The sequence below is a fragment of the Dehalobacter sp. TeCB1 genome (genome assembly GCF_001707455.1).
In the GTDB taxonomy this organism is placed as follows: domain Bacteria; phylum Bacillota; class Desulfitobacteriia; order Desulfitobacteriales; family Syntrophobotulaceae; genus Dehalobacter; species Dehalobacter restrictus.
Map to the genome: position 1 here is coordinate 1 of NZ_MCHF01000016.1, position 95612 is coordinate 95612.

Sequence of the window (95612 nt, forward strand, 5' to 3'; positions counted from 1 at the left end):
CTCATTCCTCCCTCGGAATGAGGAGTCCTAGAGAATTTGCTCAAGCAACTGAAAACCAACGAGATTCCGTCGCATAAAGTGGATTAACCTCTAAATAGAATTTGCACTGAGTTTGGGGTAAGGTCACCTTCTTCAAATTGACGACAGTGCTCACCAATCTGGCACATATCCATCCGAAGCTGAAAGAAGAAAAAAACTAATCAGCTAAAAGCCTAAGACTAATTTGTTTTTATCTGGTTATTGATCATCGCTTAATCGACCTTTTCATCTACTCGCTACAAGTTTCCAGTTCACCAGTGCTTTAGGTTTACTTAGGTTTTCTGCGATTTGCCGGATATTTATATGCCATAGACATTGACAAGTATCAATGTCTTGACTAATATATAAACATATTGATGTTTATCAATATATAAACCTACAACAGGGGCGGTTGAATTGAATTGGAACAAGATTATCAAGCTTATGCCTTAGCGATGAGAGCATTATCTGATGAAACAAGATTGAAAATATTTGACATGTTGGGCAATGGGGAACTATGTGCTTGTAAGATACTCGAAGCGTTCAACATAACCCAATCCACGCTTTCTTATCACATGAAGATCTTATGTGAAAGCGGTCTGGTGAATGGCAGGCGGGATGGCATCTGGATGCGGTATTCTATCAATGAAAGTAAACTTGAAGTCATTGCCGGCTTTTTAATAAGGTTACAAAAATCATATGTAACAAAAAGTAAAAAAAATAACTATTGAATTAAACAAATAAACAGCAAGAAGGTGACTTAGATGGTATTTGAATGGCTAAACAACCAATTGCTCAGGATGGAATGGCTTTCAAATTTGGTAAAGCGCTTGGTTGAGAATGTATTAGGGCTTAGTATCCAGGATCGCTGGGGAGGCGGTCTCCATTTTTTTATCTATGACGTTCTTAAAATATTTATTTTGCTAGCCGCCCTGATTTTTGTCATTTCTTATGTCCAAAGCTTTTTCCCGCCGGAAAGAACCAAAAAAATACTCGGCAAGTTTAACGGTATTTCAGGAAATATTTTAGGCGCTTTACTCGGTACGGTGACGCCTTTTTGCTCCTGTTCTTCCATTCCGCTTTTTATTGGCTTTACCAGCGCAGGGCTTCCCATTGGTGTTACTTTCTCCTTCTTAATATCATCCCCCCTTGTGGATTTGGCTTCGGTGCTTTTGCTGGCAAGTATCTTTAATTGGACCATTGCCATTGCCTACGTTGTCGTTGGTTTGATTCTGGCAGTGATCGGCGGAACCGTGATTAGCAAAGCAAAGCTGGAAAAGTATGTAGAACCGTTTGTATTCAGCAATAAAATGCCGAAAATAGAACCGGAGCGGTTAACAACTCGGGAAAGACTGGATTTGGCTAAAGATCAGGTTCGTGATATTGTGAGAAGAGTGTGGGTCTATATTCTAATAGGTGTCGGTATAGGCGCTGCGATTCACAACTTCATTCCTGAAAATATCATTGCCTTACTTCTGGGTCAGGACAAATGGTATTCGGTATTGCTGGCTACTTTGGTAGGGGTCCCGATGTATGCAGATATTTTTGGGACACTGCCGATTGCGGAAGCGTTGGTGGCCAAGGGCGTTGGTCTGGGAACTGCTTTATCCTTCATGATGGCTGTAACTGCACTTTCTCTGCCGTCTTTGATCATGCTCAAGAAAGTCGTAAAAATGAAACTACTCGTCATATTTGCAGGGATTGTAACCATTGGTATTCTTATCATCGGCTATACATTTAATGCCTTGGGATATTTGCTCATGTAAGGGGTTATAATATTTGAATTTTCAAGTAAAAGGAGCGTATTAAATATGATGATTAAAATTTTAGGATCTGGCTGCAAAAATTGCGTTACCCTTGCTGAAAATACCAGAATTGCTTTGGAAGAAGTGGGCCTTGCTGCCGAAGTAATCAAAGTTACCGATATTCAAGACATCATAGCCTATGGTGTGATGTCCACACCAGCCCTGGTTATTGACGAAAAGGTGGTATCTTTTGGGAAAGTTCTAAAACCCAAGGAGATCGTAAAGATTTTAGAAACTGCTCGGTAGAAAAAAGATGCTATCAATCTCATAAAATAGTTTTGTGTGATTAAAAGCGAGTACAATTCAAAAAGTACTCGCTTGTTTTTAGCGGAATAGCGTGGATAGTTTTATTTTTGTCCGCCTTAAGTAGGAAATATCAAGAAAATGTCGAATGAGATATTAATTGACTCATAAATGATTATTGAGGAGTCACGCTATGGATAAATTAACTGTTGTCTTTGAATCAACGCTCAACGCAATCGAGAACGGTAAAGAAGAAATATTTGACATCTATGAGATGACCCGCAACGAAATACAGCGGTTAAAAAAAGAACTGGAATTTATGCGCAGGGAAATTGAAGACACCATCAAAATGGTGGATACCCAGTTTATGAAAGAAAAACGCTTCCGTCGGAAGCTGATGGAAGTCAACAAGAACTTCGATAAGTTCAATGAGAAGCAGATGCTCGAAGCGTATTCGGAAACGAAGGATGCACAGGTAGAGCTGCAACTACTCCAGGCGAAAGAGCTTCAGCTGCGTTCCCGCAGGGATGACATCGAAAGAACGTTAAAAAATTTGGATATCACAGTGATTAAGGCTGAGGATCTGATGAGCCAGGTCAGTCTTGCCCTGCGGCTTTTAAAAGAAGGAATCAGTGAGATCAGTCAGTTCTATAGCAGTGACCAGAGAAAAGAAACAGCTTTTCAGATCATCAAGGCTCAGGAAGAAGAACGCCTGAGGGTCGCCCGTGAAGTCCACGACGGTCCCGCCCAGAGTCTGGCCAACATTGTTCTGCGTCTGGAAATAGCCGAGAAGCTTCTGGAACTTGATCACCGCCAAGTAAAAAAAGAATTGAAAGAACTGAATATGCTGGTCAGGGATAATCTGAAGGATATCCGCAGAATCATTTTCGGACTCAGGCCAATTCCTTTAAATGGGGCGGGAATTGTTGATACCATCAATCATTATATGAAAAACTTTGAAAAAACGTATGGGCTGACCTGTGAACTTATCGTGGAAGGACAAGAAAGGGAGCTTGATTCCTCCGTAGAAGTAGCCCTTTTCCGATTGGTTCAGGAAGGGATGACCAATGTGGCTAAACATGCGGAATCCCCGAAGTGCAGGGTTCATTTGAATTTTCAGGATGACAGGATTGTCGGTCAGATTATCGATGATGGTAAAGGATTTGATATCAGCAATGGCTTGGATAATTCCGGTGCCCATTTCGGCTTGATTGGAATTAATGAGCGAATTCAGGCTTACTCCGGACAATTATCGATTCAATCAGAACTGGGCAAGGGCACTGTTGTTACGTTTAACATTCCATATTCTGAATAAAGGAGGAAAGGATCAAGATGATAAGGGTTGTAATTGCCGATGATCACCCGCTTCTCAGGGAAGGATTACGAAGAATTCTGGAATTTGAAGAAGGCATTCAGGTTGTATCCGAAGTTGGAGATGGTCAAGGGGCAATTAATATGGCGAGGAAGACGCCGTTTGATGTTCTGCTGATGGATTTGAATATGCCTGGGGTAAATGGTCTTGAAGCCTGTAAAGTCATCAGAAGGGAATTCCCGAACATTGGGATTTTAATTCTCACTGTTGATGACTCGGATGAAAAGGTGTTCCAGGTATTACAGCTTGGGGTGGCTGGATACCTGCTGAAAGACGTTATACCGAAAGCCCTGGTTGATTCCATCCGCAAAGTATATGCTGGAGAACCCATTCTGTCCCCGTCGGTAACAGGCAAACTGCTTGGCCAGCTTTCCAATCCGAACAGTCCAAAAGATCATTTCGGATTAAGCAACAGGGAAATGGAGATACTTACCTATGTGGTCAAAGGCTCGTCAAACAAAGATATTGGCTTAACTCTGTTTATAAGTGAAAAAACAGTAAAAAATCATCTTTCCAGTATTTTTAGAAAACTAGAGGTTGAAGACCGCACCCAGGCTGCTTTGAAAGCAGTGAAGACGAAACTTATTACTCTGGAATAAATTTTTTTGTGGCTTCAGAAGGCTGCAGAAGGGAATACGAATGAAGCTTTGTTTTTATGGTGCCAGTCAGACTGTGACGGGGTCCTGTTATTTGCTGGAAACAACAGATACCAGAATCCTGATTGACTGTGGAATGTTTCAGGGTTCCAAGATCATGAAAGAACTGAATTACGGCGCGTTTCCTTTTGATCCCAACCTTCTTGACGCTGTGATTTTAACGCACGCCCATATTGACCATTCCGGGCTTATTCCGAAGCTCATCAAAAAAGGTTTCAGCGGGCCGATCTATGCGACGACGGAAACCATAGAACTATGTTCTGTGATGCTGCCGGACAGCGGGCACATCCAGGAAATGGAGGTCACCAGAAAAAACCGCAAGCACAGCAGGACGGATGCTCCATTAATCGAACCGATTTACACGGTTGAAGATGCGGTGAATGCTCAAAAGCACTTTGTCGGGGCGGCCTATAATCAAAAGACCGCGATCTCGCAATCGCTGTCCTTTCAGTTTGCCGATGCCGGGCATATCTTGGGCTCGGCCCATGTCATTGTCAGCGTCAAAGAAAACAACACGACGAAAACCATTGCATTTTCCGGGGATATCGGGACTTCCGGTCAGCCTTATGTCGAAGATCCTGAAGGGATTAAAGAAGCGTGTATGCTTAAGGATCCTGATGGTATACGAGATGCCTGTATGATTGTGATGGAAACAACCTACGGCAACCGGATTCATCCGGATAAAACCAATCGAATGGAAAACCTGGCCAGGGTCATTAATAATGCCCACCAAAAAGGCGGCAATATTATCATTCCGGCTTTTGCCATAAATCGGACACAGGATCTTTTGTACTACCTGCGCAAACTTCAAGATGACAAAAAAATTCCGGTAATGCCGATTTACATCGATAGTCCGCTGGCTGTTGCAGCGACGAGAATATTTGGGCGGAATACCCGGAATTTTGATCAGGAAACCAAGCAGCTGCTGGAGGCGGGACAAAGCCCGTTTGCCATGCCGAATCTTCATTTGAGTGAAACCGCGGAGGATTCGATCCGGCTGAATGCGATACAGGGCGGCGCGATTATTATTTCGGCTAGCGGGATGGCTGATGCCGGAAGAATCAAGCATCATTTAAAACATAATCTGTGGCGGTACGATGCCACGGTCATCTTTGTCGGTTATCAGGCCCAAGGGACACTTGGCCGGTTTTTAACTGACGGTGCCAAAGAAGTGACTATCCATGGAGAGAAAGTCGCGGTCAACGCCGAAATCGTTGCGTTCCAAGGTTTTTCAGCGCATGCGGACCAGAATGAATTGCTGGCCTGGCTTAAAGCCGCCGGCGGCAACGCAGAGCATCTCATCCTGGTCCATGGCGAAGATGATGCGATTCAGGCGTTTTCATCTCTGGTCCAGCAAAAATTCGGGATTGCATCAATCATTCCGGAACTGGGTGAATGCCTGGAGATAGCGGACGGTGAAATCAAGCGTCTGAAGCCTTCCAAGCCCTGGCTAAAGGAAATTGAAGATAGGATGGGTTATCCTGCGCCTCAGGAATGGCAGTCACATCTGTCCAAATCTGTTAAGCAAAGATCTTCAGAAGAAGGATCAGGGGGAAGAGCCTTCAAACGCCGGAGAAAAGTTCTGCTTTCCGAAGCAAACAGAGCCTATACAAAACTACGCAAAGACCTGAAACTATTCATTGATAGGAGCAATGAGCGCAAAGACTATGAAAACCTGATTGATACCTTTGAGAGCATTTCTGATCTTTTAAAAACAAGAATGAAACGGTAAAACGAATCAGATCCAGGCATACTCCGAGGTCTGACGCTTAATCCCTGACAGAAAACGCATGATCTCTTCGCGCCGTTTGACAGCAATTCTCCTGCCGGTCTTGGAGTACACTTTTTTGGGCAGTGCTTCAGCAAAGGTCTGCGCCCGCATTAAAGCCTCATCGGGACTCGGGATCAGCTCGTCCTGTCCGACAAGGCTCAGTAGTTTCATTAATCCGATGTTTCCGAGATTATCGAGGATATTGGCGTCCCTTAAATAAATAGCCTCGTCACTGTTCCCCGGCTCGGAATAATACATGTGGCATTCAATGGCGTCCAGAATTTTTGCCAGTTTTTCCTGCTCAAAGTGATAGCTCTTCAACAGGTTCATCGCGACGCCTTTTGATCTGAGGGTATGATCGACGTTGGGAAGCGCGTACATCGGGTACTTTCCCGTATCGTGAAGCATTGCAGAAATATAAAGTACTTCATCATTCAGGTTGAGATGCTGAGATAATTCTTTGGATAAATGATAGACCCGCTGACAGTGTTTCCAGCCAAGAGCCGGATGGGCACCGGATTGGTTGATAATTTGAAATAGTTCTTTGGAGATATCCATATCTTGCACCACCTTTCTGTTAAGTATTACGGCAAAAAAACGCAAAAGTCCTTCCAATACATGGAAAAAATGTCGTCAAAAAAATTGTTTTTCTTCCTAAAATCTTTAGGATTTCAGGACAGTAATAGTGTAATATATAGAATAGTAGCAATAATGCCAATAATTTTTTTCTAACATCAATGAATGGTATGAGGTGGTAGCATTGTCAAAAAACAAGGTATACGGGGGCTTTTGTCAAGCTCTTTTATTTTCCGGTTCTGTTTCAATTCCTGATTTTATTCTTAATCATTATACGGAACTTGGAATCGGTCACAAGGAAATGATGCTGATAATTCATATGATGACTGAGTCAAGTACGAACAGTGATCGTATTGAGGAACAGATCACCAAGAAAATGGGACTCTCGCTTGAAGAATACAATATCATGATCCAGAATCTTCAGACCAGGGGACTGCTTTCTGTCAATAGCCGCAAAGCGAAAAAAGGCACGAACCGTGAATATGATTTCAGCGGGCTGATCGATCAGTTATTGGAATTATGGGGAATCAATGAGTTTAAGCAGATGTCCTCAGGCAGTGAACGTAATGGCAAAACGAACACAGAGAATATGCCGGACCTTTCTCAGGCTAAGCTGACTTCGCTGTTTGAACAGGAATTAGGGAGGCCGTTAACCGGTCTGGAGTGTGAACATATTGAAAAATGGCTGATGGCCTCGTATTCCGAAGAACTGATAATTGAGGCTTTACGAAGAGGCGTTGGCGCCGGGATCCGGAGTTTCCGCTATCTCGATTCTATTTTAAGAGAGTGGGAGAAGAAGGGGATCAAAACGCGTCTGGAAGTCGAGGCTGAGGATCAGAATTTCCAGTCCAGACAAAACAGGAAAAATGTCAAGCCGTTGAAAGGCTTACCAAAAACGAAAAGCAAATATGATAATATTTATCTTTAGTACTGTGTTCTTAAATTACATGCACAAATTATTGAATTAACCTTTTGTATATTGTCCATTATGTTAGGGTTAGTCTGTAGGCCACAGACTAACATAATTTCTTAAGGCTTGTCTGCGCGCCACAATTCCGCTTTCGGCCGTTGCGTCCTCCGTGACGCGTCGCTCCTTGCCATCCATGGCATTGCGACATTAGGCCATCCGTGGCCGTCAAAAGGCCGCGCTACGCACTCCATGCTCCGCTTGACGCTGGAACTGTGGCACGCAGACTAATAACAAGCATGTTAGGGCTTGGCTGTGATCCCCAGACTGATTATTGGCTTAGACAAGCAGGTCTGATCGTCGGAATGTATCTCATTATTTGTGGGGTTATTTTAAGAACATTTTCTCGCATGTTAAAATGGTATTTGAAACATAAGTAGATAGAGATCATTGAAAGGTAACGAGATTGTTGTCAGAGGAGGGATTTGATCTGGAAAGAACGGATCGTATCATGGAGAGAGTGCTGCCGAATCAGGGAAACGCGAACATTGAAGATCGGACTGGAATCCAGACTACAACGGATCTAAATCCAGTCAATCAGCAGAAAACGGAGTCAAAGGTTCAGTTAAATATTCAGCCTGAAATGAATACCGAGTCTGGTGCCGTATGCCCGCTCTGCGGAGACAGGGGGATCATCCTGAACGGGGATACTGCGGTACCCTGTTCGTGTATGGAGAAAAAGAGGATTGTAAACAGCTTTAAATATGCACGTCTGTCCAGGGAGCTGATGAACTGCCGTTTTGAAAAATTCAGCCTAGAATACTATCGGAACACCCAGCAGGATCAGGAAGATTACCTGAATGCCCAAAAAGCACTGAGGGCCGCCAGGGAGTTTGTAAAAAATGTCCGGACAAATCCCCATGAAGTCGGGCTGCTCTTCACGGGTTCCGTCGGAAGTGGCAAAACGTTTTTGGCAGCTTCCATCGCGAATGAGATTCTGGAAAATAATCACAAGCTGCTCTTTTTGATTGTCCCGGACCTTTTGGATGAACTGCGCGCTACATTCAGCAATAAAAGTGAAAATACGGAATACGACTTGCTGGATATTGCCAGAACCGTACCAATTTTGATTCTCGATGACCTGGGTGCGCATAATTATACCGAATGGTCCCGCAACCGGATCTACTCTATCTTGAATTACCGTATGAACGAGCAGCTGCCGACTGTCATTACGACCAATCTTGATTTTGATGAGATCGATCATTATTTGGGAGAACGGACCTGCTCCCGGCTTCTTCAGATGTGCAGGATTTTCCGCTTGTCTGCACCGCAGGACATCCGGATGCAGAATTATTTAAAACGGGAAGGATTAAAAAAGGATAAAAAATAAGAGTACAATCAGAAAAACGCTAAGATATTTTCCTAAGCTGTCTGCTTAAGGCGAATTTCCTCAAACCATAAGGATTTTTCGGGTATAAACCTATGCATGTCCATGAAAAGCATGCATAGGTTTTCTATTAGAAATGGTTTTATGGAGGTGCAGACACTTGGCTAAATTCTTCATTATTAAAAGAAGGTATTTGTTTGTCGGAGGACTGGTCATATTGGTTGCTCTTATTGGCCTTATGGGCAGCTTGATCGGAAATACGGAGATCGTTTCCACTCCGGAACAAACAGAACCTGAGATTAAAATTGTAAGTATTGATTTTGATCCTCAAATTGTCATCCGGGACATCACTTATGGGGAGGAAATGTTTAAGGGAGTTCAGATCCTACCGGCAAGTCATTTTAAAGTCTCTGCGATCATTCAAAACATGACCGAGAACACGATGACCAATGTGCCGGTTGTCCTGACCATTCAGTCCCTGGAAGATAAAAACAAACAGATCAGCAAGGAAGGGATTATACCGACACTGGAACCCGGAGCAACAGCTAAAATTGCCTTTGAAAATATTGAAGCATTAGGTGATGCAACCGGTAAGAGTGCGACGGCAGGCCAGCATGAGATGGTACTGGCGATCAAAGCCAATCTTGAAGGCGGTGCGTCTCAAAATACGGAAGCCAGGGTGGTTTTCAATGTCGATTCGTCAATAAAGTCCTGACTTTATCGAACCATGTAACCGTAGTAAAACAAAGTGTAAGGAAAAATCATTGCTTAGAAGCTTATAAATATAGTATCATTAAGTGCCTGGTACCTTGTTATCCAAAAAATTCTTGGTACAAAGCACTTATTTTTTTTTGCCTTGCCAAATAGTATAATAGAACTGTTGACCGATTTCTTGATGGAGTAAAGAGACTAAATGAAAAGAGCCATACTGATTAGCCAGGAAAAACAAATTAATGAATTGAATGCCATCCTGCCTTTAGCCAATTATCAGGCGATTGCAAGGACCGACAGCGGTATAGAGGCTCTGCGCATAGCGCAGCGGGTTGAGCCTGACCTGATCATTTGCGGAGGGGATATCCATGGGATTTCGCCGCTTGATCTTGTTCAGAATCTCGTACACGCCAATATTTGTCCGGTTATTTTCGTGCTTGATCAAAAGGATTATGTGAACCTGGATTTTGCGCTGAAAACCAATGTCCACCATATCATGACGGCTCCGCTCAGAGCGATAGATGTCGTCTCCGGGATTGCCCAGGCTGAACACCGGTTTAACAGAGAAATAGAACTGCGCAAAGAAATGAATAAATTAAATGATGAACTTAAAACAAGAAAACTGGTGTATCAGGCAATTTTAATCCTGATTGCAGCCGGGACGGATGAAGAAACAGCCTATGCCTCGATTCGAACAGAAGCGATGACCTCAAGAAAAACAATTCGGGCAATCGCTGCCGAAGTCGTAAAAGGAACGTGGAGACCTTGATAACAAAAAAACAATTTCTGATCCGGTTCATCGTTGGGAATATGTTGTTGTTCATCCTCTTAGGACCTTTCATTGTTTTTTACGGTCCTTTTCATTCGTTGACTTATGTTACAGTCAGTACGATTCTGTCGTCCCGCCATCCTCAAGTCGCGGATTTTTTTTTAGCGGATCAAAAAATTGCTGAGATCACTCAGAAATATGGAAATACATCAGTTACCGTGGAACCTGTCATCCAGCATATTGACCATCAAATTGTGGATGAAGAAAACGGGATCAGGCTAGAGAATATTCAAGGTAAATATTTTAAAGGCATTGTCATGCTCGTACGTAATCCTCTTCAGATTGAAGTAGCGGCTACCAAAGAGATTGGCGTAGCCGGACAACGCTTATCAGAACTGGTCACTGCGGAGGGTGCGGTAGCCGGTATAAATGGCGGAGGCTTTTATGATCCGAATTCTCAGGGGAACGGCGCTTATCCGGATGGGATCACCGTCAGGGATGGGCAGCTCATTCATGAAAACCTGAACGCAGAAAGTAGTGCGAATCTGATCGGTTTTAATAAGGAAGGCAAGCTGATCCTCCGGACAGTATCTGCCCAGGAACTCTCGTCCGGACTGATCGGGAACTTAGGGATTCAGCAGGCTGTCAGCTTCGAGCCAAACCTTATCCTGAACGGAGAGCCTCAGATCAAAGGTGACGGAGGTCAGGGCCTTGCTCCCAGAACAGGAATCGGGCAAAAAGCCGATGGTACGGTTGTTTTTGTTGTGATCGACGGCAGACAGCCTGAATGGAGTATGGGAGCCACACTACGGGATCTGATGAATGTATTTATAGAATACGGGGCTGAAAATGCAGTGAATCTTGACGGCGGTTCTTCAACGGAATTGTTCTATCAAGGTCGGATTATCAATCAACTGTGGAACATCTACGGTGAACGTTATATGCCTACAGCTTTTGTGGTCATGCCAGGAAAGAATCAGAGTGGGGTGGGGCAGAATTGAAAAGACGATGGATGATCTGGCTGATAATGCTTTCCCTGGTCTTACAGCTTGCTGTTTATGCGCTGCTGAACTGGAAAGCAGATCAGCTGTTAAACCCTTCTTTGCACATTAATCAGGTTTATGTTTTGAAGACGGATCTCAGTCAGGCTGATAGTTTCATGCTGTCATACAATAAAAAGTTTTTGGCTTATCAAACTGGACGTTATCTTGAAGTCATTGACTTGACGACCAACACGAAAATTTTTGCGGAGAGTCCGGAAAAGGACACGGCAAAGATTGTTGGCTTCGCTTGGCTTCCGGACCGGAACGGTATGGTCTATCTGATCAGGGAGCAGAACAAGAACGCCGTAACAAGCTTATATTCAGTGGATTTCAGCACCGGCTCTTCTGAATTGAACAGCTTTAAACCGATGCTGGACAGGGAATTAAGTCTTGCGGTCGATCAGGTGCTGCAAATTGAAATGTCGACGTATACGAACAAGCTATTTATCTTGTTTAAGGATGACAATCAGACTCACCAGTTGATTACAATGGATATTATGAAGACCCTGAACAGGGTGAATCAGCAGGGAGAAGAAATTCTAAACATTGCGGTTTCCAATAAATTCGGCAGCATCTATGCAGAGAGCAGAATGGGGATGAACAAGACGATTGATGTTTATCAGGCCGGCAGTAAGAATCATATTTCTGTTGATCCTGAAGATACGCTGCTTGGCTGTCGTGACGACAAAATCTATGTTGGCAAAATCAGCGGGAACATTCTTCAGGAGGTGACCGTTTATCAAGTACAGCCATCCGGCCCGGCGATGACGGAAACCGTGGTCTGGCAAGGGGAGATTCCGTATGCGGAGACAGAAACAAAAATCAGCAATACGAATCAGGTCATGATCAAAAGCAAGGGACGCCTGGACGTCATTTCCGCTAACGGTAAACATCAATGGCTGAGATTACCGGATGTGTCCGCCACAAAATCCAATACGGTCATCATCTTAGCTCCAACGGGTGATTTGTACCTGGAGCTTTTGCCGGGAAACGAGAAGTCTGTTTATTACTGGAGGGAAGTATAGTTCATGTCAATTTTAAAGTTAACGAGGTACCATGATGGAGAATATGCCTGAAAAGGTTTTAAATGAATATAACCGGGCCCGCTTAAATGAAGAAGCAGTCAATATAGAAAAAGTATATTTCTATAAAACAGACAAACGCGTCAATCCACGGCAGGAAGAGCCGTTCCTGTTAACGCGCGGGGAACTTCCGGTGCTGGTGTCCGCCCCGCATGCGGTCAGGCATTACAGGCAGAAAAAGATCCTGATGTCGGATCAGTTCACAGGCTCCGTTGTCTTCCTGTTAAACAAATTGACGGGATGCCATGCCATAGCAGCAACAAAGCTCTACGGTGGAGACCCAAATGCCGACAATCCCTGCATGTATAAAGACCGGATCGCCAGCTTCTGCTGTGAAAAGAAAGTAAAGGTCGTTCTGGACATTCACGGGGCTGCCCGGGAGAGAGATTTCGATGTGGACCTGGGCACGAATCAAAAGAAGAACCTGCTTGGCAAGGTGAATATTTTGGAAATCCTGGAACAAAACTTCCGGGATTTCGGCTTAGCCAGAGTTTCGACGGACTTTTTTGCCGCTTCCGGCGCGAATACCGTCTCCCATTTTGTCTCACACGAACTGGGAATTCCGGCAGTACAGATAGAGATCAACAAACATTACCGGGTTCCAGCTCAAAATGGCCCTGGATTTCACCGTCTAATGGGTGCCCTGGCGGAAAGTGTAAAAGAATTAGCCCGAATACTGTAAACAGCCTTCCCGGACGCTTAATCCTGGACGCTTAAAAATTTTCCGATCAGGAAAATAATAGCCAGGCACTTCCCCTGAATTAATCAGATAAAATAAACCAACAATGATTAAGTTGGGGGAGGTATTCAATATGGTTCCGGGTATGAACTCATTAGCTCAGGATTTAGCCAAGGCGATCAACGGAGAGTATAGTGCGATTGCCTGTTATGCGAAGCTGGCAGAAAAAGCGCCGAATCACGAAGAAAAAAAGCGGATCATGGAGATCCGCCAGGATGAAGTGCGCCATTATCAAATATTCTCGCAGATATTTACTGAAATCACAGGGGTAAACCCAAACCCTCAGATTACGGAGAAATGTCCTGCTGCTTACAGGGAAGGTTTGAAGTCCTCTTTTAAGGATGAGCAGGAGACGGTTGATTTCTATTTGGATGTGGCTGAAAAAACCCAGGATCCTTTTATTAAGGAACAATTCAAAAGAGCCGCCGCTGATGAGCAGAACCATGCCGTGTGGTTCATATCGTTTTTAAAAAGATAAGAAAAAGCAGTTACAGCCCCATATGCCGCAGATCGTAGCCGGTGGGGCTCTGATAAATCCGCAGTTCAAACTCCGGGACAATGGCCAGGATATGGTCAAAAATATCGGCCTGGACGGTTTCATAGCTTTCCCAGGATGTATCCTTGGTAAACGCATAGATTTCGATCGGAATCCCGTACTCGGTCACCGGAAGCTGACGTGCCATCCGGGTCATTTCCGGGTGGATTTCCGGGTGGTTTTCAAGATAGGTCTGAAGGTAGGCCCGAAATGTACCAATGTTGGTAAGTCTTCTGCCGTTTACGAGTTGAGCAGGATCAATGTTATGTTCCAGGTTGTATTTCTCGAGTTCCAGTTTTTTATTCTTGATATACTCAGAAAGATATCGGAATTCCTTGAACTTCTCCAGCATATCATCGGTGCAGAAACGGATGCTGGAACTGTCAATAAAAATGGACCTCTTAATTCTTCTGCCGCCGGATTCCTGCATACCACGCCAGTTTTTAAAGGAATCGGAGATCAGGGTATACGATGGAATCGTTGTAATCGTATTATCAAAGTTTCTGACTTTGACGGTGTTCAGGGAAATGTCCGTAACGTCACCGTCAGCACCGTACTTGGGCATCTCTATCCAGTCACCGATCCTGAGCATATCATTGGAAGACAGTTGAATCCCCGCTACCAGACCCAGAAGAGAATCCTTGAAGATCAAGAGAATGATTGCCGTTACTGCTCCAATTCCGCTTAGCAGAAGGAGAGGGGAACGGTCAATAATCGTAGAAATGATCCAGATGCCACCGATGATCCAGACGACTATTTTCAGGGCCTGGACGATGCTGCGGATCGGTTTGAAACGGGAAGCTTCAAAAGTCTGATAAATATCGTCAATCGCGTCAAGCAAAGCAAGCATGGCCAATGTGCCGGCCACGATGATGTAAATAATCGCTATTTTTTGAATGGAAACGGAATATTCCGGGAACAGTCCGGCTACGGCGTAGATTACAATTGCCGGGATCATATGCGCCAGGCGTCTGAAGACTTTCCTGCCAAGAAGCTTATCATCCCAGAGGATTTTGTTTCGATGGATGTAGAAAGCAAGGATTCGCAGGAAAACTTGCTTTGTAACGATGAAGGCCAAAATACTGATCAACAGAATCATAACCACCGCTGCAGCATTCGCGATCAGGACTGCAGCCGTTTCTTCAATTCCTTTGTAAATCAGCCATTGATCCAGATTGAATATCATACGCACTACCTTTCAAATGTGGATGTGCCTATCGGCCCGCGTTCACGGTAGCTTTAGCTGTATCTTTAGCAGAGCCGGCGGAGGCATTACCAGCATTATCATCCGTTGGAAGCGCCTGGCTGGTATCCAATCCGCTGTCCACAGTAAGGCCTTTGTTATTGATGGTTGTGAGCTGATTTTCCAAGGCGTCAAGCATTTCCCTAATCTGCTTAATCTGGTCCAGTACACTTTGCAGCTCTGTTTTCGTGGTATCTGTTGCATTTGTCTGATCAGGATTTCCTGCATTATCAACAGGCGTTTCCTGCAGCGTATCCAAAGATGGGATATAACGGCCAAAGATTTCCTTCAGTCCTTCTTCAAGCGTTTCGGTCATCGTAATCTTATCTTCATAGACGATAACCACGCGTTTCAACTCAGGAATACTGCTGTTGGTCGTGGACTGCAGATAAATGGGCTCCACAAACAGGAAATTCCCGCCAATCGGCAATACCAGGAGATTTCCCCTGAGAACGCTCGATCCTTTTTGGTTCCATAATGCAAACTGTTGGGAAATTACGGGATCCTGATCGATTCTGGACTCAACCTGGAATGGACCGTCAATCTCCATATTTTTAGGCATTTTATATAAGACGAGTTTGCCGTAATTCTCGCCGTCCATCCTGGCGGCGAGCCAAGCGACAAGATTATTCCGACTGTTCGTAGTACTTGAGGCCGGGGTAAAAGGCTGCATCAGTACAAATTCTTCGTTCGTTTCCCCGGGCAGTTTCATGATCACGTAATAGGGTTCCACATTTTGTTCCGATGAACCGTAAATTTCCTTTGCAACGTTCCAGGCATCTTCTTTATTATAGAATACTTTGGTGTTGGTCATATGAAACGTGTTCAGCATGTCACACTGGATTTTGAACATTGTTTCCGGATAGCGCAGGTGCGATTTTATAGAATAGGGCATTTCCGAAATACTTTTAAATACACCCGGGAAAATCCTTTGATAGGTCTGAAGAATAGGATCTTCTTTGTCGACCGCGTAGAAATCAACAGTCCCGTCATAAGCATCGACAACGACTTTAACGGAATTGCGGATATAATTAAAATCCTGGGTGGAGTATTTGCTGGAGTAAGGAATGCTGTTCGTTGTCGTATAGGCATCAATGATCCATTTAATCTTGCCGTTGTCAATGATTGTATAAGGATCGTTATCATAGGTCAGAAACGGCGCCAATTTCTTGGCCCGCTCCAGAACATTCCGGTACAGAAGAAGCTTGCTTTCCGAAGTTACTTCTCCGGCTAGATAAAAACGCGGGGTCATCTGATGAAGAGACAGCATCAGTTTGTTAAAGGCAGTAAATGGGATACCTGTCTTGCCGGTATAGCTGCTTTCCGCATTTTCATTGCCTAGGGGATAATCAAATTCTTTGGATTTGGTGTTGGCGACGACCCAGTCATTCGTCAGTTCGCCAAAGTAGATTCGCGGTTCGGTAATCTTCAGTTCCGTATAGTCTGTTTGCGGCGGCACATTGCTTACTGCAAAAGCAGGAAGCCCTTTGGTGGTGACAGCATTGGCGAACGAAGCGGTTAAGCCGAAACCATGCGTGTATTTAAACCGGGTGTTAACAAAGGTCAAGGCTTTCGGATCGAGGTCCTGAAGCGAAATTTCCCTCGCCGAGAGCATTACCTGGCGATATGTATCACCAATCTTGTAGCGGTCCACATCAATATCATTAAATTTATAGTACTGGCGTATCCCTTGTTTTTGCGCGTAGATCTGCTGCATGGGGCGGGGATCATTCAGGCGGATATTATTCAGCGTTCCGAGTTCGTTTTTTAAGTCTTGTGCAGTAACCGTCTCAACCCCGGTGTAATCCTGCTCCTTAATTTTATCCAAACCGTAGGCGTAGCGGGTCATTTGGATTTCACTGGCAATATACGGCGCTTCTTTTTGCAACTCGTTTGGAACGACAACCAGGGACTGGAGCATGCTAGGAAAGATACCGGAAGTGAAAAACGAAAAGACAATCAAAAACGAGACCGGCAGGGTCAACAAACGGGAATCTTTTCGGAAAAAAGCGATAAGGGAAAACAGGAAACAGACCAGGCTCACAACGACGAGGATTTTAAAGACTGGAAGCGAAGCGTAAATGTCGCTGTATCCGGCACCGACGACGTGACCTCGATGCGAGTAAACGATTTCATAGGCGCTGATATAGTAGCCAAAGCCTTTCAGCGCAAAAAGAAGGGTTAAAAGGATTCCAAGATGCCTTCTGGCTGTGGGACTGATTACAACAGCATCTTTCTTCCAAAACCGGATGGAATGGAAGCGGACGACCCCGGTCATAATATAAAAAAGCGCGGTAAACAGGGTTAAAATAAGGATTGGGGAGAAAAACGCGTTATAAATGGTCTCAAAGAAAGGAAGTTTAAACACAAAGAAACCAAGATCCTGATTAAACAGCGGGTCGGAATAATGAAAGGAAGAGGCATTCACAAAGGACAGAAAATCAAGCCAGCCGGTAAAACCGACGATGAAACTCACAATAATACTGACCACGGCAGATAAGACAAGCAGGGAAACGGTAACCCTGCGCGGACTGACAGCAGGCGGAAGATTGACCTCTTCGACCAGTCTGATCCTTTTGCGGAATCTTTCATTGTAAAACGTAGTAAACGCATGTCTTCCCGACATCAGTGTCACGAAAATCACTAAAAACAACATCGTTCCGTTAATGGCCTGAATGAGTACTTTGCTGAAGAACGGTGTCCAGAAAAGAGTTGCGTACCCTAAGTCGGTAAACCACAGCCAGTCTTCGTAGAATCCGCTCAAGGCCGAAAGCACAGCAATAATAATGATGAGTAAAACGAGTACCTTGAGAACAGGTTTAAAAATAGATTTTCCGCGCATATTTCCCTCCTGAGTTAAATTGTTCAAATCACAAAAAATATATGTAAACTTCTGCTTCATTTATTTTTTGTTGTTGGCAATATATTCATAGTTTATCATAAAATTCATCTTATTGGCTTCCTGAAAATAAATTTCTGAGCTATACTTTTAATAAACAAGAAATTAACCTGAGAATAAAACAAAAGGTTGGTGCAGCAATGTATGATCTGATTATTATCGGAGGCGGCCCCGCAGGGCTTACGGCGGCCATTTATGCGGCAAGGGGCGGATTAAAAACAGCAGTTGTCGAATCCATGATGCCGGGCGGGCAGGCAGCGGCAACAGAAAAAATTGAAAATTATCCGGGATTTCCGGAAGGGATTACCGGCTTCGATTTGATGAATGCTTTTTATAAACAAGCCATGAATCAGGGCGCCGAATTCATTTTCGAACCGGTCCTGCAACTGGATCTTCAGAAAGAAATGAAGACGGTTGTGACCGGACAGCAAACCCTCGAAGCGAAAGCGATGATCATTGCTGCCGGATCCAAGCCGCGTTTTTTGGGCGTAGCGGGAGAAGATACCTTTCACGGACGCGGCGTATCGTATTGTGCCACTTGTGATGGGGCGTTTTATAAAGGAAAGAAAGTCGCTGTCATCGGCGGCGGAAACGCCGCGCTTGAGGAAGGTGTCTACCTGACAAAGTTTGCATCTGAAGTCTATATTGTTCATCGCCGAAAAGAATTCAGAGCTTCGCAGATCGCAGCCCAGAGGGCGAAAGAAAACCCGAAGGTTAAGTTTGTCCTGGATAGTGTTGTCCAGGAGATCGCCGGTAAGGATAAAGTACAAAAAATAATTCTTAAGAATGCCGGTTCCGGGGCTGTGGAAGAAATCGAGGTTGACGGTGTCTTTATTTATATCGGCACCGAACCAAATACCAAGTTTACGTCAGAATACTTTGAAGTCGATCAATATGGGTATATTATCACAGATGCTTTGCTGAAAACAAATATTACTGGGGTCTATGCGGCCGGAGATATCCGTAATACCCCTTTGAGGCAGGTTGCAACCGCAGTCGGGGATGGAGCGCTTGCGGCAGTTCAGGTTGAAAAGTTTCTGGCGAAAATGGAATAGAAACACGTAAAAATAATCAGACAATTATTACCATGTACAGACACTTTAGCAGTGTTTCTCCATATCCTATAACAAAAAGGAGGTATGGAGATGTACTTCGGAAGAAAATCCGGCTATATGAATCAGCCGCCGGCTGTAAATATGATGAATCAGCCTGATATGACCGGTATGATGAATCAGCCTGAGATGACTGGTATGATGAACCAGCAGGATATGATGGGCATGATGAACCCGGAAATGATGTCTCAGTATGAACAGATGGGTCCTGAAGGCATGTATGCGGAGCAGACGCAGTCAGGGTATACCTGCGATCCATGCGGCTGTACACCTTATTATGAACACATGGAGGTTCATAAGCCGCTGCCGGAAGTTTATGTCGTTCAAAAAGGGGATACCGTTTACAAAATTGCGCAGAGATATGGACTGGATTGGCGTGAACTTGCTGGGTATAACCATCTAGGCAATCCCGATCTTATCTATCCCGGTGAAAGACTTTTTATTCCTCCCAGATATTAAGTGAATCATGTTCCCGCGTCAGGTGCGGAGGACAAAACCGGCAGCCGGATACACATTCAGGGCTCTTAAGGTGCACACATTCCGGCTGCCGTCTTTCTCATGAATTTTCTAGTGAATGCCGATAAACATGGGCATTTTTAATCATTATGATGATTGGTGGATGGAATGAATACGACATATAAGGAAGAATGCGCTTCTCCTCTTCTTGCAGCGCCAAAGACAAAATTTACATTGAATGCTTTCGTTTAATTGGGGGAGAATAGATTCAAGCTCACAGATCTTAGCAAGGTGGTTTTTATTTAATTGCCATCGATAGTTAAGATTATGTGAGCTTTTGATGTTTTGGATCTTATCAACTTGAAAACATATGGTAAAATAGAAGCAGAGCATCATGACAGGAAAGGAACAACACCGTGAAAAAAACGAAGCAGTATTTTTACCGGGAGTGGGTTATCTATGGCCTGCTCATCGGTTTGAGCGTTTTAATATTAGGAAGACTGTTTTACCTCCAGGTTATCAATTCCGCAGAGTTAAAGGCCAGAGGTGCGGATTTCCAGGCGATAAGACAGACCATGCTTTATGAGCGGGGAACCATTATGGATGCACAGGGCAATGTGCTGGCGAAAAGTGTGCCGGTGAAGGATGTCTATGCCGATCCGAGAATGCTGGATAAATCCATTGCCAAGGATAAAACGCTGACAAGCGAACAAATATTACAAAAAAAAGAAAAAATCGCTGAAAATATTGCGGCCATTTTGGGGGAAGATAAAAATGATATTCTTACCCTACTGCGAAAAGACTTGGCATGGGTCAGCCTGAAACGGCAGGTAGATATCAGTACGGCGGAAAAAATTAAAGAACTTGATATTCAAGGGATCGGCTTCAGTGATAATTATAAAAGAAGCTATCCGGCAGGGGAGATGGGAGCGGCGATCCTTGGTATTGTCAATATGGCTGGAGACGGGGTTGAAGGTCTGGAGTATTCCTACAACGCCGAGCTTAAAGGGGAAGCAAATCTAGAGAATCCGGTAGAAACGGATCAAAACAATGAGATTCAGGATAATGTACAGTCAGGGGACAATTTAACCCTGACCCTCGATTCCACCATTCAGCATCTCATTGAACACGAACTGGATGATATTGTCGCAGAAACCAAGCCACAGAGAGCGGTTATCCTGGCCATGGATCCCAAGACCGGCAAAATACTCGGTATGGGCTCCAGACCGTCCTATGATCCGAGCAACTATGCCTCCACCAAACCGGATCAAAGGAAAAACCTGGCCATCAGCATGATTTATGAACCCGGGTCCACGTTTAAAATCATCACCGGATCGGCAGCACTCGAAGAAAATGCCATTAATACGACCCAACTCTTCAAAGATCCGGGCTATTGGGTTGTCGGGGGCCGCAGGATCACAAACTGGGATTCCGACAAAAAGGCGCATGGCAACATTACTTTCGTCGATGGCATGAAGCTGTCTTCCAACGTTGTACTTGCCCAGGTCGGACAAAAACTAGGCAGAGACCTATTCTATACATACTTAAAGTCTTTTGGCTTCGGAAGTCTGACAGATATTGATATTTCCGGTGAAGAAAGGGGCCTTTTGATTGACAAGAGCAGGGTCAAAAGCCTTGAACTGGCGACCATGTCGTTCGGTCAGGCCAACCTTGTCACCCCGATCCAGCTCTTAACGGCGATCTGTGCGGTGGCCAACGGAGGCCAGCTCATGCAGCCGTATATTGTAGAAAACATTAAGAATAAGGACGGGGAGATCGTCAGTAAAACCCAGCCGAAGATTGTCCGTCAGGTTATTTCCAAGACAACCAGCAAGACCATGAGCGATATCCTCGTGAGTGTCGTAGACAGCGGTACCGGAAGCCGGGCTAAAATTCCCGGTATCAAAGTTGCCGGCAAAACGGGAACAGCCCAGAAAATTGATCCTGAAACCGGGAAGTACTCGGATACCGATTATATCGTCTCTTTTGTCGGCTATGCTCCGGCCAACGATCCAAAGATCGCCGTACTGGTCGTTATTGATACACCGCATGCACCGGTCATCCAGGGGGGAACACTCGGTGGACCACGCGTTAAAAATATTATCGAGGGCACTTTACAATATTATGGCGTGCCGGTTTCCGCTGAGACCCCGAGTGATCTTACCAAGGTTGACCCTGACGTTCTGGCGGAGCAAGCGGCCGCGAAAAATGGTAATACGGAAGCAGACAAGAACAGTCCCCCTGCCAGACAGGCTGGAGAAGGCGAAGTGCTTGTACCAGATCTGAAAGGACTGACCATCAGACAAGCCGGCGAATTACTAGGAAAACTGGATTTGCGCTATGAATTTGGCGGCAGCGGCCTCGCCTATAAGCAGTCACCGGAGGCCGGCAAAGTTGTCAATCGGGGAGATACGATCGAAGTTCTGTTTGGGACAGGTGAGTAGCTTCGATTGAGGGCTAACAGGGTACTAAGGAAAGGAAGATGCACGTGTTAAAAAATTCCTTCGAGCTTGCGCGGGAACTTACCTGTTCGTTGACGGAAATGACAGGTGTTTCCGGATATGAACAGGGTTTAAAAACAACACTTCAGGATATTTTTGCGCCACTATCGACAGAGACTTTCTCTGATTTTATCGGCAATTTCTATGCGGTTAAGAAAGGAGAGCACAGCGGGAAACATTCCGTAATGCTCGCTGCCCATATCGATGAGATCGGGTTGATGATCACCCATATTGATGAAAGAGGATTTTTACACTTTGCCACGCTCGGCGGAATTGACCAGAGAACCTTGCTTTATCAGGAAATCCTGGTACACGGAAAGGAAGATCTGCGTGGCGTAGTTTGCCTGGGATCTTCCCACAAGGACAGCAAGAAGCGGCAGACCCTCGATATAGAGGACCTGGTGATCGATATCGGTTTTAATGATGCAGCGGCAGCTCAAATGGTTAAACCGGGAGATATCGCCAGCATCAAAAGGGGCCCGCTGCAGCTGCTTAACGACAGAATATCCGGCAAAGCGCTTGACGACAGAGCTGGAGTCGCAGTACTGGCGGTATGCCTGAACGAACTGATGGGTATGAAACATCAGCATGATGTGGTAGCGGTCGCTACGGTTCAGGAGGAAGTGGGTTTAAGAGGAGGGCTTACCAGCTCGGAGCGGCTTTTGCCGTCGCTGGCAGTTGCCGTTGATGTGACGCATGCCCAAACGCTGGATACCAAAAGTCAGGTTTCCGCTGAACTGGCGAAAGGACCGGTGATCAGTCTAGGCCCGAATATCCATCCCTGGGTCTACGCCAGGCTCTCCGACAGTGCGCAGCAGAACAGGATTGTCTGTCAGCGGCAGGCAGTTCCAGGAGCGACAGGCACCGATGCCAGAGTGATTCAGCTGACCGGTTACGGCATACCGACCGGGTTGGTGTCCATACCTCTCCGGTATATGCATACATCCGTCGAGACGGCCTCGCTGCAGGATATTGTTGAATGCGGCAAGCTGCTGGCGTATTTCATTACATCGTTGCCGGAAGAATTGGAGGAAATCTAACATGCTGTTAAAAGAATTATCTGAGCTTAACGGCGTATCCGGTAATGAAAAGACTGTCAGGGATTTTATCCTGGAACATCTTAAAGACCGACTCCAAGAAAATTTGAATTCGTGCAGGACGGATCATATAGGAAACCTGCTGGTAGAGAAGAAAGGGGCCGGCAAAGAATTCGGTGAAAATTTGCCAAAAGTCCTGGTCTGCGCCCATATGGATGAAATCGGCCTGATGGTTACGGAAATTACTACGGATGGCTATCTGAAGTTTCAGACCGTCGGCGGTGTTGAACCGGGAATTTTGATTGCCAAGACCGTCGTATTCGACAGCGGTCTGCAAGGCGTCATCGGTTTGAAAGCCGTTCATTTGCAGAAAACGGAGGAAAGAAAAAAAATCCCGGATATCGAGGATCTCTACATCGATATCGGGGCATCTTCCAAGGCAGAAGTAGAAAATGTTGTGAAACTGGGCGATTACGTCACGTTCCCAACAGTATTTGAAGAGATTGGTTCAGGACTGTACAAAGGCAAGGCCCTTGATGACAGGGTAGGCTGCGCGGCGGTCATAGAGCTCTTAGAACAGGATTATCCCTGTGATCTGACAGCTGTATTCACAGTACAGGAGGAGGTTGGCCTGCGCGGATCGAAAGTGGTAAGCAATTATCTTCAGGCAGATCTGGCCCTGGTTGTTGAGGCGACAGGCGCTGCAGATTTTACTGAATCCGAACGGGAAAACTGGATTGTCACACTAGGAAACGGTCCAGCCTGTTCGCTGATGGATTCCGCAACCGTCTATAGACCTGGACTCGTCCAAAAAGTGATGGCTGCAGCTGCAAAAAATAATATTCCGCTCCAATTCAGACAAGGGGCTGCCGCGGCCAATGATGCAGGAAATATCCATCAGGCCGGTATCGGCATACCTACGATTACACTCAGTGTACCGTGCCGGAATATCCATACGATGAGCTCCATTATTTGCCTAAAAGACTATCAGCACTGTATACAGCTTCTTCAATGCATTTTAAACGACATTCACGATTTCTTAAATTTTAATATTTCTTAATATAGTCTGAGGACCACAGTTCGGTGAAAAGCGAAGCTGGATGCGGAGCGCGGCTCTTTGCGCCAAGGATGGCATAAGAGCCGAAAAGCGGTATTGTGGGCCTCGAACTTACCCGAGAAAATACATCTAATGGAATCCCTGATAAGAAGTAGGAGGCTCTTTATGACAGATACAAAACCTTTAGACTCTTTAGATTTCACCTTACTTCAGCAGCTCACCCAGACTTTTGGTCCTTCAGGCCAAGAACATAACGTTGCGGCGCTGATTTTAGACCAGACAAAAAATGATGCTGATACCGCTTATACGGATACGTTGGGTAATCTGATTGTCAGAAAAAAAGGCCAGGGAAAGAAAATGATGATTGCCTGCCATATGGATGAAGTCGGCATCATGGTTACCCATATCAATAAGCAGGGCTATCTGTATTTTGCACCGGTTGGCGGTTTACGAGATCATGTTCTGCTCGCGCAGCGCTTTGTTTTTGCCAACGGAACAGTAGGTGTCGTCAGCCGTGAAGAGAAAAAGAAGCCGGATGAAAATTCACCGGAACGGCTGTTCCTCGATCTTGGAGCAACCAGTGAACAAGAGGCCAGAACGATGGTTCGGGAAGGCGATATGGCCGTATTCTCCGGAGCTTATCATGAGACCAAAGACTGTATGATCTCCAAAGCGCTGGATAACCGGGCAGGCTGTTTTATCGCCTTGGAAGTATTGAAAAGAGTCAGCAGCCAGAATGATTTGTACTTTGTGTTTACTGCCCAGGAAGAAGTAGGCGCGCGCGGAGCAAAAACAGCCGCCTACGCGCTGGAACCGGATCTCGCTTTGAATATCGATACGACGTTCAGTTTTGATATGCCCAGGGAATACGAGGTGCCGCGGACTTCTCTGAATAAAGGTATTGCGATTAAAGTGATGGACAGATCGATCGTCGTATCTCCCCAAATTAAAAACTGGATGGCCGAAATCGCCAAACAGCACGAGATACCCTATCAATGGGAAATCATTACAAAAGGAGGTACCGATTCCGGACCAGTTCACCTGACCAAAGGCGGGATCCCTACCGGGGGCTTGGCTGTTCCAGTCCGGCATCTGCATACGCCAGGGGAAATTGCGTCTAAAAACGATATTAGATCCGGTATATCGCTGTTGCTTGCCTTACTTGAATAAGAGAGAGTAGGAATAACATGAAAGATAAAATCAAACAAATCCTGAATCAGATTCAGGACAGTCAGATTTCAATCGATGAAGGCTTGCAGCAGCTTGAGCAGATGTACAGCTGTGACATGGGCTATGCGCGTTTGGATACTCACCGTCAGTATCGTAAGGGGTTTCCGGAAGCAATCTTTTGTCCGGGCAAAACGACAGACCAAATTGTTCAGATTGCCAAAAAACTGCATGAGGTTTCCGATCAGAACGTACTCGCAACAAGGGCCGGCAGGGAAGTCTATGAGGCCGTCTGCCGGGAGATCCCGTCGACTGAGTTCAATGAAACCTCCCGCACGATTGTGATCAGAAAAGGGGTTCAAAGGTCTGTTGGCAATATCCTCGTTGTGAGTGCAGGTACTTCAGATCTGCCAGTTGCCGAAGAGGCAGCTGTAACCGCGGAAGCTATGGGCAATAAGGTCGAACGCATGTATGATACAGGCGTAGCAGGTCTTCACCGACTATTGTCCCAATCGGAGCGGCTGCAGCAGGCCAAGGTGCTGATTGTTGTCGCCGGGATGGACGGCGTGCTGCCAAGTGTTGTCGGTGGACTGGCCGCCAGTCCGGTCATCGCGGTCCCAACAAGTGTCGGTTATGGCGCGAATTTTGGCGGACTCGCCCCTTTGCTTACCATGCTGAACAGCTGCTCGGAAGGAATCGGCGTTGTTAATATTGACAACGGGTTTGGAGCCGGGTATCTGGCTTCGCTGATTAATCAGGCGGGAATATAACCAGACCTAAAAAATAAAAGAATTTGTAAAATTATTGCGATAATTATCTTAGTCTTAAATGGAGGAAGGAGGGGGAATCATGGGAAGCAGCGGAATGGATATTCTGTTATTCTTTACAATCTATTCTTTTTTAGGCTGGATGCTGGAATCGGGGTTTGCCTGCATCGTCCATGGAAAATTTATCAACAGGGGCTTTTTAGCCGGATTCTTTTGTCCGCTTTATGGTTTCAGCGCTGTTTTAGTGCTTCTTTCTTCCGAATGGGCGAGTTCCGTCTTTGGAAGCTCACCGGCCGCAGTACTGATCAGTATTTTGATGGCTGTCCTGGTTGTTACCGGATTGGAATATCTGACGGGGTTTCTTCTGGAAAAAATATTTCACTACAAATGGTGGGACTACAGCAATAAAACCGCCAATCTAAAGGGGTATATCTGTCTGGAATATTCTGTACTCTGGGGTTTGCTGGCCTTTGTGCTGCTCCAGTATGTTCATCCGGTCATTTCTGCAAGGGTATTCTTGATACCGGTGGAAGTCAAGGCGTATCTGGTCATTGCGTTTGTTGTCTACTTTTTCGCAGATACAGTGAAATCTGTCGGCGATGCGCTGAATCTCAGGGAAGTCATTCTGAATTATGCCAACGTCCCCGTAATCAAATATCGAGAAAAGGTATTGAAATACAAACGGTTTTTTCTGGCTTTTCCACTCCTGATGGTTTTGAATGCGGGTATCATTAACCGTGATGTAAGGAGCATCCTGAATGAAAGGCTTAACAAAATTAAGATCGAACTTAAAGACAGGTTTCAGTGATTTCGATGAATACCGGGACTGTATTCAGGAATTGATCATTAACGAAAAACTGTATGTCATGGAGAAGTATATTCATCATAAGCATATTACCTGTCTGGAACACAGCTTTTCCGTGTCCTACACCAGTTTTATTCTTTGCCGTAGACTGGGGCTCGACTTCCGGTCTGCGGCGCGGGGCGGACTCCTGCACGACTTTTTTCTGTATGACTGGCATACGACGAAACCGGAAAAGGGGTTGCACGGATTTACCCATCCGTCAGCTGCCCTGGAAAATGCCGGAAAGTATTTTATTTTGAATGATGTGGAAAAGGACATTATTGTCAAGCATATGTGGCCCTTAACTGTGAAACTGCCGCGCTATACGGAATCGTTTGTTGTCGCCTTCGCAGATAAATACTGCGCACTGTTTGAAATCATTATTCCAAGATCGGCGATAGCAAGGAAGGATTGTTTAAAAACGTTGATGATCACTAACCACAATTAGAGAGAAAATAATAAACCAGGATAGTATCTCATTAGGTTATCCTGGTTTTTTCATGCAGTAATCCTTGAAATTTCCTGAAAGATTTGTTCTTTTCTGGGGACGCTATGTTCATATGCAATTTCAAAACAAAAATGTGCGAATTAACATTTTAAAGCAGGAATATGTTCATTTACACGGAATATATATGTTTAAATAAACATTTGGAGGATGATATTTATGTCCGTTAAAGTAGCAATCAATGGTTTTGGCAGAATTGGAAGGCTTTGTATGAGAGCTTTCCTTGAATCTTCAGGGGATTTGGAAGTCGTTGCAGTCAATGATCTTGGCAAAGCAGATATGCTGGCGCATTTGCTGAAATACGATTCTACCCACGGTACACTGCCTTACGATGTTATCGTCGAAGATGGTGTGATGAAGGTCAAAGGAAGCACCATCAAACTTTTGGCCGAAAAAAACCCGGAAGAGCTGCCCTGGAAAGAACTGGGCGTCGATGTCGTGATTGAATCGACCGGAAGATTTGTGGACAGGGAAGGCGCAGGTAAACACCTGAAAGCAGGGGCTAAAAAGGTTGTTATTTCGGCACCCGGGAAAGATGAAGATCTCACGATTGTGATGGGTGTCAATGACGACAAATATGATCCGGCCAAACATCATATCATTTCCAACGCTTCTTGTACCACCAACTGCCTGGCTCCTGTTGCGAAAGTGATTATGAAAGAATTTGGCATCGAGCACGGAATGATGACGACAACGCACTCCGTAACCAATGACCAGAGAATTCTAGACTTTGAGCATTCTGACTGGCGCAGAGCCAGAGCTGCATTCCAATCAATGATCCCGACAACCACAGGAGCGGCAAAAGCTGTGGCCCTTGTTTTGCCGGAACTCAAAGGAAAGCTGAATGGTCTGGCAGTAAGAGTCCCGACACCGAATGTGTCTTTGGTCGATTTTGTTGTGAATGTCAGCAAAGCGACGACGAAGGAAGAAGTCAATGCCAAGCTTAAACAGGCTGCAGAAGGTGAGCTTAAAGGAATCCTTTCCTATAACGAACTCCCCCTTGTTTCGAGCGATTATAACGGCAATAATGCCAGTTCGATTGTTGACGGACTGTCCACAATGGTTATCGGGGATAAGATGGTCAAAGTCCTGGCCTGGTATGACAATGAATCCGGCTATTCGAACAGGGTGATCGATGTGATCAAGATGATGGCTGCCCGCGGGTTTTAATTAATATCTTGGGTAAATAACATTTTTAGTATCTCGGGCCTGTCTGCATGCCACAATTCCGCTTCCAGCCGTTGTGTCCTCCTTGACACAAACGGCTGCGCTACGCGTCCTGCTTCGCTTGACGCTGGAATTGTGGCACGCAGACAAAATCTGGAGTAATGTAGATGAATCTTTGCATGACAGTTTATTTTTCGTAGGCAAATTAAGTATGTCGTGTTAGCCAAATTCAGTAAGAGAGGGCGATATGATGCGAAGAACCAAGATCATTTGTACGATCGGTCCCGCCAGTGAGCATCCGGATAAGATCAGACAGCTGATTCAGTCCGGCATGAATGTGGCCAGACTTAACTTTTCTCACGGCAGTCATGAGGCGCATGGAAAAACAATTGTGAACCTCAGAGCTGCTGCAGAACAAACCGGTGTTAATCTGGGGATCCTGCTGGATACCAAAGGTCCGGAGATTCGTACAGGCTTGGTTCCTGAGCAAGGGGTCCATCTGGAAAACGGAAGCAGCTTTATGCTTGATCAGGATGAAAGCCTCGGTTCAGCTGAGCGGGTCTTTGTGACCTATCCGGATCTCTGGAGCGAGGTTGTGCCCGGAAATCATATTCTGCTGAGTGACGGGCTGCTTGACCTGGAAGTCACCTCAGCTGAGAATGGACAAATCACGACGATCGTCAGGAACGGGGGCCTGCTAAAATCCCAAAAAGGGGTCAATGTTCCCGGCGCCAGCATTCAGCTGCCGGCTCTCACGCTGAAAGATATCGAAGATATTCAGTTTGGGCTGCGAAACGGGATTGATTTTATCGCGGCTTCCTTTACCCGCAAGGCTTCGGATATTCTGGAAGTGCGGAAGGTTGTCGAGGAAGCGAACGCTGCGGTAAAGATTATCGCCAAGATTGAAAGTCATGAAGGCATACGTAATATCGACAGTATTTTGGAAGTTGCCGACGGTATTATGGTAGCCCGGGGAGACCTCGGCGTGGAGATCCCGGTGGAAGAAGTCCCAATTTTTCAAAAAGAGATTATTTGCAAATGCAATGCGTTGGGCAAAACAGTCATTGTAGCGACGCAGATGCTGGAATCGATGACGCACCAGCCGCGTCCGACCAGAGCAGAAGCAAGTGATGTTGCCAATGCAATTTTAGACGGCACGGACGCGATCATGCTCTCCGGTGAGACTGCAGCCGGTGAATTTCCGGTCGAAGCGGTACAGACAATGGATAAAATAGCGCACAAGGCTGAAGGGATATTTTTTAAGACCAGTGCCCCGTTGGAAAAAGGACGCAATATTGCCGACGCGATCGGTCATGCCAGTTATACCATAGCAGCGGATCTGAACGCGGCCGCAATCATTACGCCGACCCAGTCCGGCAAAACAGCCAGAATGATTTCCCGTTACCGGCCGAAGTCGTTGATCATCGCAACAACGCCTTATCCCGAAGTAGCGAGAAGCCTGACCCTCAGCTGGGGTGTTCATACCATCATTGTCCCGGAAAGTACAGGAACGGACCAACTGCTTTCCGTTGCCGTGACAAGATCTTTGGATCAGAAATTGATTCAAACCGGCGATGTTGTTGTGCTGACTGCGGGTGTCCCGGTCGGTAAAGTTGGCACGACCAATCTGATCAAAGTCCAGGTGGTCGGGAATGTGCTGGCAAGAGGTACAGGGATCGGACGAAGAGCTTATTCGGGGAAAGCAAGCAAAGCTAGCGATCCGGAGAAATTCAGCCAAGGGGATATTTTTATAGCACCTTTTACCGATGCCGAGCAGCTGCCGGTTATGGCGAAAGCCGGTGCAGTTGTGGTTGAACGCGGAGGACTGACCTCGCATGCAGCCATCGTTGCTTTGGAATATGGGATTCCGGCAATCGTCGGAGCGGATGATGCTGTACAGAAGATTCAGGAAGGTGTTTTAATTACTGTAGACGCCTTGTCCGGCGTTGTCTATGAGGGTTCCGTTGCAATACTATAAACAAAGAACTGGCAGATCTAATACCTTGTCATACTTAAATAAACTTTAATATGGCAATAGCATGAAATGCATATATAAAGCTGGAGGTGGGCAGTTGACAGCGGGCAGACAGGAAAAAATCAGATATTTGCTCCAAAAACACGGGCATTTGACGGTAGCGGAACTGGCTGCTGAGTTTAATGTTTCCGAAATGACCATACGCCGTGATCTTAAACAGCTTGCTTTGATGGGCTTGATTCAGCGGGAACACGGCAAAGCCGTTTATCCTCAAAACCCTCAAATTAAGAATACCGTCTTTACTACGCGGATCGGCGAAGCCCAAAGTGAAAAGCTTAGCATTGGCCGAGCAGCTGCTGGTCTGATTAATGAAGGAGAATCCGTAATTCTAGATTCCGGAACGACGACACTGGCGATTGCGCTCGCCCTTGACATAAAATGCACGGTTGTAACGAATTCCCTTGCCGTTGCCGAAATACTCAGTATGCGTGAAGATATCACGACCGTCTTAACAGGCGGGGAAGTGCAAAGCACGACCTATTCGCTGCTGGGGCCGATGACCAGGGAAAATCTAGATGGTTTCTATGCGGATAAACTGTTTCTGTCGGCGACAGGCATCAGCACGGAAAAAGGTCTTTCGACATCGAGCATGATTGAATCCGAAGTCAAACAGGCCATGATTACTTCGGCCAGGGAAGTTATTCTTGTCGCTCACAGTGCGAAACTTGGTCATATTCTCTACCATACATTTGCTAAATGGGAAAAAGTGAATCAATTTATCACAGATGCTGGAGCTTCTCCGGAACAAATAAAAAGAATTGAACAATATGGTGTAAAAGTCACGCTTACTTCTCCCTGAGCATTACTTTTCTTATACGCTAGCACCGAATATTGCACCGGTAATCATCGGGATCAACCAGATAACCCACACAAGAATACTGAATTTATGAAATTTACCAATCATTTGCTCATTGTTTTTCATCAAGACGACTGTTGCCCAAATGGCATGAAAAAACATAATGATAATCGCCGCGAGACCGGTGAGACCATGAAAAGTGAATTGAAGCAGGCCTCCTACCATAAGTCCCATTGCCCCAGTTCCAATGGTATCGCAGATCAGGCCGCAATAAAAGGTTATGACATGCCACCATTTCAGTCTGCGTTGAAAATGCTCGCTCCAGACGCCGATGCTGTAAATCAGTAAAGCTAAAGAAATGAAAACCATTCCGATTAAACCATACGTACTCATTAATAATCCTCCTGTATGATCCAGTTAATGCTACTTTGTAACTATCATATCAGAAAGAGGTAAAAATGGTAATATGTAATGATTGCCCATCTCTCGCAATCATTTTTTTTATCTGCGCAGAAGGGAACTTGTCCTTCGTTGTAGAAAATTATATAGCAGTTCAGAATTCAGGAGGAAATTAATGAATCAGCCACAATTCTTTGCAGGACAAAAACTTAATTTTACGACTAACTCCGAATTGTTTCACGACATCTATACTGCAGAAATAAAGAATGTATTCCCTGACCGCTTGGAATTGGCAATCACTTTACATAAAGGTTATCTGCTGCTGATCCCGATTGGTACCGTGATACGCTGGCTGGTTTCCGATTCGAAAATCGTCCTTACATCCGAAGTGATTTCCCGGCAGCCGGCTCAGCAGAGCTGGTGCGTTACGATTCCAACTGTCCAGAGACAGCAAAAAAAATCCAGAGTCATTGCGATCGGCAGCGGTAAGGGAGGAGTTGGTAAAACTTCACTCGCTATCAATTTGAGTATGGCTTTAAGCCAGCTTGGTAAAAGAGTCATTATCCTTGATGCCGATATTGGGATGGCCAATGTCGAATTATTGTTGAAATTGAATAATCCGCTGAACCTTACCCATGTCCTGAAAGGCGAGTGCACCTTAAAGGACATTCTGACTCCCGGTCCGGGAGGAATTAAGCTTCTGCCGGGTTCAAGTGGCATTTCATCATTAACAAATCTCAGTCCTCTTCAGTTTAACCGTATCATATCCGGATTTGCGGATCTGGAAGGTGAATGCGATATCTTTCTGATCGATACCGGAGCAGGTATTTCGGAAGTCGTACTTAAATTTTTGGAGGCTGCGGATGACCTGCTGCTGGTTACCACCACAGAACCGCACGCGATGATGGATACATACGGACTGACCAAAGCGCTGGCGTACCGCAATTCGAATATCCGTCCTTACCTGGTGATCAATCGCTGTGAAGATGAAGCCGAAGCGATAAAGTGCTGTGAAACATTTAAGAAAGCTTCGTCCAAATATCTCAAGCTGCAGCCGGAACTGCTTGGCTGGATTTACGATGACAAAAAAGTCACAAAATCCTTAAAGAGTCAAAACCCCTTATTTTTATCCCAGCCTAATTCTGAATATGCAGTTCAGGTCCTCAGCATCGCCAAAACGCTTCTTGGGAAAAGAGTCACCCATGAAAGGTCCACGGGAATTTTGTCCTTTATCAATAAAATTAAAAGAAATTTTGCCTAGAATATAAGGAATTTCTCAAGGAATAAACGTGTGAGCCAATGAATTGGAAAATTCCTGTATTTTCTTAAGGCTTAATTAATGGTATGATATAGCAGTGTACGAATGACAAGCTAAGGGAGGCGAGAATGATTAGTAGAAAGATAAACAAAAATTATCTGGACAAAATCATACAAAAATTTAAAAAAGTGAATACTGCAGAGGCTTTGGCTAAGCAAGCAAAAAAAATAAAATTTGGCATCGTGAACTTAGCAAATAAAATCGAATATAAAGAAATTTTTTCGAAGACGGCAGCAAAGATTAAAAATATTTCCTGGAAATCTCCAAAGACGATCGGGATCACCGTGCTGGCTTTGGCAGTGATTTTCAGTGGTTGTTTTTATTTTAGCTCGACAACTCCGGCAGTAGGTATTGTTGTAAACGGTAAAAACATTGGTTATGCAGCAAGTAAGTCTGAGGCTAAACGACTGGTTCAAGAGATTCTTACCCAGCAGGGGAACGCAGCCGGAACCGTTGCTCAGACCAGCGATACCATAGAATATAAAAGTCTAAGATTAAAGAATGAAGATTATACCGGGCCGGTGTCTAAAGATGTTTTGGCAAATGCCATTAAGCCGTACGTCAATGGCTATGGGCTACAGGTGAATGGCAAAGTCGTGGTTGTTTTAGCCAACGAACAAGACATCAATACTTTGTTGAAAAAGTATGAGGATTATCAGACGAAGCCTTCGAAAAATAATACTGTTTCTTCAGTTAAAATTGTCGAACCGGTCTCCAAAATTGCATCAAAGGTTCACCCGAGTGAAGTCAAGACAGTTGATGCCGCTTTGGAAATCTTGGTTAAAGGCGATGTGGCAGAAACCACGTATACCATTCAAGAAGATGATTCTTTATGGCTGATTGCCCGTAAGAACAATATGCTGACAGACGAAGTGATTGCTGCTAACCCGGGATTTACTGAAGACTCAGTAATTCAGCCAGGACAGAAAATCAAGCTTGTTCAAACAAAGCCTTACCTTACAGTACGAAGTGAAGGTACGAAAGTAGTCAGTGAGGTTGTTCCGTTTGATGTGCTTTCCAAGACGGACAGCAGTCTCGGCTACGGCAAGAGTATCATCAAGCAGGCGGGTAAAGATGGTGAAAAGGCCGTTACATATTCGTATGTTGAGGAAAATGGTAAAATGATCGAAAAGCAGGTTGTCAAGGAAGAAGTCGTCAATAAACCTGTAAATCAGATTGTTGCTAAAGGACCTGGCCGCTCAATTGTCTATGTTGGGACATCCCGCGGATCCGGCAGTATCTCCGGTTTAAGCTGGCCCATCAGCGGAGGTATTACCTCCTATTATGGTTCTCGTCATGGCAGCTTCCATACTGGAATCGACATTGATGGAGTTACCGGCCAGCCCTATTATGCGGCTGCTTCCGGCACCGTTGTAGAAGCAGGATGGGATGGCGGATATGGATACTGCATCATGATCGATCATGGTAATGGCGTATCTACCCGGTATGGTCACTCATCCAAACTATTTGTCAGTGTCGGACAAACTGTATCGAAAGGCCAAAACATCGGCAATGTAGGCTCAACCGGCAATTCAACAGGATCACATTTGCATTTTGAAGTAATCATTAACGGCAGTACTGTAAATCCTTTGAACTATCTCTAAAACAGGAATAAAATAGCGCTTGGACAAGCGCTATTTTTTTTAACTGTCTAGGTTATCGAAAAGCTGTACATTTTCCGATAGATCGAAGTGCAACCTAAGTTTTCTAAAAAACTTGACAAATAGGATGTAATTGGTAGGATTATTTATAATATCTTTTTTTGGATGGAGTGATAGCATGCCATTTCAGATCGTAGTAGACAGCGCTTCAGATATGCCAAGAGATCTAGCTGAAAAACTTGGGATTGTTGTTGTCCCGATGCCGGTAAATATTGATGGGGTTACCTATGCTGAAGGGATCGATATTTTTCCGGACAAGTTTTACGCTAACTTCAAAGACTATAAAGAACTCCCGAAGACTTCGCAGCCTAATTTGAATCTCTTAAAGGACGCCTACGAAAAAGTATTGGCTGAAGGTAAAGAGGTCATTGCCATACACCTGTCTTCCGGCTTAAGCTCAACTTGTCAAACGGCAGTGATGGTGCGGGAAATGTGCAGCGCTTCGGAGAAAATACATATCATCGACAGCCTTGGTGCATCTTTGGGATTTGGACTGCAGGCCATACTTGCGTCAGAAATACTGAAGCATACCGATACCTGGCAGGAGATTGAACCGCAAATCATGGAGATTAAAAATAAAATGCGGTACATTTTTACCATTGATACGCTGGAGTACCTTGTGAAGGGCGGAAGATTAAGCAAAACAGCCGGATTCGTCGCCGGACTTTTGGATGTCAAACCGATCCTGCACATGAATACGGAAGGAAAAATTGACGTATTTAACAAAGTCAGATCCAGAAAAGCTGCGATCCGCAAGCTTATTGAAATCATGAAAAATGAGATCGTTGAAGCAGAAAAGCAAGTGATCGGAATTTCTCATTCGGCATGTTTGGAAGAAGCCAAAGCCCTGGCTGAAGAAATCAAAAATACACTGCCGGTCAAAGACGTAATTATTAGTGATATTGGCTGTGTTGTAGGCAGTCATGTCGGACCGGGAACGCTGGCACTTTACTACCAGTCCGTTCCGAAGATGTAATAGAGGATTGATTGAATACATGTCGAACAAAATCAATAAGAAAGTGTGTACGATTTCGTATGGCTGTCAAATGTCCGAGCGGGATGCCGAGACCTTGACGGCCATTTCGGAAAAAAACGGGTACGCGCGCACCGAGAACCCTGAACAAGCCGATTTGATTATCATTAATACCTGCTGCGTCAGAGAAAGCGCCGAAAATAAAATTATTGGCAAAATCGGTCAATTGAAAAAACTGAAAGAAAAAAAACCGCAGCTCAAGATTGCGGTTGCCGGATGCATGATTCAACAGCCCGGCCTTCTGGAAAAACTCCAAAAAAGAGCCCCTCATGTCGATATCTGGACAGGGACCTTTGATCATCATCAATTTGAAGGTTTGCTGAGAACAGCGGATCAGGGCGGAAAAGCCTCGCTTGTTTCCGAGGCGGCCTGTGAAACCACTGAGGTTGTTCCTTTGGCTGAAAAAGGAAAGCTTCGCACCAATGTCAACATCATGTATGGCTGTGACAATTATTGTGCCTATTGCATTGTTCCTTATGTCAGGGGAAGGGAACGCAGCCGGCCGATGGACGTCATTCTGGACGAAATCAGGACACTTGTTGAAAATGGCTGCAGTGATGTGACCTTGCTTGGCCAGAATGTCAATTCCTACGGGAAAAAAGACGGTTTTGCCTATGATTTTTCCGATTTGCTGACTGAAATCGATCAAATCGAAGGGCTTTACCGAATCCGGTTTATGACCTCTCATCCGAAAGATTTCAGTGATAAGCTGATCGAGACGGTAGCCCGCGGTGAGCATATCTGTGAACACTTCCATCTGCCATTCCAGGCCGGAAGCAATCAAGTGCTGGCGGCAATGAACAGAGGGTACACCAGGGGATATTATCTGGAAAGAATTGCGCGTATTCTGGAAATTGTGCCCGAGGCCCGATTGACAACCGATATTATTGTTGGGTTTCCCGGAGAAACGGAAAAAGATTTTGAACTGACGCTTGATCTTGTCAATACAGTGCCTTTCAACCAGGCTTTTACCTTCATGTTTTCCAAACGGTCCGGGACAGCGGGGGCGTTGCTTCAGGATCAGGTTCCGCTCGATATCAAGAAAAACCGTCTGCAGAGACTGATGGCGCTTCAAAATTCTCAGAGTCTGAGCTGGCGCCAGAAAATGATTGGCAACCGCTATGAAATTCTGGTGGAAGGACCCAGTAAGTCGGATCCTAAATATTTAACAGGCCGTACCAGAGGAAATGAGATTGTTGTATTCGAAAGCAGGGAGGACTTGGTTGGTTCACTTGTTTCGGTTACAATCAGATCTGCAAATTCCTGGACGCTTTTTGGGGAGCTAAGTGAACCATGAATACACCCATGCTGCAGCAATATCAAGAGATAAAGAACAGGGTACCGGATACGATCCTGTTTTTCAGGCTTGGCGATTTTTATGAAATGTTTGGCCAGGATGCCGAGACCGCTGCTCCGGTTCTGGAAATTGTGCTAACGGCGCGGGACGCAGGCAAGGGCCAGAAAATACCCATGTGCGGAGTTCCGCATCATGCCGTGGACGGTTATCTTCTGAAATTGGTCGCTGCCGGATTTAAAGTTGCCATTTGTGAACAAATGGAAGATCCTCAAGCCAGTAAAGGAATTGTCAAAAGAGACATTGTCCGGATTGTGACGCCGGGTACGCTGGACAGTATCAGCTCGGAAACAAAGAACAACTTTCTGGCGTGTGTCTATAAGGAGAAAACGTGGGCGCTCGCTTATCTCGACATCACAACGGGTGATTTCCGGATCATGGAGACGCCTTCCATTCAGATCCTGCAGGCAGAATTAAACCGTATTGCACCTTCCGAACTTATCCTGTCCAAGGACGTTGCGATGCTGTCCAAACTATTTACGGATTATTATTTGACAGCGATCGAAAAAAATTTGTTCCTGAGGACGGCTGAACTTAGTGAAAGATTTAAGAAGCAGGCAGAGCTTTTGCAGCAAATGCCGGTTGCCTGCAAAGCTGCCGCCGGACTTTGGCAGTATATCAGTCAGAATATCCCCAACTCGGGACAGGAACATATCCTGCGCATTTCGGTGAGCCAAAGCAGTACGGCAATGGTTCTCGACAAATGGACTAGAAGGAATCTTGAACTTGTCGAATCACTGCGAACCAGCGATGAGAAAGGGACCTTATTTTCCACCCTGAATTTAACCAAAACAGCCTTTGGAGCCAGACTGCTCAGAAACTGGGTGCAGCAACCCTTACGCGATCCTGAAAGCATTAATGAACGACTGGCTTCTGTCGAAGAGTTAACACGGAATACTTTTTTACGCCAAGATATACAAAAAGCTTTGACAACAGTGTATGACCTGGAAAGGCTGCTTGGCAAACTGTCCCTCGGCAAAGCAAGTCCCCGGGATCTGCTGGCGTTGGGCAGCACGTTATCCTGCCTGCCTACGGTCAGGGATTGCATCACTGACAACGGTTCTCAGAAGTTAGCTAAATATCTGCCATCCCTGGCAGGACTTGATGACCTTGCGCAGGAACTGCTTGCGGCCATAAACCCTGAAGCACCATACTCTCCGAAGGACGGAAATATTATTCAGAACGGCTATTCAGCAGAAATTGACAGTTTGCGGGCGATATCGTCCGGCGGCAAAGAATGGATTGCCCGCCTGGAAAATCAGGAAAGAGAACGCACCAGAATCCGTTCGTTGAAGATCGGCTTTAATAAGAACTTTGGGTACTTTATTGAAATCACCAATGCGAATGCTCATTTGATTCCGGATGATTATCAGCGAAAACAGACGCTGGTCAATGCCGAGCGATTCATCACCCCGGAATTAAAAGAATACGAGCAGCGCGTCCTGACTGCGCAGGACAGGCTCAGTGATCTCGAATATCAGCTGTTTTCTGTGCTTCGGGACAAGGTTCTGGCTTGTTCGCTGCTGATCATTAACGCTGCCCAGTCGTTGGCTGAAATCGATGTTTTTGTCTCCTTGGCCGGAGCCGCCATTCAAAACAATTATGTCAAACCGGAAATACGCTCCGATGGGATCATTCATATTGTTGAGGGACGGCATCCGGTTGTGGAAAGAATCTGTGATACGTTTGTTCCGAATGATACGCATCTTACCCGTAATAAACACCTTGCACTGATTACCGGCCCCAATATGGCCGGGAAATCGACCTATATGCGCCAGGTAGCCCTGATCGTTTTAATGGCCCAGATCGGCAGCTTCGTGCCGGCTCAGAAGGCCGCCATTTCGATCGCCGACTGTATTTTTACCCGGGTAGGAGCTGCCGATAACCTGGCAGCAGGGCAAAGTACATTTATGGTCGAAATGAACGAAGTCGCCCATATTCTTAAAAATGCCACGGCGGACAGTTTAATTATTTTGGACGAAGTCGGCAGAGGAACAGCAACGTTTGACGGTCTCAGTCTGGCCTGGGCGATTGCCGAGCACCTGGTCGAAACCCCCGACATTAAAGCCAAAACATTATTTGCGACACATTACCACGAGCTAACCGAATTGGAAGAACGTTATCCTGAAGTTTTTAATCTGCATGTGGCTGTTAGGGAACAGGGGGACGACGTTGTTTTCCTGCATAAAATACTTCCCGGCAAAGCTGACCGGAGCTATGGCCTTCATGTGGCGAAGATTGCTGGCCTTCCGCCCCATCTCTTAAAAAGAGCGGCCATCATTCTCGGTGAACTCGAAAATTCCCCGACCCAGCGCAAGATAGTGAAAGCTGTTGATGCCAATATGCTGCAGCCGTCGCTGTTTGATACCCAGAGCACGCATCCGATATTCAAGGAGCTTGAAGAGCTGGATCTGGATAATCTTGCACCGCGTCAGGCGATGGATTACTTGTATGATCTTATTAGCCGAGTTAAGGCTACGAAGATTATTTAACGGCATTTCTGTGTGTTATTGTGTAATATCGTAATGAGGTCTTTGTGCATTCTATAAATCAGTTATTATGTTGTGGCCTTTTTTGAAAGAACTAATCACATTTGGGGCCTGTCTGTGTGCCACAATACCGCTTTCGGCTATTGCGCCCTCCGTGGCGCAAAAAGCCGCGCTGCGCACTCCATGCTCCGCTTGTCGCGGAACTGTGGCACCCAGACTGATAATAAGCATGTTAGGGTAGTTTTCTTGCCAGAATGTGTCTTAATGTAGATTCCATTTAATGAATGATTTCTGATATCTTTGAGAAAGCATAACAGTCTAGAAGTAATCTGTCTAGAGTGGGATATAGACGTTAGACGCCATAACTATTTAAAGAAGAGGATAATAAAGTTGTTAAAGTTAGCTGAAAAAAGTTTAGATTGGGCAATGTTACACATTGAGAATTATGGGGATACTGATATTTTCCCAATTCCATTCGAATTTGAGGCTATTCGGAATCGATGGAACCAGGACATTCGGCCATGGTTAAGAGGCCAAGATATCTTACAATGGATTCCCAGACCGTATAGGAGATGTCTTACTCCTAAACATAGATATGGCTTTCGCATAGCAACTCAATTAGATCCTTTAGAATCAATTGTTTTTACCGCGCTAGTTTTGGAAATTGGGAAAGATATTGAAGCGGCACGAATTCCAAAGGAAGAAAATATTGCTTTTTCACATAGATTTGCCCCAAAAGTAAGTGGAAAAATGTATGATGTTAAGTATACGTGGGATTCATTTCAAGATTACTCTAGGGAACTTGTAGAGAGCAATGAATATAGCTATGTTGTTTTAGCAGATATTGCAGATTTTTATCCGCGAATCTACTTTCATCCTTTAGAAAATGCATTAAGTGAATGTACTAAAAAAAATAATCATGTTTTAGCTATAACTTCGATGATAAAAAACTGGAATTTTAGCGTATCCTACGGAATACCAGTTGGAGCGGCTGCTTCTAGAATATTAGCTGAACTAGTTATAGATGATGTAGATAGGGGGCTACTTAGCGAAGGTGTTAAACATTGCCGTTATGTTGATGATTATCGTATCTTCTGTAAAAATGAAAGAGAGGCACATGAAAAATTAGCTCTATTAGCTAATATATTATTTGAAAATCATGGACTAACTTTGCAACAACACAAAACAAGAATCCTTGATATAAGAGAATTTAACGATCGTTATCTCCAAAGAGAGAACAATCAAGAGTTAAATAGTTTAAGTGATAAATTCTATGAGATATTGGATGATTTAGGAATAGAAAATATATATGAAGAAATAGATTATAATGATTTGAAGCCAGAGGTACAAGCTCAGATAGATAGCTTAAATTTAATGGGTATTCTTGAAGAACAGGTAAATTCAAAGGAAACAATTGATACTCCTTTAGTTGGTTTTATTCTAAAAAGATTAAAGCAGATAGACAGTGAGGACTCGGTTGACTTAGTACTAAATAATATCAACCAGCTTTACACAGTTTTTAAAGATGTAATGACATATATTACTAGTCTTCGAGCATTGGACAATACTAAAAAGCATGAAATCGGAAGTAAGCTTATTCAGTTGCTTGATGATTCAATTGTTTCTCATCTTGAGTACCATCGTCTTTGGATTTTTGACACATTTACTAAAGACCGTGAATGGGACAATGAGGGTAAATTTGTAAGCCTGTATAATAGCTACCATGATGAATTTTCACAGAGGAAGTTAATACTAGCCTTGGGACGTGCTCAACAACATTCTTGGTTTAAGAGTCGAAAACGAACTGTTAATCAAATGTCACCGTGGTTAAAAAGAGCATTTCTAGCGGCTGCCAGTTGTTTACCTGGCGATGAGGCAGAACATTGGTATAGATCTCTACAAACAAGTCTTGATCCACTTGAGTTAGCTATTACGAAATGGGTAAAAGAAAATCCATTTTAGCAGTTACGGCGTCTAACACGGTGTTTACGCAACTTTTTGGCTTTTTTTCTAGTTGGCTTAATAGGTGCAGCAGTTTCAGTTTATTGTCAGGTACAATATGCTAATTCCAAAATTACAATGGAAGAAAAGGTTGACAATATCTCGAAACATGAATGCGCTTAACGTATAGCATACAAAAAGCTTAAAATAATACGTAACTTGATAATAATACTGTCTGCGTAATCAGTAACAGTGTCAGCGGAGCACGATGCGGAGCGCGGCTTTTTGCGCCAAGGAGGGCGCAACTGCCGAAAACGTTACTGATTGCGCAGACCAACCCCATACAAAAATGATTTGAGCAATAACAAAACTGCTTACAACAGACACAACACAACCCAAATAATGACTTAATTTGACACAAACTAACGTTTTTAGAAGGAGGGAGATAACATGGCCAGCCTTATTGGCATCGATGTGGGTGGAACGTTTACCGATGCTGTCATGATCACGAATGGCGTGATCGAGCGTAAGGGTAAAATTCCGACCAATCAGGATGACATTCTGAATACACTTATCAGCGCCCTGGATTATCTCCAAATTTCCGAGGCTAAAAACATCGAAATGATTACCGTCAGTACGACGCTTGTAACGAACGCGATTTTACAAAAACGATTGCCCGAGGTCAAATTGATCCTTTTTCCGGGGACCGGCATGAAGCTTTCCTCATTGCCTTGGCCGGTGGATTACAGTGTTTTAACCGGTGTTTTGGATTATCGCGGAAGGGTCGTTGTGCCAGCGGATCAATCAGAGTGGCAGACGCTTGCTGAAAAATTGAACAAACAATCCATTAAGCCGCTTACGGCCATTGTCAGCAAATTCTCCCATCGCAACAATGTCTTTGAGGAACAGCTGGCAGCATATTTGCATAGAGAGGCACCTGGAATTATAACAGCTCTGGGAAGCCAGTCCGGGAAGGCCAATTTCTACCGCAGAAGTCTGACGACTTATCTGAACCTGGCCGCAACAGAATTGTTTCAGAACTTTGCTTATCAGTTGAAAATGGCGGTTGAGGCAAGGGGATGTCGGGCGCCGATCCGGGTGCTAAAGGCGGATGGCGGGGTCTTGCCGCTGGCAAAGATCAGACCGGTTGAGTCGATTTACTCCGGACCGGCGGCAAGTGTACTTGGAACGCTCGCCCAGAGCAATCCGGAGGAATCCTATGTCGTTGTCGATATCGGCGGAACCACGACCGATATAGGACTGGTATTATCCGGATCTCCGTTAATCAGCACCCACGGCGCGCAGATCGGACCCTTCTTGACGAATGTCCGCTCGCTGGCTGTACGTTCAGTCTCTATTGGAGGGGATTCAGCTGTCTGTCTGGAGCAGGGAGAGGTTATGCTGGCGGACTACCGCTTAGGTCCTGCCTACTGCATAGGAGGAATCAGCCCGACACCTACGGATGCGCTGCGCTACCTGAATCTGACGGATTACGGTGATCTGCAGAGGGCTGAAGAAGCGCTTGGCATGCTCCTGCCCGAGAACCAAAGAACAGCATCTGCTCTGCGCCGGACAGCACAAATCATCGTTGAGAAAATGGTTGAAAAAATTGCCCGGGCCATTGAGCAGCTGCTAGAGGAATGGAAAACCGAGCCGGCCTATAAGGTCTGGGAAGTCATCCATCATCATGATGACTTTAAATTCTATATCCAGCTCAGCGGAGGAGGAGCACCGGGGCTTGAAGCAGTGCTGGAGAACCGGATGAAGCTGCGGACGGTTCTGACTGAATTCTCGGAAGTCTCGAATGCCATCGGAGCCGCGATGGCTAAACCAACCTTTTCCTGGACACTCCACCTGGATACGAAGTTCTCTATTTACAGGATAGAGGAAACCGGGGAGCAGGGCATTTGGACCGGACCTAAAAAACCCCATCGAGAAGTAGAAGATTTCTTGAAAAAATTAGCGCAAAAACAGGCAGTCGGTCTTGGAATAGAAACAGACGACCTGGAGAAAGAGATCTTTGATTATTTCCCGCTGGTTGAGAATTATCATACGGTCGGCCAGATTGTCAAAGGTGCGATGCATGTTTCGCCGGGAGTCATTGGGGGGATACGGTCATGAACAAGACAGGAATTATCTTCTTTCCGGCTTTTGACTGGTCTCTTGGGGAATTTCATCCGGAGCGGGAAGAACGCTTGCTTTACACCCAGGAACAGATCTTTGAAGAAGGGATCATGGACCTTCCCCAGGTCAGGCAATACTCTCCCGGGGTGGCGGATCTTTTTGATGTCTTACGAACCCAGGCGATTTTTCCGGATCTCCAACAGCATAATCTCGATGCCCATCTGATCGCTGTTGGAAGTTCGCTGGTTTTGGGCAACGCGCTGATGAAAAAGGAAATTACGAACGGCTTTGCGCTGGTGCGCCCGCCTGGCCATCATTCCGGAGCGACAGTCTGGGGAAATAGAGGATTCTGCACCCTGAATAATGAAGCTATTTTAATTAATGTCCTTCGGGCCAAATACGGCATCAAAAAAATTGCCGTCATTGATACGGATGTTCATCACGGCGACGGGACGCAGGATATTTTTTATCATGATCCGAATGTTTTATATATATCAATCCATCAGGACGGCAGAACCATATTTCCCGGAACCGGATTTACGGAAGAAAAAGGCGGACCGAATGCCTGGGGATCGGTGCTGAATATCCCGCTTCTGCCGGGAGTCGGTGATGAAGGTTTTCTCTATGCGCTGGAAAACTGGATTATGCCTGCAGTGGAAGTCTTTAAACCGGATCTGATCATCAATTCCGCCGGACAGGACAACCATTTCACGGATCCGTTGGCTTCGATGAATGTGACGGCCAGAGGTTATGGCAAAATCACTGAAATGATCAAGCCCGATCTTGCAGTACTGGAAGGCGGATACGCGATTGAAGGCGCACTGCCCTATATTAATATGGCTATTTTCTTGGCGCTGGCCGGAGAAGATTATTCCGGGGTGGTGGAGTCGCAGAAACCTCAGAATACTGAAATTGGCGGTGATACGATCCGCTCTTTTCTGACCGATCTGAAAAGAACGAATGAGGCTGTCCGGCCTTCCTGGGCTTTCCGTAAAGAACCGTTTTTGCCGACAGGTGACTGGGTATATTCCGAGAAAAGTATTTATTATGATACGGACGGATTTAAAGAGAACCGCAGGGAATACATCCGCAAATGCAGTCATTGCGGGGGGACGGTGCTGATGATATCCCAAAAACCGTCGGTTTTTCAGAAAGCGGTGCTTGTCAGAATTCCGTTTGAAGCATGTCCCGATTGCGAACAGGCCGGATACGATCTGGCAGAGACTTTTCAGAAATCAGAAAAAACCATTCTACTGCAAAATCAACTAAGAAATCAAGTCCATTTATGGACGGACGGCAGGGAAGTGAATCCATTTGGCGGCTAGAATTAAGCTCCTTGATGAGCATTGCATCAACCAGATTGCAGCCGGCGAGGTTGTGGAAAGGCCTCTTTCCGTAGTCAAAGAACTGGTCGAAAATGCCCTGGATGCCGGTGCCCGAAAAATAGATATCAGTGTAGAGGGCGGAGGTACGGCGCTAATCAGAGTGAAAGACGACGGCGCTGGAATTCTGGCTGAAGATTTGCGTCTAGCAGTTCTTCCGCATGCTACCAGTAAAATATCGGCAATTACAGACCTCGATGACCTCAGAACATTAGGATTTCGCGGAGAAGCACTGCCGAGCATCGCTTCGGTATCCAAATTGAGTATTATGACGCGGACACCGGATGATGTTGCAGGACAGGAATTAAAAGTTGAGGGCGGCACGTTTCTTTCCATGACGGAAATCGGATGCCCGCCGGGTACAGTCGTAACTGTCAAAGACTTGTTTTATAATACACCGGCCAGACACAAATTCCTGCGTTCAGCCGTTACGGAGTTTGGCTGGATTTCCGACATGGTTGGCAGACTTTCCCTGGCTAGACCTGATGTTGCTTTTTCCCTGCGTCACCCGAATACTATCTTACTGCATACACCCGGAAACGGCAGTCTTCTCGAGGCCATAGCAGCCGTCAGTGGCAATGATGCTGCCCGTAAGATGCTGCCGATATCCTACCGAGATGAAAGCCTTGAGATTTCCGGTTATGTCAGTATGCCGGAGCATGTCAGGTCGTCACGCAGCGGTCTTACCTTTTTTGTTAACGGTAGGGTGATCCGTTCCCAGTTAATGAATCAGGCCATCAAAGACGGTTATCATACGCTGATTCCCGCCAATACCTATCCGGTATGCGTTATTTCGCTGAATCTGCCTCCTTCGGATTATGACGTGAATGTCCATCCCTCCAAACTGGAAATTAAATTTAAAGAAGAAAAAAACTTAAGCAGAAAGATTGCGGAGGTTATCCGAAAAAGCCTTCTGGACAGTTTTCCAATGCGAAAGTATTCCTTTACGGGAAAAACAAGGACATCGGAATCCGCTCCGTCTGAATCCAGTCCGTCTCACTGGGAACAACTTAAGATATTATACCGGCCGCTGGAACCGAATAGGTCAGATCAAATCTCTCCGACGTACGATCCTGATAAACCAATCATCCCAAAAGCTCAGTCTTTCAGAGATGTAGAGAAGATAAACGAACATCATTACCCATACATTAACGGACAGCTGTCTGAACAGCAGCCAGACCAGACGGAATACATTTCTGGCAGATTATCCGGGGGTATACGAGAAAGTATAACGGATCGGGTTCCTGAGCGTATTTCTGATATGATTTCTGATCGTAATTCAGAGATTGCTCCGAACCGTAATCTTGAGCGCATCATGGACAATATTACGGATAGCCTCCCTGACAAAATTGCTGAAGTATCTCAAACTTTGCAGCAGGATAAGGAAACCGTATCGGAATTCCTGGAATTGAAAGCTGTCGGCCAAGTTTTTCATATGTATATTCTTGCTGCAGACGATAAGAATCTGTATATTATAGATCAGCATGCAGCCCATGAGCGCATCAGATACGAAAGCCTGCTTCAGCTTGCCAGACAACGCGAGACAGCAAGCCAGCTCCTTTTGATTCCGGAGACGGTAGAACTTACAGTTCAGGAGGAGCAGATCCTGCTTGCGCATTTTGACGAGCTGCATGGAATGGGCTTCATTTTTGAACACTTCGGAGACAGGACGTACTTTCTGCGGGGGATTCCGCTGCTAGATAGCCTGGAATCACCGGGGAAGATGTTCAAGGTCTTTATCGATGAAATTCTGAACACATCTTTTTCTCCATCCTTGGAGAAACTTCTGGAAGAGTGGATCATGATGCTGGCCTGCAGGTCGGCTGTCAAAGGCAAAGAGCGCTTAATGGTTCAGGAAATGGATGAAATCATACAGAAATTGGGCAGAGCAGATAATCCTTACTCCTGTCCCCATGGCCGGCCTACGATCATTCAGATATCCGAGAAAGAACTCAATCATAAGTTTGAGAGGGAATAAGTCAAATAAATAACATAATGGCAGAACGGATAAGATCATGGATCAAATGGATAATGTGATTGCCTATAAACGGTCAGATGAAAAACTTAAACTGCAGCTTGAAAAGCTCAGTATGCAATCCGGGATAAAAATTGTTCCGATGGATGCCTTATCAGAAGCTGATGGTCTTCCGATACTTCGTTACGTTAAACAGAAGCTCTGTCTTGAAGATGATGGAGAAAGACTCTTTTTCCATCCAAGTATGGCGTTATTAAGGATGATCAATATCCTGCGCGGCGTACCGGATCGTTTTCTTCAGGCAGTGAATCTTGAGGCCGGGGACATTTTTCTTGATGCGACCATGGGCCTTGCATCGGATACGCTGATTGCTGCGTATGCGGCAGGTGGCAAAGGCAGCGTGATTGCTGTGGAAAGCTCACCGCTGATCCATTTTTTGGTTCAGGATGGTCTGGATCAGGTTAAGCAGTTTAAACCTGCCAAGAAACTGTCTCAGGTAAAGGCCCAGGCCTGGGCGGAATTGAGCCAGGCCACTTCCTGCATTAAAACGGTCTTGGCAGATCATACCAGGATATTGGAAGGGCTGCCGGATGCATCTGTAGATGTCGTCTATTTTGACCCAATGTTCCGTGTTACGGTTAAAGAATCTTCCTCGATCCGGCCGCTGAAGAAATGGTCCGATCCGAATCCTTTGGATAAAGATACGATCCGGGAGGCATGCCGCGTGTCCAGGAAAAGAGTTGTGTTGAAAGAACGAAAAGGCAGCAGTGAATTTACCCGGCTTGGTTTTTATGTTAAAGAGAAGAATAAATACAGCCCTGTGGATTTTGGTATCATCGATTTAACTAGGGTGGGGGAGGGTTTCCAATGAATCCCCTGATCGTTATTATCGGACCGACAGCAGTCGGCAAGAGTGCTCTTGGCATCGAACTGGCACTCAGGCTGCACGGAGAAATTATTTCCGGAGATTCCGTTCAAGTTTACCGGAAGCTTGATATCGGATCAGCAAAACCATCTAAGGCTGAACAGAAGGGTGTACCGCATCATCTGATCGATCTGCTTGATCCGGCTGAACCGTTTACAGTGGCAGGATTTCAGTCTCAGGCCAGAGAATGGATTGAGAATATTCAAGCCAAAGGGAAAATCCCGATTATCGTTGGCGGAACTGGACTTTACATTCGTTCAATTTTGGATGAATTTGAATTTCCGGAAGAAGGATCGGACCCAATCAAGCAAAAGTGGCTGGCTTATGCCAATCAGCATGGCAATAAGGAGCTGCATCTAAGACTCGCGGAATGTGATCGGGCTTCTGCCGAAAAACTTCATGTGAACGATACGGCAAGAATCGTCAGAGCCCTGGAAATCTTTGAATTAACCGGTAAACCATTATCTGAACAAAGGTCATACATGGAAAAAATGTATGCTGAATTGGATGAATCGGTCATTTATTTAGGGCTGACGGCTCCAAGAGACGTGATTTATGAACGAATCAATGATCGTTGCCGGAAAATGGTAGATTGTGGTATAATCGAAGAGACTCTACGTTTACTTCAGGAGGGTTATTCACCAAGGCTAAAATCTCTTCAAACCATCGGCTATCGTCATGTCGTTTATTTTTTAAGAGGTTTGGTCACTCAAAAAGAAATGCTGCGTCTGCTTCAGAGAGATACCAGGCACTTTGCCAAAAGACAATTAACCTGGTTTAGGAGGGATCCCAGAATCAAATGGTATGACTTGACAGAATGTTCGTCTCAACAAATTCTTGACGAAATTTGCGATTCTCTTGACTTGCGCAGTGATGGAAACTAAGGTAAAATTAGACAATAAGAAAAATGGTGATGGAGGTAAAAAATAAAATGAATAAATCACCGATTAACTTGCAGGATGTTTTCTTGAACCAAATCCGTAAGGATAACATACCTGTTACGATCTATTTGGTCAATGGATTCCAGCTTAAAGGATTAGTCAAAGGCTTTGATAATTTCACGGTTGTTCTGGACTACGAAGGCAAACAACAAATGGTATATAAACATGCCATTTCTACCATAATGCCAATGAGACAAGTCAATTTAAATGCCTTAGTCGGGGAAATGACTGAATAATTTCCTGCTGGGGCCATAATTGGACTGGGACCATATAGCTGATAGATATCACTGAGACATAGAAAAGAAAAGAAATGAATAGAACATCGTGTTGTGTACCCTACATAGCACGATGTTTATTTTTCTTATTATTTATATTTTTCCCAAATTAATGATTCACCTTTTTCACGCTTCGCTATATATATATAATGACGTTCTTATGGGGGGTGCTTCTTTTATGTCCATTAAGATAACCTTCAGATCAAATCTTCCGCCGGTACTCCAAACCCAGCCAATGACATCAGAACCTGAGTTGCCGGACTATGCCGGCAGCAGTAACAAAAAGACTGAAGAAATCATTACGGAACTCGATAGTTTAATTGGCTTAGAGTCAGTAAAAAAACTGATTCATGAGTTGTATGCTTTTGTAGAAATCTGCAAACGACGGGAAAAAGAGAAGCTGAATACGGAGCCTTTAGTCTTACATACCGTTTTTAGCGGCAATCCGGGTACAGGAAAAACCACAGTCGCAAGGCTGATCGGAAGATTGTTCAAGGAAATGGGCGTCTTGCCGAAAGGACATATTATTGAATGTGAAAGAGCAGATCTTGTTGGGGAGTATGTCGGACATACAGCCAACAAGACCAGAGAATTGGTTAAAAAGGCGCTCGGCGGGATCCTGTTTATTGATGAAGCCTATTCTCTGGCAAGGGGTGGGGAAAAGGATTTCGGCAAGGAAGCAATTGATGCCTTAGTCAAAGCGATGGAAGACCATAAGGATAACCTCATCCTTATCCTTGCCGGATATAAAGTTGAAATGGATGCATTCATAAAGACAAACCCCGGTTTGCGGTCGCGCTTTCCGCTCCATATCGATTTCCCGGACTACTCTCTAGATGAACTGATGTCTATAGGTGAACAGATGCTGACAGGTAGGCAATATACATTTTCTCCGCAGGCAAAAATTGTGTTCCGAAGAAACCTGCAGAATATGAATGCCATACAGCCTTATTCCGGTAATGCCCGGATGGTGCGCAATTTTGTGGAAAAAGCGATTCGCAGACAGGCCGTCAGACTCTACAGGCAGCCGAATCTGTCCAGGGAAGATTTAATGTGTATCAAAGAAGTGGATATTTCTTGATCGGGGGCATTTACCCTTTTACATATCAACGAGAAGAAGATACAATATGCCTATAACCGCATAAATCCGGAGGAATAAAATGGGAAAGACAAATCAATTAGGATTATCATTTTTAGACCGGTTTTTGACGTTTTGGATCTTTATTGCGATGGCTATTGGCGTTTTTGGAGGTTATCTGTTCCCAAACCTTGCTGTATCGTTGGGTGAGTTCAGCACGGGTACGATTTCCTGGCCGATTGCCATCGGACTCATTGTAATGATGTATCCTCCGCTGGCCAAGGTAAAATATGAAGAGATCGGCAAAGTCGTACAAAATAAAAAAGTCTTCAGCTTTTCGCTGCTTCAGAACTGGATTATCGGACCGGTTTTAATGTTCATACTGGCTATCGTGTTTTTGAGAGATATGCCAGGTTATGCTATTGGTTTGATCATGATCGGTTTAGCCCGCTGTATTGCCATGGTCATTGTCTGGAATACGCTCGCGAAGGGTGATAATGAGTATTGTGCCGCTCTCGTGGCCCTGAACTCCATATTCCAAATACTCTTGTATTCAGTTTATATCTATCTTTTTGTTACTTTAATTCCGAAATGGCTTGGCCTTTCCTGGGGTGGGCAAATCGTGGATGTTTCGATATGGGATGTTGCTAAAAGTGTTCTGATTTACTTGGGGATTCCTTTTGCAGCGGGTTTTATTACTCGTTTTAGATTGATCCGAGTTAAGACAAGAGAATGGTACGAGAATGTATTTATCCCTAAAATTTCACCGTTAGCTTTGATCGCCCTGCTCTATACAATCGTTATTATGTTTATGACCAAAGGGCAGGAGATTGTCACCAATCCAATGGGAGTCGCAAGAATAGCCATTCCCTTATTGATCTATTTTGCAGTCATGTTTTTTGTCAGCTTCTTTATGTCTTACAAAGGCGGCTTTCAATATGACCAGACGGTAACACTGGCTTTTACAGCAGCAAGCAATAACTTTGAACTGGCGATTGCGGTAGCTGTAGCAGTATTTGGCATCGCCTCCGACGTAGCTTTTACAGCCGTTATTGGGCCGTTGGTGGAGGTGCCAGTCATGATTGGCCTAGTGAATTCAGCGCTTGCCTTAAAAAACAAATTTTATGACCAGCAGGGTTGGCCACGTAGGCATAAAGGAGAGCTTTAACCAATGCCGGAAAAGATAAAAGTAGCCTTTAATACATTTGATTTTTCTAAATAAAGTCTTATGTGTCTCTGCCTTGATCGTTAAGTTATATTTTTTCGTATATTGAAAAGTAAGCCAATTCGATGTAGTATTTTAGAAGAACTTTACTTAATGGAGGATAGTTTTTTGTCCGATTTGAATTTATCCGCGAAAATTACAGACGCGCTGTGCTATGCTGAACAGGTTTTGGCAAAACAAACCTGTATCATAAATCCAATCATTGAGAAGAACCATCAACGTGTCCTCAAAGCTTTCCAGGAGGCCAGAGTCTCAGCCTATAATCTGAATGGAACAACCGGCTACGGACTTGGCGATTCCGGGAGAGAAAAACTTGATACGGTGACCGCATCCATCATGGGTACTGAAAAAGCCATCATCAGGCACCAGTTTGTATCGGGTACCCATGCGATTGCATCCGCGCTCTTTGGTGTTCTCCGGCCTGGAGATCATTTTATTTCTGTTACCGGGATGCCGTATGATACGCTTCAGCAGGTGATCGGAATCAAAAACAACATTTCCGGCAGCCTGGCTGACTGGGGAGTGTCCTTTGATATCCTGCCTTTGGATGCTGATAGTCAGATTCAAATGGAAAAACTGGCTGCGATGGTGACTCCGCAAACGAAGCTGTTTATCATCCAGCGTTCCAAGGGTTATGAATGGAGAAATTCTGTTTCAATTGCCCAGATCAGTGAATTTGTTGGCTATGCCAAAACGCGTTTTCCAGAGATCGATATCTTCGTCGATAATTGCTACGGCGAGCTTGTTGAGGATCAGGAACCCGGACATGTGGGGGTAGACCTGCTGGCAGGATCACTAATCAAGAATCTCGGAGGCACGCTGGCCCCGACAGGCGGCTACATCGCCGGCAGAGAAGATTTGGTCACGAAAGCCGCTGCCAGGTTTACCGCACCCGGCATCAATGCCGATGTCGGAGCAACCCTCGATAATCTTCGGCTCATGTACCAGGGATTGTATTTCAGCCCGCTGACGGTCAGTGAAGCGATCAAAGCTGCAGTTTTTTCCTCGGCCTTCTGGTCAAGACTGGGTTTTGAAGTCCATCCAGGTCCGAAGGATCTGCGGACGGATATCATTCAGGCGGTAAAATTGAATTCCAAAGAAAAGATGCTGGCCTTTTGCCAGGGTCTCCAGAAAGGTTCGCCGATCGATTCACATGTTCTGCCGCTGCCTTCGGAGATGCCAGGCTATACGGACGAAGTGATCATGGCTGGAGGAACTTTCATTCAGGGGGCCACGAGCGAATTTTCTGCCGATGGTCCGATCAGAGCCCCTTATGCCATATATATGCAGGGCGCGATTTCTCATATCTATGTGAAAAACGCTAATCTTTCAGCTGCGCAAATGCTTGAACAAAATCATCTGTTATAACGGTCTAAGCTAATAACGCGCCGGAAGCAGGGATAGTCAATATGGTAAGAATAAGACGCGATATGATGAACAATCCGTATAGCCAATTTCTTCAGGAAATCATTGAGATTATCCTGATCGTTTTTGCCTTGTCCTGGCTGCTAAAAACTTATCTGATCGGATTTGCCCATCTTGAAGGAGCGGAAATGATGCCGTCACTTTCGCTGGACAGCCAGGTGCTGGTTGAAAAATATTTTTACCGCAGCATTGACGCTTTGGACAGAGGAGATGTCATTCTCTATTCAGATAACGGTGTAGAAAGCATCAAACGAGTAATCGGCTTACCAGGTGAGAAAGTAGAAATTAAAAACGGTTATACGTATATTAATAGCAAACCAATTTACGAACCTTATGCCAATACACCAAAGACATATACATTTTCAACGGTTGTTGTGCCGGAAGACCATGTTTTTACGTTGAATGACAATCGGGCGAGTAAGAATGATTCCCGTTCATTCGGCAGTGTTCCGGTTCAGAGCATTGAAGGCAAAGCCCTATTCTGCTACTGGCCGCTGAGCAGTGTTCAGATCCTGTTGTAGGGCCATGTCGATCCATCATTTTAGATTGACAAGGTACTATTTTTACTTAACAAGATGTAAGGAACGGAGCATATGAATAAGAATGATTAAGGGTAATTTTACCTGGAATCTTAATTTTACCTGTAATCTATCGTAAAAAAATAACCGGGAATTTAGACACGGTATGAGTTGAAGGGAGTACAATCAAAATGAACAACAAAACGAAAGTGCTTGTTATCTTTGGCGGTCAATCGGGGGAGCATGAAGTTTCGGTCATTTCTGCAGCGTCAGTCATCAAAGCGCTACATGCTGACCGGTATGAGATTCAGACCATCGGGATCACCAAGGAAGGAAGCTGGTATTGGGGGGCAAGACCGGAAGCGTGGAAGGAAGCTAAAGCCGATATCACGAACGGCGCCAAGCAGGTCGCAGTCGTTTTGAGCCCGCAAAAACCTTACTTTCAGGCTATAGACGGAAGCGAACTACCGCATCAGGGCAGATGTGATATTATTTTCCCGGTCATGCATGGCCCTAAAGGGGAAGATGGTACGATTCAGGGGCTTTTCGAAATGGCGGGGTTCCCATATGTTGGTTCAGGTGTGCTGGGTTCTTCTCTCGGAATGGACAAAGACCGGATGAAGGCCGTTTTCAAAGAAGCCGGGCTGCCGATAGTGCCGCACCTTACCTTGCTTCGAAGTGAAATCAATGCTGCTCCCAAAGCAGCGGTGAAACGCATCTCAGACAGCATTGGTTTTCCATGTTTTATCAAACCAGCCAATCTTGGTTCCAGTGTCGGTATTTCCAAAGCTGAAGACGATAAGCAACTGCTGGAAGCTTTGATCTACGCAGCAAAATTTGACCGGAAAATTGTGATCGAAAAAGGTGTGAAGGCAAGGGAAGTTGAATTGAGCGTCCTTGGCAATGAAAGTGCCAAAGCCTCCATCCCCGGTGAAATTAAACCGGCCAAAGATTTTTATGATTATGAAGCTAAATACCTGGATAATAGCTCAGAATTGATTATTCCAGCCATATTGAGCCAGAAATTGATTGAACAGCTTCAGTCCTATGCAGTGACTGCTTTTGAGGCCGTCGGCGCTTCGGGGCTAAGCAGAGTTGATTTCTTCGTTACTGAAGACAAGCAAATCTTTATTAATGAAATCAATACGATGCCTGGCTTTACGCAAATTTCGATGTACCCGAAACTGTGGGAAGCCAGCGGCTTAAGTTACAGCCTGCTTCTTGATGAACTGATCAGACTTGGATTCGAAAAATTCAAGGATGATGCCGATAGAAGACTTTCCTGAACACATCTCCAAAAGTGAGTCTATCCTTAATCAGGTGACCGCAAACAAGAATTTCTTCTTATAATACTTCAAGTCTTACCCGCCAAAAAAGGGCGCAGCAGATAAATATTTCTGCTGCGCCCTCGCTTTCTCCCCCGTATTATGTATCAGTGGATATCTCGGAACAGTCCGATCACTTTGCCGAGAATGGTTACGTGATCGGAATAAATCGGCGCCATATACTGATTCTCCGGCTGGAGCCGGATCTGGTTCTTTTCTTTGTAGAAACGCTTGACTGTGGCTCCGTCTTCCGGGCCGTCTGAGACTAAAGCAACAACAATATCACCGTTACTGGCATTCTGCTGTTGTCTGACCAGAATTAAATCATCGTCAAAAATACCGGCATCGATCATGCTTTCGCCCTGAACCTTGAGCATAAAGACCGTGTCTGATTTTACCATATCATACGGAACAGGGAAGGAATCCTCAATGTTTTCTATGGCTAGGATCGGTTCACCAGCGGCAACATGTCCAACTACTGGAACGTGAACGATTTTTCTGGAATTATATTCGCCGAAGGAATCGAGGACTTCTATGGCCCTTGGCTTCGTAGGGTCTCGTCTGATATATCCTTTTTCTTCGAGAATGTTCAGATGATTATGCACAGTCGAACTTGATGAGAGCCCAACAGCTTCGCCTATTTCACGGACCGAAGGGGGATAACCTTTTAAGGCAATCTCCTTCTTGATAATATCCAAAATCTGCATCTGACGTGAGGACAGATTCGAAGTCATGACATCCCTCCTGATTATTTATTTTGAATCAATATTTGGTCTAGCTAAATCGTAACATAAAAATTGGAAAAAGGCAAACAAATGTTCGTGATTTTTCTTGACACGAACGTTTGTTCGTACTATAATCAAAACATAAATATATGTTTGATCTAATGGAGGTTGATGATCATGATTGCAGTATCCAGATCCTATATGCGTTATAGAAGAAATTCAACTAAAATTGTATTTGTATTGGGACTGTGCCTAACAATTATTGCTGCACTTTTAATATCTCTGGTGATAAATTATCTAACTGCTGAAAATTCCAACCCTACATCATATAAGGCGATCACAATACAACAGGGAGATACGTTGTGGGAACTTGCTGCAGAATCCAACTACAGCAGTGATATCAGTGCACTGGTGGACAAAACCATGCGCTATAATAACCTACGCAGCACGTATATTGAACCAGGACAGGTGATCTATATTCCGGTTCGGTCATAATTTAGAATTTAGTTTATCATTAACGATAACGATCTTTCAATTCTTACGAACTTTAATTATGTCTCTATATTGTCTATATTTTAGTCTATATTTTAATATAACCTCCATATATACAACTATGGAGGTTATTGTTATATGAAACTCATTAAACAATTAAAAAAGACAATATGGCCTGATTCTATCGTATTGATCATTTTTGTGATGATTGCTATCACCGCCATTATTGTCAAGCAAATAGTCATCCATGATGAATCAAAATCAGATGCCTATAACGATCTTTCACATATATCCTCGGAAGTTGTTATTCATTTTCAGAAAGTAAAACTGGATTCATGGAAGGACTATGTAGCTATTATTCATGTTTGCGATCCAACAGCAAATCGCCTCGTTCAGCAGCTGGATAATGGAATTAACTTCAATAATCTTGACTGGTCCGGACTAAATAGCGAAGAATTTAAACAAGTAAAATATTACCATCATTTACTTGATCAGTATCTGTTCTTTACGCCGGGAGAATATCAGTTCCCACTTCAGGAACCTTCGCATTATACAGATACCTATGGTGCCGATAGGGAGGGGGGACAGCGAAAGCATGAAGGTACAGATATTTTTAATCAAAAGGGTACGCTAATATTCAGTGTATGCAATGGTACACTGGAAAGGATTGGATGGAATAGGCTTGGCGGAGAGAGGGTGGGCGTAAGAGGCCAGGACGGAAACTATTATTACTATGCCCATCTGGACACGGTCAATGAAGCATTGGTTGTCGGGAACAGCATTTCCAAAGGAGAACTGATCGGAACAATGGGGAACACAGGTGACGCAATTACAACTCCTGATCATTTGCATTTCGGAATCGAACTGCCGAATGGCAAATGGATCAATCCATATTCCTGGTTAAAAGTTTGGGAATATAACAGTCGCTAAACAGCTAGTCGATCAGCACGCAGCCAACATCGGCAATCGTATTTTGTCCTAATAATAAGGAATACCGTTCGCCACAAACATTGCTGACGACGATGTATATGTAAAGCTACACCATGTGTCTTATAAAATCCATATTAGTCCGATAATAAATATTATGTAAAGTAAAGTGTAATGCAAAGATGGGATAATGCGTTGAGGATTGTAATCAGCAATAAATCTGTTATGTCGCACTGCTCCGGTGTTTTTGATTTATTGTTTGTCATACATTTTATTCTTTGCTCTTGCTTGGACTTTTGTTTTACTAAGCTTTTGTTAATTATATAACTTCTATTCTTGTCACGCGTATATCTTTTTCATAGCCCTTGTATTTTTCATATTTATTTCTGCTATGTCTGCCTGGCCTGTTTTACTTTATCAGTCTTTTTTCTATATTTTATCTGAATAATTGCTTTTCTTTTTTTTGCCAAAAAATGCTTCTGAATAGCAGCCCCAGATTTGCCCTGTAAGGCGTTAAAATGTATTGGGTAAGGTATTTGTACCTTGGAATATTTGTACGCTTAATTGAGTTAATCAATATCGAGGCAATTTTAGTTCTTTTGTGATTTGTAACCAGATTCTGGTCTAATTGCAAAGCTTAAACTTTATCCTAAAGTTTAATAATTTTCGTTAGATTAAATATAAAGTAATTTTAATCCTCATATTTAGAATTATTCAATTATATAAATATAAATGGAAAATGAGTTCTGGGATTTTCGATTAAACACGCCAGTCGATAGGATTAATTATTTCATCGTTATAGGTCAATTAGATAAAATATCTACTAATTAAAAAAGGATATTACATTTTGATTAAGAAATCTCATTGATTTAAGTTTCCCCTCTTTTAATAAGTGATATATTTCACATGTTATATTAATATTACTTCTAAATTTCGATATGTCTTTTTACTTTCAAATCTGTATAAAAATGAAATTATTAATATTTCCCTGGCTTATCAAAACAAAATAATATAAGGCCCCTGCCCTATCAAGACTCTTTGATCGATCCTTACAAATTGTTTGAGCTTTTAATAAGAATTAGCGGTATTCTTATTTTAGACCCGACCGGTCGTCAGTATTTAAAGCTCACATTTGTATAATTTACATTCAATATAAACATATTCCATCCCATCAGGCCGTTTTATCGTTGCTATAATATCTTTTCCACCGTCGCAAGTTGGTGGAGTCCATTTTGTGTCAATTCGTCAATATGTCACTCATTCGACCGGCCTCAAGTCAAATAAACTTTTATTACTTTTTCCCAAATATGGTTCGGGAATACTTCCTTTAGGTGTAATTAATTATCTAACATAATAGACAGCAGGTCTATATCTAATCTCTAACTATCAACAGCATAATAACATATTATCCATTTTCATTCTTGAGCATTTGTATTTTTACTACGTCCCCTTCCTGAATCACCTGTAAGGGGATATAAGACTTTCGATTTTTTTCATCAAATTCCTTGTTATTTTTCTTTGAATAATTCACTTCTTTTATACAAATATTAAATTGACTTAGTTTCATTCAGTAGAAGGAAGGGATTATTATGGATAATAATAAAAATAGAATCAAAGACAGAGAAAAAAGCAATGCTGAATTAAGAAAAATGAAACCAAAAGATAACGCAGATGTAGGAATTATTAACGGCAATAAAATTGGTGTACATGATGGCAAACATGAAAAGAGTAAATAATGCTCTTTCAAGAATCTTTTGGCTTTAGTTAGCTATTTTTATTACCTTAATGCTTTTTGCGTGTAATAAACAATGCCAATGGTACCTGGACCAACATGCAGGCCAATGACCGGTCCGATAGCTATGATATCTATGTTAACTTTCAACTTTTCTTTAATCAGTTGTGCAAGTTCCTTTGCTTCGTCCAGACAATTGATATGATGAATAATGACCTCTCCTAAACCATATTTGCTTATGTTATCCAGCATGATATCAATCATCGATAATACTGCCTTTTTCTTCGTTCTTACTTTTGTTACAACGGTCGTTATGCCGTTTTCCACAGTCAGAATCGGAATAATCCCAAATAAGTCACCAATTAAAGCACTGGCCCCGCCAATTCTGCCGCCTTTTTTTAGGTATTTGAGGTTTTCAGGAATAAATAAGAACCTACTTCTTTGAATATTTTCTAACGCTGCTTCTTTAACTTCCTCTAATGTCTTATTTGCTTTTGCTTCTCTTGCAGCCATAATGACCGCTAACCCTAGCTGCATGGAATTTGACCTAGAATCAATGATCTCTATCCTGGCATTTTTATGCTTCTCTAATACCATCTCTTTCACTAATTGCCCTGTTGAAAAGGTCCCGCTCATTTCTGAAGATAAGAAAATACAGCAGAGGCTATCTCCCTTCTCGATTACCGCAAGCATTTCATTATATAACTCGCCAATAGAAGGCTGCGAAGATGTCGGAATTCCATAAGAATCCATTTTTTTATAAAACAGATCGTTATCGATATCTACTTCTCGTATACTGTCACTCCCAAATGAAAGGCTCAAAGATACCATTCTAATATTTAGTTCTTCTTTGATTTCCTTACTTATATAGCTTGTACTGTCAGTTAGAACCTGTACTGCCATCTGTTTATCTCACTTTCTTTATTGGCCTATTTTCTATTTCGACAATTATTTTTCTTTTTTATCATATAATGTAAAACACTGCTTGTCTATTATTGTTCAAAATATACTTCTAAAATGCCTATTATTGTGAATACTACATCCAGATAATTTTGCTTTTTTAGGGGGAATTCCGTTTGAAACATATTGAAGTATTTGGTACGGAAAAATTAGCTCGTTTACGTAAAGTCATTCTTCATAAGCCCCAACAGTCTTTGAATTTAGTCAATCCGGCAAATTATCAGGAATGCTTATTTAATTTTGTCCCTGATATTTTTCAATATCAGTTGGAACATGACCGGTATGCTGACCTTCTGCGCTCTCAAGGAATTGAGGTACTCAACCTTCAGGATTATGTACAGAAGAATAGAACGCTCATGGATTCTCTACCGAATTTACCCTATCTTAACGATACTTGCCTGATTACAAGTCAAGGAGCTATCCTCTCCAAGATGTGCCCCGGCAGCCGCGCAGGAGAAGAAAAGGTTGTCGGAGAAGCTCTGGAGAATCTCGGCATTCCCATCTTTCATGCCTTTGAGGGTGAGGATCAATTTGAAGGGTGTCTGGCAATTTCGCCTGAAATTCTTTTTTTAGCGGATACCGAGCGGCATGCTCAAAAAACACTCGAAGAATTTTTCAATAAAGCACTCCATCTTTTTTCGCAGATCATCTATGCGGAGATTCCCCAGGAAAGACGGTATATGCACCCTGATATGATTTTTGGCAGAATCAGTGAAAGTCTGGCCTTAGCTTATTTGCCGGCTTTTTTGAAAACATATCTGATTACCGAAAAGCAGCGCACGGAAATTAATATACGGGATTATCTTGCTCACCGGGAAATGGAACTTATTGATATCTCCGACCAGGAACAGCAGTTATGGGGCTGCAGTTTTGTTTCTGTGGATGCTAATATTCTCATCCATTATGATATTGCCTTAAATCTTAGGACCCAAAATGAGCTGAGCCGCAGAGGGGTGGAAATGATTCCCTTCCATCCTGAGGCCTTATTAGCTGGGGGCGGAAGTCTCCGCTGCCTGACTTTGCGCGTTTGGCGAGACTCTAATCTTTAACTAAAGACTTCTCAGAGCGTCAATCGGATTTAATTTACTGGCTCTTCTCGCAGGCATATAGCCAAAGATAATTCCGACGACAGCTGAAAACCCTACCGCTAAGATAACGGTGGATAATTGCATGGTGTAACCGACACCAATCAGGGTGGAAGCAATATAGGCGATGACACTTCCCAAAATCAAGCCGATGAGCCCGCCAAAAATGGAGAGAAAGATCGATTCGATTAAAAATTGCACCTGGATTCTATTGGGGGTGGCTCCCAGGGCTTTGCGCAAACCGATTTCCGTCGTGCGCTCGGTAATCGATACCAGCATCATATTCATGATCCCAATCCCGCCTACAACCAGAGAAATAGCGGCAATTCCTCCTAAGAGCAGTGACATCATCCCCATCATAGACTGAAAAAAAGCAATAATATCTCCCATGTTGAACACAGAGTAAGCCTGATCGTTATAGTTAAAAGCAGTGTTTAAAACCCCTTTAATGTCCAATACCGTATCATCGGCTAAGCTTGTATCCACTAAAAAGACATCAAGAGCAGTGATATTTTTTACACCCAGACTGCGAAGTGCAGTCGTATACGGGATTACGATCGTGTCATTTGTGGAGGTGATGCTAAAACCGCTTGATGGAGCCATTGTACCAATGATCTGATAAGTTGTTCCGTTGATGATCAGGTTTTTTTCAAGGGGGTCGACTCCATAAAAGAGTGCGGTTACAAGTTCCTGCCCGATAACGGCAACCTGGTTTTTACTCCGAATATCCAGGATATTGATGGCTCTGCCTGATTGGAGCAGGCTTTTATTCGATTGAAAGTACACCTCATTTTTTCCCTGAACATTGATATCTTCTTTGACTTGGTCCTGGTAAACAATATTGGTTTTGGTTAACACAGTCGGTGATACGCCTTTGATATTTTTAAGATGAGCAATGTTTTTCATATCTTCCTCGTTTAGTCCTTGTTTCAGCGGAGTACCCATTGCATTGACCGTAATTTTATTAGCGCCGAGGGAGGTCACTTGTTGACTGATGCTGTTGGTCGCACCCTGAACAATGGTTATAAGCGCAATGATTGAGGCCACACCAATGATAATACCCAGCATGGTTAAGAACGAGCGAAGTTTATTGGTGACGATGTTTTTCCAGGACATCATGATACTTTCCCACAGCATATCAAGCTCCCTCCCCCTCTGTTAAGTTTCCATCCAAAATATGAACAAGGCGTTTGGCGTGACGCGCAATATTTTGATCATGGGTTATCATAATGATGGTTCTGCCTTCATGATTTAATTTTTCGAAAAGATCCATGACCTGATTGCCGGTTTTTTGGTCCAAGGCTCCGGTTGGTTCATCCGCAAGCAGAATAGTCGGGTCGGTAACGATTGCCCGGGCGATGGCCACCCGTTGTTGTTGTCCGCCTGAAAGTTGATTGGGGAGGCTTTCTAGCTTGTCTTGAAGTCCAACACGCGTGAGAATGGCCTTGGAGCGTTTTAGGCGTTCCACGGGAGACAGACCGCTATAAATGAGTGGAAGCTCGACATTTTGCTGGGCAGTCATGCGCGGCAAAAGTTGAAAGTTTTGAAAAACGAAGCCAATCTCTTTGTTCCGTACTCTGGCCAATTCAACCTCATTCAAATCGTCGATATCGTTGCCGGATAGAAAATATTTGCCGGTTGACGGGACATCCAAACAGCCGATGATATTCATCAGCGTAGTTTTTCCTGAACCGGAGGGACCAAGAATGGATAAGGATTCGCCTGAACGGATAGTAAGATTGACATGATGCAAAACTTGAAGTTCCTCTTCTCCCATGAAGTAGCTTTTACAAACATCTTGCATCTTAAGGATTTCCGTCATTGATCTGGCCTCCTTGCATTCTGCCGCCAAAGGTCAAATTATTTGCTGTCGTTGTTTTGGGATAATAGATGGTTTCTCCTACGGCTACCCCTTTTTTGATTTCTACGGTTTGGCCGTCATTAACACCGGTAGTAATCTCCGTATGCACGACGGCATTGCGTTCCCCTTCTTTGAAGACGAAGGGCGTGTTGTTAGCGTCAAACTGGATCACTGACATGGGCAGGGTAACCACTCCGACGGCTTTTTGATTTTGGATGGTTACTTCTGCCGTCATGCCGATGCGTAGACTTGGATCTTTATTAATGTCAACAGCCGCCGTAAAGTAGGTCACACCACCTGCAACCGTACCTTCTCTGGAAATACTGCAGATTGTACCCTTCAGTTTTTTTTGAATAGCGGCAATTTCAATATTTGCTTCGTTGCCTGTCTTTATGGCAGGGAGATCATATTCATCGACTTTGATACTAATCTGAAGGTTGTCATAATCAACGATGTCCATGAGCATTGTACCGGCCATGACCTGGGACCCCTCTTCCGCGGTCAGGTTTGTTATTTCACCATTAATTTTGGCTTTTATCGCCTCACCGGTTGTTGTTTTAAGTAAGATATCTCCTTTTTTAACCGTATCCCCTTCTTGAAAATTAAGCTTTGAAACCTGCATGATTTTTTCTGACATGACGGTTTGACGGTTTTGGGTTTCAATATTTCCGGAAAATGTATAATTGGTCGTGATATCCCCCTTTTGGGCAGTTACACTATCATAGGAAAAAGGTTTTGGTCGTAAGAGGTAAGCCGACGCAACACTAATAACGACAAGGGTGATCAAGCTATAAATCATCCATTTGCGGATTTTTGATTTTCTTTTTGTTTTCATTTTAGGTGCCTCCCGTTTAGCAAGTGCCTCCATTTATTTAGAAGCATTCAAATATTTAAATATTTTTTGTTTCGCTTAGTATGAACGAAAAAGTTCAATTCAATTAATTCATTATGATTACATAATCGCCGCTCCTTACCATCTATGGCAGTGAGGTATAAGGCCATCTGTAGGCAAATAAAAAAAGCAAGAACCATACAGTTGATTCTTGCCTTTTGCTTACTCGGTTTATATTTGTTTCCTCAGTTATATTTGTAAATCTTGAATTTTATTCTCTTTGCTATAATAATGGTTAGTACTGTACATCGACTAAGCATAAACCTTTGGCTTGTGCCAAGGGCCCTGCTTCCCAACGTTTCTTTTCCTGTAAGATTTTTTTGACATCGTTCGGCTGCAACGTGCCTTTTCCTACTTCGAGCAGCGTTCCAACGATAATTCTTAGCATATTCCATAGAAAGCTATTGCCGTTAAATTCAATTTTAATAAGGCCTTTATTTTCGTTAATCAAAATAGAATTGATTGTTTTAACAGTGGATTTAGCACTGCGCTCATTTGTAAAGCTCTGAAAATCATGCGTTCCAATGAGCAGTTCTGCAGCAGTCCTCATTTGTTCCAGATCCAGCTTATCCGCTAAGTGATAGGTATATTTTCTGTTAAATACATCCCTGAATTTATTATTATTGATGGTATAAACATACGTTTTTGCTTTGACGTTATATCTGGCATGAAATCTTTCAGATACTTCTTCCATTGATTTTACAACAATATCTTCCGGTAAAAATTCATACAAATAGGCTAAGATCTTCTTGGTCTTGAAGGTAGATGTTGTATGGAAATTAGCAATGTAATTTTCGGCGTGTACCCCGGCATCTGTCCTTCCACAACCGATAACCTGAATCTTCTCCTCTGCCATTTTTGCTAAGACAGTTTCAATTTTACCTTGAATGGTCAGATCGGTATCTTTTTGTTTTTGCCAACCTTTATATTTGGTCCCATCATAGGCGATTGTCATTCTTAAATTTCTCATTTAGAGTCTGCCTTTCTATATTTTTTTAAATGTCTTAATTATCCCTAGAATAACTTACTACAATGATCAACATAATAATAATGAAACAAAAACAATTTGGAGGTGTGTTCCATGTTTGGGACTGTTAAGTGGTTCAACTCTGAAAAGGGATTTGGATTTATCGAAGGAGATGGCGGACAGGATGTGTTTGTTCATTTTTCATCTATTAAATCCCAAGGATATAAATCGCTCAATGAAGGTCAAAAAGTACAATTTGATGTAGAAAAAGGACAACGCGGGCTCCAGGCAACAAATGTAACTCTTTCTTAAAAATATATCTTTATAATAGCACTGTTTGTTTTTATACGGTGCTATTTTTCGGTTATGGTACTTTGGGGTAGGTCTCAGATGCGTTATTCAAAGCCTGAAGTGCTTGTTCTTCAGGCATATTTCCAATTATGGCAGCACATTTGTTACACAGTATTTTTCCTTTACCTTGAAAAGCACTAATACTTCTTTCATCACTGCAAGCGTTACGGAATATCGGCACATTACAGAATTCACATCGTTGAAATTCAGCATCCTGATGACCTTTAAGATAACCTTGAGCATTACTGCGTCTTAATTTTTGATGTCTCATTTTTTTCACTTCCACAAAAAAGTTAATGTTATTTTGTCCAAAATCCAAGTTCTTGAATAAGGGAAAAGAAAAAGGGTTCGGAATCGAACCTCTTAGTTTTACTTTATTAATCTAAACTCATTATAACATAAAAATGTTTTCTTTACTATAACAGCCGAGCTTGCATCAATCAACCATTCTAGCATGGACACGGGTATTATTAGGTATTTATCTATTTCTTACCGAAACCAAAAGAGAAATAAAAGGCAGCCTTTGGTTATGGTATGTTATGGATATCTAGAGGTGGCAAATAATAAAAGGTATCTTTTTAAAATTTAGGATAAGAATAATACTGTTCATTAAAAATAATAAAAAGGTATTCGAACTCTTCGAATTAAGCATTACACGTGAGGTGATATTACATGAATAAAGATTCGGGAGATTTCAGTTTTTCTTTTAAGGCTCTCGGCTCCATTGCAGCCATTTTAACAGCTGGTTACGCCATAGGACATCACAAAGAACAAAAGTCCCTAAAAATCCGCCGCTCAAGAAATCGAAAAATAATGCTGGCATCTTTACCGCTAGCTTTATTAACTACCGGACCACTAACGCGTAAGTTAATTCAAAAAAATGTAGCAAAAGCAATTACTATTTTAACAACAGATGAATACGGTAAAAACGTCATGGAGCTATGGACTGCCATTCATCGGGCCGGTGTTCAAAACATTGTTGAAAACAACTTAAGGGCAACACAAGGGACAACGATTAACAGGCCAATTGGCAGTTCAAAAAGGTTTGACGGGTTCGATAACCTTATGTTTGTTCCACCTCAAATGACGATGCTCTCTAAATCAGGCGATACCGCAGTTGACATGAAAGTGACACTGGGCCCTAAGGCAACCAAGCCTCTTACGGTCAATATACCTCTTCTTATTTCTGGAATGGCTTATGGAATCGCTCTAAGCGAGCCAGCAAAAATAGCTTTAGCCAGAGGAGCAAAACTAGCAGGGACAGCTACAAACTCCGGTGAAGGCCCCTATCTGAAAGAAGAACGCGATGAAGCGGATAAATATATTCTGCAAATTGCCAATTGGCCATGGGGATTACGCACGGATCAAGAGATTGCCTCTGCGGACATGCTGGAAGTACATATTTCGCAAGGAGGGCAGAAAGGCGTCTTCTATGTAGCTCCGGATGAAATTAAAGGCAAAGCACGTAAACTTATGGGCTTATCCCCCAATCAAGGGATATCGGGTCTACCTGCTCCTCCCGGTGTACAAAGTGCCGCAGATTGGCCCATACTGGTCAATAACCTGCGTAATAAAGCGAATGGAATACCTATTGCTCTGAAATTGATGTCCACAGACAAAATTGAAGAAGATTTAGGTTTAGCTGTAGATGCAGGGTTTGATGTCATTGCCGTCGACGGAACGCAAGGCGGATCGCTTGTTTCCAACCCCACGATGCAGGATGACTTTGGAATTCCCAGTCTCCATGCGTTAGTTCGCGCGGTCCGTTACTTACAAAACCGCGGAGTTCGAGAGCAGATAAGTCTGATTGTCTCTGGCGGCTACTTTAATCCCGGAAGCTGTTTAAAAGCACTTGCGCTTGGTGCCGATGCTATTTATCTGGGTACCGTCCCCTTATATGCCTTAGCCAACAAGCAGCATCAAAAAGTAATCCCCTGGGAACCTCCTACAGTCCTTGTTAGCTATGCATCGAAATATAACAAAAAGCTAAACATAAACTTAAGCGCTGAAAGAGTATCCAATGTCTTACGTTCTATGGCTGTTGAAATGGAACAAGCCATTCGTGGCTTGGGGAAAGCTTCTGTTAAAGAGCTAAGCCCTAGCGACTTAGTGGCGCTTGATACGTTCTCTGCTGAATTAGCAGGGGTAAAAAGAGCATATTAGTTTAATTATAAACCTAGAATTTGCTTGAATTCTTCTTTTAACTGTTTCTTAAACTGTAGATTCGGCTTCACGGTTACCTTATTTTCGCGCAATTGAGGCAGAATCTTGAGGAACCCGTAGTATTCTTTTTCAGCTGTTTCAATAATTTCCTTTACCTTATAAGATTTTCGCATATTCATCAATCCCCTCCCCCTCTTAAATATCTCGTTCACGATTAATTACCAATTCCTCATAGGCTTCGTTGTTATGACAGATGTTGTTCCAGATACTATCGATGATCATAGCATCGACCTGCTGAAACAGATACTTTTCGCTTTGAACGTAGATGATGGCGCATATCTCACTTCTAAAGAATAAGGGAACAGCCATAATTGATGCGTCGTCGCTGATCCTAAAGTCCTTATTAATAATCGATTCCTGAGCCAGCTCCTTTAATGTGGCTCTATTCACAATCGGTACATTATTATATGAGGCAATCTCTTCAGATACAATCAGATAATTGCAGTGTGTCTTTCTAATAGTATATAGTTTAAATTGGATATTGATTACCTTTGTTATACTTTTAATAAAATATGGATCCGTAATTTCTTTTCCAATGTTTTTAATATCTTCAATCATTTCCATTATCGATGCGTTATTTAAGATTCTTAATATCCCCATCAAGGCAACACTGATTTCATTCAGCATGGCATTTTTAATAACAGCAGACTCAGACAATATAGCCTCCATGCTAAGCTCTCCATAAGGTGTTTTAATGCCAATTGTTTTAAAACTTATAAACGGCAGCTTAATCATTAATAACCATAATAAAATATATAAGACGATTCTTATCGCTTGAAATACGGGTGCTTGAAGAATTTGGGCAAAAACACCTAAATGATCTATATTTATCCCTACAGGATTACTTAGAAATAACTCCTCACAGAAATAAAGGCCAATGAATATTGCGATCAGTGCGATGAATATCCCCCATATTTGTCTGGCATTTAGCCGTTTTAGCTGATAAAGTGTTTTAGACAAAAACATTTCAAATATGTCTTTTATAATCAAATTATTGCCCTCACTTTTATCCGATTACAACATCGGTACCAATATATGGTAAAGTATAGTCAAAAATAACTCCTTGTGAAAAAGTAGAAATAATTTCTAATATATAAATATATAAACAGCTCCTTCCAGGCAGTATCCTCAACAGGATCCACTTCAGAAAGGAGCTGTTTGTCCCATACATTCATTTACAAAATTACGACAATTGTTTTTTATTTCGTTTTATCGAATTCTACCAGTTTCTGTGCGAAATCATAAAAATATTTATTCAACGGATGAGTAGGATTAGCCGGCAGCTCCTGGCTTTCGTCATAAGCCAAAGTTGAAACTATCATCGAAGCTGCCGCTACAGCAGGCAGTACGCTTGGAGCCGCTTTGATCGGACCATAAAATAAGAAATCGCTCCACAGGACGGCCGATACTGCATGCACTGCAGCATTCATGGCGGAAAAGCCTTCCCCACCCCACATCTCCCGACTTTCTTTCCACATATACGTCCCATTAGCAGGAGCTGATCCAACCGGCCAACCGGTTTCCGCTTTGATTTGTTTGCCTGCCAGGGATGAAAAAGAAATGGACGGAAGATTCATTACTGTCGTATCGATTAAGACCGAGGCAAAATCTTTCGCTCCAATGGCTTTCAGCATTTCACGGCATGCCTGTACCCTGCCGGAAGGAGTCTGGTTCGTTTCATCGAATACTTGCAGGACCACGTGTTTGATTTTCAATTCTTTTAATGCCGCTGCCTGGCCGATGCTGTCTTTATCCCAGGGTGTAATGCTGTTATATAGAATTTTGTCCTGAATACCAAGACTGGCAGCATATTCTGCCGCGTCAAGACGCGCTTTTTCGCCCCAAATGTCTATAGCAAAAGGGCGGTTGCTGATTGTAAGATAAAAATCAATATATTCCTTCATTTCATCTGCGGAAACCGCTGTCAAAGCTACTATGGCAGGTATCCCTGTCTGATCGGACAGCTCTTCCTGCCTGAGAATGTATGAACGGGCTTTTTCACGGTCAAATTTCCTGTCACGGCGGCTTTCCAGAATACGGTCTCCGTTATGAAACATTGAAGATATAAGCAGAGGCGGATTATCTCCAGCTTGGCCACCGACAATCATGTCACAGATGCGGCAAACTTTTGGTGTTAAGTCATATTTAAACATTTCTTCTCCCATATCTGTTTGGATGATTTAGCAAATCGTATTATACCATATATCATTAAAAATAACCATTAATTAACAGTAATTGCCAAATTGAGTGAGTATTTTGAATTAATTAGACTTGACTTTATTGATGATTTTCGTTATCTTAATAGAAGTTAAATATATTTATATAATCTTAGGTGCCCCACTAAGGGAGAATAGGAAAATCGGTAATAATCCGATACGGACCCACCACTGTATAGACGAGTCCCCGCTGATCCACTGGCGTATGCTGGGAAGGTGCGTTCAGGACGTTTGAGTCTGAGTCAGGAGGCCTGCCTAAGAGGTAAAAGTCTTTCCTGGGTAATGGAAAGCGGCGGTGATGACGGCAAAATCCCGACCACAAGAAAATTTGTGGCGGGGTTTTATTTATTTTTAAATATTTTATTGGAGGTTTTTAAATGAGCAGTCTTACAAAATTTCATGGTTTGGAAAATTTAAAAAATGCGACTGGGCAGGAACTTGAAATTGCCTTGCAAGAACTGATGGGCGGAATCAAAGCGCTCGATCAGGAAGCCTTGGCAGGCATGCAAAGCCGTGTAGATGCGAAAATTAAGCCCCTCGGAAGCTTAGGTGTCTTAGAGGATATTGCACAACAGCTCGCAGGCATATTTGGCACCACGCATCCAAAAATCAATAAAAAAGCAGTCCTTCTTATGGCCGGAGATCATGGTGTTGTCGTCGAAGGCGTCAGTGCTGCACCTCAGGAAATCACGAAACAAATGTTCTATAGTTACCTGAATGGCGGTGCCGGCATTAATGTCCTCGCCCGGAATGCCGGAGCAGATGTTATCAGTACGGACATCGGCATTGCCACCCCATTGGACGCTCCTGAGCTTATGGCCTACCGGGTTAAAAACGGAACAGACAATATGGCGAAAGGACCGGCAATGACCCGTCAAGAGGCCATGCTTGCAATACTGACAGGTGCAAGAATTGCGGCCAATGCGATTGACTCTGGTGTTAATCTGTTAGCAACAGGTGAAGTCGGTATTGGCAATACAACGCCGAGCGCTGCCTTGATCTCTGTGTTTACCGGTCACTCTGTTGAGGATGTTACCGGCCGCGGAACTGGCTTAAAAGATGATGCCCTGATTAATAAGCAAACCGTGATTAAATGCGCAATCGAAATTAATCAGTGTAATCCTGACGCTCCAATCGATACCCTGGCCAAAATTGGCGGACTCGAAATTGCTGCGCTCGTTGGAGCAATCCTCGAAGCTTCCTATCAGCATGTACCAATTATTCTCGACGGCATCATTTCATCTGCTGCAGCAATCACTGCAGCAAAACTGGCACCCCTGTCCACTTCCTATATGATTGCTTCTCATAGTTCAGAAGAGCTTGGACAGCATCTAGCTCTTCATCAGCTTGGGCTCAAACCCAGACTTGACTTCCATATGAGACTTGGAGAAGGCACAGGTGCCGCTCTGATGTTCCCGATGGTCGAGGCAGCCCTTAAAATCGCTGATGAAATGGCCACATTTGAACAAGCTGCAGTTACCACTGGAGACTTCTAAAATCTGCAAAGAAAGATGAAAAAGACATGTGCGAAATAATCCGTGCATGTCTTTTTTGCATAATCATCGATAACGGAAACTCTTGATAGTTTAATTAGATCCCAATCTTTTGCATCAGCTTGTCACTTGCTAATACAAAATTCTTGCCGATAGCTGTCTGCATAAACGCCTGAAAAAAAATTCCGATGTTTGCAGGGATAAGGATCACTTCGATCAATGGATATACGTTAATTTGAGATGCGATCCATCTGGCAGCCAATGACAACCCGGTAAAGAAAGCCATGGAAAAAACCAGACAGCGCCGGTAGCTGGAACAATGAGAACCGCCGGTAAATACCCGTAAAGCCAAAGCGGAAAATATTATCACGAGCGTATACACAATGGTACCGAATATTGCAGATACCCCTACGGTTAGAATTAATTCGATTATTACTCCAAGAAGCAAGGCTAAACCATATTCTATTTTCGCTTTATGGACAGCGTCCATTTCTTCACCTTTTACCATACGATTTGTCAAATGATGTGCAACACCCTCGAAATCAAACAATTGTTCACCCATCCTCCAGTCCGTGTTTAGGAAAATCGTTTAGGAAAATGATCCAAGATCAATTACCTTTCTGTGGATAATGTAGAAAATATAACCATACAAGATATATAATTCTATATATCTTTGGTATTTCCTGCTAAATTGTTTGTTGGAATTACATAATAGTCCTATATGAAATGCGCATATAAAAAACGCCTCGTATTTTTTACGTGGCGTTAATCTTCGATATTATGCTATTTATTATTACACACCTTGGTTTTGCTCAAGATTATATTTGAAATCTGCGACACGTTGGACATAACTATCTGGATCAGCTGAGCCGCCGTCTTCCATCTGCTTTTGACAGCCTTCAAGGCCGTAGTGATTAGACAACAGCATCAGATCAAAGACGAACTCATCGGCATAGCCCCGAGCCGCCCAGTAATTCCTGTAGTATGCCAACTTTTCAATCTCTGATTTTGCGGTGTCAATGGTGATATTATCAATTCCTTCTGCCTGATAAACTGCTAAAACCAACGCATACGATAAATTGTTTTGCTCACAAAGACTCCGGATCGCGCCCTGCGGGTCTTCCGGCAGGATGCCCTGACCTGCTGGGATCTCCTGAACGGTAGCAGACTTACCTTCTGCTTGTTGAATGGAATGAGCACAAACGGATATAAGGATAACGAGAGGGATGATAACGGATAAACTACGAATAAAACCTCTTCTCATAAACATGATGCCCACACCTTCCCATATATTTATTTCCTGGATACCTCAATCCCCTTTCGCGAAATACAATAAAGTTCTTCATTCACCGTTCATATATTCTTATATATATTCTCTCCATAATATATTGTTTTTAATAGAAAAATAGTTTTGCTATCATATTTTTAAGGATATTTTTTAATTAGACGCATTTTGTCGTGGTGATCTGATAACTGGTTTATTAAAAATTTTAATTAATTATCTGGTTAAAGAATCCGCATAATGTTACAATATTTTTATCCTTCGCAGATTATTTGTAGATAAAAATTTGATAAAGGGTGTAAGAATGGACATTTTTTTAATTATTGGAATCGTTGTAGGTGCTCTTGCCGTAGTCGTAGGCATGATTGTCAAAGGAGCCAATGTAGCTGTGCTATTGAATCCAGCTGCGGCCATTATTATTCTGATCGGGACAACTGCAGCCGTGATGAACTCATTTCCAAAAAAAGAATTCTTGAACATTCCAAAAGTATTAGGTGCCCTTTTTCGAGAAAAACAACCGTATGATGCGGTGTCGTTGATTGAACTTATCACCGATATGGCGATGACAGCCCGTAAAGACGGTTTATTGTCCCTCGAACAGACGATTATGGAAATTGAAGACCGTTATTTGCAAAAAGGGCTAAGCCTGGTAGTTGACGGATTGGAGCATGACTATATTCAAGAGATCATGGAAATGGAAATTGATAATATGGAGGATCGTCACCGTGCCAATGCCTCGATATTTTCTGCGGCAGGCAGCTATGCTCCGACGTTGGGAGTATTAGGCGCAGTCGTAGGACTAATCGGAGCGCTCGGCAATTTAAATGATACGGAAAAACTTGGTCATATGATCGCCGCCGCATTCGTTGCGACATTGTTTGGTATTTTTCTCGGCTATGTTGTCTGTCACCCGATCGCTTCCCGCTTAAAAAGAAAATCAGCTGCCGAAACTAAGAATATGCGCATTATCGTTGAAGGGGTTCTGGCCCTTCAGGCCGGAGAGAACCCCAGCAGTATTAAAGTAAGATTGACTGGCATGCTCGATCCGAAAGAAAGAAAAATCCTAGAGGAAAAAGAAAAAAATAAACAAGGCAGCGGTGAATAAGGATGTCCAAGAAAAAGCAACACCATGAAGAACATGTTGATGAATCCTGGCTGCTGCCTTATTCCGACCTGCTGACGCTTCTGCTTGCGCTTTTTATCGTTATGTTTGCCATTAGTCAAGTTGATAAAGTAAAACTGCAGCAGTTGAGCGAGTCTTTCAAAGAAATCTTCGCAGGCGGGGCCAGCTTTTTAGAAAAGGAAAGCGACCAAGTGGTAGAACTTGAACCATCCAGTTCTGAGAATGATTCTGCTTCTGCTCTTGAACAGGATAAGATGGCGGATATAAAGAAACAGCTCGAAAAGGAAATCTATGAAAGCGGTTATTATAATAACGTCAAAGTAAATCTGGATAAGGAAGGTTTGCAGATCGTTATTCAAGATGTGATGCTGTTTGCGTCGGGTGACGCGGAAATCCTTGATGCGTTCTCCCCTCTCCTTCTGCAGATCGGGAAAATGTTAAATGATATGGACAATGATATAAAAGTCGTAGGCCACACGGACGACCGGCCCATCCATACTGAGAAGTTTCGTTCCAACTGGGAATTAAGCGCGATTCGCGCGATCAACGTCATGAATTTCCTGGTTGATCAGGGTGGAATGAATCCTGAAAGATTTTCAGTCCAGGGTTACGGGCAGTACTCCCCTATTTCCGATAATACGATTGAGGAAGGCCGGGCAGAAAACAGGCGCGTCGAGATCTTCCTTCTTCGTAAGTACCCTGTTGCAGAATAAGAAACTTGGTCTAAGAAAACATGATTATTGAAAAAACACGATTGCATTCAGACAATCGTGTTTTTTAATATATTCAGGAAAATTAAAATCTACTTGACAGTAGTATAATGTTGAAATATCCTGAAAATAGTCGAATCGTTACATCCAGGTGAGAGCGCAGGTGAGATTTATGATGGCCATGTCTTATATATCAATGATTGTCGCGTATACTTTTGTCTTATTTGGTCTCTACATTTTAAAATTGAATCATAAGGAAACCTTAAACAGATTGTCAGCCTCTCTGAATTTCTGTTTTGCATACTGGTCGTTCATTTATTCATTCCTTTATCTAGCCCCAAGTCCCGAGAGTGCTTTATTCTGGCATCGGATCGCGGCTATTGGTTGGGTGATGTTCTGTCCGCTGGCTACTCACTTTTTCCTGGTTCTATCGGAAAAAACAAAAAATATTCATGGTATCCACTGGTATATCCCCTTGTATGGCCTGCCGACAATTTTACTGTTAAAAACACTGTTGACAAATGAATCGCTGGTGGCGAAAGTCTTTGTTCAGAGTACAAGTGGCCTGGGCTGGACGTATGAACTCAATACGGGCTCAGTCTGGTTCTGGCTGTATTGGCTTATGCTTGTCGTTTACATCGGAGTTTCACTTTTTTTCACCTTAAGATGGGGCAAAAACAGTCAAAGACCGAGGTTCATTAAACAAGCCAAAAGTATTTCGATTCTGGCGGGCGTCATGATGCTGATCGGGATCGGCACTGATTTTATCCTCCCTTTGATCACTCCGTTTATTCCGCCTTTATTTCATTTTTTCTCGATCTTCTGGGGATTTGGCGGCATCTTTATGATCAGAAGGTATAAACTGATGGATGTGAATATAGCGGTGACTCCAGACATTATTTTGGAAACAGTGATGGATCCGATCGTTCTGCTTGATAATAAAGGAATTATCCGTAAATGCAACCAGGCCACATTTGACCTGCTGAAATATGATGCCAGTGAAATGCTCGGCCGGAGATTCTCAGATTTTTTTAAAGCCCAAAAGTATAACCTGCAAAGAACAGATTTTTTGTTCAAAAACAAGTTTTTGCGCAATATTGAGTTTGATATGGTTGATTCGACGGGTAAAGTTATCAGCATTATAGCATCATTCTCTGTGGCCGAAACCGAGCTTGACGGAATTGTCGGCGTTGTTGGCAATCTTCATGATATTACAGGATACAAAGCTATGTCCAAAGAACTGGAAAAGATGGCCAATTACGATAAACTGACCAATCTTCCGAACCGCAGGATGTTCTACAATAAATTGGAGAAGGCCATTGAGAAATACCATAAGCATGATCAGCAATTTGCGTTGGTATTTATTGATTTAGATGGGTTTAAGGTCATTAATGATACCTTTGGCCACGACATCGGTGACCAAATGCTGATGAAGGTTTCGTCGCTCCTGGCCGGGGTGGTCAGACGGCAGGATGTGATAGCGCGTCTGGGCGGCGATGAATTTGTTCTATTGTTTTCCAGATTGCAGGATATGACAGAGCTTGACGGAATTATGCAGAGAATGCAGGAAAAACTTGTCAAACCCATCATGATAAACAATAAGATTTGCAGGGTTGGAATGTCGTTTGGGATTAGTATATGTCCGGAGGATGGAATGACCCCTGACGAACTTTTGAAAACAGCTGATCTACGCATGTATCGGGAGAAAAAATATTCAAGTTAACGTTTGATGGACTTCATGCGGGAGCGGACATTCGGTTTAACGCGATAGTCTTCAGGAGACACGATTGCTTCGGGCGTTCGTGTTTTTTTATTGCCTGTTTCAGCCTCAGCTTTGTTACGGATATATTTATGGCTGATGTTGGGATTGCTGGTTCTGCGGGATTGAATCTCAAATTGTTTTAAGGAAGCAATCAGCGGTGTCAGCTTAACGTGGCCGTAGTTTCTGGTATCAAAATCAGGATAGCGCTTATTCAGCTTGATGCCGACTTCACCTAAAAATGCCCAGCCATCTTCATCGGAACTTTCAGTGACGATAATTTTGATTGCTTCAATAAGTTCATCAATGCTGGCCATTCCTTCCTGAGGTGTCCCCTGCACCCGCGTTTTAACCTGTTCGTTTGTCTCATAGGGACTTGCCGGAATGACACCTAGAACCTCAAGGTATTTGAACTTTTCACAGGCAGCGATAAACGGCTGCGGCGTTTTCTTCTCGCCCATACCCATTACATACATGCCGGCTTCCCTGAGTCTGGAGGCTAGTTTGGTAAAATCACTGTCGCTGGAGACGATGCAAAAGCCATCAACGCTTTTGGAATATAAAATGTCCATCGCATCAATGATCAAGGCAGCGTCGGTAGCATTCTTTCCTGTTGTGTAGCTGTATTGCTGTATCGGTGTGATCGAATAGTTTAGAAGCACTGTTTTCCAGGATGCGAGGTTCGGCTTTGTCCAGTCTCCGTAGATCCGTTTATAGGTTGGGGTGCCATGATTCGCAATTTCATCGAAGATGTATTTGATATATTTTTCTGAGACATTGTCTGCGTCAATTAGCACGGCAATCTTTTTATCATTTTCCATATGCATTCTCCTATTCTTTCCTTTTTATTTATTAATCTTTGTTCTGTTTATTCAGAGCCTCTTTAAGCAAATCACCAAGATTACTGCCAATATTTTGCTGGTCACTGTATTGGGCAATCAGTTTTTGGTTAACCTGGCTTGCTCTCTTGGAACTGGTAAAGCCGGTGTCCCGTTCTTTTTCCGGCTGACGGTGGCCGCAGGCCCGGTCCTGACAAACCAGCATTTTGCCGCGTTTACCGTTGACCAGCAGCATGTATTTTTTGCAGACCGGACACCTGGTTTTCGTCATATTGTCAGCATGGTATGTGGCGCTGTCCGAGGCGACACTGTGAACCAGTTCACTGGCTTTAGTCCTGATCCCTTTAATGAATTCAGTCTTGCTTCCGTTCCCTTTAGCAATGTCTGTTAAAGCTTGTTCCCACTGGGCAGTCAGCTCAGGACTCCGAAGCTCAGGAGCCACAAGGCTGATCAGCTGACGGCCTTTGGATGTAGGCACCAATTCTTTCCCGCTGCGTTCAATATAACTGGTATGCAGCAGTTTTTCAATAATTTCCGCTCTTGTAGCCGGAGTACCGAGACCGCTCCCCTTCATCGTTTCCCGGAGCTCCTCATCTTCAATGAATTTCCCCGGATTTTCCATTGCAGTGAGTAGGGTGGCTTCTGTATAGCGTGCCGGTGGTTTCGTCTTCCCTTTTTGGGGCTTCAGGTTTTTTAGCATCCGTTCCTCGCTCTGCTCCAGTTTCCCGAGCGTTTGTTCAGGCAAAGCATCCTCCCTGCTTTCTTCTGATTCCGTCTGATGGGAAGTGATAGAGCGCCAGCCCTGGTCTTTCATCACTTTTCCCGTTGCATAAAACATTTCGCCATTAATACCGGCAATAACCGTCAGTTGGTCATAGCGGTACGGCGGAGAGAGGACGGCCAGAAAACGTCGTACGATCAGGTCATACAAAGATTTTTCATCATGGGTCAGATCCCCGAGCTTCAAAGGCTGCTCAGTCGGAATAATCGCATGATGATCCGTTACTTTACTGTCGTCCACCAGTCGTTTCGTCGGCTTGTAAGGCTGTGCCAACAGCTTTTTGGCCGTTTCGGCATAAGGCCCTGCAGCCAGACCTTTGAGCCTGGACGGCAGAGTCGGTACAATATCGGCGGAGAGATAGCGCGAATCTGTACGCGGGTAGGTAACCAGTTTATGCCGTTCGTATAAATTCTGCAGCGTACTGGAAGTTTTCTGGGCGGAAAAGCTTAGTTTGCGATTCGCATCACGCTGCAGTTCAGTAAGGTCATAAGCCAGTGGGGCTGGTTCGCTTTTACTCTCGCGCTTGACCTGCATAATTCTTGCAGATTGCTTCTCCAGCTTGCCCAGCAGGGCTTCAACCTGCTGGTAATCATAAATCCGGCTGCCGTCTTTGCCACGCCAGTCAGCAAAAAAGTCGCCGAAGTCCGCTCGGATTGTCCAGTAATCAACGGGAACAAACTTTCTGATCTCATCCTCCCGCTGAACGATCATGGCAAGTGTTGGGGTCTGTACTCTTCCTGAATTCAGCTGGGCATTATACTTACAGGTTAAAGCCCTGGTCACATTCAGGCCGATCAGCCAATCCGCTTCGGCTCTGCAAACAGCGGCATCGTAAAGATCATTATATTCGGGTCCGGGCTTTAATCTCGCGAAGCCTTCCAGGATGGCGGCATCGGTCTGGGAAGAAATCCAGAGACGTTTGAAAGGTTTCTTCCAGTTGCTCAGTCTCATGATCCAGCGCGCGACCAGTTCGCCCTCTCGTCCGGCATCGGTGGCTATAATTAGTTCGTTGATATCGTTTCGTTTCATCAGTTTGCTTACCGTCTGATATTGCTGGGAAGTCTGACGGATCACCTTGAGCTTTAACTGTTCCGGAAGCATTGGCAGATCTTCCATTCGCCATTCTTTATATTTCTGGTCATAATCCTCCGGTTCTGCTAACGTGACCAGGTGTCCCAAAGCCCAAGTAACGACGTATTGTGGCCCTTCGATAAAACCCTTGTTTTTGATATTGCATTTAAGAACCCGGGCAATTTCCCGGGCCACACTCGGCTTTTCAGCCAGAACCAACGATTTCATGCATATTCCTCCGGTTTAAGATCCTATGTATCATTATAGCATAATTGTATAAGGATTTTTTTATAAAGAAACGGCCTGTCAATCATGATTAAACGCGAATTTAAGTTTTCCATTAGCGGCATCCTCCCAGACCAGACAGGCGTTGAAAGATTTCCCGCTTTTGGATTTGAATCCTTTGATCAAGGGTGTTTTACCTTTCTTCAGCAGGCTTTTCATCTGGGCCTGGCTAAGTGTCTTACCGCAAATCGGTGTTTTCCAGACCACAAATCCACAGCCGCTTTTCCAGTTGGAGCAGCCGTAACCTTTATTGCCTTCAATGACACCTTCCCCGCACCGCGGACAGGGCCCCAGTTTTTCAGGTCCGCTTTCCCGGGCTGCCGAAGAACCATTTTCTTCTTTGGCGCCCTTTGTTTTTTTAGCCGACTTGTCTGTTTGATCTGATTGATCTTCCGAAGATGTGTGAACTTTCTTGGAAGATTTCGCAGATTCGGCAGATCTGGCTGACCTGGCCGGAGCCTGGGCCAACGGCGTTTTGCCATATTTTTGTTCATAGGCCCGAAGTTCATTAATGATTCGTATCACCGCTTCTTCGACCTCAGACATGTATTTTTCCAGCGCCAGTTCGCCTTTTTCAACCTGCGCCAGGTCATATTCCAGCTGACCGGTCATTTCAGCGCTGATCAGCAGGGCGGCATGCGGAAGCCTGTTTTGAATTAATGAAATCAGCTGGGTTCCCTTTTCTGTCGGCCGCAGCGTTTTTTGCTCCTGTCTGATATAGCCACGCTGAAGCAGATTTTCAATGATCGCAGGCCGGGTAGCCACTGTCCCGAGGCCCTTCCCTTTCAGCTGCTGGCGCAGAACATCGTCTTCAATTTGTTTGCCCGCACTCTCCATCGCTTTAAGCAGGTCTCCCTGGGTAAAACGTTTCGGGGGTTTGGTACTCTTTTCGTCGATCCGGACTTCGGTCGTCTGAACAGAGTCACCCTGACTGACCGCCGGAAGTTCTGTGTTCTCTTCTTGCTGGTTCTCGCGATTCTTATTTTTTCTCCTGGTCTTTCCTGTTGTTCCGCTGCTTTCAGCCTGAGGATCCTGAGCGTCTTCGAAATCATAGACCATTTTCCAGCCTGAGCTGAGCAGAATCCTGCCTTTGGAGCGAAAATGTTCCTGGGCCGCTTCCGTAACGATTTCCGTCTGCTGATACCAGGCAGGAGGAAACCAGACAGCCAGAAAACGCCGTGCGATCAGGTCAAAAAGTTGACGTTCGGCTTCCGGCAGCTTATTCAAATGAACAGTTTCTGTCGTTGGAATGATCGCATGGTGAGCCGTAATTGTGTTGATGACCCGTTTGTTTTGAGGCACACTATAGGTCATTGCTTCATCTACATTTTCCTGATAAGGCTCCTGACGCAGGGCTTTCAAATGGGCTGGCAGCTTTGGAATCATATCCGCGGGTAAATAAGCACAATCCGTACGTGGGTAGGTAATGGCCTTTTTATCATAAAGAGACTGGGCTAGTTCCAGGACCTTTTCGGCACTAAATCCGAATCGTCTGGAAGCTGTGACAGTCAGGCTTGTCAAATCGAAAAGCAAGGGCGGAGCTTCGGAAACCTTTTTTTGTTCAGCCCGGATGATTTTCCCTGGCTGCCCCTGTGTTCTCGCAGCAATGTGTTCGGCAGTTTCCCTGTCGGTCAGGCGTCTGTTTTCCTGAGCCGGATCAAACCAGCGTCCGGTGTATTGTCCCTGCTCCGCAGAGAAGGCTGCACTGATTTCAAAATAGGTTTCAGCAACAAATTGCTCAATTTCCCACTCTCTGCGGACAATCAGCGCCAATGTCGGGGTTTGTACTCTGCCGATGGAAACCACATTCGGCTTTTTGCGGACTGTATCGAAGCTGCCAAATAAAGAGGTGAAGCCTTCGGTCAGATTCATCCCAAAGTCCCAGTCCGCAAAGGCTCTGCCGTTGCCTGCGGCTGACAGACCTTCCACGGCCTGACCCGGTCTTAACTGATTCATGCCTTCCAAGATAGCCTCTCGCGTCAGCGAAGAAATCCAGAGCCGGGAGAGCGGTTTTGTACATCCCACCAAATCCCAGACTTCCTGAAAGAGAAGCTGCCCTTCCCTGTCGGCGTCCGTTCCGCAAATAACCTGTGTGATTTCAGAAGATTTCAGCCATTTTTGTAAAACTTGAAATTGTTGGCGCGTTTGGGATTTGATTGTACGCCGAAACGAATCGACAGCTGGCAGAACGGGCAGACGTTTCAGACTCCAGCGTTTCCCGACGTGTTCCAGATCCATATAGCCTTCCGGCCTTTCCAGCTCCAGAAGATGACCGATACACCAGGTTATCACATACTGGTCATTTTCGAGCCAGCCTTGTCCTTTACCTTTTACCCCCAGGGCTGCAGCATATTCCCGGGCCTGAGCCGGTTTTTCAGCAATAATCAGTATTCTTTCCATAGGATCTTCTTTCCATATAATTTTTTTTGCATGTGAATCTTACAGACATCAAGTACCATGTTAGCTCTAAAATGCATGTAACATTGAAAAAAAGTTTAGCTTAATTTTCCATAATACTCAGTATAGCATAAAATTAACCGGTACTTTGAGATAAAGAATGTCAACTTTTCTGTTGAAAGCTGAAACTTTTTATTATTTCATGTGTATTAATAAGTGTGAATATGAAAAGGGATGGTCAGGTGCTATGTTCTTGTTAACAATCCTTGGCTATATGTTGCTGGGTCTCGTGATGATTCTGGCAGCTATGATCTTTATACCTTACCATTATCAGGCTGCTGCAGAGAATCTTGGCCATTCTCAAATGAAGGGGTCCGTTTCCTGGCTCTTTGGCGGAATCAGGATGGAGTTTGTCAAATATCCTAAACGTAAGGCTGAAACGACGTTGATGATTCTGGGTCTGACTAAAAAATTCCAGGAACGGCCAGACTCTAAGAAAGAAGATCAACAGAAGTCCGGAACAGCGTCCAAGAACAATGCCAAAAAAGATCTGCACGCTGATTCTGTGAAAGACTTAATATCTTCCAAAAAAAAACATCAAAATGAATTTGGTATTCGTCAATTCCTGCGGACCGATGTTTTGAAAAAAATCCTGGCATCCCTGAGGAAAATCGCCAGGCATATCCTGCCGGATCAGCTGATCGTAAACGTCAAAATAGGCTTTTCTGATCCAATGTATACCGGTTTCCTGTTGGTACTGCTGACTCAGGGATACCTTTGGTATGACAGATTTGATATTGCTGTCGAACTTGTATTTGGTCAGGAAATGCTGGAAGGAAGGTTTTTCATTGGCGGAAGGATCTGGCTGCCCTATCTGCTCTCTGTAATCATCGGGCTTCTGGTCACGAAACCAATTCGCAATATCATGTTAACGAACTTAAAAATCAAATTTAAAGGAGGATCCCCCTATGTCGGATAGTTTTAACATTGGCGAAAATATCACCAACATCTTTGAAAAACTGGAAAGCTTTCTGAAGACCAAGACCGTCGTCGGCGAACCTATGCAGGTCGGAGAAATCATTCTTGTTCCATTCATCGATTTTACATTTGGTCTGGGTACGAGCGGCGGAAGCGGCATTGAACAGAAAAACAACCAAGGCTTGGGTGGCGGTGCCTGTAGTGGCGGCCGTATTTCGCCAACAGCAGTTCTGGTTATCAGAGGCGATCAGGTCGAACTGCTGCCAATTGAAAAATCAGGAGGGCTCGAAAAACTAATCGATATGGTTCCCGAGATCGTGAATAAAGTCAAAGATCAAAAATGCAGTGAAGAATAAATCATATGTCTAATATTTAGTGGTGCTTCCCGGCGGACGAAAAGTTCACCAGGAAGCACCACTTCTAATTTAAATCATGCGTGTTCATTCTATTAATGGAATGTAATCATTCCGTAGACATGCATCTTTTGTTGTTAAGAAAGCAGTATTTTATCAACTAACACGATCAATTGTTCGATTTCTGGCTTCGTGATTTGGGCATAGGCGCCGAGCGACTGCCCTTTCCTTTTTAGCTCTTCACTGATCATCGAGGAGAAGATAATGACGGGCAGCTCTTTAAGTTTGTCATCCTCTTTTATTTTTTTGATCAGATGATGACCATCCATTTGGGGCATTTCAATGTCTGTAATGACCAGCTGCACTTTATCCTCGATCGAACTGCCGTCAGCAATCATTTTGTTCAGACTATCCCATGCTTCCAGACCATTATCGTTGGGAATCACATGATAACCTGCAGCGCTAAGTGTTCTGATTAGTAGTTCCCGAAGAACGCGGGAATCCTCTGCGATTAATATTGTTTTTGTCTTTCTGAGGCCGTCCATTTCTTCAGCTACCGCGGGTATCGTTGATAATCTTTTGTTCATGGTCGGATCAATCTCAGAAATAATCTTTTCGAAATCGATCAGAACGATGATTTTTTCTTCCAGCTTAACGACACCGACTGCAAAGTCCGAACCGGCAATATCCGACAAAGGTTCCATCTGGGTCCAGGATACGCGGTAGATCCTCGTGACTTCATCAACTCTGAAGCTGATCATTTCACCATTGATTTCACAAACAATGATCTGCTGGTTATCTGTGACCTGCTTAACGCCGGTTAGGCATCGCGTCAGATCAACAAGCGGAATGATCTTATTCCGTAAAGTAAATAGTCCCTCTATATATGGATGTGAACCTACCAGGTGTGTCACCTTGACATTGTTGATAATTTCCCTTACTTTGGCGACGTTAATCCCATAGAATTTCCCGTCTACGGTAAACTCGATAATTTCAAACTCATTGGTTCCGGATTCCAGCAAAATTCCTTTATCATCCTGCATCGTCTGTCTCCTCTTCCCTGGAGTATTTATATCTTGTATTTTCGCTAAAGAAGCTCCAAAATCCTTCAGAATTCGTCTTTTCTACAATTAATTATTTCGGTTTATTTCAATAAATACAGTTTTATTATGACATTTGAGCATTCAGCGATTCACTTTTCTTACTTTCCGCAGTTTACCTTTGAGCGGCGTTGTTTGCAAGGCTTCAAGGACAAGTGACCCTTTAAAGTTCAGGATTTCCACATAACTCAATTCATCCAAAATATTGATAATCCCGATGTCAGCCGCAGTCATACCCGCAATATTCGTCAGTGCGCCCACAATATCCGCCGGCCGGATCTTGGATTTCTTTCCGGCATTGATCTGGAGCTTCATGATTTCCAAATTGATCCGGGTGCCTTTCATGGCTTTATTATCCGGCAAAACGGTTATTTTCTCCTGAAAGACGGCTTCGGCATTGCGGACAGTATCCTGAGAAGGTCTTTGTTTCAGTGGGATCTCCTGTCCAACATATTTCTGTATATCCTGCAGGTAAATGTCATCTTCTTTGGTAACAAAAGAGATTGCTTTGCCGTTTTTATTCAAACGCCCTGTTCTGCCAATCCGGTGTACATAGCTTTCCTTTTCCTGCGGCAGATCAAAGTTAATGACGAGTGAAATATCTTCGATATCAATCCCCCGGGCTGCCACATCTGTTGCAATCAGGTACCGAAAATAACCCCGTTTAAAATCATCCATGACACTCAGGCGGTGCCCTTGTTCCATACCGCCATGAATTTTGGCGCAGGGATAATCGAGCAATTTCAATTCCGCATAGACCTCATCCACCTGATGTTTGGTATTGCAGAAAATCAGACAGCTATCGGGATTCTCAGTGACTGAAAGATCTTTAAGAAGCTTTATTTTATCCTGTCTGGCAATGAGGTATCTTTCCTGGGAGATTCTTTCCGCAGCGGATGTTTCTTCTTGCGTTTCTACATAGACTGGCTCGCGCAAATAATGATCACACAGTGTTCTGACATCAGAAGGCATCGTGGCCGACAGCAGGGCTGTTACGCGGTCGGCAGACAAGCTGCCAAGGATGGTTTCCGTCTGTTCCAGAAAGCCCATATTCATCAGTTCATCCGCTTCGTCAATAACCAGGTATTTGATACAAGAAGTATCCAGCGTCCCTTTCTGAAAATGATCGATCAGCCGGCCAGGCGTTCCCACCACAATATGCGTTTTTTGCTTCAGCTCTTTCTCCTGATAATAGAAAGGAGATTTGCCGTATACCGCAGCAATTTTTAGTCTTTTAAAACGGCCGATATGAAACAGATCCTCTTTGACCTGGATGGCCAGTTCTCTCGTTGGCGTGATGATCAGGGCCTGGGGTTTATTTTCTTCCCAATCCACCATCTGGCAAAGCGGAATAGCAAAAGCGGCCGTCTTGCCGCTGCCGGTCTGAGATTTAACAATCACATCTTTTTGCGCCAGAAACAATGGGATGACCTGTTTCTGGACGTTCGTAGGCTTGTCATAGTTCAGCAGCTGAAGGGCTTTTAATATTTCCGGACTTAACGGATATTGGTCAAAAGAAACCTGGTGCATGCGGTCATCTCTTTCTTTATCAGGAGTATGTATAAAAGGAATATTATAAATTTTTTAGATTTACTCGGGCTCGTCAACGTAATGGATGGCCGCTTTCGGTCGTTGTGTCATCCTGACACAAAATCCCGCGCTTCGCAATCCATGCTCCGCTTGACGCTGTCCATCCATTACGTTGACTTAGTCTGGAGTTAGTAAGTTGTTTTTTATTCTATTTAGTATTATTTCTGCAGATCAGGAATCAATTCCTTTATTCTTTCAAGTACCTTATTAACGTTAAATGCACAGCAGCAAGCTAAACAAATACGACCCCCTTGCAGAAAGGAGGCCGTAGTCCGCGCCATGGATTTAAATTACATATTTGCAGCAAGCGCATGAAAGGACAGATCATCTGATCTTTCAGCGATATGGTTCAAAACCTTGATAATGGTTGCAGGGGAAGATGTCTGTTTGACAACTTTATACTCTCTGGAGGTTTCACCATATATATTTTCAAGGACGACGAGTACATCTTTTTTGACGGCCGCAAATTGATCCGCTTCAAAAGCCTTCGCCAGCTTTTTAAGTTCATGACAAAAACGCATAAAAAAAACACCTCCTTCTCACATGCTCCAATACTTCAGGGAGTGTTACTTCAATATTTCAGAATTCAGTAAAACAATGATGTAAATGAAATCTTGATGTCCGTAAAAATACTCCGAAATGTATTATATAGAAGGAATAACGATGTGTCAACCATCTTTTACGGCAGCATACACTTGATCTTCAGCGCAAGCTGATAAAGCAATATCACATGAAAGTGAGGTTTGTCGCTGAGAAAATTGAAACGCGGGAAGAATTTCAGCGCGCTTATGAAATGGGATATGATTATTTTCAAGGTTATTTTTTCAGCAAACCTTCGATCATTAATTCTAAAGAGATTGTATCACTGAACAGCAATATATTGAAAATCATTCAGGAACTCAAAATGCCTGAACCGAACTATACGGTGATTGGCAATATTGTTCAAAGTGATCTCGGCCTGACCTATAAAATTTTTAAACTTGCCAACTCCACATATCTTGGGACAAAAAATAAAATCAATTCTATCCCACAGGCGCTCGCCCACCTTGGCTTAAAAGAACTGTACCGCTGGAGCTCAATCATCATGCTGAAAGATCTGCAAAATATCGAAAACGCGGAACTGATCAAATTGTCACTTATCCGAGGAAAACTAATGGAACTTTTAGCTTCAGAACTGGGAGATAAAACGAGCAGTTCTGAATTCTTTTTTACTGGGATGTTTTCTTCCATTGACATTCTGCTGAACAAAAGCATGGAGCAGGTGCTCCATGGCCTTTCCCTACCGGATCATGTAAAACTGGCCTTGCTCGGCCAGGATAATAAACAACGGCGCTTATTGGATTTCATCATTGACTTTGAAAAGTGAAGTCGTATCATTGGAGCGTATCATTCGAGCAAAGACAGGAATGAAAAGTTCAGACAATCAATCAGTCCACGGTTCGTCAGGCGCAGTTCCGGGATAACAGGCAGACTTAAGAGCGCCATGGTCATAAATGGCGAGGCCAAACTGCATCCAAGCTCTTTCCAGGCTTTATCAAGCTGAGTCACCATTCCGGCCACTTCCTCGACCGGTCTGTCCGACATTAAGCCGGCGATCGGCAGTGGCAGTATGGCCAGCACTTTCCCATCCCTCACAGTGGCCATACCGCCGCCAAGGTCTGCCAGTGTATTGCCGGCAAGCGCCATATCCGCGTCATTTACACCGATGATGATCAGATTATGACCGTCATGAGCCACTGTTGATGCGACTGCCCCGCTCTTCATCTGGAAACCCTTGACATACCCGAGGCCGTAATTTCCCGGGCCGCCGTGCCTTTCCAGGACCATAACCTTGGCAATATCGGCTGTAATGTCAGGACATACCTGCCCTTGCGCTGTTCCCATCTCGATCACGCGATGAAGGGTTCCGGCCTGGGCTTCTTTGATCTCGATGACGTGCGCCCTGACCGTCGTTCTTCCTTCCGGAGCTTTGATGATGAAGTCTCCGGATTTCAGTTTATGGGACAGATGAACGGAACTGCGGAACTTCTCCGGATAGCTGACGGACGAAATTTCAGCCAGCATCCGTCCTTGTTCTGCTATGATTTCCCCGTCTATCATTACTTTTTCTACGGTGACTTCCGCGAGGTCACGCAGAAAAACAATATCTGCACATCTGCCAGGTGAGATACTCCCGAGATGCCGGTCAAGCCCGAAACACTGAGCAGGATTAATGGTTGCCATTTGAATCGCCGTAACCGGATTGACACCCTGGCGAATCGCCTGGCGGATCACATGGTTGAGGTGTCCTTTGGCCAAAAGGGTATGCGGATGCACATCGTCCGTCACCAGCACGGCATACCGGGAATCTACTTTGTTTTCAGTAATGGCCCGGACGGTTTCCTTAACGTCCTGCCAGGCTGAGCCTTCCCGCAGTTTGGCATACATACCGAGACGCATCCGGGCCAGGGCATCCTCCCTGGTCGTACTTTCATGGCAGGACAGGATCCCGGCTGCTGCATAAGCCTGCAATCCTTTTTCGAGATCAGCAGAAGCGTAATGCCCGGTAACCGGCTTGCCGGCGTTCAGCGTTACCTTTAATTCGGCATGAACCTGCGCATCACCAGAGATGACTGCCGGATAATTCATCATTTCCCCGAGCCCGATGATCCTGCTGTCCTGCAAGGCTTCTTCGATTTCAGCCGGGCCGATGATCGCTCCGGCATCTTCAAAACCCGGAGCAGCAGGTACACAGGACGGCATTGTTGCAAATACTTTAAGTGGCATGGCCTGTCCTTCTTCGACCATCATCTTAACGCCTTCCAGACCGAAGACATTGGCAATCTCATGCGGGTCCATCACAATGCACGTCGTTCCCTGCGGCAGGACAGCTCTGGTGAATTCCCTCAGCGTGACCATGCTGCTCTCGACATGCAGATGTCCGTCCAGAAAACCCGGTGCCAGCGTATAGCCCGAGGCATCGATGATCTTCGTCTGTTCCCCGATAGCAGGCGCGGCATTACCGACTAGGACAATCCGGCCGTGTTTGATCGCGACGTCCTTGTTTTCTTCGATTTCACAAGTATTTACATTGATGATGCGGCCGCCCCGGATCACCGTGTCCGCTTTCAGGATACCCATGGCGGTTTGAGCCAGTTCGGCTGTTTTCTCCTGAAAATCTTTCACGAGAAAATTGAGTACACAATCATTCAACACTTTAATCCCCTCGTTTTATTTCATGGATGATTCCTTTTGCTATGATTACTTTTATCAATGGATTTTTTCATCTCATTGACTATAGACTGTTTTCTGTCTGGGCGGCAATCAGGGTGGCTGCCCCGTATTTTTCCCTTAAACGCGGTTTCTCAATCTTACCGGTTGGATTGCGCGGGACCTTGTCGAAGATAATCCGGCGCGGACGTTTATAGCGGGGCATTGGTGCACAGAAAACGCTGATATCTTCTTCTGTGCAGATACTTCCCGGTTTGAGTTCGATGATTGCTGCGGTAATCTCACCCAGGCGCGGATCAGGCAGACCAATCACTGCGACATCCTTAATCGACGTATGTGCACGCAGGAAGTCTTCGATCTGAACCGGATAAATATTTTCGCCGCCGCTGATGATCACATCTTTTTTCCTATCGACCAAATATATAAAGCCGGCCTCATCCATCCTGGCCACATCACCGGTCAGCAACCAGCCGTCTTTCAGGGCTACAGCCGTGGCTTCAGGGTCGTTGTAGTAGCATTTCATGACACCCGGACCTTTGACCCTCAGTTCCCCTACCTGACCCTGTTGGACCGGACAGCCGTTTTCGTCAGTAATTTGAACTTCCCACTGATAACCGGGTACCCCAATCGCGCCCACTTTATGGATGTTCTCTAGGCCAAGATGCACACAGCCCGGTCCGATGGACTCACTCAGGCCGTAATTCGTATCGTACAGATGATTTGGAAAATAGTTTTTCCAGCGGCGGATCAGGCTGGGAGGTACCGGCTGGGCCCCTATATGCATCAGGCGCCATTGAGAGAGCTCATAATCCTCCAGCTTAACTTTGCCGCTCTCAATCGCATCCAGGATATCCTGGGCCCATGGAACGAGAAGCCAGGCGATGGTGATTTTTTCCTCGCTGATCGTCTTCAGAATCCACTCCGGTTTGACGCCGCGCAGCAGGACAGCTTTGCTGCCTGAGAGCAGGCTGCCGAACCAGTGCATTTTGGCACCGGTGTGATAAAGCGGCGGTATGCACAGGAAATTGTCGTCACGGGTCTGTCCATGATGGTTTTGTTCCGTATAACAGGCCGACATTAAGCTCCGGTGTGTATGGAGGATGGCTTTCGGGAAGCCGGTCGTCCCGGAAGAAAAGTAGACGGCCGCATCATCATCGTCAGACAGTACAACTTGCGGCACCTCCGAGGAACTGTTCGCTGCCAGCCGGTCGTAATTCTCTGCGAAGGACGGACGGTTTTCACCCGCAAATAAAAGCGTTTTGACTTTAGGGATCTGATCGTAAATCGTTTCCACACGGCCAATAAATTCCGGTCCAAAGATCAACGCAATTGTATCGGACAATTCCAGGCAGTATTTGATTTCTTCAGCTGTGTAGCGAAAATTTAAAGGGACTGCAACGGCGCCGGATTTTAAGATACCGAAGTAAATCGGCAGCCATTCCAGGCAATTCATTAATAAAATGGCGACTTTATCGCCTTTCTTAATGCCTCTTTTCAGAAGCAGATTCGCCATACGGTTCGCTTTCTCGTCAAAAACCCGCCAGGTCATTTCCAGCCGGTATTCCCCTGCCGGATTATTTTCGATCAGTTCATACTCTCTCCAGGTGATTTTATGGCTTTCCTGAAGATCCAGATTAATCTCGGTCAGACATTTCTCCTGTCCGTACAACGCTGCGTTGCGTACCAACAATTCAGTAATGGGCATTGTTTAATCTCCTCCCGTTCTACCATGACAATATTTGTTTGTGATGAAATAAATTGACTTATATAAAACTGTAAATTTAAAATGCAAAATTAATAGCGGTTATCAAAGATGCGGGTCGATTTCTTTTCGCTCCGGGGAAGTTCCCCGATAGCTACGGCTTTCGGGACGACGGAAATCCCAATTTTTGCTTTACAATGCTGTTTGACGTCTTGTTCGAGCTGCTTTTTATCTGCATTGTTTTCGGTCTCAAAGAACAGCGTCATAATATCTTTGCCGCTTAAATGGTCAATCATGACCTGGTATTCACTGCTGGCACCTTCTACTTCGCGCAGAAGCTCGTCAATCTGACCCGGGAAAATATTCACACCCTTGACTTTGACCATATCATCGGTACGGCCGATAATGGTATCGATTCTGGGGTGAGCCAGACCGCAGGCACATTCTCCTGGCAGGAAACGGGTTAAATCATGGGTGCGGTAGCGAATCAGCGGAGCACCTTCCTTCTTTAAGGTCGTGATCACCAGTTCCCCAATTTCGCCTTCCGGTACCTGCTGGCCGGTATGCGGGTCGATAATCTCAAAGTACAGATAATCATCCCAATAATGCATGCCGCATTCGTAATCGCAGCTCATCGCAATGCCCGGTCCGTAAATCTCAGTCAAGCCATAGATATCGTATAATTGAACGCCCAGTTCACCGGCGATGCGTCGGCGCATTTTTTCGCCCCAGCGTTCCGAACCGATGACACCTTTGCGCAGGTGGATTTTGTCCTTGACTCCCCTTTTGGAGATCTCTTCAGCCAGGAGCAAGGCATAGGATGAAGTCGCGCACAAAACGGTACTTTTTAAATCAATCATCATTTGAATTTGTTTATCGGTATTGCCAGGGCCCATCGGAATAACCATGGCCCCTAAAAGCTCAGCTCCGTTCTGAAAGCCGATGCCTGCTGTCCATAAGCCGTAGCCCGGCGTAATATGGACCCGGTCCAGGTTGGTCAAACCGGCTGTTTCATAGCAGCGTTTAAACATGATGGCCCAGTCTTCGACATCCTGCCTTGTATACGGAATAATGACCGGGGTGCCGGTGGTTCCGGAAGAGGAATGAATCCGGACAATCTCACTGTCGGGAACAGCCTGCAGGCCAAGTGGATAAGCTTCTCTCAGATCATCTTTATTGGTAAACGGTAGTTTTTCAAAATCTTCCTGGCTTTGCATGCTCTGAAGTAGTTCGTACCCTGCAAATTTCTTGCTGTAAAAACCGTCGAGACTGCAGAGTTTGGTCAGATTTTTTCTAATCGCTGCAAACTGGGTTTCATTCATCCGTTTCATACACAAATATTCCCCTCTTCTATGTTTTGGGCACCGGCCCGAAGGGCCTGAATGTTCATGTCCAGCAGTTTAGCCGGCAATACGCTTTCCAGAGCAGTTTCCATGTCCGTAAGTGTAAAGCCAAGTACACCGCTGCCTGCTGCTGCACCGAGTAAGGCAGTGTTTAAGACTTTTGGTGAGCCGCAGACAGAACAGACTGCATCGCTATCCACAATATAGAACCGGCTGACACTGTTTTGCAGATAGTCCAGCATCGTCTTCCCCTCATAACCTTCAGCCGAGAGTGAAGCTGTGACCGGTTTAATCGCTTTTTGACTGACAATGACGGTCCCTTGCGGCTTTAAAAAAGGAAGCGCCCGTACAGCTTCCGCGGGTTCAAAGCCTAGCACCAGATCAGCTGTCTTCAATGCTACCAGCGGAGCGTGAATATTTTCACCGATCCTTACATGGCTGACGACGCAGCCACCCCGCTGGGCCATGCCGATCGTCTCCGCTGTACGAACTTTTAAGCCTTTTTGCATCGCGGATTGGGCAATAACTTTGGAAGCCAGGACAATTCCCTGACCGCCTACCCCAGCTAAGATAATATTCATACCGGCTCACCTCCTATCGCAGCAAAAGAACAGACTTGTGTACAGAGTGAGCAACCGTAGCATAAAGCCGAATCAATTTCAGCCTTATCTACTTTCCAGGTAATGGCCGGACAGCCCAATTCTTTGATACAGCGCTTGCAGCCGCTGCATTTTCCGGGATCAACTGTGAATTGCGGCCCTGGTTTGGCTATTGCAATGCACGGATATTCAAAGATCACCGCTGAAACGCCACGCACCGCTGCAGCATCTTGGATGGCAGCGACCGCTTGTTTTAAGTTGAGCGGATTGCATGTCGTAATCTGTTTAACACCCAAGGCTTGAAGGACAGCCGGAATACTAATTTTTTCAGCGATATTTCCCATCATGGTTTTCCCGGTGCCCGGGTGTGGCTGATGACCTGTCATCGCCGTTGTCGAATTGTCGAGAATGATCAATACGATATCGGTTTCATTGTAAACAGCATTAATCACACCGGCAATGCCTGTATGAAAAAAGGTTGAATCACCGATAAATGCAAAATTAACCGTATCCGGTTCAGCGCGGTGCAGTCCCTGGGCAATCGTAATGCCTGCACCCATGCAGAGGCAGGTGTCAACCATCTCCAGCGGACTTGCATTACCAAGTGTATAGCAGCCGATGTCACCGGAAAAGACCGCTTTCTTACCTTTCATGGCTTTTTTCACCGCGTAAAAAGAAGCGCGGTGCGGACAGCCGGCACAGAGTACCGAAGGCCGGACCGGCAGAGCCGGCTGCTCAGGCTGTATAACTTCTACAGTCTGTTGATCCTCTTCAGCTATGCATTCTTCTTTATTGTTTATATCCTCATGTTTAGCATTCAATGTGGAGAGATTTAGACGGCAGTCTTCATCCTGATTAGGCTTCTTTAAGAATTTCGTGATTGCCTTGCGCGCGATTTCAATGCTGTTTTCCCCAGCCTGAGGGGTATGGCCGCTCAGTTTGCCGAAGACTTTGACAGGCAAATGGTATTGGCCGCACAGGAAAATCAATTCTTTTTCAATCACTGGATCCAGTTCTTCGATCACCAGTACTTCATCGAGGCCGCTTAAGAATTCCAGGGCCAGTCTTACCGGAAAAGGATGCGGCGTTGAAACTTTGAAGAGTTTATAGTCAATATCCGAACTATTCTTCTGAACATCGTTTTCGCGTTGACGGCACTCCTTTAGCGCCTGGATCGCTTCACACGTATAAGCATAACTGATGCCGCCTGTGGCAATACCTTTTTTACCGCTGCCGGTTAATATATTGCAGGGATAGGAGGAAAAGTCCGCTTCCAGTATTGGACGTCTGGCTTCAATTTGCAGATGCTTTTCATAAGAAAGGCGAGGAAAAATCGTCCATTTCGGATTTTTGACAAAAGCGCCGGCCGAAGAAGCCGCCTGGGCGGGTTCGAGTACGATAGAGGCGCTGCCATGACAAACACGCGTGGTTGGACGAAATAAGACCGGGGTCTTGTATTCTTCCGAATAGGCAAACGCATCGCCAATCATCTGATAAGCTTCTTCCGGTGAAGATGGGTCAAAGACAGGCAGTTTGGCAAAAGAAGCAAAATGACGGGTATCCTGCTCTGTCTGGGAAGAAATAGGTCCGGGATCATCGGCAACAACGATGACCATTCCCCCCTCTACCCCGATATAAGCGAGGCTCATTAATGGATCGGAGGCAACATTAAGACCAACTTGTTTCATGGTGACCATCGTTCTGAGACCAGCATAGGCTGCACCAGCCGCAACTTCCAGCGCGGATTTTTCATTGACGGACCATTCAACATAAATATTCCCGGGATTCTTCCGGGCGACTGTTTCCAATATTTCAGTGGAAGGCGTGCCTGGATAGCCGGTTACAACCGCAACGCCGGCCCGGATAGCTCCCATGGCAATTGCCTCATTCCCCATTAAGAGTACTTGTTCCATGAATCGTCCTCCTAAAACAGATCAAGACCAATAGACTAATATTGACGAACAAACCAATAAGCTTGCCCTTTAAAGAAAGACAAGCTTTGAAATTGCAAATAACATATTTAAGTATAATTCTTTTTTGGCATGATCGTCAACGACATTACTGTTTTTAAGGCAATTTTTTAAGAATTTTTATCGATTTGCTTCGGTAATGATCTGATTACGCTCCATTGACAGAAGACACTTTATTTTATATAGCTGTTATCCTTCAGAAGGACGTCATGTGAACCGCCTTCCACGATGCTTGTTGCGGATACGAGCGTGAGTTTGGCATTTTTGTGCAGTTCTGGAATCGTCAAAACCCCACAGTTGCTCATGGTTGAACGGACTTTGTTCAGGCTCAGGGTTACGTTGTCTTTTAAACTGCCGGCGTATGGCACATAGGAGTCAACGCCTTCTTCAAAAGAAAGCTTGCCGTCACCGCCGAGATCGTAGCGCTGCCAATTCCTGGCACGGTTAGAGCCTTCTCCCCAGTATTCCTTCATGTAGCTGCCATTGATATTGACTTTGTTCGTCGGGCTCTCATCAAAACGTGAAAAATACCGGCCAAGCATGATAAAATCGGCCCCCATCGCCAGCGCCAGTGTAATATGGTAATCATGGACGATACCGCCATCCGAGCAGACGGGGATATAAATTCCGGTTTCCTTGAAATATTGATCGCGCGCATTGGCAACTTCAATCAACGCGGTAGCCTGTCCGCGGCCTATCCCTTTTTGTTCGCGGGTAATGCAGATCGACCCGCCGCCAATGCCGACTTTGACAAAGTCGGCCCCCGCTTCGGCCAGGAATAAGAATCCCTCGCGGTCCACGACGTTCCCGGCGCCAACCTTTACGGATTCACCGTATTTTTTGCGGATAAAATCGATCGTCCTTTTCTGCCATTCCGAAAAGCCTTCGGAAGAATCAATGCAAAGAACATCTGATCCGGCATTAACCAGCGCAGGCACTCGTTCTTCATAGTCCCTCGTATTAATCCCTGCTCCGACAATATACCTTTTGGAGGCGTCCAGAAGTTCCCTTTCGTATTCTTTATGGGAATCATAGTCTTTGCGGAAGACCAGATACTTAAGGTTTTGGTCTTTATCGATCAAAGGTAAAGCATTCAGCTTATGGTCCCAAATAATATCGTTGGCTTCACTCAGGGTGATCTGATCACTTCCGCAGATCAGATCCTCAAACTTTGTCATGAATTCTTTGACTTTCGTATCTTTGGACATTCTGCTGACGCGGTAATCTCTGGTCGTAACAAGACCCAGCAGCTTACCCGTAGCTGTACCGTCTGAGGTCACCGCCACTGTGGAATGATCCGTTTTGGCTTTCAGGGCCAAAATGTTCGCCAGCGTGCTGTCCGGGGTTATATTGGAATCGCTGGTCACAAAACCTGCCTTATAGTTTTTGACCCGCGCAATCATCTGAGCCTGGGTATCAATCGGCTGAGAACAATAAATAAACGAAATACCGCCTTCTCTGGCCAGAGCAATTGCCATTTTATCGTCCGAAACAGACTGCATGATTGCCGATACCAGAGGAATATTCGTATTAATGGAAGATTCCTCACCTTTTTTGTATTTTACAACGGGAGTCTTCAGACTTACATTTGTCGGGGTACAGTCTGCCGAAGAATACCCGGGTACTAATAAATATTCTCCAAAAGTATGGGAAGGTTCATCAAAATAAGTTGCCATATCAATCTCTCCTTTGTCATTAATAATAATCATTCAAAACATTTTTATTGCATAAAGCTTGTACTTCTTCATTTATATATCAGGCGCCAGCTAAGTCTTCTTTAAAATCAATAACGAAGATATAACCATAAATATTCTTATTCGCTAAATATTATCACATTCCCTTCAAAAATCAAGATGTCAGTAGAAATTCAGACAATTTTAAATGTTAACCTCAATTGACTTTGTAAATGCAACCTATACATTACTGGGTGATTGCATTTAAATCTTCAAACAGGATAGTGGCATTAAGTCTTACAATCGAAAGTCTCCTTTTTCTTCACTCCCCCATG

General features: G+C 44.3%; 84 protein-coding genes and 1 riboswitch. Of the genes, 56 read left to right on the plus strand and 28 right to left on the minus strand.

What is annotated here, in order from left to right; all coding sequences use genetic code 11:
• The first annotated feature begins 473 nt into the window (after window positions 1-473).
• The 6 genes from A7D23_RS04670 to A7D23_RS04695 all read left to right on the plus strand — a co-directional run bounded on the left by A7D23_RS04670 (window position 474) and on the right by A7D23_RS04695 (window position 5826).
• On the plus strand, window positions 474-749 hold the full coding sequence (locus tag A7D23_RS04670; protein ID WP_141690642.1) for a metalloregulator ArsR/SmtB family transcription factor: 276 nt from the start codon (window positions 474-476) through the stop codon (window positions 747-749).
• Window positions 750-782: 33 nt separating this feature from the next.
• Entirely contained in the window at window positions 783-1784 is a 1002-nt protein-coding gene (locus tag A7D23_RS04675) for a permease (RefSeq protein WP_019225334.1), read from the plus strand.
• A gap of 45 nt (window positions 1785-1829) precedes the next feature.
• On the plus strand, window positions 1830-2069 hold the full coding sequence (locus A7D23_RS04680) for a thioredoxin family protein (protein ID WP_019225335.1): 240 nt from the start codon (window positions 1830-1832) through the stop codon (window positions 2067-2069).
• Between the two features lie 190 nt (window positions 2070-2259).
• Window positions 2260-3381 (plus strand): sensor histidine kinase, encoded by a 1122-nt coding sequence (locus A7D23_RS04685; protein ID WP_019225336.1) that lies wholly within the window; start codon window positions 2260-2262, stop codon window positions 3379-3381.
• A 17-nt stretch (window positions 3382-3398) separates the two neighbouring features.
• Window positions 3399-4037: a response regulator transcription factor gene (locus A7D23_RS04690; RefSeq protein WP_015042641.1), complete on the plus strand. Its 639-nt coding sequence runs from the start codon at window positions 3399-3401 to the stop codon at window positions 4035-4037.
• 40 nt (window positions 4038-4077) lie between these two features.
• Window positions 4078-5826 carry an MBL fold metallo-hydrolase gene (locus tag A7D23_RS04695; protein WP_068883383.1) on the plus strand — a complete coding sequence of 583 codons (1749 nt, stop codon included), beginning with the start codon at window positions 4078-4080 and terminating at the stop codon, window positions 5824-5826.
• 6 nt (window positions 5827-5832) lie between these two features.
• On the opposite strand, the gene A7D23_RS04700 is transcribed toward A7D23_RS04695, so the two are convergent.
• A complete protein-coding gene (locus A7D23_RS04700) occupies window positions 5833-6423 on the minus strand; it encodes an HD domain-containing protein (RefSeq protein ID WP_015042643.1) in 591 nt (196 codons plus the stop codon).
• Window positions 6424-6625: 202 nt separating this feature from the next.
• Here A7D23_RS04700 and A7D23_RS04705 point away from each other — a divergent pair, with 202 nt between their 5' ends.
• The 8 genes from A7D23_RS04705 (at window position 6626) to A7D23_RS04740 (ending at window position 13557) form a co-directional block, all read left to right on the plus strand.
• Window positions 6626-7369: a DnaD domain protein gene (locus A7D23_RS04705; RefSeq protein ID WP_019225338.1), complete on the plus strand. Its 744-nt coding sequence runs from the start codon at window positions 6626-6628 to the stop codon at window positions 7367-7369.
• Between the two features lie 445 nt (window positions 7370-7814).
• The gene (locus tag A7D23_RS04710) at window positions 7815-8738 is read left to right on the plus strand and encodes an ATP-binding protein (RefSeq protein ID WP_336570953.1); all 924 of its coding nucleotides are present in this window, start codon (window positions 7815-7817) and stop codon (window positions 8736-8738) included.
• Between the two features lie 157 nt (window positions 8739-8895).
• The gene (locus A7D23_RS04715; RefSeq protein WP_019225339.1) at window positions 8896-9450 is read left to right on the plus strand and encodes a hypothetical protein; all 555 of its coding nucleotides are present in this window, start codon (window positions 8896-8898) and stop codon (window positions 9448-9450) included.
• Window positions 9451-9648: 198 nt separating this feature from the next.
• A complete protein-coding gene (locus A7D23_RS04720; RefSeq protein WP_019225340.1) occupies window positions 9649-10215 on the plus strand; it encodes an ANTAR domain-containing protein in 567 nt (188 codons plus the stop codon).
• Entirely contained in the window at window positions 10212-11216 is a 1005-nt protein-coding gene (locus A7D23_RS04725) for a phosphodiester glycosidase family protein (RefSeq protein ID WP_019225341.1), read from the plus strand. Before A7D23_RS04720 ends, A7D23_RS04725 begins: the two co-directional genes overlap by 4 nt.
• Complete coding sequence (locus A7D23_RS04730; RefSeq protein ID WP_019225342.1) at window positions 11213-12283, plus strand: hypothetical protein; 1071 nt, start codon at window positions 11213-11215, stop codon at window positions 12281-12283. The genes A7D23_RS04725 and A7D23_RS04730 overlap by 4 nt, the downstream gene beginning before the upstream one ends.
• A gap of 34 nt (window positions 12284-12317) precedes the next feature.
• The gene (locus A7D23_RS04735) at window positions 12318-13022 is read left to right on the plus strand and encodes a hypothetical protein (RefSeq protein WP_026071838.1); all 705 of its coding nucleotides are present in this window, start codon (window positions 12318-12320) and stop codon (window positions 13020-13022) included.
• Between the two features lie 130 nt (window positions 13023-13152).
• Window positions 13153-13557, plus strand: coding sequence for a ferritin-like domain-containing protein (locus tag A7D23_RS04740; RefSeq protein WP_019225344.1), 405 nt, complete (start codon window positions 13153-13155; stop codon window positions 13555-13557).
• A gap of 10 nt (window positions 13558-13567) precedes the next feature.
• Here A7D23_RS04740 and A7D23_RS04745 read toward each other — a convergent pair whose 3' ends face one another.
• Together A7D23_RS04745 and A7D23_RS04750 are read right to left on the minus strand one after the other, a co-directional pair.
• On the minus strand, window positions 13568-14800 hold the full coding sequence (locus tag A7D23_RS04745) for a mechanosensitive ion channel family protein (RefSeq protein WP_019225345.1): 1233 nt from the start codon (window positions 14798-14800) through the stop codon (window positions 13568-13570).
• Between the two features lie 28 nt (window positions 14801-14828).
• Entirely contained in the window at window positions 14829-17699 is a 2871-nt protein-coding gene (locus A7D23_RS04750) for a UPF0182 family protein (protein ID WP_019225346.1), read from the minus strand.
• Between the two features lie 197 nt (window positions 17700-17896).
• Between A7D23_RS04750 and trxB the strand changes: the two genes are divergently transcribed.
• The 12 genes from trxB to A7D23_RS04810 all read left to right on the plus strand — a co-directional run bounded on the left by trxB (window position 17897) and on the right by A7D23_RS04810 (window position 31203).
• Complete coding sequence (trxB, locus tag A7D23_RS04755) at window positions 17897-18811, plus strand: thioredoxin-disulfide reductase (protein WP_019225347.1); 915 nt, start codon at window positions 17897-17899, stop codon at window positions 18809-18811.
• Window positions 18812-18901: 90 nt separating this feature from the next.
• Window positions 18902-19327 carry a LysM domain-containing protein gene (locus tag A7D23_RS04760; RefSeq protein WP_019225348.1) on the plus strand — a complete coding sequence of 142 codons (426 nt, stop codon included), beginning with the start codon at window positions 18902-18904 and terminating at the stop codon, window positions 19325-19327.
• A gap of 413 nt (window positions 19328-19740) precedes the next feature.
• On the plus strand, window positions 19741-21768 hold the full coding sequence (locus A7D23_RS04765) for a penicillin-binding transpeptidase domain-containing protein (RefSeq protein ID WP_019225349.1): 2028 nt from the start codon (window positions 19741-19743) through the stop codon (window positions 21766-21768).
• A 38-nt stretch (window positions 21769-21806) separates the two neighbouring features.
• A complete protein-coding gene (locus tag A7D23_RS04770; protein ID WP_034361939.1) occupies window positions 21807-22865 on the plus strand; it encodes a M20/M25/M40 family metallo-hydrolase in 1059 nt (352 codons plus the stop codon).
• 1 nt (window position 22866) lies between these two features.
• On the plus strand, window positions 22867-23922 hold the full coding sequence (locus A7D23_RS04775) for a M20/M25/M40 family metallo-hydrolase (protein WP_019225351.1): 1056 nt from the start codon (window positions 22867-22869) through the stop codon (window positions 23920-23922).
• Between the two features lie 162 nt (window positions 23923-24084).
• The gene (locus tag A7D23_RS04780) at window positions 24085-25089 is read left to right on the plus strand and encodes a M20/M25/M40 family metallo-hydrolase (RefSeq protein ID WP_019225352.1); all 1005 of its coding nucleotides are present in this window, start codon (window positions 24085-24087) and stop codon (window positions 25087-25089) included.
• A gap of 17 nt (window positions 25090-25106) precedes the next feature.
• The gene (gene larB, locus A7D23_RS04785; protein WP_019225353.1) at window positions 25107-25856 is read left to right on the plus strand and encodes a nickel pincer cofactor biosynthesis protein LarB; all 750 of its coding nucleotides are present in this window, start codon (window positions 25107-25109) and stop codon (window positions 25854-25856) included.
• A 79-nt stretch (window positions 25857-25935) separates the two neighbouring features.
• Entirely contained in the window at window positions 25936-26661 is a 726-nt protein-coding gene (locus tag A7D23_RS04790; RefSeq protein WP_019225354.1) for a membrane protein, read from the plus strand.
• Window positions 26612-27145: an HD domain-containing protein gene (locus A7D23_RS04795; protein WP_019225355.1), complete on the plus strand. Its 534-nt coding sequence runs from the start codon at window positions 26612-26614 to the stop codon at window positions 27143-27145. The genes A7D23_RS04790 and A7D23_RS04795 overlap by 50 nt, the downstream gene beginning before the upstream one ends.
• 216 nt (window positions 27146-27361) lie before the next feature.
• A complete protein-coding gene (gap, locus tag A7D23_RS04800; protein ID WP_019225356.1) occupies window positions 27362-28372 on the plus strand; it encodes a type I glyceraldehyde-3-phosphate dehydrogenase in 1011 nt (336 codons plus the stop codon).
• Window positions 28373-28619: 247 nt separating this feature from the next.
• On the plus strand, window positions 28620-30347 hold the full coding sequence (gene pyk / locus A7D23_RS04805) for a pyruvate kinase (RefSeq protein ID WP_026071839.1): 1728 nt from the start codon (window positions 28620-28622) through the stop codon (window positions 30345-30347).
• A gap of 94 nt (window positions 30348-30441) precedes the next feature.
• A complete protein-coding gene (locus tag A7D23_RS04810; protein WP_019225358.1) occupies window positions 30442-31203 on the plus strand; it encodes a DeoR/GlpR family DNA-binding transcription regulator in 762 nt (253 codons plus the stop codon).
• A 12-nt stretch (window positions 31204-31215) separates the two neighbouring features.
• On the opposite strand, the gene A7D23_RS04815 is transcribed toward A7D23_RS04810, so the two are convergent.
• Entirely contained in the window at window positions 31216-31593 is a 378-nt protein-coding gene (locus A7D23_RS04815) for an HsmA family protein (protein WP_019225359.1), read from the minus strand.
• 181 nt (window positions 31594-31774) lie between these two features.
• Here A7D23_RS04815 and A7D23_RS04820 point away from each other — a divergent pair, with 181 nt between their 5' ends.
• From A7D23_RS04820 to A7D23_RS04900, 17 genes are all read left to right on the plus strand, one after another.
• Window positions 31775-32860 carry a MinD/ParA family protein gene (locus A7D23_RS04820; RefSeq protein WP_019225360.1) on the plus strand — a complete coding sequence of 362 codons (1086 nt, stop codon included), beginning with the start codon at window positions 31775-31777 and terminating at the stop codon, window positions 32858-32860.
• 125 nt (window positions 32861-32985) lie between these two features.
• Complete coding sequence (locus tag A7D23_RS04825) at window positions 32986-34521, plus strand: peptidoglycan DD-metalloendopeptidase family protein (protein ID WP_019225361.1); 1536 nt, start codon at window positions 32986-32988, stop codon at window positions 34519-34521.
• Window positions 34522-34696: 175 nt separating this feature from the next.
• Window positions 34697-35554, plus strand: coding sequence for a DegV family protein (locus A7D23_RS04830; protein ID WP_019225362.1), 858 nt, complete (start codon window positions 34697-34699; stop codon window positions 35552-35554).
• A gap of 19 nt (window positions 35555-35573) precedes the next feature.
• Entirely contained in the window at window positions 35574-36908 is a 1335-nt protein-coding gene (gene miaB / locus A7D23_RS04835; RefSeq protein WP_019225363.1) for a tRNA (N6-isopentenyl adenosine(37)-C2)-methylthiotransferase MiaB, read from the plus strand.
• Entirely contained in the window at window positions 36905-39457 is a 2553-nt protein-coding gene (gene mutS, locus A7D23_RS04840) for a DNA mismatch repair protein MutS (protein WP_019225364.1), read from the plus strand. Before miaB ends, mutS begins: the two co-directional genes overlap by 4 nt.
• Window positions 39458-39844: 387 nt before the next feature.
• Window positions 39845-41416, plus strand: coding sequence for an RNA-directed DNA polymerase (locus tag A7D23_RS04845; RefSeq protein ID WP_019225365.1), 1572 nt, complete (start codon window positions 39845-39847; stop codon window positions 41414-41416).
• Window positions 41417-41845: 429 nt separating this feature from the next.
• Entirely contained in the window at window positions 41846-43516 is a 1671-nt protein-coding gene (locus A7D23_RS04850) for a hydantoinase/oxoprolinase family protein (RefSeq protein ID WP_019225366.1), read from the plus strand.
• Complete coding sequence (locus A7D23_RS04855; protein WP_019225367.1) at window positions 43513-44844, plus strand: histone deacetylase; 1332 nt, start codon at window positions 43513-43515, stop codon at window positions 44842-44844. Before A7D23_RS04850 ends, A7D23_RS04855 begins: the two co-directional genes overlap by 4 nt.
• Window positions 44834-46879: a DNA mismatch repair endonuclease MutL gene (mutL, locus tag A7D23_RS04860; protein ID WP_019225368.1), complete on the plus strand. Its 2046-nt coding sequence runs from the start codon at window positions 44834-44836 to the stop codon at window positions 46877-46879. Before A7D23_RS04855 ends, mutL begins: the two co-directional genes overlap by 11 nt.
• 37 nt (window positions 46880-46916) lie before the next feature.
• Window positions 46917-47747: a class I SAM-dependent methyltransferase gene (locus tag A7D23_RS04865; protein ID WP_019225369.1), complete on the plus strand. Its 831-nt coding sequence runs from the start codon at window positions 46917-46919 to the stop codon at window positions 47745-47747.
• On the plus strand, window positions 47744-48685 hold the full coding sequence (gene miaA / locus A7D23_RS04870) for a tRNA (adenosine(37)-N6)-dimethylallyltransferase MiaA (RefSeq protein WP_019225370.1): 942 nt from the start codon (window positions 47744-47746) through the stop codon (window positions 48683-48685). The genes A7D23_RS04865 and miaA overlap by 4 nt, the downstream gene beginning before the upstream one ends.
• Before the next feature lie 47 nt (window positions 48686-48732).
• Window positions 48733-48978 (plus strand): RNA chaperone Hfq, encoded by a 246-nt coding sequence (gene hfq / locus A7D23_RS04875; RefSeq protein ID WP_015045117.1) that lies wholly within the window; start codon window positions 48733-48735, stop codon window positions 48976-48978.
• A 217-nt stretch (window positions 48979-49195) separates the two neighbouring features.
• On the plus strand, window positions 49196-50098 hold the full coding sequence (locus A7D23_RS04880; RefSeq protein WP_019225371.1) for an AAA family ATPase: 903 nt from the start codon (window positions 49196-49198) through the stop codon (window positions 50096-50098).
• A gap of 79 nt (window positions 50099-50177) precedes the next feature.
• Window positions 50178-51263 (plus strand): ACR3 family arsenite efflux transporter, encoded by a 1086-nt coding sequence (arsB, locus tag A7D23_RS04885; protein ID WP_019225372.1) that lies wholly within the window; start codon window positions 50178-50180, stop codon window positions 51261-51263.
• Between the two features lie 150 nt (window positions 51264-51413).
• Window positions 51414-52688, plus strand: a complete 1275-nt coding sequence (locus A7D23_RS04890; RefSeq protein WP_019225373.1) for a methionine gamma-lyase family protein — start codon at window positions 51414-51416, stop codon at window positions 52686-52688.
• Window positions 52689-52729: 41 nt separating this feature from the next.
• Complete coding sequence (gene lepB, locus A7D23_RS04895; protein ID WP_019225374.1) at window positions 52730-53266, plus strand: signal peptidase I; 537 nt, start codon at window positions 52730-52732, stop codon at window positions 53264-53266.
• Window positions 53267-53454: 188 nt separating this feature from the next.
• A complete protein-coding gene (locus tag A7D23_RS04900) occupies window positions 53455-54549 on the plus strand; it encodes a D-alanine--D-alanine ligase family protein (protein WP_019225375.1) in 1095 nt (364 codons plus the stop codon).
• A gap of 146 nt (window positions 54550-54695) precedes the next feature.
• Here the strand turns inward: A7D23_RS04900 and lexA are convergent, their stop codons facing one another.
• Window positions 54696-55322 (minus strand): transcriptional repressor LexA, encoded by a 627-nt coding sequence (lexA, locus tag A7D23_RS04905; protein ID WP_019225376.1) that lies wholly within the window; start codon window positions 55320-55322, stop codon window positions 54696-54698.
• A gap of 168 nt (window positions 55323-55490) precedes the next feature.
• On the opposite strand from lexA, the gene A7D23_RS15800 reads away from it, so the two are divergent.
• From A7D23_RS15800 to A7D23_RS15990, 3 genes are all read left to right on the plus strand, one after another.
• Entirely contained in the window at window positions 55491-55808 is a 318-nt protein-coding gene (locus A7D23_RS15800) for a LysM peptidoglycan-binding domain-containing protein (RefSeq protein WP_019225377.1), read from the plus strand.
• 135 nt (window positions 55809-55943) lie between these two features.
• Window positions 55944-56735 carry a M23 family metallopeptidase gene (locus tag A7D23_RS04915; protein WP_019225378.1) on the plus strand — a complete coding sequence of 264 codons (792 nt, stop codon included), beginning with the start codon at window positions 55944-55946 and terminating at the stop codon, window positions 56733-56735.
• Between the two features lie 1586 nt (window positions 56736-58321).
• Window positions 58322-58468: a hypothetical protein gene (locus A7D23_RS15990; RefSeq protein ID WP_167539426.1), complete on the plus strand. Its 147-nt coding sequence runs from the start codon at window positions 58322-58324 to the stop codon at window positions 58466-58468.
• Between the two features lie 41 nt (window positions 58469-58509).
• On the opposite strand, the gene A7D23_RS04920 is transcribed toward A7D23_RS15990, so the two are convergent.
• Window positions 58510-59367, minus strand: a complete 858-nt coding sequence (locus A7D23_RS04920) for a DegV family protein (RefSeq protein ID WP_025205669.1) — start codon at window positions 59365-59367, stop codon at window positions 58510-58512.
• Between the two features lie 173 nt (window positions 59368-59540).
• Between A7D23_RS04920 and A7D23_RS04925 the strand changes: the two genes are divergently transcribed.
• Window positions 59541-60473 carry an arginine deiminase family protein gene (locus A7D23_RS04925; protein WP_025205670.1) on the plus strand — a complete coding sequence of 311 codons (933 nt, stop codon included), beginning with the start codon at window positions 59541-59543 and terminating at the stop codon, window positions 60471-60473.
• Here the strand turns inward: A7D23_RS04925 and A7D23_RS04930 are convergent, their stop codons facing one another.
• The 4 genes from A7D23_RS04930 to truA form a co-directional block, all read right to left on the minus strand.
• Entirely contained in the window at window positions 60474-61646 is a 1173-nt protein-coding gene (locus tag A7D23_RS04930) for an ABC transporter permease (RefSeq protein ID WP_025205672.1), read from the minus strand.
• 1 nt (window position 61647) lies between these two features.
• Complete coding sequence (locus A7D23_RS04935; protein WP_025205673.1) at window positions 61648-62331, minus strand: ABC transporter ATP-binding protein; 684 nt, start codon at window positions 62329-62331, stop codon at window positions 61648-61650.
• Complete coding sequence (locus A7D23_RS04940) at window positions 62315-63205, minus strand: HlyD family efflux transporter periplasmic adaptor subunit (protein ID WP_025205675.1); 891 nt, start codon at window positions 63203-63205, stop codon at window positions 62315-62317. Before A7D23_RS04940 ends, A7D23_RS04935 begins: the two co-directional genes overlap by 17 nt.
• Window positions 63206-63497: 292 nt before the next feature.
• Window positions 63498-64232 (minus strand): tRNA pseudouridine(38-40) synthase TruA, encoded by a 735-nt coding sequence (truA, locus tag A7D23_RS04945; RefSeq protein ID WP_025205677.1) that lies wholly within the window; start codon window positions 64230-64232, stop codon window positions 63498-63500.
• A gap of 111 nt (window positions 64233-64343) precedes the next feature.
• Here truA and A7D23_RS04950 point away from each other — a divergent pair, with 111 nt between their 5' ends.
• Window positions 64344-64541, plus strand: a complete 198-nt coding sequence (locus A7D23_RS04950; RefSeq protein ID WP_019225393.1) for a cold-shock protein — start codon at window positions 64344-64346, stop codon at window positions 64539-64541.
• A gap of 52 nt (window positions 64542-64593) precedes the next feature.
• On the opposite strand, the gene A7D23_RS04955 is transcribed toward A7D23_RS04950, so the two are convergent.
• Window positions 64594-64851, minus strand: a complete 258-nt coding sequence (locus tag A7D23_RS04955) for a hypothetical protein (RefSeq protein ID WP_019225394.1) — start codon at window positions 64849-64851, stop codon at window positions 64594-64596.
• A 401-nt stretch (window positions 64852-65252) separates the two neighbouring features.
• Between A7D23_RS04955 and A7D23_RS04960 the strand changes: the two genes are divergently transcribed.
• Window positions 65253-66743, plus strand: coding sequence for an FMN-binding glutamate synthase family protein (locus A7D23_RS04960; protein WP_019225395.1), 1491 nt, complete (start codon window positions 65253-65255; stop codon window positions 66741-66743).
• Between the two features lie 5 nt (window positions 66744-66748).
• On the opposite strand, the gene A7D23_RS15995 is transcribed toward A7D23_RS04960, so the two are convergent.
• The 3 genes from A7D23_RS15995 to A7D23_RS04970 all read right to left on the minus strand — a co-directional run bounded on the left by A7D23_RS15995 (window position 66749) and on the right by A7D23_RS04970 (window position 68956).
• The gene (locus A7D23_RS15995; RefSeq protein WP_019225396.1) at window positions 66749-66922 is read right to left on the minus strand and encodes a hypothetical protein; all 174 of its coding nucleotides are present in this window, start codon (window positions 66920-66922) and stop codon (window positions 66749-66751) included.
• Between the two features lie 16 nt (window positions 66923-66938).
• Complete coding sequence (locus A7D23_RS04965; RefSeq protein ID WP_019225397.1) at window positions 66939-67793, minus strand: hypothetical protein; 855 nt, start codon at window positions 67791-67793, stop codon at window positions 66939-66941.
• A gap of 209 nt (window positions 67794-68002) precedes the next feature.
• Window positions 68003-68956, minus strand: coding sequence for a tetrahydromethanopterin S-methyltransferase subunit H (locus A7D23_RS04970; protein WP_019225398.1), 954 nt, complete (start codon window positions 68954-68956; stop codon window positions 68003-68005).
• 160 nt (window positions 68957-69116) lie between these two features.
• Window positions 69117-69293: riboswitch (cobalamin riboswitch) on the plus strand.
• A gap of 103 nt (window positions 69294-69396) precedes the next feature.
• Between A7D23_RS04970 and cobT the strand changes: the two genes are divergently transcribed.
• Window positions 69397-70515: a nicotinate-nucleotide--dimethylbenzimidazole phosphoribosyltransferase gene (gene cobT, locus A7D23_RS04975; protein ID WP_019225400.1), complete on the plus strand. Its 1119-nt coding sequence runs from the start codon at window positions 69397-69399 to the stop codon at window positions 70513-70515.
• 94 nt (window positions 70516-70609) lie between these two features.
• On the opposite strand, the gene A7D23_RS04980 is transcribed toward cobT, so the two are convergent.
• Window positions 70610-71074, minus strand: coding sequence for an accessory gene regulator B family protein (locus A7D23_RS04980; RefSeq protein WP_019225401.1), 465 nt, complete (start codon window positions 71072-71074; stop codon window positions 70610-70612).
• A gap of 231 nt (window positions 71075-71305) precedes the next feature.
• Window positions 71306-71782, minus strand: a complete 477-nt coding sequence (locus A7D23_RS04985; protein ID WP_019225402.1) for a hypothetical protein — start codon at window positions 71780-71782, stop codon at window positions 71306-71308.
• A gap of 316 nt (window positions 71783-72098) precedes the next feature.
• Between A7D23_RS04985 and motA the strand changes: the two genes are divergently transcribed.
• From motA to A7D23_RS05000, 3 genes are all read left to right on the plus strand, one after another.
• Window positions 72099-72899, plus strand: coding sequence for a flagellar motor stator protein MotA (gene motA / locus A7D23_RS04990; RefSeq protein ID WP_025205682.1), 801 nt, complete (start codon window positions 72099-72101; stop codon window positions 72897-72899).
• Window positions 72900-72901: 2 nt separating this feature from the next.
• A complete protein-coding gene (locus A7D23_RS04995; protein ID WP_019225403.1) occupies window positions 72902-73630 on the plus strand; it encodes a flagellar motor protein MotB in 729 nt (242 codons plus the stop codon).
• A gap of 169 nt (window positions 73631-73799) precedes the next feature.
• Window positions 73800-75350, plus strand: a complete 1551-nt coding sequence (locus A7D23_RS05000; RefSeq protein ID WP_025205683.1) for a diguanylate cyclase — start codon at window positions 73800-73802, stop codon at window positions 75348-75350.
• Here A7D23_RS05000 and A7D23_RS05005 read toward each other — a convergent pair.
• The 3 genes from A7D23_RS05005 to A7D23_RS05015 form a co-directional block, all read right to left on the minus strand.
• A complete protein-coding gene (locus tag A7D23_RS05005; protein ID WP_019225405.1) occupies window positions 75347-76207 on the minus strand; it encodes an NYN domain-containing protein in 861 nt (286 codons plus the stop codon). The two genes, A7D23_RS05000 and A7D23_RS05005, sit on opposite strands and share 4 nt — an antisense overlap.
• A 31-nt stretch (window positions 76208-76238) precedes the next feature.
• Window positions 76239-78305, minus strand: a complete 2067-nt coding sequence (locus tag A7D23_RS05010; RefSeq protein WP_019225406.1) for a DNA topoisomerase III — start codon at window positions 78303-78305, stop codon at window positions 76239-76241.
• Window positions 78306-78383: 78 nt separating this feature from the next.
• Entirely contained in the window at window positions 78384-80762 is a 2379-nt protein-coding gene (locus A7D23_RS05015; RefSeq protein WP_019225407.1) for a type IA DNA topoisomerase, read from the minus strand.
• Window positions 80763-81006: 244 nt separating this feature from the next.
• On the opposite strand from A7D23_RS05015, the gene A7D23_RS05020 reads away from it, so the two are divergent.
• Entirely contained in the window at window positions 81007-81738 is a 732-nt protein-coding gene (locus A7D23_RS05020) for a hypothetical protein (protein ID WP_026071840.1), read from the plus strand.
• Window positions 81728-82093 carry a spore germination protein GerW family protein gene (locus A7D23_RS05025; RefSeq protein ID WP_019225409.1) on the plus strand — a complete coding sequence of 122 codons (366 nt, stop codon included), beginning with the start codon at window positions 81728-81730 and terminating at the stop codon, window positions 82091-82093. The genes A7D23_RS05020 and A7D23_RS05025 overlap by 11 nt, the downstream gene beginning before the upstream one ends.
• 134 nt (window positions 82094-82227) lie before the next feature.
• Here A7D23_RS05025 and A7D23_RS05030 read toward each other — a convergent pair whose 3' ends face one another.
• From A7D23_RS05030 to A7D23_RS05040, 3 genes are all read right to left on the minus strand, one after another.
• Entirely contained in the window at window positions 82228-83133 is a 906-nt protein-coding gene (locus A7D23_RS05030) for a chemotaxis protein (RefSeq protein WP_019225410.1), read from the minus strand.
• A 141-nt stretch (window positions 83134-83274) separates the two neighbouring features.
• Entirely contained in the window at window positions 83275-84720 is a 1446-nt protein-coding gene (locus A7D23_RS05035; RefSeq protein ID WP_019225411.1) for a DEAD/DEAH box helicase, read from the minus strand.
• A 350-nt stretch (window positions 84721-85070) separates the two neighbouring features.
• Window positions 85071-85301, minus strand: a complete 231-nt coding sequence (locus A7D23_RS05040; protein WP_019225412.1) for a hypothetical protein — start codon at window positions 85299-85301, stop codon at window positions 85071-85073.
• Between the two features lie 209 nt (window positions 85302-85510).
• Between A7D23_RS05040 and A7D23_RS05045 the strand changes: the two genes are divergently transcribed.
• Window positions 85511-86146 (plus strand): HDOD domain-containing protein, encoded by a 636-nt coding sequence (locus A7D23_RS05045; RefSeq protein ID WP_019225413.1) that lies wholly within the window; start codon window positions 85511-85513, stop codon window positions 86144-86146.
• 20 nt (window positions 86147-86166) lie between these two features.
• Here the strand turns inward: A7D23_RS05045 and ade are convergent, their stop codons facing one another.
• The 6 genes from ade to A7D23_RS05075 all read right to left on the minus strand — a co-directional run bounded on the left by ade (window position 86167) and on the right by A7D23_RS05075 (window position 95280).
• Window positions 86167-87975, minus strand: coding sequence for an adenine deaminase (gene ade, locus A7D23_RS05050; protein ID WP_019225414.1), 1809 nt, complete (start codon window positions 87973-87975; stop codon window positions 86167-86169).
• 79 nt (window positions 87976-88054) lie between these two features.
• A complete protein-coding gene (locus A7D23_RS05055; RefSeq protein ID WP_019225415.1) occupies window positions 88055-89695 on the minus strand; it encodes a class I adenylate-forming enzyme family protein in 1641 nt (546 codons plus the stop codon).
• Window positions 89696-89784: 89 nt separating this feature from the next.
• Window positions 89785-91023 (minus strand): phenylacetate--CoA ligase, encoded by a 1239-nt coding sequence (locus A7D23_RS05060; protein ID WP_019225416.1) that lies wholly within the window; start codon window positions 91021-91023, stop codon window positions 89785-89787.
• On the minus strand, window positions 91020-91616 hold the full coding sequence (locus A7D23_RS05065) for an indolepyruvate oxidoreductase subunit beta (RefSeq protein ID WP_019225417.1): 597 nt from the start codon (window positions 91614-91616) through the stop codon (window positions 91020-91022). Before A7D23_RS05065 ends, A7D23_RS05060 begins: the two co-directional genes overlap by 4 nt.
• A complete protein-coding gene (iorA, locus tag A7D23_RS05070) occupies window positions 91613-93547 on the minus strand; it encodes an indolepyruvate ferredoxin oxidoreductase subunit alpha (protein ID WP_019225418.1) in 1935 nt (644 codons plus the stop codon). The genes A7D23_RS05065 and iorA overlap by 4 nt, the downstream gene beginning before the upstream one ends.
• Window positions 93548-93777: 230 nt before the next feature.
• Window positions 93778-95280: an IMP dehydrogenase gene (locus A7D23_RS05075; RefSeq protein ID WP_019225419.1), complete on the minus strand. Its 1503-nt coding sequence runs from the start codon at window positions 95278-95280 to the stop codon at window positions 93778-93780.
• Window positions 95281-95612: the final 332 nt, after the last annotated feature.

Coding starts and splice junctions, on each gene's coding strand:
- A7D23_RS04950 (WP_019225393.1), top strand. CDS start 64,344: ATGTTTGGGACTGTTAAGTGGTTCAACTCTGAAAAGGGATTTGGATTT.
- larB (WP_019225353.1), top strand. CDS start 25,107: ATGAAAGATAAAATCAAACAAATCCTGAATCAGATTCAGGACAGTCAG.
- gap (WP_019225356.1), top strand. CDS start 27,362: ATGTCCGTTAAAGTAGCAATCAATGGTTTTGGCAGAATTGGAAGGCTT.
- arsB (WP_019225372.1), top strand. CDS start 50,178: ATGGGAAAGACAAATCAATTAGGATTATCATTTTTAGACCGGTTTTTG.
- A7D23_RS04865 (WP_019225369.1), top strand. CDS start 46,917: ATGGATCAAATGGATAATGTGATTGCCTATAAACGGTCAGATGAAAAA.
- A7D23_RS05035 (WP_019225411.1), bottom strand. CDS start 84,720: ATGCACCAGGTTTCTTTTGACCAATATCCGTTAAGTCCGGAAATATTA.
- A7D23_RS04915 (WP_019225378.1), top strand. CDS start 55,944: ATGAAACTCATTAAACAATTAAAAAAGACAATATGGCCTGATTCTATC.
- A7D23_RS04900 (WP_019225375.1), top strand. CDS start 53,455: ATGAACAACAAAACGAAAGTGCTTGTTATCTTTGGCGGTCAATCGGGG.
- A7D23_RS04825 (WP_019225361.1), top strand. CDS start 32,986: ATGATTAGTAGAAAGATAAACAAAAATTATCTGGACAAAATCATACAA.
- A7D23_RS04960 (WP_019225395.1), top strand. CDS start 65,253: ATGAATAAAGATTCGGGAGATTTCAGTTTTTCTTTTAAGGCTCTCGGC.
- motA (WP_025205682.1), top strand. CDS start 72,099: ATGGACATTTTTTTAATTATTGGAATCGTTGTAGGTGCTCTTGCCGTA.
- A7D23_RS04735 (WP_026071838.1), top strand. CDS start 12,318: ATGGAGAATATGCCTGAAAAGGTTTTAAATGAATATAACCGGGCCCGC.
- A7D23_RS15990 (WP_167539426.1), top strand. CDS start 58,322: ATGGATAATAATAAAAATAGAATCAAAGACAGAGAAAAAAGCAATGCT.
- A7D23_RS04780 (WP_019225352.1), top strand. CDS start 24,085: ATGACAGATACAAAACCTTTAGACTCTTTAGATTTCACCTTACTTCAG.
- lexA (WP_019225376.1), bottom strand. CDS start 55,322: ATGACTTCGAATCTGTCCTCACGTCAGATGCAGATTTTGGATATTATC.
- A7D23_RS04985 (WP_019225402.1), bottom strand. CDS start 71,782: ATGTTTATGAGAAGAGGTTTTATTCGTAGTTTATCCGTTATCATCCCT.
- A7D23_RS04670 (WP_141690642.1), top strand. CDS start 474: ATGAGAGCATTATCTGATGAAACAAGATTGAAAATATTTGACATGTTG.
- A7D23_RS05045 (WP_019225413.1), top strand. CDS start 85,511: ATGAAAGTGAGGTTTGTCGCTGAGAAAATTGAAACGCGGGAAGAATTT.
- A7D23_RS05005 (WP_019225405.1), bottom strand. CDS start 76,207: ATGGAAAATGATAAAAAGATTGCCGTGCTAATTGACGCAGACAATGTC.
- A7D23_RS04770 (WP_034361939.1), top strand. CDS start 21,807: ATGCACGTGTTAAAAAATTCCTTCGAGCTTGCGCGGGAACTTACCTGT.
- lepB (WP_019225374.1), top strand. CDS start 52,730: ATGGTAAGAATAAGACGCGATATGATGAACAATCCGTATAGCCAATTT.
- A7D23_RS04680 (WP_019225335.1), top strand. CDS start 1,830: ATGATGATTAAAATTTTAGGATCTGGCTGCAAAAATTGCGTTACCCTT.
- A7D23_RS05055 (WP_019225415.1), bottom strand. CDS start 89,695: ATGCCCATTACTGAATTGTTGGTACGCAACGCAGCGTTGTACGGACAG.
- A7D23_RS04820 (WP_019225360.1), top strand. CDS start 31,775: ATGAATCAGCCACAATTCTTTGCAGGACAAAAACTTAATTTTACGACT.
- A7D23_RS04790 (WP_019225354.1), top strand. CDS start 25,936: ATGGGAAGCAGCGGAATGGATATTCTGTTATTCTTTACAATCTATTCT.
- miaB (WP_019225363.1), top strand. CDS start 35,574: ATGTCGAACAAAATCAATAAGAAAGTGTGTACGATTTCGTATGGCTGT.
- hfq (WP_015045117.1), top strand. CDS start 48,733: ATGAATAAATCACCGATTAACTTGCAGGATGTTTTCTTGAACCAAATC.
- A7D23_RS04940 (WP_025205675.1), bottom strand. CDS start 63,205: ATGAAAACAAAAAGAAAATCAAAAATCCGCAAATGGATGATTTATAGC.
- A7D23_RS04695 (WP_068883383.1), top strand. CDS start 4,078: ATGAAGCTTTGTTTTTATGGTGCCAGTCAGACTGTGACGGGGTCCTGT.
- A7D23_RS15800 (WP_019225377.1), top strand. CDS start 55,491: ATGATTGCAGTATCCAGATCCTATATGCGTTATAGAAGAAATTCAACT.
- A7D23_RS04815 (WP_019225359.1), bottom strand. CDS start 31,593: ATGAGTACGTATGGTTTAATCGGAATGGTTTTCATTTCTTTAGCTTTA.
- A7D23_RS04920 (WP_025205669.1), bottom strand. CDS start 59,367: ATGGCAGTACAGGTTCTAACTGACAGTACAAGCTATATAAGTAAGGAA.
- A7D23_RS04935 (WP_025205673.1), bottom strand. CDS start 62,331: ATGACGGAAATCCTTAAGATGCAAGATGTTTGTAAAAGCTACTTCATG.
- A7D23_RS05060 (WP_019225416.1), bottom strand. CDS start 91,023: ATGAAACGGATGAATGAAACCCAGTTTGCAGCGATTAGAAAAAATCTG.
- A7D23_RS04850 (WP_019225366.1), top strand. CDS start 41,846: ATGGCCAGCCTTATTGGCATCGATGTGGGTGGAACGTTTACCGATGCT.
- A7D23_RS04685 (WP_019225336.1), top strand. CDS start 2,260: ATGGATAAATTAACTGTTGTCTTTGAATCAACGCTCAACGCAATCGAG.
- A7D23_RS05010 (WP_019225406.1), bottom strand. CDS start 78,305: ATGAAATCGTTGGTTCTGGCTGAAAAGCCGAGTGTGGCCCGGGAAATT.
- miaA (WP_019225370.1), top strand. CDS start 47,744: ATGAATCCCCTGATCGTTATTATCGGACCGACAGCAGTCGGCAAGAGT.
- A7D23_RS04955 (WP_019225394.1), bottom strand. CDS start 64,851: ATGAGACATCAAAAATTAAGACGCAGTAATGCTCAAGGTTATCTTAAA.
- A7D23_RS05000 (WP_025205683.1), top strand. CDS start 73,800: ATGATGGCCATGTCTTATATATCAATGATTGTCGCGTATACTTTTGTC.
- A7D23_RS04750 (WP_019225346.1), bottom strand. CDS start 17,699: ATGCGCGGAAAATCTATTTTTAAACCTGTTCTCAAGGTACTCGTTTTA.
- iorA (WP_019225418.1), bottom strand. CDS start 93,547: ATGGAACAAGTACTCTTAATGGGGAATGAGGCAATTGCCATGGGAGCT.
- A7D23_RS05025 (WP_019225409.1), top strand. CDS start 81,728: ATGTCGGATAGTTTTAACATTGGCGAAAATATCACCAACATCTTTGAA.
- A7D23_RS04795 (WP_019225355.1), top strand. CDS start 26,612: ATGAAAGGCTTAACAAAATTAAGATCGAACTTAAAGACAGGTTTCAGT.
- A7D23_RS15995 (WP_019225396.1), bottom strand. CDS start 66,922: ATGAATATGCGAAAATCTTATAAGGTAAAGGAAATTATTGAAACAGCT.
- A7D23_RS04930 (WP_025205672.1), bottom strand. CDS start 61,646: ATGCTGTGGGAAAGTATCATGATGTCCTGGAAAAACATCGTCACCAAT.
- A7D23_RS05065 (WP_019225417.1), bottom strand. CDS start 91,616: ATGAATATTATCTTAGCTGGGGTAGGCGGTCAGGGAATTGTCCTGGCT.
- pyk (WP_026071839.1), top strand. CDS start 28,620: ATGCGAAGAACCAAGATCATTTGTACGATCGGTCCCGCCAGTGAGCAT.
- A7D23_RS04830 (WP_019225362.1), top strand. CDS start 34,697: ATGCCATTTCAGATCGTAGTAGACAGCGCTTCAGATATGCCAAGAGAT.
- A7D23_RS04855 (WP_019225367.1), top strand. CDS start 43,513: ATGAACAAGACAGGAATTATCTTCTTTCCGGCTTTTGACTGGTCTCTT.
- A7D23_RS05075 (WP_019225419.1), bottom strand. CDS start 95,280: ATGGCAACTTATTTTGATGAACCTTCCCATACTTTTGGAGAATATTTA.
- trxB (WP_019225347.1), top strand. CDS start 17,897: ATGTATGATCTGATTATTATCGGAGGCGGCCCCGCAGGGCTTACGGCG.
- A7D23_RS04775 (WP_019225351.1), top strand. CDS start 22,867: ATGCTGTTAAAAGAATTATCTGAGCTTAACGGCGTATCCGGTAATGAA.
- A7D23_RS04760 (WP_019225348.1), top strand. CDS start 18,902: ATGTACTTCGGAAGAAAATCCGGCTATATGAATCAGCCGCCGGCTGTA.
- cobT (WP_019225400.1), top strand. CDS start 69,397: ATGAGCAGTCTTACAAAATTTCATGGTTTGGAAAATTTAAAAAATGCG.
- A7D23_RS04675 (WP_019225334.1), top strand. CDS start 783: ATGGTATTTGAATGGCTAAACAACCAATTGCTCAGGATGGAATGGCTT.
- A7D23_RS04970 (WP_019225398.1), bottom strand. CDS start 68,956: ATGTTTAAATATGACTTAACACCAAAAGTTTGCCGCATCTGTGACATG.
- A7D23_RS04740 (WP_019225344.1), top strand. CDS start 13,153: ATGGTTCCGGGTATGAACTCATTAGCTCAGGATTTAGCCAAGGCGATC.
- A7D23_RS04995 (WP_019225403.1), top strand. CDS start 72,902: ATGTCCAAGAAAAAGCAACACCATGAAGAACATGTTGATGAATCCTGG.
- mutS (WP_019225364.1), top strand. CDS start 36,905: ATGAATACACCCATGCTGCAGCAATATCAAGAGATAAAGAACAGGGTA.
- A7D23_RS05040 (WP_019225412.1), bottom strand. CDS start 85,301: ATGCGTTTTTGTCATGAACTTAAAAAGCTGGCGAAGGCTTTTGAAGCG.
- A7D23_RS05030 (WP_019225410.1), bottom strand. CDS start 83,133: ATGCAGGATGATAAAGGAATTTTGCTGGAATCCGGAACCAATGAGTTT.
- truA (WP_025205677.1), bottom strand. CDS start 64,232: ATGAGAAATTTAAGAATGACAATCGCCTATGATGGGACCAAATATAAA.
- A7D23_RS04745 (WP_019225345.1), bottom strand. CDS start 14,800: ATGATATTCAATCTGGATCAATGGCTGATTTACAAAGGAATTGAAGAA.
- A7D23_RS04890 (WP_019225373.1), top strand. CDS start 51,414: ATGGAGGATAGTTTTTTGTCCGATTTGAATTTATCCGCGAAAATTACA.
- A7D23_RS05015 (WP_019225407.1), bottom strand. CDS start 80,762: ATGGAAAGAATACTGATTATTGCTGAAAAACCGGCTCAGGCCCGGGAA.
- A7D23_RS05020 (WP_026071840.1), top strand. CDS start 81,007: ATGTTCTTGTTAACAATCCTTGGCTATATGTTGCTGGGTCTCGTGATG.
- A7D23_RS04980 (WP_019225401.1), bottom strand. CDS start 71,074: ATGGGTGAACAATTGTTTGATTTCGAGGGTGTTGCACATCATTTGACA.
- A7D23_RS04700 (WP_015042643.1), bottom strand. CDS start 6,423: ATGGATATCTCCAAAGAACTATTTCAAATTATCAACCAATCCGGTGCC.
- A7D23_RS04720 (WP_019225340.1), top strand. CDS start 9,649: ATGAAAAGAGCCATACTGATTAGCCAGGAAAAACAAATTAATGAATTG.
- A7D23_RS04690 (WP_015042641.1), top strand. CDS start 3,399: ATGATAAGGGTTGTAATTGCCGATGATCACCCGCTTCTCAGGGAAGGA.
- A7D23_RS04880 (WP_019225371.1), top strand. CDS start 49,196: ATGTCCATTAAGATAACCTTCAGATCAAATCTTCCGCCGGTACTCCAA.